At 33.4% G+C, this 115,343-nt stretch carries 104 protein-coding genes and 2 tRNA genes (2 of these 106 running past the window's edge); 76 read left to right on the top strand and 30 right to left on the bottom strand.

Annotated features, from left to right (window positions below):
- Window positions 1-773 carry the 5' portion of a GLPGLI family protein gene (locus tag V7719_RS03070; protein ID WP_335728384.1) on the bottom strand. 73 nt of this gene lie to the left of the window's left edge, so only the first 773 of its 846 coding nucleotides appear in the window; the start codon lies at window positions 771-773; the stop codon falls past the left edge of the window.
- Between the two features lie 208 nt (window positions 774-981).
- Between V7719_RS03070 and V7719_RS03065 the strand changes: the two genes are divergently transcribed.
- Window positions 982-2,814 carry a hypothetical protein gene (locus tag V7719_RS03065; RefSeq protein WP_335728383.1) on the top strand — a complete coding sequence of 611 codons (1,833 nt, stop codon included), beginning with the start codon at window positions 982-984 and terminating at the stop codon, window positions 2,812-2,814.
- 152 nt (window positions 2,815-2,966) lie between these two features.
- Here V7719_RS03065 and V7719_RS03060 read toward each other — a convergent pair whose 3' ends face one another.
- The 3 genes from V7719_RS03060 to V7719_RS03050 all read right to left on the bottom strand — a co-directional run bounded on the left by V7719_RS03060 (window position 2,967) and on the right by V7719_RS03050 (window position 7,708).
- Window positions 2,967-5,717, bottom strand: coding sequence for a carboxypeptidase-like regulatory domain-containing protein (locus V7719_RS03060; protein ID WP_335728382.1), 2,751 nt, complete (start codon window positions 5,715-5,717; stop codon window positions 2,967-2,969).
- Window positions 5,718-5,786: 69 nt separating this feature from the next.
- A complete protein-coding gene (locus V7719_RS03055) occupies window positions 5,787-6,689 on the bottom strand; it encodes a GLPGLI family protein (protein ID WP_335728381.1) in 903 nt (300 codons plus the stop codon).
- 170 nt (window positions 6,690-6,859) lie between these two features.
- Window positions 6,860-7,708 (bottom strand): GLPGLI family protein, encoded by an 849-nt coding sequence (locus V7719_RS03050; protein WP_335728380.1) that lies wholly within the window; start codon window positions 7,706-7,708, stop codon window positions 6,860-6,862.
- Window positions 7,709-7,830: 122 nt separating this feature from the next.
- Here V7719_RS03050 and V7719_RS03045 point away from each other — a divergent pair, with 122 nt between their 5' ends.
- From V7719_RS03045 to V7719_RS02955, 19 genes are all read left to right on the top strand, one after another.
- Window positions 7,831-9,396, top strand: coding sequence for a sensor histidine kinase (locus tag V7719_RS03045; RefSeq protein WP_335728379.1), 1,566 nt, complete (start codon window positions 7,831-7,833; stop codon window positions 9,394-9,396).
- The gene (locus V7719_RS03040) at window positions 9,389-10,066 is read left to right on the top strand and encodes a response regulator transcription factor (protein ID WP_335728378.1); all 678 of its coding nucleotides are present in this window, start codon (window positions 9,389-9,391) and stop codon (window positions 10,064-10,066) included. The genes V7719_RS03045 and V7719_RS03040 overlap by 8 nt, the downstream gene beginning before the upstream one ends.
- 88 nt (window positions 10,067-10,154) lie before the next feature.
- On the top strand, window positions 10,155-10,937 hold the full coding sequence (locus V7719_RS03035) for a hypothetical protein (protein WP_335728377.1): 783 nt from the start codon (window positions 10,155-10,157) through the stop codon (window positions 10,935-10,937).
- Between the two features lie 2 nt (window positions 10,938-10,939).
- A complete protein-coding gene (locus V7719_RS03030; protein WP_335728376.1) occupies window positions 10,940-11,554 on the top strand; it encodes a deoxynucleoside kinase in 615 nt (204 codons plus the stop codon).
- A 324-nt stretch (window positions 11,555-11,878) separates the two neighbouring features.
- On the top strand, window positions 11,879-12,571 hold the full coding sequence (locus V7719_RS03025; protein WP_335728375.1) for a Crp/Fnr family transcriptional regulator: 693 nt from the start codon (window positions 11,879-11,881) through the stop codon (window positions 12,569-12,571).
- Window positions 12,572-12,590: 19 nt separating this feature from the next.
- On the top strand, window positions 12,591-14,198 hold the full coding sequence (locus tag V7719_RS03020) for a glutamate synthase-related protein (RefSeq protein WP_335728374.1): 1,608 nt from the start codon (window positions 12,591-12,593) through the stop codon (window positions 14,196-14,198).
- A 12-nt stretch (window positions 14,199-14,210) separates the two neighbouring features.
- Window positions 14,211-14,957, top strand: a complete 747-nt coding sequence (locus V7719_RS03015) for a hypothetical protein (RefSeq protein WP_335728373.1) — start codon at window positions 14,211-14,213, stop codon at window positions 14,955-14,957.
- The gene (locus V7719_RS03010; protein ID WP_335728372.1) at window positions 14,957-15,343 is read left to right on the top strand and encodes a hypothetical protein; all 387 of its coding nucleotides are present in this window, start codon (window positions 14,957-14,959) and stop codon (window positions 15,341-15,343) included. The genes V7719_RS03015 and V7719_RS03010 overlap by 1 nt, the downstream gene beginning before the upstream one ends.
- A 6-nt stretch (window positions 15,344-15,349) precedes the next feature.
- Window positions 15,350-17,299, top strand: a complete 1,950-nt coding sequence (locus tag V7719_RS03005) for a thiamine pyrophosphate-dependent enzyme (RefSeq protein WP_335728371.1) — start codon at window positions 15,350-15,352, stop codon at window positions 17,297-17,299.
- Window positions 17,300-17,307: 8 nt separating this feature from the next.
- A complete protein-coding gene (locus V7719_RS03000; RefSeq protein WP_335728370.1) occupies window positions 17,308-17,763 on the top strand; it encodes an OsmC family protein in 456 nt (151 codons plus the stop codon).
- A gap of 67 nt (window positions 17,764-17,830) precedes the next feature.
- Window positions 17,831-18,472, top strand: coding sequence for an ion channel (locus V7719_RS02995; protein WP_335728369.1), 642 nt, complete (start codon window positions 17,831-17,833; stop codon window positions 18,470-18,472).
- Between the two features lie 2 nt (window positions 18,473-18,474).
- Window positions 18,475-19,716 carry a cation:proton antiporter gene (locus V7719_RS02990; RefSeq protein ID WP_335728368.1) on the top strand — a complete coding sequence of 414 codons (1,242 nt, stop codon included), beginning with the start codon at window positions 18,475-18,477 and terminating at the stop codon, window positions 19,714-19,716.
- A gap of 1 nt (window position 19,717) precedes the next feature.
- Window positions 19,718-20,605, top strand: a complete 888-nt coding sequence (locus V7719_RS02985) for a DUF6268 family outer membrane beta-barrel protein (protein ID WP_335728367.1) — start codon at window positions 19,718-19,720, stop codon at window positions 20,603-20,605.
- A 3-nt stretch (window positions 20,606-20,608) separates the two neighbouring features.
- The gene (ppk1, locus tag V7719_RS02980) at window positions 20,609-22,606 is read left to right on the top strand and encodes a polyphosphate kinase 1 (RefSeq protein ID WP_335728366.1); all 1,998 of its coding nucleotides are present in this window, start codon (window positions 20,609-20,611) and stop codon (window positions 22,604-22,606) included.
- Window positions 22,603-23,229 carry a Pycsar system effector family protein gene (locus tag V7719_RS02975; protein WP_335728365.1) on the top strand — a complete coding sequence of 209 codons (627 nt, stop codon included), beginning with the start codon at window positions 22,603-22,605 and terminating at the stop codon, window positions 23,227-23,229. Before ppk1 ends, V7719_RS02975 begins: the two co-directional genes overlap by 4 nt.
- A gap of 1 nt (window position 23,230) precedes the next feature.
- Window positions 23,231-23,443 carry a hypothetical protein gene (locus tag V7719_RS02970; RefSeq protein WP_335728364.1) on the top strand — a complete coding sequence of 71 codons (213 nt, stop codon included), beginning with the start codon at window positions 23,231-23,233 and terminating at the stop codon, window positions 23,441-23,443.
- 2 nt (window positions 23,444-23,445) lie between these two features.
- Window positions 23,446-23,856: a hypothetical protein gene (locus V7719_RS02965; RefSeq protein WP_335728363.1), complete on the top strand. Its 411-nt coding sequence runs from the start codon at window positions 23,446-23,448 to the stop codon at window positions 23,854-23,856.
- Entirely contained in the window at window positions 23,847-24,875 is a 1,029-nt protein-coding gene (locus tag V7719_RS02960; protein WP_335728362.1) for a Rieske 2Fe-2S domain-containing protein, read from the top strand. Before V7719_RS02965 ends, V7719_RS02960 begins: the two co-directional genes overlap by 10 nt.
- A gap of 96 nt (window positions 24,876-24,971) precedes the next feature.
- Entirely contained in the window at window positions 24,972-25,766 is a 795-nt protein-coding gene (locus V7719_RS02955) for a hypothetical protein (RefSeq protein ID WP_335728361.1), read from the top strand.
- 5 nt (window positions 25,767-25,771) lie between these two features.
- Here V7719_RS02955 and V7719_RS02950 read toward each other — a convergent pair whose 3' ends face one another.
- The 4 genes from V7719_RS02950 to V7719_RS02935 all read right to left on the bottom strand — a co-directional run bounded on the left by V7719_RS02950 (window position 25,772) and on the right by V7719_RS02935 (window position 30,520).
- Entirely contained in the window at window positions 25,772-26,767 is a 996-nt protein-coding gene (locus tag V7719_RS02950; protein ID WP_335728360.1) for an App1 family protein, read from the bottom strand.
- Window positions 26,768-26,818: 51 nt separating this feature from the next.
- A complete protein-coding gene (locus tag V7719_RS02945) occupies window positions 26,819-27,340 on the bottom strand; it encodes a hypothetical protein (protein WP_335728359.1) in 522 nt (173 codons plus the stop codon).
- 114 nt (window positions 27,341-27,454) lie between these two features.
- Window positions 27,455-29,878: a sodium-translocating pyrophosphatase gene (locus V7719_RS02940; protein WP_335728358.1), complete on the bottom strand. Its 2,424-nt coding sequence runs from the start codon at window positions 29,876-29,878 to the stop codon at window positions 27,455-27,457.
- 114 nt (window positions 29,879-29,992) lie between these two features.
- Window positions 29,993-30,520, bottom strand: coding sequence for an inorganic diphosphatase (locus V7719_RS02935; RefSeq protein WP_335728357.1), 528 nt, complete (start codon window positions 30,518-30,520; stop codon window positions 29,993-29,995).
- A gap of 315 nt (window positions 30,521-30,835) precedes the next feature.
- Between V7719_RS02935 and V7719_RS02930 the strand changes: the two genes are divergently transcribed.
- The 6 genes from V7719_RS02930 to V7719_RS02905 all read left to right on the top strand — a co-directional run bounded on the left by V7719_RS02930 (window position 30,836) and on the right by V7719_RS02905 (window position 35,489).
- On the top strand, window positions 30,836-31,288 hold the full coding sequence (locus V7719_RS02930; protein ID WP_335728356.1) for a TlpA family protein disulfide reductase: 453 nt from the start codon (window positions 30,836-30,838) through the stop codon (window positions 31,286-31,288).
- 180 nt (window positions 31,289-31,468) lie between these two features.
- A complete protein-coding gene (locus V7719_RS02925; RefSeq protein ID WP_335728355.1) occupies window positions 31,469-32,149 on the top strand; it encodes a hypothetical protein in 681 nt (226 codons plus the stop codon).
- A gap of 218 nt (window positions 32,150-32,367) precedes the next feature.
- Window positions 32,368-32,922: a hypothetical protein gene (locus tag V7719_RS02920; RefSeq protein WP_335728354.1), complete on the top strand. Its 555-nt coding sequence runs from the start codon at window positions 32,368-32,370 to the stop codon at window positions 32,920-32,922.
- 230 nt (window positions 32,923-33,152) lie between these two features.
- Entirely contained in the window at window positions 33,153-33,719 is a 567-nt protein-coding gene (locus tag V7719_RS02915; RefSeq protein WP_335728353.1) for a Crp/Fnr family transcriptional regulator, read from the top strand.
- Between the two features lie 92 nt (window positions 33,720-33,811).
- The gene (locus V7719_RS02910) at window positions 33,812-34,264 is read left to right on the top strand and encodes a carboxymuconolactone decarboxylase family protein (RefSeq protein ID WP_335728352.1); all 453 of its coding nucleotides are present in this window, start codon (window positions 33,812-33,814) and stop codon (window positions 34,262-34,264) included.
- Between the two features lie 262 nt (window positions 34,265-34,526).
- Window positions 34,527-35,489, top strand: coding sequence for a hypothetical protein (locus tag V7719_RS02905; RefSeq protein ID WP_335728351.1), 963 nt, complete (start codon window positions 34,527-34,529; stop codon window positions 35,487-35,489).
- Between the two features lie 265 nt (window positions 35,490-35,754).
- Here V7719_RS02905 and V7719_RS02900 read toward each other — a convergent pair whose 3' ends face one another.
- Together V7719_RS02900 and V7719_RS02895 are read right to left on the bottom strand one after the other, a co-directional pair.
- Complete coding sequence (locus V7719_RS02900; protein ID WP_335728350.1) at window positions 35,755-38,265, bottom strand: DUF5686 and carboxypeptidase-like regulatory domain-containing protein; 2,511 nt, start codon at window positions 38,263-38,265, stop codon at window positions 35,755-35,757.
- Between the two features lie 154 nt (window positions 38,266-38,419).
- A complete protein-coding gene (locus V7719_RS02895; protein ID WP_335728349.1) occupies window positions 38,420-39,397 on the bottom strand; it encodes a pyruvate dehydrogenase complex E1 component subunit beta in 978 nt (325 codons plus the stop codon).
- A 331-nt stretch (window positions 39,398-39,728) separates the two neighbouring features.
- Here V7719_RS02895 and V7719_RS02890 point away from each other — a divergent pair, with 331 nt between their 5' ends.
- From V7719_RS02890 to V7719_RS02855, 8 genes are all read left to right on the top strand, one after another.
- Window positions 39,729-40,475 (top strand): electron transfer flavoprotein subunit beta/FixA family protein, encoded by a 747-nt coding sequence (locus tag V7719_RS02890; RefSeq protein WP_335728348.1) that lies wholly within the window; start codon window positions 39,729-39,731, stop codon window positions 40,473-40,475.
- Window positions 40,476-40,576: 101 nt separating this feature from the next.
- Window positions 40,577-41,539, top strand: a complete 963-nt coding sequence (locus V7719_RS02885; RefSeq protein ID WP_335728347.1) for an electron transfer flavoprotein subunit alpha/FixB family protein — start codon at window positions 40,577-40,579, stop codon at window positions 41,537-41,539.
- A 117-nt stretch (window positions 41,540-41,656) separates the two neighbouring features.
- Complete coding sequence (locus V7719_RS02880; RefSeq protein WP_335728346.1) at window positions 41,657-42,265, top strand: bifunctional nuclease family protein; 609 nt, start codon at window positions 41,657-41,659, stop codon at window positions 42,263-42,265.
- A 10-nt stretch (window positions 42,266-42,275) separates the two neighbouring features.
- Window positions 42,276-44,042, top strand: coding sequence for a nucleoside transporter C-terminal domain-containing protein (locus tag V7719_RS02875; protein WP_335728516.1), 1,767 nt, complete (start codon window positions 42,276-42,278; stop codon window positions 44,040-44,042).
- 171 nt (window positions 44,043-44,213) lie between these two features.
- Window positions 44,214-45,038: a thymidylate synthase gene (locus tag V7719_RS02870; protein WP_335728515.1), complete on the top strand. Its 825-nt coding sequence runs from the start codon at window positions 44,214-44,216 to the stop codon at window positions 45,036-45,038.
- 9 nt (window positions 45,039-45,047) lie between these two features.
- The gene (locus V7719_RS02865; RefSeq protein ID WP_335728345.1) at window positions 45,048-45,200 is read left to right on the top strand and encodes a hypothetical protein; all 153 of its coding nucleotides are present in this window, start codon (window positions 45,048-45,050) and stop codon (window positions 45,198-45,200) included.
- A 6-nt stretch (window positions 45,201-45,206) separates the two neighbouring features.
- Entirely contained in the window at window positions 45,207-45,461 is a 255-nt protein-coding gene (locus V7719_RS02860; RefSeq protein WP_335728344.1) for a hypothetical protein, read from the top strand.
- Window positions 45,462-45,721: 260 nt separating this feature from the next.
- On the top strand, window positions 45,722-48,469 hold the full coding sequence (locus tag V7719_RS02855) for a T9SS type A sorting domain-containing protein (RefSeq protein ID WP_335728343.1): 2,748 nt from the start codon (window positions 45,722-45,724) through the stop codon (window positions 48,467-48,469).
- 63 nt (window positions 48,470-48,532) lie between these two features.
- Here V7719_RS02855 and V7719_RS02850 read toward each other — a convergent pair whose 3' ends face one another.
- Entirely contained in the window at window positions 48,533-48,832 is a 300-nt protein-coding gene (locus V7719_RS02850) for an isoamylase early set domain-containing protein (RefSeq protein WP_335728342.1), read from the bottom strand.
- 299 nt (window positions 48,833-49,131) lie between these two features.
- On the opposite strand from V7719_RS02850, the gene V7719_RS02845 reads away from it, so the two are divergent.
- On the top strand, window positions 49,132-50,061 hold the full coding sequence (locus V7719_RS02845; protein ID WP_335728341.1) for a dihydrofolate reductase: 930 nt from the start codon (window positions 49,132-49,134) through the stop codon (window positions 50,059-50,061).
- The gene (locus tag V7719_RS02840; protein ID WP_335728340.1) at window positions 50,048-50,548 is read left to right on the top strand and encodes a DUF5763 domain-containing protein; all 501 of its coding nucleotides are present in this window, start codon (window positions 50,048-50,050) and stop codon (window positions 50,546-50,548) included. The genes V7719_RS02845 and V7719_RS02840 overlap by 14 nt, the downstream gene beginning before the upstream one ends.
- Window positions 50,549-50,701: 153 nt before the next feature.
- Here V7719_RS02840 and V7719_RS02835 read toward each other — a convergent pair whose 3' ends face one another.
- From V7719_RS02835 to V7719_RS02815, 5 genes are all read right to left on the bottom strand, one after another.
- Window positions 50,702-51,676 carry a hypothetical protein gene (locus tag V7719_RS02835; protein WP_335728339.1) on the bottom strand — a complete coding sequence of 325 codons (975 nt, stop codon included), beginning with the start codon at window positions 51,674-51,676 and terminating at the stop codon, window positions 50,702-50,704.
- Between the two features lie 10 nt (window positions 51,677-51,686).
- Complete coding sequence (locus tag V7719_RS02830; RefSeq protein WP_335728338.1) at window positions 51,687-52,511, bottom strand: hypothetical protein; 825 nt, start codon at window positions 52,509-52,511, stop codon at window positions 51,687-51,689.
- Between the two features lie 20 nt (window positions 52,512-52,531).
- Entirely contained in the window at window positions 52,532-54,004 is a 1,473-nt protein-coding gene (locus V7719_RS02825) for a RagB/SusD family nutrient uptake outer membrane protein (protein ID WP_335728337.1), read from the bottom strand.
- 10 nt (window positions 54,005-54,014) lie between these two features.
- Window positions 54,015-57,110 carry a SusC/RagA family TonB-linked outer membrane protein gene (locus tag V7719_RS02820; RefSeq protein ID WP_335728336.1) on the bottom strand — a complete coding sequence of 1,032 codons (3,096 nt, stop codon included), beginning with the start codon at window positions 57,108-57,110 and terminating at the stop codon, window positions 54,015-54,017.
- Window positions 57,111-57,718: 608 nt separating this feature from the next.
- Entirely contained in the window at window positions 57,719-59,263 is a 1,545-nt protein-coding gene (locus V7719_RS02815) for a helix-turn-helix domain-containing protein (protein WP_335728335.1), read from the bottom strand.
- 307 nt (window positions 59,264-59,570) lie between these two features.
- Between V7719_RS02815 and V7719_RS02810 the strand changes: the two genes are divergently transcribed.
- The 3 genes from V7719_RS02810 to lspA all read left to right on the top strand — a co-directional run bounded on the left by V7719_RS02810 (window position 59,571) and on the right by lspA (window position 62,601).
- A complete protein-coding gene (locus tag V7719_RS02810) occupies window positions 59,571-61,130 on the top strand; it encodes an NAD(P)/FAD-dependent oxidoreductase (protein WP_335728334.1) in 1,560 nt (519 codons plus the stop codon).
- Window positions 61,131-61,206: 76 nt separating this feature from the next.
- The gene (fabD, locus tag V7719_RS02805) at window positions 61,207-62,100 is read left to right on the top strand and encodes an ACP S-malonyltransferase (RefSeq protein WP_335728333.1); all 894 of its coding nucleotides are present in this window, start codon (window positions 61,207-61,209) and stop codon (window positions 62,098-62,100) included.
- Window positions 62,101-62,103: 3 nt separating this feature from the next.
- Entirely contained in the window at window positions 62,104-62,601 is a 498-nt protein-coding gene (gene lspA / locus V7719_RS02800; protein WP_335728332.1) for a signal peptidase II, read from the top strand.
- A 57-nt stretch (window positions 62,602-62,658) separates the two neighbouring features.
- Here the strand turns inward: lspA and V7719_RS02795 are convergent, their stop codons facing one another.
- The 3 genes from V7719_RS02795 to V7719_RS02785 are packed head-to-tail and all read right to left on the bottom strand — an operon-like array spanning window position 62,659 to window position 66,125.
- Window positions 62,659-63,936 carry a metal-dependent hydrolase family protein gene (locus tag V7719_RS02795; protein WP_335728331.1) on the bottom strand — a complete coding sequence of 426 codons (1,278 nt, stop codon included), beginning with the start codon at window positions 63,934-63,936 and terminating at the stop codon, window positions 62,659-62,661.
- A 10-nt stretch (window positions 63,937-63,946) separates the two neighbouring features.
- A complete protein-coding gene (gene galE, locus V7719_RS02790; protein WP_335728330.1) occupies window positions 63,947-64,969 on the bottom strand; it encodes a UDP-glucose 4-epimerase GalE in 1,023 nt (340 codons plus the stop codon).
- Window position 64,970: 1 nt separating this feature from the next.
- Window positions 64,971-66,125, bottom strand: coding sequence for a DegT/DnrJ/EryC1/StrS family aminotransferase (locus V7719_RS02785; protein ID WP_335728329.1), 1,155 nt, complete (start codon window positions 66,123-66,125; stop codon window positions 64,971-64,973).
- 88 nt (window positions 66,126-66,213) lie between these two features.
- On the opposite strand from V7719_RS02785, the gene V7719_RS02780 reads away from it, so the two are divergent.
- From V7719_RS02780 to V7719_RS02770, 3 genes are all read left to right on the top strand, one after another.
- Window positions 66,214-67,440 carry a 3-deoxy-D-manno-octulosonic acid transferase gene (locus V7719_RS02780; protein ID WP_335728328.1) on the top strand — a complete coding sequence of 409 codons (1,227 nt, stop codon included), beginning with the start codon at window positions 66,214-66,216 and terminating at the stop codon, window positions 67,438-67,440.
- A 37-nt stretch (window positions 67,441-67,477) separates the two neighbouring features.
- On the top strand, window positions 67,478-67,861 hold the full coding sequence (locus V7719_RS02775; RefSeq protein WP_335728327.1) for a hypothetical protein: 384 nt from the start codon (window positions 67,478-67,480) through the stop codon (window positions 67,859-67,861).
- A 177-nt stretch (window positions 67,862-68,038) separates the two neighbouring features.
- Window positions 68,039-68,647 carry a hypothetical protein gene (locus V7719_RS02770; RefSeq protein ID WP_335728326.1) on the top strand — a complete coding sequence of 203 codons (609 nt, stop codon included), beginning with the start codon at window positions 68,039-68,041 and terminating at the stop codon, window positions 68,645-68,647.
- A gap of 43 nt (window positions 68,648-68,690) precedes the next feature.
- On the opposite strand, the gene V7719_RS02765 is transcribed toward V7719_RS02770, so the two are convergent.
- On the bottom strand, window positions 68,691-69,935 hold the full coding sequence (locus tag V7719_RS02765) for an NAD(P)/FAD-dependent oxidoreductase (RefSeq protein ID WP_335728325.1): 1,245 nt from the start codon (window positions 69,933-69,935) through the stop codon (window positions 68,691-68,693).
- Between the two features lie 101 nt (window positions 69,936-70,036).
- On the opposite strand from V7719_RS02765, the gene V7719_RS02760 reads away from it, so the two are divergent.
- The 24 genes from V7719_RS02760 (at window position 70,037) to V7719_RS02645 (ending at window position 94,693) form a co-directional block, all read left to right on the top strand.
- Window positions 70,037-71,572 (top strand): HAL/PAL/TAL family ammonia-lyase, encoded by a 1,536-nt coding sequence (locus V7719_RS02760; RefSeq protein ID WP_335728324.1) that lies wholly within the window; start codon window positions 70,037-70,039, stop codon window positions 71,570-71,572.
- On the top strand, window positions 71,572-72,708 hold the full coding sequence (locus V7719_RS02755) for a WG repeat-containing protein (RefSeq protein WP_335728323.1): 1,137 nt from the start codon (window positions 71,572-71,574) through the stop codon (window positions 72,706-72,708). The genes V7719_RS02760 and V7719_RS02755 overlap by 1 nt, the downstream gene beginning before the upstream one ends.
- 36 nt (window positions 72,709-72,744) lie before the next feature.
- The gene (gene fabG / locus V7719_RS02750; RefSeq protein WP_335728514.1) at window positions 72,745-73,476 is read left to right on the top strand and encodes a 3-oxoacyl-ACP reductase FabG; all 732 of its coding nucleotides are present in this window, start codon (window positions 72,745-72,747) and stop codon (window positions 73,474-73,476) included.
- A 14-nt stretch (window positions 73,477-73,490) separates the two neighbouring features.
- Window positions 73,491-74,708 carry a beta-ketoacyl-[acyl-carrier-protein] synthase family protein gene (locus tag V7719_RS02745; RefSeq protein ID WP_335728322.1) on the top strand — a complete coding sequence of 406 codons (1,218 nt, stop codon included), beginning with the start codon at window positions 73,491-73,493 and terminating at the stop codon, window positions 74,706-74,708.
- A 7-nt stretch (window positions 74,709-74,715) separates the two neighbouring features.
- Window positions 74,716-74,958 (top strand): phosphopantetheine-binding protein, encoded by a 243-nt coding sequence (locus tag V7719_RS02740; protein ID WP_335728321.1) that lies wholly within the window; start codon window positions 74,716-74,718, stop codon window positions 74,956-74,958.
- A 17-nt stretch (window positions 74,959-74,975) separates the two neighbouring features.
- The gene (locus V7719_RS02735) at window positions 74,976-75,860 is read left to right on the top strand and encodes an LpxL/LpxP family acyltransferase (protein WP_335728320.1); all 885 of its coding nucleotides are present in this window, start codon (window positions 74,976-74,978) and stop codon (window positions 75,858-75,860) included.
- 7 nt (window positions 75,861-75,867) lie between these two features.
- Window positions 75,868-76,305 (top strand): hypothetical protein, encoded by a 438-nt coding sequence (locus tag V7719_RS02730; protein ID WP_335728319.1) that lies wholly within the window; start codon window positions 75,868-75,870, stop codon window positions 76,303-76,305.
- Window positions 76,306-76,312: 7 nt separating this feature from the next.
- On the top strand, window positions 76,313-76,759 hold the full coding sequence (locus V7719_RS02725) for an acyl-CoA thioesterase (protein ID WP_335728318.1): 447 nt from the start codon (window positions 76,313-76,315) through the stop codon (window positions 76,757-76,759).
- 7 nt (window positions 76,760-76,766) lie between these two features.
- Window positions 76,767-77,903, top strand: coding sequence for a beta-ketoacyl-[acyl-carrier-protein] synthase family protein (locus tag V7719_RS02720; protein ID WP_335728317.1), 1,137 nt, complete (start codon window positions 76,767-76,769; stop codon window positions 77,901-77,903).
- Between the two features lie 53 nt (window positions 77,904-77,956).
- Window positions 77,957-79,051, top strand: a complete 1,095-nt coding sequence (locus V7719_RS02715) for a methyltransferase (RefSeq protein ID WP_335728316.1) — start codon at window positions 77,957-77,959, stop codon at window positions 79,049-79,051.
- 6 nt (window positions 79,052-79,057) lie between these two features.
- Window positions 79,058-79,678: a 3-oxoacyl-ACP synthase gene (locus tag V7719_RS02710; protein ID WP_335728315.1), complete on the top strand. Its 621-nt coding sequence runs from the start codon at window positions 79,058-79,060 to the stop codon at window positions 79,676-79,678.
- A complete protein-coding gene (locus tag V7719_RS02705) occupies window positions 79,678-79,935 on the top strand; it encodes a phosphopantetheine-binding protein (RefSeq protein WP_335728314.1) in 258 nt (85 codons plus the stop codon). Before V7719_RS02710 ends, V7719_RS02705 begins: the two co-directional genes overlap by 1 nt.
- Before the next feature lies 1 nt (window position 79,936).
- Window positions 79,937-81,139 (top strand): beta-ketoacyl-[acyl-carrier-protein] synthase family protein, encoded by a 1,203-nt coding sequence (locus V7719_RS02700; RefSeq protein WP_335728313.1) that lies wholly within the window; start codon window positions 79,937-79,939, stop codon window positions 81,137-81,139.
- Window positions 81,136-82,164 (top strand): beta-ketoacyl synthase chain length factor, encoded by a 1,029-nt coding sequence (locus V7719_RS02695; protein WP_335728312.1) that lies wholly within the window; start codon window positions 81,136-81,138, stop codon window positions 82,162-82,164. Before V7719_RS02700 ends, V7719_RS02695 begins: the two co-directional genes overlap by 4 nt.
- Window positions 82,158-82,934: a polysaccharide deacetylase family protein gene (locus V7719_RS02690; RefSeq protein ID WP_335728311.1), complete on the top strand. Its 777-nt coding sequence runs from the start codon at window positions 82,158-82,160 to the stop codon at window positions 82,932-82,934. The genes V7719_RS02695 and V7719_RS02690 overlap by 7 nt, the downstream gene beginning before the upstream one ends.
- The gene (locus tag V7719_RS02685) at window positions 82,927-83,553 is read left to right on the top strand and encodes an outer membrane lipoprotein carrier protein LolA (protein WP_335728310.1); all 627 of its coding nucleotides are present in this window, start codon (window positions 82,927-82,929) and stop codon (window positions 83,551-83,553) included. The genes V7719_RS02690 and V7719_RS02685 overlap by 8 nt, the downstream gene beginning before the upstream one ends.
- Window positions 83,534-84,157 carry a hypothetical protein gene (locus V7719_RS02680; protein ID WP_335728309.1) on the top strand — a complete coding sequence of 208 codons (624 nt, stop codon included), beginning with the start codon at window positions 83,534-83,536 and terminating at the stop codon, window positions 84,155-84,157. Before V7719_RS02685 ends, V7719_RS02680 begins: the two co-directional genes overlap by 20 nt.
- 75 nt (window positions 84,158-84,232) lie before the next feature.
- Window positions 84,233-84,835, top strand: a complete 603-nt coding sequence (locus V7719_RS02675; RefSeq protein WP_335728308.1) for a porin family protein — start codon at window positions 84,233-84,235, stop codon at window positions 84,833-84,835.
- Between the two features lie 8 nt (window positions 84,836-84,843).
- The gene (locus V7719_RS02670) at window positions 84,844-85,215 is read left to right on the top strand and encodes a 3-hydroxyacyl-ACP dehydratase (protein ID WP_335728307.1); all 372 of its coding nucleotides are present in this window, start codon (window positions 84,844-84,846) and stop codon (window positions 85,213-85,215) included.
- Window positions 85,216-85,258: 43 nt separating this feature from the next.
- A complete protein-coding gene (locus V7719_RS02665; protein WP_335728306.1) occupies window positions 85,259-86,455 on the top strand; it encodes a DUF2062 domain-containing protein in 1,197 nt (398 codons plus the stop codon).
- Window positions 86,448-90,137, top strand: a complete 3,690-nt coding sequence (locus tag V7719_RS02660; protein WP_335728305.1) for an MMPL family transporter — start codon at window positions 86,448-86,450, stop codon at window positions 90,135-90,137. The genes V7719_RS02665 and V7719_RS02660 overlap by 8 nt, the downstream gene beginning before the upstream one ends.
- On the top strand, window positions 90,134-91,678 hold the full coding sequence (locus V7719_RS02655) for a phytoene desaturase family protein (RefSeq protein WP_335728304.1): 1,545 nt from the start codon (window positions 90,134-90,136) through the stop codon (window positions 91,676-91,678). Before V7719_RS02660 ends, V7719_RS02655 begins: the two co-directional genes overlap by 4 nt.
- Before the next feature lie 55 nt (window positions 91,679-91,733).
- Window positions 91,734-93,407 (top strand): C45 family peptidase, encoded by a 1,674-nt coding sequence (locus V7719_RS02650; RefSeq protein WP_335728303.1) that lies wholly within the window; start codon window positions 91,734-91,736, stop codon window positions 93,405-93,407.
- Complete coding sequence (locus V7719_RS02645) at window positions 93,404-94,693, top strand: phenylacetate--CoA ligase family protein (protein WP_335728302.1); 1,290 nt, start codon at window positions 93,404-93,406, stop codon at window positions 94,691-94,693. Before V7719_RS02650 ends, V7719_RS02645 begins: the two co-directional genes overlap by 4 nt.
- 206 nt (window positions 94,694-94,899) lie before the next feature.
- Here the strand turns inward: V7719_RS02645 and V7719_RS02640 are convergent.
- The 3 genes from V7719_RS02640 to mutS all read right to left on the bottom strand — a co-directional run bounded on the left by V7719_RS02640 (window position 94,900) and on the right by mutS (window position 97,816).
- Window positions 94,900-94,983: transfer RNA gene (locus V7719_RS02640), tRNA-Leu, on the bottom strand.
- Window positions 94,984-95,029: 46 nt separating this feature from the next.
- Window positions 95,030-95,101: transfer RNA gene (locus tag V7719_RS02635), tRNA-Gly, on the bottom strand.
- Between the two features lie 102 nt (window positions 95,102-95,203).
- Window positions 95,204-97,816 (bottom strand): DNA mismatch repair protein MutS, encoded by a 2,613-nt coding sequence (gene mutS, locus V7719_RS02630; protein WP_335728301.1) that lies wholly within the window; start codon window positions 97,814-97,816, stop codon window positions 95,204-95,206.
- A gap of 110 nt (window positions 97,817-97,926) precedes the next feature.
- Between mutS and V7719_RS02625 the strand changes: the two genes are divergently transcribed.
- Window positions 97,927-98,454: an RNA methyltransferase gene (locus V7719_RS02625; protein WP_335728300.1), complete on the top strand. Its 528-nt coding sequence runs from the start codon at window positions 97,927-97,929 to the stop codon at window positions 98,452-98,454.
- A gap of 58 nt (window positions 98,455-98,512) precedes the next feature.
- Here V7719_RS02625 and folK read toward each other — a convergent pair whose 3' ends face one another.
- Window positions 98,513-99,652 carry a 2-amino-4-hydroxy-6-hydroxymethyldihydropteridine diphosphokinase gene (gene folK, locus V7719_RS02620; RefSeq protein ID WP_335728299.1) on the bottom strand — a complete coding sequence of 380 codons (1,140 nt, stop codon included), beginning with the start codon at window positions 99,650-99,652 and terminating at the stop codon, window positions 98,513-98,515.
- Between the two features lie 70 nt (window positions 99,653-99,722).
- Between folK and V7719_RS02615 the strand changes: the two genes are divergently transcribed.
- The 4 genes from V7719_RS02615 (at window position 99,723) to rpsU (ending at window position 104,424) form a co-directional block, all read left to right on the top strand.
- Window positions 99,723-100,427, top strand: a complete 705-nt coding sequence (locus tag V7719_RS02615; protein WP_335728513.1) for a queuosine precursor transporter — start codon at window positions 99,723-99,725, stop codon at window positions 100,425-100,427.
- Window positions 100,428-100,562: 135 nt separating this feature from the next.
- Complete coding sequence (locus V7719_RS02610) at window positions 100,563-103,196, top strand: AsmA-like C-terminal region-containing protein (RefSeq protein WP_335728298.1); 2,634 nt, start codon at window positions 100,563-100,565, stop codon at window positions 103,194-103,196.
- Between the two features lie 140 nt (window positions 103,197-103,336).
- A complete protein-coding gene (locus V7719_RS02605) occupies window positions 103,337-104,200 on the top strand; it encodes a sigma-70 family RNA polymerase sigma factor (RefSeq protein ID WP_335728297.1) in 864 nt (287 codons plus the stop codon).
- 29 nt (window positions 104,201-104,229) lie between these two features.
- Window positions 104,230-104,424, top strand: a complete 195-nt coding sequence (gene rpsU / locus V7719_RS02600; RefSeq protein ID WP_028873183.1) for a 30S ribosomal protein S21 — start codon at window positions 104,230-104,232, stop codon at window positions 104,422-104,424.
- Window positions 104,425-104,503: 79 nt separating this feature from the next.
- Here the strand turns inward: rpsU and V7719_RS02595 are convergent, their stop codons facing one another.
- The gene (locus tag V7719_RS02595) at window positions 104,504-105,814 is read right to left on the bottom strand and encodes an Omp28-related outer membrane protein (protein WP_335728296.1); all 1,311 of its coding nucleotides are present in this window, start codon (window positions 105,812-105,814) and stop codon (window positions 104,504-104,506) included.
- Between the two features lie 160 nt (window positions 105,815-105,974).
- On the opposite strand from V7719_RS02595, the gene V7719_RS02590 reads away from it, so the two are divergent.
- Both V7719_RS02590 and V7719_RS02585 read left to right on the top strand, forming a co-directional pair.
- Window positions 105,975-106,460 (top strand): TlpA family protein disulfide reductase, encoded by a 486-nt coding sequence (locus V7719_RS02590; protein WP_335728295.1) that lies wholly within the window; start codon window positions 105,975-105,977, stop codon window positions 106,458-106,460.
- A gap of 28 nt (window positions 106,461-106,488) precedes the next feature.
- Window positions 106,489-108,168 (top strand): DUF6029 family protein, encoded by a 1,680-nt coding sequence (locus tag V7719_RS02585; protein WP_335728294.1) that lies wholly within the window; start codon window positions 106,489-106,491, stop codon window positions 108,166-108,168.
- A gap of 49 nt (window positions 108,169-108,217) precedes the next feature.
- Here V7719_RS02585 and rsmG read toward each other — a convergent pair whose 3' ends face one another.
- Window positions 108,218-108,847: a 16S rRNA (guanine(527)-N(7))-methyltransferase RsmG gene (gene rsmG / locus V7719_RS02580; protein WP_335728293.1), complete on the bottom strand. Its 630-nt coding sequence runs from the start codon at window positions 108,845-108,847 to the stop codon at window positions 108,218-108,220.
- Between the two features lie 142 nt (window positions 108,848-108,989).
- On the opposite strand from rsmG, the gene V7719_RS02575 reads away from it, so the two are divergent.
- Window positions 108,990-110,087, top strand: coding sequence for a fatty acid desaturase family protein (locus V7719_RS02575; protein ID WP_335728292.1), 1,098 nt, complete (start codon window positions 108,990-108,992; stop codon window positions 110,085-110,087).
- A 13-nt stretch (window positions 110,088-110,100) separates the two neighbouring features.
- Entirely contained in the window at window positions 110,101-111,285 is a 1,185-nt protein-coding gene (locus tag V7719_RS02570) for a pyridoxal phosphate-dependent aminotransferase (protein ID WP_335728291.1), read from the top strand.
- Between the two features lie 77 nt (window positions 111,286-111,362).
- Here V7719_RS02570 and V7719_RS02565 read toward each other — a convergent pair whose 3' ends face one another.
- The 4 genes from V7719_RS02565 to trkA form a co-directional block, all read right to left on the bottom strand.
- Entirely contained in the window at window positions 111,363-111,638 is a 276-nt protein-coding gene (locus V7719_RS02565) for a hypothetical protein (RefSeq protein ID WP_335728290.1), read from the bottom strand.
- A 170-nt stretch (window positions 111,639-111,808) separates the two neighbouring features.
- Complete coding sequence (locus V7719_RS02560; RefSeq protein WP_335728289.1) at window positions 111,809-112,063, bottom strand: hypothetical protein; 255 nt, start codon at window positions 112,061-112,063, stop codon at window positions 111,809-111,811.
- A gap of 172 nt (window positions 112,064-112,235) precedes the next feature.
- Window positions 112,236-113,729, bottom strand: a complete 1,494-nt coding sequence (locus tag V7719_RS02555; protein WP_335728288.1) for a TrkH family potassium uptake protein — start codon at window positions 113,727-113,729, stop codon at window positions 112,236-112,238.
- 9 nt (window positions 113,730-113,738) lie between these two features.
- Complete coding sequence (gene trkA, locus V7719_RS02550) at window positions 113,739-115,088, bottom strand: Trk system potassium transporter TrkA (protein ID WP_335728287.1); 1,350 nt, start codon at window positions 115,086-115,088, stop codon at window positions 113,739-113,741.
- Window positions 115,089-115,210: 122 nt separating this feature from the next.
- On the opposite strand from trkA, the gene ubiE reads away from it, so the two are divergent.
- A protein-coding gene (gene ubiE, locus V7719_RS02545; protein ID WP_335728286.1) for a bifunctional demethylmenaquinone methyltransferase/2-methoxy-6-polyprenyl-1,4-benzoquinol methylase UbiE crosses the window boundary here: on the top strand, window positions 115,211-115,343 show its beginning. The gene runs 599 nt beyond the window's last position; only the first 133 of its 732 coding nucleotides appear in the window; it begins with the start codon at window positions 115,211-115,213; its stop codon lies beyond the right edge, outside the window.

The raw sequence follows: 115,343 nt of genomic DNA, 5'->3' as shown, positions 1-115,343 counted from the left end.
ATTTTCGTCGTTTCTTTTCCTTTGTCAGGCGCTTCAATGTCTACTTTCTCTGCTGGATTTATAACCAACTTAGAGCACAGCATTGTAGTATCTCCAGCGCTCACTTCTAGAATCAATCCAGGCAGCCCCCAATATTCTGATGGCCCATGACCTACTGGAATTTGAGGTGAGTACCATGCTTCAACTTCGGTCATTGGAATCTCTGACTTCACTGTTTCGCCTTCGGTTGTCTCTTCAGTTTCAGTCGTAGCGTTACTTCTACTTATTTTATTCCAAGAAAAAGAAAACCATGTCAATTCATCAGATGGTATCATAGCCGTTGCTTTAAAACAAGTGTAGTTACCAATTTGTTTGGTTTCGGTTTCCATAACCCATTCTATAGGCTGTAATTTATCTTTAACCAAAAAACGCTTTCCGTAGAATTCTTGATCTTGAATCTGTGTATTCGTTTTTACATTTTTATATTGATCGCCTGCAGCAAAATTTTTGCCCCAAGAATCTGTTGCTCCAGACATGGCATCTAGCTTATCGCCTTCTGTAAAGATAGATTCTTCTTTATTGAACGTTAAGATATAGGTTTTTTCTAGTCTATTTTTTAGACGTGCCATGACCTGCTTTTTTTGAGCTTCACTCATTCGTGCACCCCAAGTGCCTAAATCCATTGTCGATTTAGAAATGTAAGTGGCTTGTCCTTGAAAGTCTTGTGCACTTAGATTTAAAGTCATCAAAAGTGCGAAGGTCAAAAGACCTAATTTTGTGGTTAGCGGTTTCATTATGTTTGAATTAGTCAATGATGTGTTTAACAAATATAACAAAATGTTAAACAATTTATACATAATTATCAGAATATTAACAATTAAGACACACTAAATGATTAGAAATATTATATTTAAAAAAATATTCTATTAATATTCACACTCAAAACATGCTATTTTAATAGCTATATTTGTTTAACAATTGAATCCTAATTCTTTACAGGAAATGAGAATCAAATACATCCTTCTTTTTTTAGCCTTTACTTTTTGCTTACCATCTTGTACTGAAGATATACAAGATGTAAATGAAGAACAAGAGGTCGTCGAAGAAGAAGAAGAAGAAGAAGAAGAAGAAGAAGAGGAAGAACCGCAATCGAATTATGATCCTGTAACATTTGCAAATAACTTTGGTAACGATGTATCTAGATCTTTCATAGGTAGCATTGTAGACTCAAACAATGTCCCTCTTGAAGGTGTCGCTGTTAGCATTGGTAGCTCATCGTTTACTACAGACATTAATGGTATCTTTCTCGCTGAAAATGTAACGATAAAAGAACGTTTTACTTATATAAGAGCTTCGAAATCTGGTTATCTATTCGCCTCAAGATCTTTGGTGCCTAATGAAGGAACAAACAAAGTGCGTATTATGATGTTACCTGAAACCGTTGTAGGCTCAACTTCTAGTGGAATACAAGAAACTATTAGTTTACCAAATGAATCATCAGTGACCTTACAAGGTGATTATATCAAAGACAACGGAGGTAGTTATGATGGAAATGTTGATGTTATCATTCACTTTTTAGATCCTGTAAATGAAAATATACAAGACCAAATGCCAGGCATGTTATATGCTGCAGATACTGATAACCAAGAGCGTGTTCTTCAAACCTTTGGAATGCTTGTAGTAGAATTGAGAGGTGAAAATGGTGACCATTTAAATTTAGCCGAAAACTCTACTGCTGAAATAAAAGTCCCAATAGATACTAATCTTATAGCAGATGCACCTGATACCATTCCGCTATGGTATTTTAATGAAACACATGGCTATTGGGTACAAGAAGGAGAAGCTAACCTTGTAGGAAATTATTATGTTGGAACTGTTAGTCATTTTACAGTATGGAATTATGATATTGACGAAGAAGCTGTCGTACTTTGTTTTAATGTAGTTGATACTGATGGTAACCCAATAAATGGTTTGAATGTTGAAGTGAGCTCTGGTTTTGGAACGTTCTCTGGAACAACCGATGGCGCAAAATGTGGTTTTGTACCTGCAAATACTGCATTAGAATTGATTATACTGTTACCTTATGCCTGCTCAAATGAGGTAATTTACACCACATCTATTGGATCACTTTCTGAGGACACCACAATCCCTGATATTGAGGTAGATTCTCAAGCTCTAAATGTAGAAAACATAACTGGTTCATTGAGCACATGCACAGGCTCTCCTATAACAACAGGTTACGCTGTTGTGTCAAATGAAGGACAAAATATTTATGAATACGTTACTGATGGGACATTTAGTGTCGACATCGTAAAATGTAATAGTGATACATTTACAATAATTGCAAATGATCCTGATAATATCTTATCAACTGGTGAATTAACATTTGACTTTACTAGTCCAACTACAGATGTTGGTAATCTAAGTGCATGTAGTGATTTAGCTGAATTTATTAGTTATCAAATTAACGATGACCCCGTTTTTACACATACAATACCTGATCCAATCTGGGTAGAAAGATATATAAACGAGTCAACTAACGATGATTATTTGTGGTTTTTGATAGATTCTTGGCAATATGATGATTATAATTTCACATTCTCCCTTGCAATTAATAATTTCCCTGATAGCGTTGGTGTTTATGATTCTAACGATTATGATATATTTATATTTATAATCGATGAGATTAGAAATACCGCTAACGCAGACTATACAAATATTACAATTGAAATCACTAGTTATGGCAATGTTGGAGAACTTATTGAAGCCACTTTTAATGCTACAGGCGAAACATATAATATTACTGGTAGCCTAAAAACATATCGCGATAATTAATCTTTTTCAATTCATATAAAAAGAAGCCTTCTCTATTAGAGAAGGCTTTTTTATATGCGTTAAGGATGGAGGCTTTGTTGGAGCTCCTTGAAAAGAGCGACTGCCGAGAGCCTGCAGTTTTGATTTTTCTATCAAAACTGAACGCCCAAATCCTATAAAGTATAAATCACTCTAAAGGTTACAAATCTTGGCTGAATAAAGGTTTCTGAGTTAGATACTGAAATATTACCAGAACTATTATTTACGTTAGAATCGATATCTAATAAGTTAGACGCTTTCACTTCATATTCCCATTTTGCATCTTTATCTTTTCTATAAGCTAAACTCGCATCCCACGTTTGGAAAGATTGAGATGGTCTAATACCATCGTCTTGATTCGTATACGTATAATCTGTTCTAAAGGTTACCGATTTCCAGATGTATGCATCGAATTCAATTGAAGGTGAATTTGTAATAAATTTTGTTGATGTCGAGCCTTGGTCGTTATTTGAGATCGAATAAGAATATCTCAAACGTACATTTGGTGCTTGTCTAAAATTAGTTCGTAGTTCTGGTGTATAGGATTGAGTAAAATTTTCACTTACTGTTTGCCTGCCTTGTACAAATTGGTTTCGTTTAGAATACGAAAAACGAGCGCCTAGTCTTGCTCTAATCTTTTTAAAGGTACGCTCTACACGACCAAACACGCTAGCTGATTCATCAGCAAAGTTTGAGTTGAAAAAGGTATTTGTTCTGATCACATTATCAAAATCTGTTGAACTTCTAATTTGATCAATATTCTTACTGTAATTAGCAAAAGCAAATACATTGGTATAATTGAAAAGGTTAAAACTGAAGTATCTCAAACTCAAATTATGTGATAGTGAATTTTGCAGTTCAGGATTACCATAGCTGATGTTGCTAAAACTGTTTAAAACTAATCCTTCGGCTAAGCTCGTCACATCTGTAAATGAGTTACTCATATTATATCGAAACGTTAAGCTTTCACTCTTTTTAAATTGAATGAGTGCTTCAAATTCTGGCATTACTCTAAAGAAATTGTCTTTGTGCTCTACTCCAAACTGTGTATTCTTGTTTCCGTAAGAGTGTAATGACAACCCGGGAGTAATGGTGAATTTTCCTGTTTTAAGTCTGTATTTAAACCCTAAATACACATCACTAAAATTGTACTCTGTATCATTTTCATTTGTTAAAAGATTATCTTCGCTATCTGTTAATTCTGCTACTGGATCAAAGAACGAACCATTGTCTAAAAACTGAAAGATATTAGACTTGAACTTTTGGTTACTTAAAATAGTCCCTAAGGTCAAATTAATATTACTCTTATTATTCAAGATATAGTAGTAATCTACTTTAGCATCTAATTGATTAGACTTAATTCGTCTGTCTTGATTTAGGTTATACCCAAATTGGTCTCTATCAAATCCTAAAGCTGAAGCCGTATTATCAAAAGCATCTTGGTCTTGAGGATCATCATCATTATTAGTTGGATCATTAACTAACAACGCATTATAAAATGGATCTTCATCTTTTATTAAATGCTGCGCTTCAAGAGCAAAAATATTTTTTTCGTCTAGTGTATAATAATAGTTGAAATTTTGATTGATACTATACGGTTTTACTTCGTTTAGCTCGTTTGTAATTCCTACCACTGATGACACTTGACTTTGTCTTTCAGAGTCACTAGAAATACGACCAAGAAGATCGTAATCCATTTGATTATTAAAGTTAGGCTTGTAGGATGCACTTAACTTTGCTATTCCTTGGTTAGACGCCTCTCTTCCTGTTTGAACAGTTTCTTCATCTGGAATTCCTAAGTCAGAATCTATATATCTCACAAAACTTTCTTGACGCGTTCTTAAACGCGTACTGTTATAGATTAAAAATCCGCTAAGATCTAAAGCCTTATTTGGAGAGTAACTAAAATTACCTGCACCTAGTTTTGTTTCAATCTCTTGAGCATTTCCTAGATTGGTTAATCCACCAAGTCCGTTATCGCCTAAGTTAATGCTTGTTCCACTCCCTTGACTTGGACGTCTAAATCCGCCACCAAAATTTCTAATATCACGATTTGTCAAAGCAACTTCTCCAATGTTGTTCATATCGCCTATGACATTGACACTATATTTCGGACTATAATAAAACAGTTTAGGTTGCACTAAGTACAATTCTTTATCTGGAGCAGTCCCGACGCCAGCAGTAATATCACCGAACCAAAAGTTTTCTTTACCTTCTTTTAATTTGATATTAATGGCTACATTATCTTGATTGTTTTGAACGCCTCTTAGTTGACCAACTTCTGAATAGTTACGTAATACTTGAATTTTATCAACCGCATTAGAAGGAATATTTTTTGTTGCTAATTTAGAATCACCATCAAAAAAGTCTTTTCCGTTGACCATCAATTTAGTCACGACTTTACCCTCGACTTCTATTTGTCCGTCATCATTAATTTCGACTCCAGGCAATTTTTTGAGAACATCTTCAAGTTTCCGTTCGGAGCCATCCTTAAAAGAATCGGCATTGTAGATTAAAGTATCGCCTTTAATGGTCACTGGCATTTCGTAGGTCAACTCAATTGCATCAAGTGCATTATCATTTTGAAGAGTATAGTCTTTGGTGATATTGGTTTCTTTGGTACTAATTTCTTCAGAAAGCGTTTTCATCCCAATATAACTGACTTGGATTGTATAGGTTTTATTCTTTTCTAAATCGAGTTTAAAACGTCCTTTATCATTGGTTATAGCATAAGATGCCATTCCCTTAGTTTCTTTATTAATAGCAATAACATTTGCGAGTTCTAAAGGGCTACCAATACTGTCTTTAACAACACCTTGAACTGTAATTTGAGCACTAACAAGGCTCGTTACGAGCAGTAACGCTAGTATAAAAATATTTCTCATTTGATTGGATTTTGTTTCAATGACGCTTTTCGCTTAGAAAAACTGAAACTTTAATTGTTGATTATTTTTTTAATGTCGACCACCGCCTCTACCGCCTCGGCCGCCATACATTTCTCTCATCTCTTCAATTTTATCTTTCATGATTTTATTGTATTCATCACGAGTAACAACATCCCCTTTTTCTGGCTTCTCAATGGCTGCTTTTTCTTTAGGATTCATTACTATTTTAGTACATAACATAATCGTTTTATCGGCTTGAACTTCTAAAATCAATCCCGGAAGACCATGATAATCAGCAGGACCAGCACTAACTGGAATTTGTGGTGCATACCAAGCTGTAACTACAACAAATTTTGGAACTTCTAAATCATCGAAAATATCTTCAGATTTAGTTTTAGTAGTATCGGTAGTTTCTTCACCTTCTTTCTTCTCATCTTCTTTCTTATCATTTCCACCTCTACGACGCATACTCATAAAGTCCATCGCATTAACAGGCTTCGTAGTCGTTGCCATAAAGCAAGTATATTGACCGATCTGTTTTGTTTCGCTTCCAAGTTTCCATTCTAATTTTGGAAGGGAATCTTTAACCAAAAACGATTTCCCGAAGAATTCCTGCTCTTGTAATATGACATTTTCCTTTATATTCTTGTATTGCGGACCACCTGTAAAGCTGCTCATCATACCTCCCCAACGACTGCCTCCAGAACCTGGAGCTGCAAGTTTCTCTTCCTCCTTGTATGTTGACTCACTACGATTGAAGTTGAGTATGTAAGTTTTTTCTAACATACTTTTCATTCGTTCTGCCATTTGCTTTTTTTGTTGATCGCTCATTTGTCCTCCTCCCCAACTACTCATATCTAAAGAAGTTTTGGTTTGGTAAATAGCTTGCCCTTGAAAGTCTTGAGCACTTAAATTAAAGGATAGAAATACGGTTATAACTATCGCGCTGAGTCTAGAAATTAATGTTTTCATGATAACTTATGGTTGTTATGTTTAACAAATTTAAAAAAGTATTAAACGGAAATTATAGTTTTATAATAATATTAACGTTCAAAAATACTTTAATTATGCACATAAGACTCAAAAAACACTGAATAGTAAAATATGAAAAGGTTAAAATTTTCTTAAATTACCATTCGTGATTAACCTCCAATTCTAATCTCAATATTTTCACCATCACCTCGTCGATTATTAGATCTCATACGCTCGTCCATTTCCTTCATCTTTTTTTCCATGATCTTATCGTATGCGTCTTGAGTTAGTTCTTTTCCTTTTTCAGGCTCAACTATTTTAGATGCCTTTTTAGGGTTAATCACAATTTTGCTACATATAACTGTTTCGGAACCATCATTAACCTCAAGAATTAATCCTGGTAATCCATGATAATTCCCAGGCCCTACACTTACTGGAATTTGAGGTGTATACCAAGCCGTAATTGTAATTTCCTGCATTATTGGTTCCTTATCTGTCGTACTTAAATCTTTATCACCATTAAAGCTAATTCCGCTTTCACGGACTTCAACCTCTCGCGTTGTCGTCGCTTTAAAACAGGTGTAATCCCCTATATTTCTGGTTTCAGATTCTAATTTCCATTCAATATCTTCTAAATCATCTTTAATTAAAAAGAGTTTACTAAACGATTCGTTTTGATTGGTATAACGCTTTCCTTTAATGTTCTTATAAAGCACATCAGAACCACCTGACATAACCATTACCATATTCATTCCTTGTGGATTTGGAGCTGATAACGCTTCTTCTTCTTTATAAATGGATTCTTCTTTATTAAAGTCTAAAATATAGGTTTTCTCAAACTGTTTTTTCAACATTTCCATCATCTGATCTGCCATCCCAGTTGCCATTTGTGTGCTATCAAGTTTGATATCGATTTTACGTTTTGACTTGTAAGTCGCTTCGCCTTGAAATTCTTGGGCACTAACATTGGCACACACCAATGCAAATGACACCATAACTACTCTAATAATTGTATTCATAATTTAGATTTTTGATTTATTACATTGCAAATATTAAAATTTGAATACATTATCAAGGTTAATGAGTGTTAACGAGTGTTAAGCGATTAGTTTTTAAGTGTTTTAACATTTACTTTTGACCTATGAATGATTCAAAATACAGATATATACTCTATGTTATTATCATTGTAATTCTTTCAACTATTGGGATTCAAGCCTATTGGAACTACAAGAACTATCTTTCAAGTAAGCAACAAGTCATTAACGATGTTCAAGCTAGTTTGGATAAAGCGGTTGATGATTACTATGCAAATCTAGCCGAAAATAGTACGATTGGTTTTTCTTTTAAGGGAACGAGCCAAAATGGCTTTTTAGGTACAGGTAAGTTTGACAGTATCTTTAAGTCCATTACAAAATCTGATACTGATGGCTTTATAAGTATTGATTCTACCAGTCCTCATTTAATGGAAGGCATTTCAATCGTCAAAGGTGCTAAAGCAGATTCAATAATTGATCAAATGCATTTGAATAGTAAGTTTATTTTTTCTAATGACTCGTTAACTACAATTCAAAATATCGAAATAGATTCTTTTTCTCGGTACTCAAAACAAAGTGAGAACATCGTATTCTCTGAAAAGGATCTAAAATCCCTAACATTAAAGGTGATTACTTCTATAACTACAGATACGCTATCACTAAGAGGAATTGACACCCTTTTACAATCTGAGCTGCGTCGAAAAGACATTAATATTGATTATACGATTAAGTATCTAGATCCTTCACATGCTATTGATTATTACAATAGAATTGAAAAAAATGTAGAGACTATAGATTCAGTTCAACTAAAATCATTTTTAAGTACAACATCTAAATCTACATTTTTACCCAAAAAGAGTGAATTAAGTCTTTTGTTCAACAATGTATCAAGTGATATTTTTAAGCGCATTATTTGGGGTATTCTTATTTCTTCACTTTTAGTATTAGCTGTCATTAGTTGCTTATTTTATTTGCTGAAAGTGATAAAACATCAAAAACAACTAGCCGAAGTTAAGAACGACCTGATCAGTAATATCACTCACGAATTTAAAACACCAATAGCAACCATTGGCGTGGCATTAGAAAGTATTCAAAGTTTTAATACTCTTGATGACAAAGAAAAAACGAAAACCTATTTAGATATGTCAAGCTCACAGTTATCTAAATTAAATACTATGGTCGAAAAGCTCTTGGAAACTGCAACACTAGACAGTGAACATTTGGAGCTTAATTTTGATAGTTATAATATTTCCGAAGTGATTACAAGCATTGCCGAAAAACATAAACTTCAGTATACAGATAAATCTATAAGTTTTACGATAGAAGATGATGTATTTGCTAATGTAGATATATTTCATTTTGAAAATGCAATCAACAATATTATTGATAATGCTTATAAGTATGGAGGAAACCAAATTTCTATTGAATTAAAAAACAATAACTCACAGATAGATATCTCAATTTCTGACAATGGAAATTCGCTAACAAAAGCTAATAAAGACAAAATCTTCGAAAAGTTTTATCGCATTCCAAAAGGAAATACACACGATATAAAAGGCTTCGGAATTGGTTTGTACTACACCAAAAAAATCATTGAAAAACACAACGGAAACATTTATCTAGAACTCAAAAACAATCTCACAACATTTAAAATCAAATTATATAATGCCTAAAACCACTATTTTACTTGCTGAAGACGAGCCAGCTTTAGGATTAATCATAAAAGAAAGTTTAGAAACTCGAGACTTTACCGTCTTGCTTTGTGATAATGGCGAAAGTGCATTAGAGAGGTACCAAAATGAAAACCCGGAGCTATTGGTATTAGATGTCATGATGCCTAAAAAAGATGGATTTACTGTAGCGAAAGACATTAGAGCTATAGACCAAACGATTCCGATTATATTTTTAACTGCCAAATCCCAAACCCAAGATGTGGTAGAAGGATTTACCATTGGAGGAAACGATTATCTCAAAAAACCATTTAGTATGGAAGAGCTCATCGTAAGAATCAACAATTTATTGAACCGAACTAAGGTTCAACAAACTTCCGAAATCATTTCAATTGGTGCTTACACTTTTGATTTTCCGAAGCAGCAGTTATTTTTCAAAGAAAGCTCAGAACGATTGACACATAGAGAATCTCATTTATTATTTCATTTAATAAAAAACAAAAACCAAGTACTAGATCGATCCCTCATACTCAAAAAACTTTGGGGAAATGACGATTTTTTCTCTGCTCGAAGTATGGATGTCTTTATTACTAAGCTACGTAAGAAACTTCAAAAAGATGAGACCATTCAAATCATTAACGTAAGAGGCTTTGGTTATAAACTAGTGGATTAGAAAATAGTCATCACATTTCATCGTTTAATAGTTAGAGCTAAATAATTACTGGTTCAAATTTTGTATTTTTCAGTTCTATAAATAATCCATGGGTTTTATACGTTTTCTATTTTTACTATTCTCAACAGTTTTAGTTGCTCAAACTTCAATTGAAGTCACTGCAATAGATACAACTCCTATAAAAGCAGACCAAATTATCGCCATAGATAACTTTGATACGTTTTACTATACGGTCAATAACATACTGTACAAAAAGCCAAAAGACAAAACGCCAATCAACTATAGCAATGTACAATTGGGTACACCAACAAGTATAAATGCTTTTAATCCTTTAAAGATTAACTTATTTTATCAGGATTTTAATACCATAATTATTTTGGATAATCGTCTTGCCGAAATCTTCAAAATCGATTTCAATACCAGGCAACCTTATAAAAACGTGTCGCACATTTCTACCGGTTACGACAATACGCTTTGGATTTTTAATCAAGATCTTCAGCAGTTACAAGTGTATGATTATAAAACGGATAAAATTAGAGCAACGACTGTACCTGTTCAATCTCGTGTATTAGATTTAAAAAGCGATTACAACTATTGCTGGATGCTTACCGAAAACTATTTGTATCAGTATACGTACTTCGGAAGCTTAATTTCGAAATTTGAAAACAAAGGCTATACCTCATTAGCCATTCATAATGAAAACATTATTCTTAAAACCAATACATTACTCTTTTTTAAGTCGAAAAAAAGCGAAACTATCATTCAGTTAAAAACACCAAAATTGTTAATAAATCAGTTTTTACTAACCAATGAAACCTTGTATATTTACGATTCGGAAAAGCTTCATAAATACCAACTAAAAATCAAATAGATATGCACGTTGCAGTCGCAGGAAATATTGGTGCTGGGAAAACCACACTCACAAAGTTACTAGCAAAACATTACAGATGGGAGCCACAATTGGAAGACGTTGTGGATAATCCTTATCTCGACGATTTTTACAATCAAATGGAACGTTGGAGTTTTAATCTACAGGTGTATTTCTTAAATAGCAGATTTCGTCAGGTAGGTCAGATTCAAAAGAGTGGTAAAGACATTATTCAAGATCGCACCATTTATGAAGACGCACATATATTTGCGCCTAACCTTCATGCTATGGGTTTAATGACCAATCGTGATTTTGAAAACTACCGTTCGTTATTTGATTTAATGGAAAGTTTTGTTGAAGGTCCCGATTTATTAATCTACTTACGTAGCTCTATTCCTAATCTGGTATCCCAAATCCACAAAAGAGGTCGTGATTATGAAAACTCAATTAGTATTGATTATCTAAGCCGATTAAACGAACGTTACGAAGCTTGGATTACGAAATATGACAAAGGCAACTTATTAATTATTGATGTCGATAATTTAGATTTTGTTGCAAACCCTGAAGACCTTGGAGATATCATTAACAAAATTGATGCTCAAATTAACGGATTGTTCTAGAACTCCTTCTTTATTTATTTTTAAAATTAAAATCCCACTCGAGGGTTTTAAAACCATACAACTGCCATACGCTTGTTGTGTCGTTTTAGTTAATACCGTTATTCAAGTCTAAAGATTGTAACTTACAACATATAAACAATCAACCAAAGGACAATTGATAATGGAATTTTCTATACAATTCTGATAATTCTATTCTAAGCTTTATTAATTTCTAATAATTACATTAAAAAAGAGTCTTACTTGTCGTATGAAGTAACTCTTAAAAAATTAATGCAATTCTAAGGATACTTAATTCGCTACTTTTGATTTAATAACTATTCTATTTTGAAAGCAATCACTAAATACTGGTTTTTAGAAGGCTTCAACCTTTTTAAAAAACTCGGAATGCTCAATATGATGAAAATCTGTGAGATTCTGGAAATGGATAATATTGAAAAAGGGCAACCTATTGAGCTCACAAATGAGCATAAGGATAGTGTATTTTTTCTAAAAAAGGGTAGTGTCAAAATTGTTAACACTTCAAACAATACCGTAAAATATATAGTAAAACGAGGTCATATTTTTGGAGAACTTTCACTTTACGACAAAGAAGCAGCTACCCAAGAATTGGCTTATGCTTTAGAAGACTGCGTTATCTGTTATATAGAGTCTGAAAGAATGGAAGGACTTATGGAAAAACACAAATCATTAAAAAATGGTATTCTTAAAATTTATGGCTTACGTATCAAGAAATTAGAACGTAGGCTTCACGACTTACTATATAAAGATAGCCCAACTAGAATAAAAGAGTTTATAATAGATTATTTGGATGAGTTTGGTGAAACCAATACAAATGGTAAGCGAGTAGCAAAAAACCTTTTGTCCCATAAAGAAATTGCAAACCTCACCAATACTTCCAGGCAAACTGTTAGCAATGTGTTAAGTACAATGCGTAAAAAAGGAATAATTAATTATGATATTAAATCAATATCTATTAACGAGGACCATGAAATTCAAGAAAGAATAAAACTAACATAAAACAACAGTAACCACAAATATGAAAAAACCAGTAGTAATTGCTCAAATAAGTGAACTCATAAATAAACAACCTGTTCACGCACTTGTAAACGGATTAGATTTAGTCATTGTAAAATTTGACGAAGATATATCTGTCCTGTATGGAAGATGTCTTCACAGAGGTGCTTTGATGTCTGATGGACATATAGATGGTCATAACCTTATTTGTGGTGTTCACGGATGGGATTACAGAGTAGATTCTGGTGTTTCAGAATACAACAACAAAGAAGTATTACATAAATTTTCTACCAAGATTGATGGTGATGATTTAATGGTCGACGCCTTTGAAATCGATGCTTATTTAGTAAATAGCCCGCAACCTTTTAATCGCGACGAATACTTAGGGGCTTATGCAGATACACATCCAGAAGATACAGAGCCTTATACTGGTTATATAAAAGAATTAGCTCAAAACGGATTGAAAAATCTTGGACATCATGGTTTTTCGGCTTCAATGGGAGTCGATAGAAATACCTTACCTAAATGGAATGATATTCAATTTTTACCAGCGCAATTGGCATCAAGACCGTTATTAGATCATGAAGAGGTAGCAAGTAAAGTTGTGATTGGCCCAAATGCAAAAAAGCCATTAGAATTAGATATGCCTCTTTTTGTAAGTGATATGAGTTTTGGAGCTTTATCTCGTGAAGCTAAAATAGCATTATCGAAAGGTGCACAATTAGCAGGTACTGGAATTTGTTCTGGCGAAGGCGGAATGTTACCCGAAGAACAAGCTAATAATTCAAGATATTTTTATGAATTAGCTTCTGCACAATTTGGATTCTCTTGGGATAAATTAGATAATGTACAAGCATTCCATTTTAAAGGAGGTCAAGGTGCAAAAACAGGAACTGGAGGTCATCTTCCAGGTAACAAAGTAAGTGCGGAAATTGCGGCGGTTCGTGGATTAAAGCAAGGCGAAACAGCAATTTCACCCGCAGCAAATCCTAACTTTCATAGTGTACAGGATTTTAAGGACTTTGCTGAAAAAGTTCGTGAACGTACAGGAGGAATTCCTATTGGATTCAAAATTGCGGCAAGTCATATAGAAAAAGATATTCAGTTTGCTTTAGACGTAGGTGTCGATTACATTATTCTTGATGGTCGTGGTGGTGGAACGGGCTCTGCTCCTACTATTTTAAGAGATCATATTAATGTACCAACCATTCCTGCATTAGCAAGAGCAAGAAAATATATGGATAAAGTTGGCGCTATAGATGTTACATTGGTTATTACTGGAGGTTTACGTGTTGCGGAAGATTTTGCAAAAGCAATGATGCTAGGTGCTGATGCAATTGCAGTATCAAATTCCGCTTTACAAGCTATTGGTTGTTTAGGAATGCGAGCTTGCGGAAGTAATAACTGTCCTGTAGGAATCGCTACCCAAAAAGAATCATTGCGAAGTCGATTAATTATAGACTCTTCAGCAAAACAATTGCATAACTTTTTTGATGCCACTAATGATTTAATAAAGGTCGTTGCAAGATCTTGTGGCTATGATGATGTCACCAAATTTAATCACGATGATTTGTCCACATTCGATAGAGACCTACATTTTTTAACAGGAATAAATTACGCTGGAATATAAATAATTCGGATTATGAAAAAGCAGATGCATTTGGCCGCACAATATTTAGCCGCCGCCGGAATAAGTTTTCTAAATAAAGAAAGTGACGATAGTCATACGAATCTCGGTTTTAACACTGATAGTGGCACATTAAGCACGCATATGCTTTCTGAAAATGAGGACAGGTTATCCTTGAACTATCAAAAATTCACGCTCGATTGGAATTCATTAAGTGGTAATACATCATTTCGTTTAGACGGAGCAACTCACAAACAAGTTGTTCAATGGATATCAGATGTTTCTCAAACATATCTTAATAAGAAATACAAGTATCAACTTCACTATGACTTACCCTATTCGATAACTGATGATTATATCTTTAAATTACACAATGTAAGTGATTTGCAAAGTTTAATGCATTTAAGAATACTAGCACAATTCTCATTAGAGAGAATTTCAAAGGACAACTTGCTCGAATCACCTATTAGAGTTTGGCCACATCATTTTGATACAGGTATTTATGAAAAGATGCCTGATTCAGATGTTTCTATTGGATTAGGACTAGCAATTCCAGATACTAATTGTGATGAACACTATATGTACATATCCGGATATAAAAAGAACGAAACTATCGATACTTCGAGCTTTGGAAAACTAGAAAATGGCGAATGGCGAACTAATGAATTTAAAGGAGCAATCCTTCCTGCTACACGTTTAATAGAGTCCGAAACTGTTACATTTTTTCAAGAGGCAATCAATACTTATAAAAATCAATACTAATGGAAAACTGGTATTTACCTATAACAATAGTTCCAGGCATAGGGTTACTAATTCTATCGACCTCTAACTTAATGGTTACATTAACTAATGAATTAAGCGGATTAATAAAGGAGCAGTCTAAAGATGATTCTATTATTCATCGAAAATTAGCACAGTTAAAGACATTAAATCGAGCCATGGTATTTTTCTATATCGCTGTGGCATGCTTAGCAATTTCAGGATTGATAGGCGGCTTACAGTTCAAAGTAATAGAAAATAGCGCTACGTATATAAGTGTTTTAGGCATTGTTATTATGCTCTTAGGCTTGTTATCCTTAATCAAATATTCATATAGAGCAGTAAGTATTCGACAAGACCAATTCAATTCAAAATTCGATAAAAACTAAAAACACATGGCAATAACTAAAAAATGGTACAGTGTACTAAAAGATAAAAAGACATTACCAGAAGGACGCGTTCAAACGGTGACCGCTGGACATCAAGGCATTTGTTTAACACATTACAATGGTAAATTTTCTGCACTCGATAATAAATGTCCTCATCAAGGTGGCCCTTTAGGTGAAGGCTCTATTGAAAACGGCATGTTACGTTGCCCTTGGCATGGTTGGGATTTTGATCCGTGTACTGGAACACCTCCTGGAGGATTTGATGATGGTGTTAAAACTTTTGATGTAAAACAAGAAGGCAATGAAATTTTTGTCGCAATTGAGGAAGAGGAAACACACCAAGACACCATTTCTGATGTGATGATAGAAACCATGGTAAACTGGGGAGTCAACACTGGTTTTGGTATGGTAGGACATTCCAACTTAGGTGTTGCTAACGCCATGATGCGTCAAGAAGAACAAGGCAAATTTCAGTTTTTCGGTATTCGCCATGAAGGTGCAGCTGCATTCGCTGCCTCAGCTTATGGTAAACTAACAGGAAGACCTGCTGTTTGTTTTGGTATTGCAGGACCTGGCTCTACAAATATGTTTACAGGAATGTGGGATGCTAAGGTAGACCGCTCACCCATGTTGGCTCTTTCTGGTCAAGTAAACACTCAGGTAATGGGAACTGGTGCGTTTCAAGAAGTCGATTTAGTAGGTGCCTTTCAAACAGTTGCAAACTTTAATCATAGTGTGCAGCAAAATTCTAAACATAGCGAACTAATGAGCTTAGCTATAAAAAGTGCCTTATTGAATAGAGATGTATCACATATAACATTTCCTGATGAAGTCGCTTTTATGCCTAAACCAGCGGGAGAAAAAGCACAAACACCAGAAGGCAGAATTACACCTATGAATATTTCGCCGCCAAGGCAAATGGTGGCAAAGGCTGTTGATATGCTGAAAGATTCAAAAATGCCTGCAATAATTGTTGGTCATGGCGCACGTTTTCATATGAAAGCGATTACTGATTTCGCTGAAAAATTAAACTGTCCAGTAATTACGACGTTTAAGGCAAAAGGACAAATTTCTGATCATCATGACTTAGGTTGCGGTGTATTAGGAAGAAGCGGAACACCCATCGCCTCTTGGTTTATGAACGAAAGCGATTCGCTGATTGTATTTGGAGCTTCGTTTTCAAATCATACAGGAATCACACCTAAAAAACCAATCATACAAGTCGATTACGACCCAACTGCATTGAGTAAATTTCATAAAGTTGATGCCGCACTTTGGGGAGAAATCTCTGAAACTCTTGCTATTATTGAAGAACAAACTGAAGGAGAACTTACGACTGTAGATAGACGTCCAGAAATTGCAAAACGTTGGGCCATATGGAATGAAGAAAAAGCGAGCCGTTTAAAAGATGAAAGTGACATTGGTTTAAGTTCTATTGCTGTTTTTGAAGCGATGAACAAAGTGGTTCCAGATAATGCTGTGATTGCTGTGGATGTTGGAAATAACACCTACTCTTTTGGACGCTATTTCGAACCTAAAAATCAATCTATTTTAATGTCAGGTTATTTAGGATCTATAGGCTTTTCATTACCTGCAGCAATGGGAGCTTGGGCAGCACAAGGCAAAGACAGACCTATTTGGTCGGTTTCTGGTGATGGTGGGTTTGGTCAATACTTGGGAGAGATGATGACCTTGGTAAAATACAATATGAATATCAAACACGTCTTGTTGAACAATTCAGAATTAGGAAAAATATCTAAAGAGCAAAAAGCAGCTGAATTGGATGTATGGAAAACGTCCTTACACAACGTGAATTTTTCAAAGTATGCCGAAAACTGTGGCGCTTTAGGAATTAGAGTCACAAAAATAGAAGAATTACTACCCGCTTTAGAAAAACTAAAAGCACATAATGGTCCAGCATTATTAGAAATAATTACAGATCCAACATTAATATAAAACTAAAAATGGAAAATTCATATTTAGAAACCTTCAAAGCTGAAGCACAAGGAAGAGGTTGGCCTACTAAAGTAACCATTACAAATACAGAATGGACGCTTAATACAGATGAACCTATTGAAGATGGTGGGTCAAATACCGGACCTAACCCCATGCAGCTTTTTATTGCATCTTTAGCTGGCTGTCAAAATGAACAAGCCCAAGTTGTTGCTGATGAACTCTCCCTGAACATCATACAAATTGATATAAAGGTTGAGATAGATCTCGATCTTTCAGGTTACATGGGTACGTCAGATAATTCAAATGGCAGTTACAAGAATGTGCGATTAGAAGCTATCGTATTAGGAGAAGTAACCGATAAACAAGTTAAGGCCCTGGGTCAAAAAGTAGATGATCGTTGTCCTGTTTTAGGCTTGTTACGCACCAGTGGTTGTGAAATTAATAGTAGTTGGAGTAAAAACTAAAGAAATAGAAAATCCAATTAATATTATGACGTCACAAAATTTAACCAATTATAATTAAAAAAATATTATGAAGTATTTGGAAAAGTATAAATACCTCATTGCTTTATTAAGTGTTTTTAATTTTCTATTAACACCTATTCATATAGCAGTAACTAGTTTTAGTCCTGCTTATATTATTGTTATAAATTATACCATAGTTATTTTAAGTAGTTCTCTAATTGCCTCTAGGAGGTTGGCGAAATTTTTCACATACCTTCTAGGCTTTTTAACACTAATAGCTATTTGGTTAGAATTTTCTGATAGCAATTCTAAAGCACTTTTAATTTGTAGGCTAGTGTTTTCTTTTTTGTTATTTGCTTGCTTTTGTTTTATATTAATTAGGCAGCTATTAAAGATAAAAGACATTAACCTTCAGTTTATTTTAGGTCCTATTTTGGGGTTTCTCTATTTAGGCATTATTGGTGGTGTGCTTTTTGAATTTGTTCATTTTTTAGATGCTAATTCATTTCAATTAACCAAAGGCTTTTCAGGCTATAGTTTTTATTATTTCAGTTTTATAAGCATTACATCTGTAGGTTATGGTGACATTACTCCAATAACAGCTCCTGCACAATCATTAACACTAGTTATGAATATTATTGGCCAGTTTTATTTAGCAATTGTTATCGGTGTTTTTGTGGGAAAATATATTAATACAAAATCAAAATAATTATGTTCGAATCTTTCAGTATTATATTTACAATTGCTGCTCTTTTTAATTACATTAATTATAAGTGGCTGAAACTACCAACGACTATTGGTTTAATGATTTTAAGTTTAATCTTAATCATTCCCATTACATTAAGTGAAACAGTATTTCCAGAGTTTTACACATTCTTTTGTGACATTATTGTTAATGCAGATTTTAAAACACTGTTACTCAATGGTATTTTAAGTTTTTTATTGTTTGCAGGCGCATTGCATGTTAATCTTGGAGCGCTTGCTCAAGAAAAAAAATCAATTTTTCTCTTTGCAACTTTAGGTGTCCTCATCTCTACATTTATAGTTGGTGGTTTAGTCTTTTTTGGCGCACAACTAATTGGCTTAGAATTACCTTTTCTACACGCACTTCTATTTGGTGCTTTAATATCACCAACAGATCCAATTGCTGTTATGGCCATTTTAAAAGAAGCAAATATTGCTAAAAGCTTAGGTATAAAAATCGAAGGAGAATCCTTGTTTAATGATGGTATTGGTGTTGTTGTTTTTTCTGGAATTTTGTTAATTGCTACAGCTACAGGCGAGCACAGCACAGCAGAGATAGGAGCAGAAATAGGAACACTGTTTCTTGAAGAAGCCGTAGGCGGATTACTATTTGGATTATTAATTGGTTTTATCGGATTAAAGTTTATTAAGTCGTTAAATAAAAACCCTCAATTAGCAGTTATGATAAGTCTTGCTGTAGTAATGGGTGGAACGGCTGGAGCCTTTATTTTACATATTTCTGCTCCACTAGCAATGGTTGTAGCAGGATTATTAATTGGACATAAATTACACGTAAGTGAAGATAAAAACCCTGTACAAAAAGCCATCAACAGCTTTTGGGAGATTTTAGATGATGTATTTAATGGAATTTTATTTGTACTTATTGGGCTTGCCATTCACTTATTAGAGTATAATACAAGTTATATTTTGTTAGGTATTCTTGCCATAGTAATTGTACTTCTTGCAAGATTCATCTCTGTATTTATACCATATTCTTTATTAAAACACGAAGAAGAAAAACCAATTAAAACCATAGCTGTTTTAACTTGGGGAGGATTACGAGGTGGTATTTCCATCGCGCTAGCATTAAGTTTAAGTAAAGAACTTTCAGGAGAATTAATACTTCATATAACATATGTCATCGTGTTATTTTCTATTATTGTACAAGGTCTAAGTATTGGTCGTTTTGTTAAAAAATTATATAAATAACATGAAACACACATTTGTTTTTGTATTACTATTTTTTAGTGCTTTTTATAGTTATGCCCAATTAAGTGATTTGGCTAGAATTGATTTTACAATCATTCCAAAAAATAGTTCGGGTATTGAGTATACTAGAAATAGAGCATTATTTAATTACCCAATAAAGTTAAAAAAGGAAAAAGAGTTTTTATTATTAGGACTAGATTATAGTAATATTCATTTGAACATTGAGGAGACCAATCTTCCATTTAATAAAGAAGCACTTGATGATTTTCAGATTTTAGATTTAAATATTTCATATACAAAACCTTTAAAAAACGATTGGCGTCTTGGATTAAGGTTAACACCAGGGTTTAGCACAAATCTAACAGCGAGAAGTTTATCATTTGAAGATCTTACATTATCTGGTTTAGTCGCATTTATAAAGGATAAAAAAAATGACAAAAATGAAAGTCGCCCTTGGAAACTCACTATTGGTGTGTATTATTCAGATAATGGAGGTTTTTCTTTTCCATTACCATTTATAAGTTATTATAGGAAATTTCGAGAAAAATGGTCCTTTAATTTAGGAGTTCCCAAATCTAATTTGCAATATCATTTAAATGAAAATCATAGAATTAAATTCATAACAGAACTTGAAGGGTATAATTCTAATATTCAAGGTCGGTTAAATGTTTCTAACACTAATGATAACGCAACAACAATAAAAATGTCATTATTATTAAGTGGCTTGCAATATGAATTTCACTTTAAAAAGCATTTTCAATTTTATACTAAAGCTTCATACATACTCTCTAACAGTGTGAAATTAAGAAACAATAATGGCACTAACATTTTCACTATTGATAACGACCCTCGCCTTTATATAAGAGCAGGAATACGATTAAAAATATAGTTTATGTCACTAATCAGTAAGAATTATTACAATAGAGATTTATCCTGGTTGCGATTTAATCACCGTGTGCTTCAAGAGGCTGCGGATATTAGAAACCCATTATATGAGCGATTAAAATTTTTAGCCATTTTCTCTTCTAATTTAGATGAGTTTTTTAAAGTCCGTGTCTCTGCCATTAGGCAAATTAAAGAGTTGGACAAACCTTTACGTAAACGACTTATCACAAAACCAAATAAGCTTTTACGAAGTATAAAAAAGGAAGTTGACCTCCAACAAAAGGAGCTTGGTCGAATATTTTATACAGAAATTGTTCCTGAGCTTGAAAAAAATCATATTCACTTACTTTCGCATAAAGAGTGTGACAATACACATCAAGAATTCCTTAAAACCTATTTTAACAACCATTTACAGAACAACAATATATTGAAGGTGTTAGATGAGCCTTTTGTTGAAACCGACGCCTTATACCTTGTTGCATTAAATACGACAGGAGATTTGTTTTGGTTTAAAATTCCAGAGCAAGTCCCTAGATTTATCTCCTTACCAAAATCCAAGAATAAAAATTGTATTCTGTTTATTGATGATGTGTTAAAATCTAATCTTGAAGAAATCTATCAAACTACATTTTACGCCATTAAAATTTCAAGAGACGCCGCATTGTACATTGAGAACGAATACTCAGGAAATCTTTTAGAAAAAATAAAAGCGGCATTACCCAATAGAAGTGCTGGACAAGTTACAAGAGTTTTAATAGATGGTTTTATGCCTTCTGCATTGATTAATAAATTAAAACTGGCTTTAGACTGCAATGATACAGATATTGTAAAAGGAAGCGTTTATCATAATTTTAAAGATTTTTTTCAGTTTCCAAATCCTACTAAAAAATCATTCTCCTTTAAAAAATTACCACCTATTAGTAATAGAGAATTACAAAAATACACGAGTGTTTTAGAGGCTATAGATGACAAAGACCGTTTATTATGTTTTCCGTATGAATCTTTTAATGATGTGATTCGATTAGTTAAAGAAGCAGCAACCAACCTATCAGTAACCAAAATAAAGATTACACTTTACCGCATATCTAAAGATTCTATAATTGCAGAAACTTTGGCCAGAGCGGCTAAAAGCGGTAAAGATGTTTTTGTTTTTATTGAGACCAAAGCCCGTTTTGATGAAGAAAACAACATTAAATGGGGAAAGGCTTTAGAGGAAAGCGGCGCAAAAGTAACCTATAGTTATCCTGGTATAAAAATACATTCCAAAATTCTATATATAGAAAAGAAAGAAAACGATGTCATTAAAAGCTATACTTATATTGGTACGGGAAACTTTAATGAAAAAACCGCGAAAATTTATACCGATTTTGGTTTAATGACGAGTCATAAAAAAATCACTTCAGAAATAGTGCAAGTATTTCAGATATTAGAAGGTGCTCTTATTCTTCCTAAAACAAAAAAACTATTAGTCTCTCCATTTTCAGCAAGAAAAAAATTCATAAAATTGATTCATACCGAAATAGCTAATGCAGAAGACGGAAATATAGCTTATATTATATTAAAAATGAATAGTCTTGAAGACAAAGAGATGATTGATTTACTCTACAAAGCAAATAATGCAGGTGTAAAAATACGACTCTTAATTAGGGGGGTTTGTTGTTTAGTGTCTGGCGTAAAAGGTCAAAGTGAGCATATTACTGTTACGAGTATTGTGGATAGGTTTCTAGAACACGGAAGGGTTTATGTTTTCGGAAATAATGGTTCTGAAAAAATGTATCTTGGTTCAGCAGATTGGATGACAAGAAACTTAGACCATAGAATAGAAGTTATAACGCCTGTACTTGATTTTGATGTTTATTCTAAAATCAAAACCATTTTACAGTTGCAATTAGACGACAACGTAAAATCAAGAATTGTAGACTCAAAACAAGAAAACAAATATGTTGATACTTCATTTAATAATCACGAAAGCTCTCAACATTTAATTTACAAACAGCTATTATGAGCGATAAATTAAAAGAAAAAGCAGAAGATAAATATTTAATGGAAGAATTAAATATTGATAAAGACGCACTAAAACAATTAAAAAAGAAACTTGCAAAAGTCGCACCAAGATCTGAAAGAGGTGTTGAAACGTTGTTTAGATTATTGTCTAAAAACCAATATACATTAAATACAATGATAGATACAAAATCAAATATTTTGATATCTATAAATGCTTTAATCTTATCATTAATACTAGGTACTGTAATGAGCCAATTGAGCTCAGATCCACACCTTATTTATCCTGTTATAATGATATTAATCACCAACCTAGCATCGATAGCCTATGCGATTTTTGCAACTCGCCCAGAACTAGTTCATGGAAAAAGCGAAACAAGGAACCTCATGTTTTATGGCAATTTTCAAGATATGGAAGAAAGTGAATATGTTAGTAATATTACAAATTTAATGAATGAAGGCGATGAGCTATATAAAACCATAGCCAAAGACACTTACTATTTAGGAAAAACGATAGACCGAAAATTTAAGTTACTTCGTAAATCGTTTAATATTTTTTTAATAGGAATTATTTTATCAGTGATAGCTTTTGTTGGTTGTCACGCGTTATTTGGAAATTTAATTTAATATGGAAACAGTCATCAACGTTTTTTTAGCCGTTCTAGGAATTTACTTTGCAATAGGATTACTTTTTGGATTCTACTTCCTCTTTATAGGTGCGACTAAAATAGATCCTCTAATGCAAGACACAAAAAAGAAAGTTCGTCTTTTATTATTGCCAGGTGTAATCGCTACTTGGCCATTTTTAATAGGACGATTATTCAAATCTAAAACTGTTTAATTATGACTTCAGGATTACGTAAAGCACATAAATACATTTGGTTATTACTCATCATCGTTGTTCCTGTGATTATGGTTTTTTCAATTAAAGATTTAGACATCTTTTCTTCAGAAAACAACACAGCATCTCAACTTATGGGTTCAAAAAAAGTGAGTCTCAATTCATTTGAAAATGATATCGTAAAAACTTCTGTTTTTGAAAGTCATATAGAAATCATTTTAAAATCTACCTTAAAAAATTCATCGTCTATAGTATACGACATGGATGAAAAAGGAAACAAATCTAATGTCATCGGACAATTAACCACAGCAGGAATATACAACTTCAACATTAATAGTCTACCAAAAGGAATCATAATTTATGATGATTTAAAACACGTAGAAATAACTAAATTTTCATTTAAATGGGATTAGATTATCAACTCGTACTTTGGAATAAGCACAAGAAAACTTATGATAAAATAATAGGAGCAAGCATGTTGCTTTATATCATTTTGTTTGCCGCTATAACTTTGATTTTTAATTCGGAAACGAGCATAGAAACATTGATTATTAGAGCCTTTGGATCCTTAGCCATTACTATGCTTCATATTATTTTAGTTATTGGTCCTTTAGCTAGATTAAACACAAGTTTTCTGCCTATACTCTGCAACCGAAGACATCTAGGCGTCAGCATGTTTATTGCGGCTTTGATTCATGGTGGTTTTTCCATGTTTCAGTTTCATGCCTTAGGCGATGTAAATCCTGTGTACTCTATTTTTACATCTAATATGGATTATGGCTCGTTGACTAACTTTCCGTTTCAGGTTTTAGGTTTTTTAGCATTGCTGATCTTATTTATTATGGCTTCTACGAGTCATGATTTTTTCCTCGGAAATCTATCTGCAACCATTTGGAAACGATTACATATGATGGTCTATTTTGCCTATGCTTTAATAATTGCTCATGTCTTTTTAGGCGCTTTTCAGCAAGAAACCTCTCTATTTACAATCGGAATTATGATTATAGGGTTTTTCGTAGTTGCAAGTCTTCATTTGATTACTGCTTTTAAAGAACGTAAAATTGATAGGGCTAAAACTATAGAAAAGGAAGGTTGGCTAAACGTTTGTGACATTTCAGAAATTGAAGACGATCGCGCAAAAATATTTACCGTCGACAATGAGCGCGTTGCCATTTTTAAATACGACGGCAAATTATCTGCCATTCATAATGTGTGCAAACACCAAGGTGGCCCATTAGGTGAAGGAAAAATTATTGACGGCTGTATTACTTGTCCTTGGCATGGCTATCAATACTTACCCAGTAATGGGCAATCTCCTCCTCCATTTACTGAAAAAGTGACGACATACGAATTGAAGCTTGAAGGAGAAACAGTATATATTAATCCGAAAGCATTTGACGAAGGCACTGAAGTTAAACCCTGTAATTATTGATCTATGAAATGAGAATAACTAAAAATTTTAATATAAATATGGATTCTTACAATGCGAATTACATTTAACAATTAAAAAAACAATAAATATATCCAGATGAAAAAGAATGATGAGTTTTATGTGTCCTACCTCGAAGGAAGTTTAGGTGTGAAAACTAAAAAGGTTTTAAAACGGTTTGCGATTAGCGCTATTCTACTCCTATCTGTATCTGCATTGTTATTTAGCTTTTCTCAGAAACCTTTTAAAAACGCCTCTTTTGAATTATTGAGCGAAACCAAAATAACAGGAACCTTTCATGAAAGTCCATATCCTATGTTGCGTGTAGAAGTTGCTGAAAATACGTTTAAGAATATTCTTTTGGTGGGGTTTGGGAAATCGAGTGTAAATCCATATCTAAAAAGTATTATTGAAGAGACTAAAGACATCAAGGGTAAAACTTTAACAATTGAAGGTAATTTAATTTACTATAATGGGAAAACATTGATGCAAATTACAAATGATGAAAAGGTAACATTATCTAAAGCCAATGCTTCAAATAAAATACCTTTACAAAATGTAATAAGTAAAATGACCTTACAAGGAGAAATCATAGACCCGAAATGTTATTTTGGAGTTATGAAACCTGGTAAAGGAAAAATCCATAGAAGTTGTGCTGTACGCTGTATTTCTGGTGGCATTCCGCCAGTACTAGCAACTACGGATGATAATAATATTTCGCAATATTACTTACTAACCGATTTAACGGGAAACCCTATAAATCAAGAGGTGCTTCCTTTTATTGGAAAACCCTCAGAAATTAAAGGAACTGTTCAAAAAATGGAAGATTGGTATTTATTAAAGATTAATCCAAAGGATATAAAAGTAACCAGTGAGCTATCCAATATCTATTAAATTCATCACTTAATAAACCCATTTTGTCTCGCATGATCAATAGCTTGTGCACTACTTTCAACTAATAATACTGGTGTCTGTTTGTAATCTTTAAAAAGCGATGTTACACGACCCATTTTCTTTTTATGTTTTACACTTCTTAAATAGATAGCAGCAACTTGGGATGGGAATTCTTTCGCAACATCCATATAAATATCAGCATCACTCTCTCCGCTGTCTCCTATTAGAATAAACTTTAGCTTCGGGTAGGTTTTTAAAATATTGACGGTTTCGATATGCTTTTGAGGTCGATCGCCAGATTTCTTTTTAAATATATCCTTAAAACTTCGTAATAAGATTGGCCCTTTAGGGAAGGCATTTTGCTTTAAAAAGAATTCGAGGTAACGGTATAAATTCCACGGACTATGACTCACATAAAAAATGGGGTTGGCGTTTTCACCAGATGAACCACGATGTAATTTATGATAGAGGTCTGCTGCGCCTTCTAATGGAATTCGACTGGTAGCACTTTTAAAAATACTATTGAGCAATACTTTCCATTTGAGTGTCGACACGACTCCAGTATGAATAATGGTATCATCAATATCGCTAATCACTCCAAATTCGGCTTGAGTATTAGCTATTAATAATTCACCAGGAAATCTGTTGGAATTTTGAATACTTCGTTTGATATTAACATCATCATATGAGATCTCAAAGTTGAGCCAGCCTTTGTCATTTGCTAAAGCACTTAATCCATCTAGCTGCTCATCAATCTTAAAATAGCCATGATCGTCAGTAACAGTATTTAAAACAGTGCCATTAGGCAAAGTGATTTTGAGTTCTGTGTGTTTAATTTCATCCGTTTCAAAACGCTTCCAAGAATTAATAAACAATCCAAATAGGCCCTTTTGTTCTAAGTTAATCGTTTCATCCTCAAGAGCACGTCCACGCATATAAAAATGGGTGTTTGTACCATAACTTTGAAACGTAATAATTTGTAAAGGGTCTTTTTTGAACACTAACCGACGAAATTAGACCTTGAAGATACTAAAATCATAAAAAATAAGGACTTATAAGTTGTTGTAATTAATATTAATTTTGATAAGTCGCTCAATATCAGCTTTTATTTTTGACAGCTGATCCATAAGTGTTGTATGTTCTGTTTTCAAAAGGCGCATTGATGCCATAAGATTATCTTTTCCGCAGTCATCATTAGTCAGCTTACAAATAGCCAAATCATGTTCAAGGTTGCCAACTTTATGATCTAAAGCATAAATTTTAGTAACCACTGATTTAAATTTATTTTTGCTCTCTGAAATTTGTTTTATGGATTGCGGAAGTGCTGTTATTAAATTGTCTAGAACACGTTCAAAATTGATATTAACACCGGAATGCGCACAACCCAAACGCTTGTTTCTCTGTTTGATCTCACAAAGTTTTACGCGATTAAAAACAATAGTGTCATCTTGTAAATTATGAATAGGGTTTTCATCAACATCTGTTACTACTTTCTCATGGTGCATTTGACACTGCACAATTTGAAAAGATTGAATAGTCTCAAGTATTTGCAATATATTGTTTGTATTCTGCATTCCGTAGATAAATATAAAAGAATACAAACAGTTACCAATAGGTAGAAACACCTGTTTATTAAGCAATAAAAAAGCCACGATTAACGTGGCTTTTTTTATATATGTGAAATCGTGTTATTCTTTAATAACTTCCATTTTTTTAATCACTTTCTTAGCATCGCCTTCAACAGTAGAAACTGTCTTTTCAAAAGCCATTACTTTAGCATCAACCTCAGCTTCAGTTCCTGAGAATATTTCCTCTTTAGTCACTTCTTCTCCGTTTTCAACAGTCGTATATGTAATTGTTGCTTCAGCTAAATCTTTAGAAGAATCAATAACTCTTTCAACCTCTATTTCATTGCCAGCTACTCCTGTTTCCGAATCATGTCCACCTAAAATTGGCGCGATTACTAAACCGATCAAACACGTTAATTTGATTAAGATGTTCATTGATGGTCCAGATGTATCTTTAAAAGGATCTCCAACTGTATCTCCAGTAATTGCAGCTTCATGAGCAGCAGAACCTTTATGTGTCATCTCTCCATTAATCATCACTCCAGCTTCAAAAGACTTCTTAGCGTTGTCCCAAGCACCTCCAGCATTGTTTTGGAAGATTGCCCATAACACACCAGAAACTGTAACACCAGCCATATAACCACCTAACATTTCAGCAATAGCTAAATTGTCCATACCAAATAACATTGGTACAAAAGCAATCACTAATGGAAATCCTATAGTTAACAAACCGGGTAACATCATTTCTTTTAAAGACGCCTTAGTTGAAATCGCTACACATTTATCATATTCTGGTTTCCCAGTACCTTCCATAATTCCAGGAATCTCTCTAAACTGACGACGTACTTCTTCTACCATTTCCATAGCTGCTTTACCCACAGCATTCATTGCTAAAGCAGAGAATACTACTGGTACCATTCCACCAACAAATAACATTGCTAATACTGGTGCCTTAAAGATGTTAATTCCGTCAATTCCTGTAAACGTTACATAAGCGGCAAATAATGCTAATGACGTTAATGCTGCAGAAGCAATAGCAAATCCTTTTCCGGTAGCTGCTGTTGTGTTACCAACTGCATCTAAAATATCTGTTCTTTCTCTTACGATTGGTTCTTGTTCGCTCATTTCAGCAATACCACCTGCATTATCAGATATTGGCCCAAAAGCATCAATTGCTAATTGCATTGCAGTTGTTGCCATCATTGCAGAAGCGGCTAAAGCAACTCCATAAAATCCTGCAAAAGCATAAGAAGACCAAATTGCACCAGCAAATAATAATACTGATGGAAATGTAGAAATCATACCTGTTGCTAAACCTGCAATAATATTTGTTCCTGCTCCTGTTGAGGATTGTTGTACTATTTTTAAGATTGGAGATTTTCCTAATCCTGTATAATATTCTGTTACAGATGAAATCCCTGCTCCAACGACTAAACCAACTAAAGTTGCATAGAATACACGCATTGAAGAAATTTCTTGTAAACCTTCACCAAAGAAGTTCATTTGCATAGTTTCTGGTAACATCCAAGTTACTAATCCAAAACATGATATAGCAACTAAACCTATAGACACCCAGTTTCCTACGTTTAAAGCACCCATGACTTGAGATTCTTTAGCGTCGTTACTTTTTATTTTCACTAGCATCGTCCCAATTAAAGAAATAATAATTCCAACTCCAGCAATAGACATTGGTAATAAGATTGGACCAATACCACCAAAGGCATCAGCAATATTTCCACCCATATCTTTAATCACATAGTTTCCTAAAACCATTGCAGCCAAAACTGTAGCTACATAAGAACCAAATAAATCGGCTCCCATACCTGCAACATCTCCTACATTATCTCCAACGTTATCTGCAATAGTTGCAGGATTACGAGGATCATCTTCCGGAATACCAGCTTCTACTTTACCAACTAAATCAGCACCTACATCGGCAGCTTTGGTATAAATACCACCACCAACACGCGCAAATAATGCAATTGACTCAGCTCCTAATGAGAACCCTGCTAATGTTTCTAACACAATAGTCATTTTATCTACAGAAAAAACGCCTTCTGCTCCACCCATAAAGTAATGGTAGAAAAAGATAAAGAAACCTGTTAAACCTAATACAGCCAAACCTGCAACACCAAGACCCATTACAGTTCCACCTCCAAAAGAGACTTTAAGTGCATTTGGCAAACTCGTACGAGCAGCTTGTGTTGTTCTTACGTTGGTCTTAGTAGCAATTTTCATCCCCATGTTTCCTGCGTAAGCAGAAAATATAGCACCAAAAATAAAAGCGATTACAATAAGCCAGTGTGTTGTATCAACAAGAAGAGATACTACAAAAAGTAAAACACTTACGATAACTACAAATATTGCTAGTAATCTATATTCCGCATTTAAGAATGCTAATGCACCTTCGTAGATATGATCTGAAATTTCTTTCATTTTACCATCTCCAGCGTCTTGTTTCATAACCCATGACTTTTTAATAAGCATGTAAATTAATCCTATAAGCGCCAAAGCTATTGGCAGGTAAATCATCAATGATTCCATATTTTAATTGTATTTGATTTGTTATTTAGCTGGGCAAAAGTAGTGAAAACCATTAAAACTAAAAAACCCTACGTCTTTAATAACATAGGGTTTAATTTTAGAATTTCTATTTCTTTAAATAGTAAAGTTACCATTCGCTTTATGTTCACTGTTTTCGTATCTATCAATACACTTATTAAGGATATCGTATGCCTCTTCAGCATTTCCCCAACCACCAACGTCTACCTTCTTCTTTTCTAGGTCTTTATAAACCTGAAAGAAGTGTGTGATTTCTTTTATTCTGTGCGGATTCAAATCATTAATATCATTGTAGCTATTCCAGATTGGATCTGTTACAGGTACACAAATTAATTTTTCATCGGGTCCTTTTTCATCTGCCATATGGAATACACCAATAGGTTTCACTTCCATCACACACATTGGAAATGTTGGCTCTGTCCCCATCACCAATACATCTAATGGATCACCATCTAGGGCTAAAGTTTCAGGAATAAACCCATAATCACCAGGATACATCATAGATGAGAATAACATACGATCAAAGCGTATTTTATTGAGTTCGAAATCGTACTCATATTTGTTTCGGCTCCCTTTTGGGATTTCTATCAATACATCAAAGGTTAATTTTCCTGCTGGTGTCATAATATATATGGTTTTAGTCCTACGGAAATAGGCTTTTTATTGTCTTTGTTATTTTTTTTTTAAATTCACAATGGCTTTAACGACAGTGAATTTCGGGCTGCAAAGATAGTGCATTGTTTGAGATTGGCAATTAAAAAATAGTCGAGATTTTAAATTTAGTGAAGAAGGATAAATGTTCTTTTCTCTGGAGAATATTATGGGATATATGGTATATTCATCTCAATAAAACCTGTTACCTATAAGTAAAAAAAAGCATGTAAATCAGGCTACTTTTGGGGTGTCGTTCTTGGAATACTATTTATAACATTTAATGTTATGGCATTGCCGATCATTAGTAAATACTCTGAAAGTCAAATTCATAAAATTGATTTTTCTAGTCTAGTGCTAAAGAAGTTAAATGGTGAAACCATATCACTTAAAAAACTATCAAATTCAAAAAAGGTAGTTATTAATTTCTGGGCAACTTGGTGTAGACCGTGCCGGACTGAAATGCCAATAATGGAACAGGCTTATAAAAGCGTTAAGGATGATTACGTGTTTGTAATGATTAATGATGAAAATGTTGAGACTACGCAGAGATATATAAATGAAAATAATTATTCTTTTGAATTTGTTCAAATGAATAGAGAGGCATTCATAAAGAATGGAATTATGGAACGTCCAACTACATTACTGTTAGATTCTAATTTCAATATCAAAGAGATTCTAATTGGTGAAATTCCTCAAAAAAAAGGAGAAGAATTCGTTGATTTTATAAATGGTCTTTAGCCTATTACCTCTGCAAACACCGTGTATAGGTAATTGTTTAATAGTGTATAAAGATTATCACGGAAATTCTGCCGAACTTCCTTTACGCTGTTTCTTTTTACTATCTTAGTGCTCATGGCAACTAACCAAGCACAAAACCGTTGTGCTTCATTATGACCAACCAATAAACAATGATAAAATATGAAACGTATTATTTCAGCATTTGTTTTTACAGGAATATTGATTTCTTGTAATTCATCAGACAAAACAAAACCGACAATACAGGAATCCTCTACTACGGAAACTGTAACAGAAAGCACATCAAATGATATCAATAAACTATTAAAGACTATTGATACTGATGAAGCTTTAATTGCAACAGCATTAATGGCTGCTCCTAAAGAAAGCAGATCGGAATGTAAAGTTATTGGATATAATATGGCAGGTGAATTTGTAACGTTGCGAGAAGGAGATAATGAATTTATTGTTCTTGCAGACAATCCTAATCAGGATGGATTTAATGCCGCATGTTATCACAAAGACCTTGAGCCCTTTATGGCAAGAGGAAGAGCCTTAAGAGCAGAAGGAAAGACAGGACAAGAAATCTTTGCTATCCGTGAAGCAGAAATGAAATCAGGTCAACTTAAAATAACTCCTGGATCGACTTTGCACATCTACTTCGGGGCAAAAACAATGTTTGACTTTGAAACCTCAAAAGTTGAAGGTGCTCAACTCCGCTATGTGGTATATATGCCTTGGTCCACATCAGAATCTACTGGTTTGCCAGAAGCTCCAATGGCTCCAAATCATCCTTGGATTATGAATCCCGGAACACATAGAGCTCACATTATGATTTCACCTTTACCAGAAGATGGAGAGTAGCCTTAATGAGGAATTAAAAGAAATGATATTACTGATATAAGCAGAACTAAAAAAGCGGAAATAGCGAAAGCACGACGCTGTATATAATTAATTGGTCGTTCTGCCGACATTCAGAATCCCAAGCATTGGGATTCCTCTGGTTCGTTTTCTATTTAATAACTTAGTTCTTACCAACGTAATTAACCATACACGAACACATAAGCAAACATAAAAAGCAAATGAAAAATTCATCACCTGAGATTGTATCTATAGTGGTTTTTAATAGTATCAAAGAAAACTTTCAATTGGAATACGAAAACTGGCAAAGTCGAATTGGTGAAAAAATAAAAGAATTTAATGGTTTTATTGGAATATCTAACAAGAAGCTGGAAGGTATAACTAACGAATATTTCACTATTTTTCAATTCGATACTTCATATAATTTGAGTAAATGGCAAAATTCAGATATTCTAAAAGAATATTTAAATGAATTGAAGCAATATTCAATTTCTGAATCAAAAGTTAGTCAGCATGATGGGCTAGAAATTTTCTTTGGTAAAACTGAGACAGCAACACAATCTACTCCTTTCTACAAAAAGGTGGTTCTTGGCGTAATTGCAGTATATCCGTTAATAATAGTAGTTGGAAAGTTATATGATTGGCTTAATCCTTGGGCAGAAAAAATCCCATTTGAAATAGGATTGTTTTTTCAGGTTATTGTAATTTCTGCTTTAATGACATATCCAGTGATGCCCACATTAGCAAAAATTCTTCATAAGTGGCTGACTAATTAGAAACGATATCTAATTGAATCTATTCAAAAATGATTATGAATTTAAAGGTTAAACACAATAATACGAATTAAGACAAACAGTTGCTAACAACGTATAAAAGCAATAGCGGTTTAAAGTTAAACCTTACCTCTATTTTATTTTAATTAAGTATTTTGCAAACTAAGAGCTAGTACTATTTAACCGCAATTGCTCATATACAAACCGTTGGCAAGAATAAAATTTCAACCGAAATGAAGGAGCAAATCAAAAAACATTTTAGTCGATATGTTGAGTTTAGCGACGTAGAAATAGATGAAATCTATTCAAAATTAACTCAAAAAACTTTCGACAAAAAAGACTATTTGCTTAAAGAAGGCCAAATATGCAAGAGCAATTATTTTCTACTAAGTGGTTTAATTCGCTCATTTTATATTGACAATAAAGGAAATGAAAAAATAACTCAATTTGCACTTGAAAATTGGTGGGTAACTAATATGGAAAGCTATATAAAAAATGTTCCTTCCTATTCATCTATTCAAGCAATTGAAAAAACTACAGCTCTAATAATTGACAAAGTAGAATTAGAAAAGTTATTTAACTCCATTCCAAAACTTGAAAGATTTTTCAGAATAATTACCGAAAATATGTTAATTGCAATTCAACGTAGAAACGACATATATCTACAAATGAAAAGTAAAGATAGATATGATGATTTAATACAACACTTTCCTGTTTTCGCCCAAAGAGTTCCTCAATATATGATAGCATCATATTTAGAAATTACACCTCAATATTTAAGTGAATTAAGAAAAAAGTAATCTTTTTTCATTTCTTAAGATGCCTTAATCTCTAGGGAATTGATAGGTGATAAATTTGTGCCATAAATTAATCGTTAAAACAATTAAATATTATGGAACGGATATCGTATCAAGAAGTACCTGTAGAAATCTTTGAAAAATTAGGAGCAATTGAGGTTTATTTTGAGAACACCTCTATTGATAAACAATTTTTAGAATTGTTGAGATTAAGAATATCTCAAATGAATGGCTGTGCCTATTGTGTGGACATGCACAGCAAAGAATTGAAACACTTAGGTGAAACGGAATTAAGATTAAATTCACTATGTGTGTGGCAAGAAACACCGTATTTCTCTAAGAGAGAGAGAGCGGCATTGCACTTCGCTGAATTATTGACAAGAATTACAGATGAACCCTTAGCAGACCATTGCTATGATTCATTACTTGCTTTTTTTTCAAAAGAGGAAATATGTAATCTTACACTAGCAATCTCTCAAATTAATACTTGGAACAGGTTGATGAAAGTTTTCCGATTTACGCCTGGAAACTATAAAGTAAGTGAATAGAAAATGTTGCCAACAAGTTGTAAATAATAAGGATTCCAGTGCTCAGTCCAAAATTTACTGCATTTTATGCAGTCCACAAAATTGAAAAATAGTCAAGAATTAATAGTATAAAAAGATTTTAATAAAGTTATTGATCAAATAAAAATGTGCTGCAATAAAAGCTATATTTAATATAGTTTTTATTACTTTTCTCAAAATGAAGTGCCTTGAACAATGTTTGCCAAATTATCAGTTTCACATGTCTATTAAATAACGAAAAATTATGAGATTATTCATTTTATTACTTATTTCAATTCCAATTTTTACATACGGTCAAAATCCAATTTCTAAAGCATTTCTGAAAGACAGTCTAATTATTGTAAAAAGTAAGCCTTCCGAAGGATTTAATAATTCATATATCCTTTTTATACCGAAGGGAACTCTAAAGAATAAATTAACTTATCTATTAGTTGAGCCAAATAATACAGGCAAACTTTCTGATTCCATTGAGGTTCATAAAAGGAGCGCCATAAATTTAGCTTCTAAAAGCTCGGTTGGTAATAATGTTTCTACATATCTAAAAATCCCTCTTTTAGTCCCAATTTTCTCTCGGCCGGATTCCATACCACTTGTTTATACCCATGCATTGGATAGAGATGTTATTTTTGAAAAAGACAATAAATTAGAAAGATTAGACTTACAATTATTAGCAATGATTGAAAACGCTCAGGAGGTATTAAAAGACAATGGGATTTTAACATATGACAAAATTTTCATGAACGGATTTTCTGCTTCAGCCACATTTACAAATCGGTTTTTATTTATTCATCCCGAAAAAGTCAAAGCCGCAGCAATGGGTGGATATAATGGAGAATTAATGCTTCCATTGAAAAAATATAAAAACAAAGCATTTAATTACCCATTAGGAATCAATGATTTTGAAAAAATATTTAACAAAAAATTCAATAAAAATAGCTATCAATATATTCCACAATATATTTATATGGGTGCTTTAGATGAAAACGATGCCGTTCAGTTTGATGATGCATATGACAATATAGAACGGAATACCATAAACTCTACTCTTGGCAACAATGTTCAAGAAAGGGCGATAAATTGTCAAAATATTTATAAAAAAGAAAATATTTCAGCCCAATTTAAGACTTATGAAGAAGTAGGTCATTGGACCACATCATCAGTAAATTTAGATGTAATTAAATTCTTTTTGAAGCAATTACAAAAATAAAATCGCACACAACAACCTGTATAATAATTTGCTTTGTCCTCTCCTACTCAGAAAATCTTACTTATTAAGATGTTGCCGTTAATATTGGCACTTTAGTTTTGGTCAGTTCTATCATAGTTGGTGAGCAAGGTAAAGTTATTGGGATTGAAGCACAACCTATAACAATTACAACTTATAGATATAAATTATAGATCTATCAAATGCGAAAATCTAGTTCCTGTAATAGATGTGACTAGTTTAGAAACCGAATACCACTTCGGAGTTATTAAAAGTTAAATCCAAAACTTCCAGTAACACCAAAACGTCTGGCATCTGGATTGGTTAAGTAATTCCCTCTAAAGTTAAAATCGATACGGAGTATTTTAAAGATATTACCAATACCAAAACTGTACTCGTAATAGATATCCTCATTTGGAGCAACTAATGGTGTCTCCACTGGGTTCCCAGTCGTGTTCAATGCAATATTTCCACTAGATAAATCTCCCCAAACACCTCTTACACCAACAATAGCCCTTAAGTTGTATTTTTTAAGAAACGGAATGCGCGAGAATACGCGTCCATTAAAATTATGCTCCAGATGCAATGAGGTATAGGTATCGGTTACGAATTCATAAAAATCTAACTGCGGAAATGTGTTGTATATTGAAAAATAAGACTGGTTTCCGGGAACAACACTCAATAACGCTAATGGGACTTCACCAAAGGTTTTACCTGCTTCAACAGTCGTAGTTAAACGCCCAAAACCTCCTAATTGCCATGGCTGTCTGTAAGAAAACTGAACTTTAGTATAATTAAAATCACTATTAAATAAACTTTTATCACCTCTTGTGACTTGTGTAAACAGACTTGCAAAACCATCATTTGCTGTGCGTCGTTCTACTCCAAAACCTGTCATTTTTCGCTTTGGAAAATATGACAACGACAATGCCGTTTCAAACTGTTTCACTTCGGAAGACACACCTGTTATTGAATTTGGATCATTATAATCTAAACTAAAGGTTGGCGAAGCCGATTCCAAAGTTTTATATGTTCCACTAGTTCTTATGACAAAATTCCGTGATGGTTCAATTTCAAGAGACATGGTTGATAAATTAATGGTTGTTAATTTATCATTAGTTGCCGTACCAACTACTGCGGAAGAAGCTAAACTTCGACCCAATACGTCGGTCGATGAGGTGAGGTTTGCTCCTATTTGTTCCACGTCACGCCTATTTCCACCGGAAATGATAATCCGTCGTTTTTTATCCAACAACCATTTACCAGAAATACCGTATTTGAACTTATCATCTTTAAATCCGTAAGCTAAAAACCCTTCAACTCGCCAAAGGTCATTTGGACCAAAGTAAGTTCTTCCTCCAGTTCTTATTCTAACGCCCTCAACTTCATTGGTTCCAAACGTAGAAAATATAGGACCATAATCGAAGTTAATACTCGGAAATTCAATATAACCAGAAGCTAAAATACTACCAATGTTATACAAGCGCTTAAACTTTTTAACCGTTTTAAGCGTGTCCAACATTTTATAAACACCTCTTTCGTCTTTATTGAGTGATTCCATTCTGTTATCTTCCCAAAAGGTATCATCACGGTTGTAAGCATCTTCATTGTAGTTGTAAACTTCTTCATCATAGAATTTTTCATCCTTCGGAATATCAAATTCATAATTATCATATAGGGTTGTACGTTTTCCGTAGACACCACGCGATTTTTCCTTTTTATTAAGCGCGAAATCAGAGAGCATATAATCACGTTTAATCAAGAATAATGAATCGTTTAATACTTCAAATTCTTGCTCGATATAAATCTCTTTTACCCAGTTGATATTCGCACTTTTAGACGCTTGTAAATTAATATCTTTAATCGCATAAGTCGAATCGTTCACCCAAAAATCACCCTTAAACGTGAGTTCGTTTTTTCGTCTCGGATAATAGATAATATTGTAACACCATTTGTTATCGATGAAAGCACTATCAGACAATACATAATTATACGTTTGGACTCCTGTACGCGATAACGGACTCACAAAACTCTTGTCAAAAAACTTCAGATAGTTATCGTAGATATCAAAATCGGCATAGAGGTCATCTATAAAGTCAATGATAATTTGGTTATTGCTATACCCTGAGTTCTTATTTCCTTTGAGATCTACTTTCTCTTCTTTTAGCAAATTATCACCATACACTTTACTTACAGATTCATTAAGAAAAATAGGTAAATAGGTTTTCCCTGTAACACTAGAGGTATCAACTTCTTCAAAAACAAATTCCATCCCACGAAATAGCTTACTCTTAATAAGTGCGCTATCAATGGTATTTAAATCAAATTCTACTTTCTCGTATTTATCGTATTGGTATTGTTTAAACTGTCGTAAACCATTTTGACGTTTTCGTTCCCATATTTTTTTTAGGATTCCAATCGCAGGATTTTCGGAAGCCTTCTTAGATTGTTTTCCTGTAATAATTACCACTTCATCAAGTGCGCCAGCTTCTTCTTTTAGAATGAAATTTAAATCGTAATTGACTTTCTTTTCGAGTTTGATTTCTTTGCGTTCATAACCCAGAAATGAAATGATTAAGGTTTCCCAAGTGTTATCAGATTCTAGATAAAATCGTCCATCTTCATTAGTGATGGTGCCCTCGGTAGAGCCTTTAAACAATACATTAGCAAATGCGACAGGTTCGTTAGCTTCGTCGTAAACATGACCACTAACTTTGGTTTGGGCGAAAGACATTGCTATTCCGAAGAACAATAATAAAATAAGGAGCTTTCTTTTCATCTATATAACTATTTGCAATTTATTAGTAGTTAGGATTAATTCCGATTAGTCGAAATATAAATTGCAACCTAAATACCCAACAGGGGTTATTAATTAAAAAACTTCATCAACAATCGCTAATGAAGTTTTGATAACGCAAAAAATTGCGAGTTATTTATTTATACATCACTTTTTTTACTGCTTTAATTACCTCATCTTTATTTGGTAACCATTGCTCTAATAAAACAGGTGAATATGGTGCAGGTGTATCTGCAGTATTAATTTTTATAATTGGAGCATCTAAATAGTCAAATGCCTCAGATTGTACAAGATAAGTAATTTCTGTTGAAACGTTTCCAAAGGGCCAAGCTTCCTCAAGAACGACCAATCGATTCGTCTTCTTAACAGATTTTATAATAGCTTTTCTATCCATTGGACGAACAGTACGTAAATCGATAATCTCACAAGAGATACCTTCTTTTTCTAATTCGTCTGCCGCTTTGTATGCTTCTTTGATGATTTTTCCGAAGGATACAATCGTGACATCTGTACCTTCTCTTTTAATTTCGGCAACACCCAACGGAATCGTATACTCTCCTTCTGGCACTTCACCTTTATCACCATACATTTGCTCGCTTTCCATAAAAATCACGGGGTCGTCATCACGTATAGCCGATTTTAATAAACCTTTGGCATCATATACATTAGAAGGAATAACCACTTTTAAACCAGGTGTATTAGCGAACCAACTTTCAAAAGCTTGTGAATGCGTTGCTCCTAACTGACCTGCAGAACCGGTTGGCCCACGAAACACAATCGGACATTTCAATTGTCCGCCAGACATTTGTCTGATTTTAGCTGCATTATTTATAATTTGATCAATCCCAACTAAAGAGAAATTAAAGGTCATGTATTCAACGATTGGTCGATTACCGGTCATTGTCGATCCAATAGCAATACCCGCAAAACCTAGCTCTGCTATTGGTGTATCAATCACGCGCTTTGCACCAAACTCATCTAACATACCTTTTGAAGCCTTATAAGCTCCATTGTATTCTGCAACTTCTTCACCCATTAAGTAAATGCTTTCATCTCTGCGCATTTCTTCACTCATGGCTTCGCAAATCGCTTCTCTAAATTGAATTGTCTTCATGTATCAGTTTTTTAAACGAGTAGCAAAAATAATAATTATTGCGCATAAAATGACATAAAATTAAGGTTGAAAAATAGAATCAATTCTTAGATGCCATAATTTAACTATTATATTCATTTTTTTGACTCAAAATGATACTTAAAAACACCTTTTAAAAACTAAAGAATTGGATGATTAGTGATATGGATGATAATTCCTGAGATTTTCACAACTAAAGCTTACAAATTATAAATTTTCACAAATTTTACTATGCGTGCATAGTAAAATTCAAATTATTATAATTATCTTCGTGCACTAGAAAAAAACAACACTCAAAATAAATAATTTCGATATGAAAATATTAGTATGTATTAGTCACGTACCTGATACGACTTCAAAGATTAATTTCACTGATGACAATACAAAATTTGACACTAATGGTGTACAGTTTGTGATCAATCCTAATGACGAATTTGGTTTAACTCGTGCCATGTGGTTTAAAGAAAAACAAGGTGCAAACGTTACTGTTGCTAATGTTGGCGGACCAGAAACTGAACCAACGCTTCGTAAAGCCTTAGCTATTGGTGCAGATGCAGCCATTAGAGTTAATACAGAAGCAAAAGATGGATTTCAAGTTGCTAAGGAATTAGCAAACGTTGTAAATAATGGTGGTTACGACCTAGTCATTGCAGGTCGTGAATCTATTGATTACAATGGTGCCATGGTTCCAGGAATGATAGCCGCCTTAACCAATGCCAACTTTGTAACGAATTGTATCAATCTTGAAGTTGATGGCACAAATGCTACTGCTATACGTGAGATTGATGGTGGAAAAGAAACTGTAACTACAAGCTTACCATTAGTGATTGGCGGACAAAAAGGATTGGTAGAAGAGAGTGATCTTCGTATTCCAAACATGAGAGGTATTATGATGGCACGTAAAAAACCATTAACGATTGTAGATCCAACAAATGCAGCTGCTGAGACCAATTCGGTTAAATTTGAAAAGCCTGCTCCTAGAGGTGCAGTGACTTTAGTTGATGCAGATAATATTGATGAATTAGTGAATTTACTTCACAACGAGGCAAAAGTGATTTAATGCAACTCATACATTCCGGACTTATTTCGGAAATTTTGCCATATTTAAGAAAAGATTAATGAGATCCTGAATCAAGCTCAGGATAACAAAAAAGAAAAAACATGTCAGTTTTAGTATATACAGAATCAGATCAAGGAAAATTCAAAAAAGCAGCTTTAGAAGTTGCTTCATACGCCAAAGCAGTTGCAGACCAAATGGGAACAAGCGTTACTGCTGTAACAATTAATGCTGGAGACACTTCAGAATTAGGAAACTACGGTGTAGATAAAGTATTAAACGTTAGCAATGGTGATTTAGATACATTCAATGCGAATGCTTACGCCAGTGTTATTGAACAGGCTGCAAAGCAAGAAAACGCTAGCGTAGTTGTCCTTAGTTCAACTGCTGATAGTAAGTACTTAGCACCTTTAGTCGCTATAAAATTAGATGCCGGTTATGCCTCTAATGTTGTTGAAGCACCATCTAGCATATCGCCATTTACAGTAAAACGTACAGCATTTACAAATAAAGCATTCAACATCACATCTATTGATACAGCCAATAAAGTTGTAGGTGTTTCTAATAATTCATTTGGTTTGGTTGAATCTAACGGAAGTGCATCTTCGGAAGACTTCTCGCCTTCAGTTCCTGCATTAGGAGTAACCGTACAATCGGTTGACAAAGCGACAGACAAAGTTACTATTGCAGATGCTGAAATCGTAGTCTCTGGTGGTCGTGGATTAAAAGGCCCTGAAAACTGGGGAATGATTGAAGAATTAGCAGAAGTTTTAGGTGCAGCTACAGCGTGTTCTAAGCCTGTTTCAGATTTAGGATGGCGTCCTCACAGCGAACATGTTGGTCAAACAGGAAAGCCTGTTGCCTCAAACTTATATATCGCTATTGGTATTTCAGGAGCAATTCAACATTTAGCTGGTATTAATGCCAGTAAAGTAAAAGTCGTTATCAATTCAGACCCAGAAGCACCTTTCTTTAAGGCTGCAGATTATGGCGTTGTTGGTGATGCCTTTGAAGTTGTACCTAAACTCATTGAAAAATTAAAAGCATTTAAAGCTCAAAACGCCTAATTTTTTTTTAAATTGTAGCTTGAAAAGAGCTGTTTTGATTTGGTTCTTTATATATAATTCTGCATTTTGCAGTTTGGTAAAGTCCGCATTAAAACGGTTCTTTACGTTTTATAAATTATGAGCCTAGTTAGATTAAATATAAAAGGAATTTCATACAGCCAAACTCAAAATGGCGCGTATGCATTGATTCTGAATGAAGTAGATGGTGATCGTAAATTACCAATCGTTATTGGAGCATTTGAAGCTCAATCTATAGCGATTGCTCTAGAAAAAGAAATTAGACCTCCTAGACCCTTAACTCACGATTTATTTAAAAATTTTGCTGACCGTTTTGATATTGTTGTCAAGCAGGTTATCATTCACAAACTAGTGGATGGTGTCTTCTACTCTAGTTTAATTTGCGAGCGTGATAAAATAGAAGAAATCATAGATGCCAGAACCAGTGACGCCATTGCCCTAGCATTGCGTTTTAAAGCACCTATCTTTACCTATAAGAATATATTGGATAAAGCTGGTATTTATCTCAAAGTCAATCCGAAAAAAGAAAACGAAGATCAAGATTCCATTCTTGTTGATGATATGGTAGTTGAAGAAATTGAAGCTAGTATACAAGAAAGTTATATGGACAAATCTCTTGAAGAATTACATACACTCTTAGATGAAGCTGTAAATAATGAAGATTATGAAAAAGCAGCTAAAATTAGAGACGAAATTTCCAAACGCTAATCCCTATCACATGAGACATTTTTTACTAGCTATTGCAGCTATTTTTTTTGGAATTACAACGACAGTAGCTCAAGACCTAGAAAAAGAATGGCAATTTGAAAGTATTGAAAATGACAATGGCTCTTTGTTATTCGACATATCTGAAACTGATGGTTTAGATTTAAGTGCTGGTGAATTTAATTATTCCTTGAATGCAAAGGATGGCTTAGAAGCTTCAGGTGATTACATTTATCAAAACAATCTACTGGTGTTTTATTATTCAAAACCAAATGACACCATTAGAAGGTACAAGATTTCAGAACTTACGGATTCTACTTTAGTCTTTTCAGAAAAAGATATAGTTTATAAATTCAAAACCCAAAAACTCCAAGAATCAACAACAATAGCAGTAGGTGTTGAATCATCTAATACAACTGACATAATCATTCCAAACCAAGGATTCTCTTTCACCAGTTTATGGCGAGGTGTTTTAGGAATGATCTCACTTATATTTATTGCCTTTTTATTCAGTAGCAATCGTAAAGCTATTAATTGGAGAACAGTTGGTATTGGTCTAGCATTTCAACTCGTAATCGCTATAGGTGTTTTAAAAGTAGGATTTGTGAAAACTGCTTTTGAATGGGTTGGTAAAGGATTTATTTCTATACTTGGTTTCACTCAAGCTGGTAGTGAATTTTTATTTGGTGGTATGCTTGATGTAGATTCCTTTGGTTTTATTTTTGCTTTTCAAGTTCTACCGACCATTATTTTCTTTTCAGCACTGACGTCTGTATTATTTTACTTAGGATTAATTCAAAAAGTAGTAAAAGGTATGGGTTGGTTATTGTCGAAAATTTTAGGCATCTCCGGTGCAGAAAGTTTAAGTGTTGCTGGTAATATCTTTTTAGGTCAAACTGAGGCGCCTTTATTAATAAAGGCTTACTTAGAAAAAATGAATAAGTCTGAAATCTTATTGGTAATGATTGGAGGTATGGCAACTGTTGCAGGTGCTGTACTCGCAGCTTACATAGGGTTTTTAGGAGGTGACGACGAAGCTTTACAATTGTTCTATGCCAAACATTTACTGGCAGCTTCAGTCATGGCAGCGCCAGGTGCTATTGTAATTTCTAAAATGTTATTTCCGCAAACTGAGAAGGTTAATACTGACGTACGCGTTTCTCAAGACAAAATTGGTTCAAATATATTAGAAGCTATTGCGAATGGCACAACAGAAGGATTACGTCTAGCTGTAAACGTTGGCGCTATGCTTTTAGTATTTGTAGCTTTTATTGCGATGTTCAATGGAATACTAGGCGGCATTGCTAGCTTTGATGGATTCACAATTGAATATTTTAATATTGATTGGCACTTTACATCATTAAATGAAGTTATCGCCCAGAACACACCTTATGATTCTTTATCATTAGAATTTGTTTTAGGCTATGTTTTTGCTCCATTGATGTGGCTCATTGGTGTCGCTAAAGAAGACATGGCACTTATGGGACAGCTTCTTGGCATCAAATTGGCAGCCAGTGAATTTATTGGTTACATCCAATTAGCAGACTTAAAAGATGTCACAAGTGGTGCGCATTTAAAATATAAAAAATCGATTATCATGGCAACCTATATGCTTTGTGGTTTTGCCAACTTTGCCTCTATCGGAATTCAAATTGGAGGTATTGGCTCTTTAGCTCCAGGGCAAAGAAAACAACTCTCCAAATTCGGTATGAAAGCTCTTATTGGTGGTACTTTGGCATCATTAATATCAGCTACAATTGCTGGAATGATAATCGGCTAGTAGCAGATCGACACAGATATGTTATAATCTACGTTTCCTAAAAAGAATAGTTAATAACTTTTAATATTATAGAGGGTTGAAATCATTAAGATTCAACCCTTATTTTTATTTTTATTTTCTGAAAACTGAAGTACAATTTAAATGAGATTCCCACTTTCATGGGACATATCTATGAAACAATACCACGACTTAGTAAAGCACGTTTTAGAGCACGGAAACGAAAAAAGTGATCGCACAGGAACAGGAACCAAAAGTGTCTTTGGATACCAAATGCGTTTTGATTTAAATGAAGGTTTCCCCATGGTCACCACAAAAAAATTACACTTAAAGTCTATTATTTATGAATTGCTTTGGTTTTTAAAAGGGGATACCAATATTAATTATCTTACTGAAAACGGTGTTAAAATCTGGAACTCTTGGGCAGATAAAAATGGGGATTTAGGCCCTGTTTACGGTCACCAATGGCGCAATTGGAATAGTGATGACATTGACCAGATTAAGGACGTCATTCATACCTTAAAAAACAATCCAGACAGTCGTCGTATGATGGTTTCTGCATGGAATCCCTCGGTGATGCCTGATACTTCAAAATCCTTTGATGAAAATGTTGCCAATGGCAAAGCTGCTTTACCTCCTTGTCATGCGTTTTTTCAGTTTTATGTCGCTAATGGTAAGTTGTCTTGCCAATTATACCAACGTAGTGCAGACATCTTTTTAGGTGTTCCTTTTAATATTGGATCTTATGCCTTATTCACTATGATGATGGCACAAGTTTGTGGCTATGAAGCTGGCGAATTTATCCACACGTTTGGCGATGCCCATATTTACAGTAATCATTATGAGCAATTAGAATTACAATTGTCTAGAGACATTAGACCATTGCCTAAAATGACATTGAATCCTGAGATTAAAGATATATTCGACTTTAAATTTGAAGATTTCACCTTAGAAGATTACAATCCGCATCCACATATTAAAGGTATTGTTGCTGTTTAAATCTCCTTAATGAAAGGATTTTTAATCCTTCTATTTGTCCTCCTTGGACAAACTCTTTTTTCTCAAGACATCAAAGTTACAGATGATGATTCAACATATCCTGTCTATAGAGGTTGTGCAAAAAAATCTACAAATGGGGAACTCGAAGCCTGTTCTAAGTGAAAAATAATGGATTTTATCAAACTTAGTTATGATATCGAAATGGCAAATCGGGTGTTTCCTTTAAAGCAATCTGCTCAATTTCTTTTAGAATTTGTAATTAATAAAAAAGGCAAAACAGAACAGGTTAATGCAAAAGCCAATCATAGAGCTATCGCTATTGAAGTTGCCAAGCGTCTTCCAAAATTTAAAGCGCCAGGAACTGTAAATGGCAAACCGGTTAATACCCCTTTTAGTCTATTAATGACTATTTATTTTGAGTAATTATAATTTCTAACGCAACAAAAAAGAGCTTTCAAATATGAAAGCTCTTTTTTGTTGAAATATGAATACCTAGGACTTTGTGATAAGTAAAACCAAAGCTTCGGACAAATAAATAGCACTTTCACCCTAAATTTCTTTTGTATTACACTGATTATCAGTATATTTAAAAATAGCAAGTAGTACTCTTCCCTAAAGAGGTTATTAAAATTCGTTGTACAACTAATAATTTAACAATCAATTCAACTTTTAAAACCAACACCATGAAGAAAAGATTACTATTTAGTGCTTTGATTTTAATCACACTGATTATTATCAATCCGTTTGCAACCCAACAGGAACCTTCAAATAAAATTGAACGCAAAGTATTTGCACCAACCCAAAAAGGGGAAAAGAAAACTATGGATGAACGTGCCGAATTTAGTGACGCCAGAATGATGCACGAATACTATAGACAAGTAAACCCAATAACAGGTGAAATTTCAAAAAGTGATAAAAATCTAGAGTTTGAACAAGCTAGAAATGCAACATTAATTGGTGGAGATTTTGCAGCGAGAAACTTAGAATCTAACTATATCAATAGAGGACCAACTAATTTTGGCGGAAGAACTCGTGATTTAGTTATTGACAGAAGTGACGCAACAGGTAATACGATGATTGCAGCAGCAGTAACAGGTGGTGTCTTTAGAACAATAAACGCTGGTGCCAGTTGGACAAAAGTCTCATCATTTGATGAAATACATAATGCAACTTGTCTAGAACAAGACCCTAGAACTGGCTTTGAAAACACCTGGTATTATGGAACTGGTGAGTTTTGGTTTCCTAATGTTTCATCAGGAGGATTTGCTGGCTCTCCATATTTTGGCCAAGGTATTTGGAAATCCATAGATGGCGGAGTAACATGGGCACAAATGCCATCAACTGCATCGAATCAAGATGAGTTTGATTCTCCATTTGATTATGTAACCCGATTAGTTGTGCACCCAATATCTGGAGATCTTTATGCGGCAGCCAATGGTGAAATTTCAAGATTTGATGGTTCTGTTTGGAATACAGAAATTTCAAATCCAACAGATCTGACTAATTTTAATGGTGTCACAGATGTTGTCATTACTACTGGAGGAAGAGTATATGCTGCCCTTTCTGGCGATAGCGATGCTAGTGTAAAAGGTGTTTGGACATCAAATGATGGCATTGGTAATTGGACGCGTATAAATAATACTTTTTTTACACCAGCTAGAAGAGTGGTATTAGCATTAGCCCCTTCTAACCAAAATAAATTGTATACTTTATTTGTTAATGGTAATACAGGTGGCTGTGATGGCGTGGATTTTGTACAAGAAGCAGATTTATGGCTTTGGGATGAATCTAGTCAAATCTATACCAATTATTCCAATATATTGCCCTTTGAAGAAGACTGCTCAGATCCAGAGCCCTTTAATGTTCAATCTGGTTGGGATTTGTGTGTGAGTGTGAAACCAAACGATGAGAACTTTGTGGTGATTGGTGGCACAAGTACTTATAAAAAAGAAGACATTACAGATACAAGTAGTCGCTTCAGAAGAATAGGTGGATACTTATCATCAAGTAGTTCTAATTCAAATTATAGTGCTATTACAATTGATGAACATCATCCAGACATTCAATATCTAGTGTTTAGTCCACTAAATAACGATGTCCTTTTTTCTTCAACTGATGGCGGAATCCACAAAACCGATGATGTGAACGCAACAACAGTAGGTTGGCAAAGTTTAAATAACAACTACCAGACCTATCAGTTTTGGCATGTAGCCATAGATCCACTAGGGGGCTCAAATATAGTGCTAGGAGGAACACAAGATAATGGCACTACTGTTGGAGGCACAGATTTTGGTTTACCTGATTTAACTACACAGCAAGAAGTATTAGGAGGCGATGGAGTCGCTGTAGAAATATCAAGAGATGAAGGAAATTGCTTTGGGTTTATGGGGTTTCAAATAGGTCCAATTTTACGACTTGGCTGTGTAGCTGGCATAGACGATATAACACCTCAAGGATCTAATAGTCAATTCGTAACCTATTTTTATCTAGATCCTGACAACAATAATGCTTTGTATTACGCCGGAGAAAACACCTTGTACAAAACTACAGATGCTAATAATGTAACAACTTTAACTTGGGAAAACATGGGTGATACTTCAACGGCATTTGGTGACACTGATTATTTTCAAACGTTCTCTACCTCAAAAGGCACTTACAATCCATTTTCTAGCTACTTGTTAATGGGTGGAGATGAAGGACATATTTACAGATTAGATGACCCTTGGAACACCCCAAATATTAATGAATCTATTGATATTACACCATCTGGTGCTACACTTGCATTTCCTTCTATTGTCACAGGTTTAGCAGTACACCCTACAAATAATAATATTGTTTTAGCCACTTATGCAAACTATGGAACGAATAGTATATTCATTACGACTGATGCCATGAGTAGTAATCCTACTTGGACCTTAGTTGAACGCAATTTATCAGCACATTCTATTCGCTCAGCTGCAATCACCGAATTAAATGGTGAAGTGCTTTATTTTGTTGGAACTGCTAGAGGACTTTATAGCACAAGTGATCCAACGGCTGAAGATTGGGTACGAGAAGCTCCTGCACAAATTGGCTTTGCTCTTGTAAGTTCTTTGGCTTATAGACATTCAGACAATCATTTAGTAATTGGTACATTTGGTAACGGTATGTATGAAGCTGTACTTTCACCTTCTTTAGGTATTAATGATTTTGATGATATAAGTGATGCTATTACGCTGTATCCGAATCCTGCGAAATCTGTTCTAAATATCAAAGTATCTGGATCGCATTCTAACGTATCTTATAAAATTGTTAACTTATTAGGACAAAATGTAATGAATGGAGATCTGAATAGAGGTTCAATTGACGTTTCAAAATTAACAGCAGGTATGTATATTATTGAATTCACTGGTGATGCAAAAAAAGGAACCAAACGTTTTATAAAAAAATAAAATCCCACAAAAAAAGCGTCCCGATTATTCGGGACGCTTTTTTAATGTTTTAAAAACAGATAACTATACGTTTAGAACACCATTATCGGCTGAAGCAAAATCGCTCCATGCATAAGCATCAGCTTGGTCATCGTTTTTCCATTGACCATCTACTACATATCTAAACTCGTAAGAGTTGTCTTTTTCTAAATCTAACGTTCCTTTAAAAGTTCCGTTTTTTAATTTCTTAAGTTGAACAGCTTTTTTCTCGTTCCATTCGTTGAATGTTCCAACAACTGCTACTTTCTTAGCTTCTTCAGCAGGCACAGAAAATGTAACCTTACACACTGGCTTGCTTTTTAAGTATTGTTTTGTAATTGCCATAATAATTATGAATTAATTTCTGGGTCAAATGTATAAAAGAATTTTCCACAGTCAAATGAATAATTCCATAGAAATGAAAGAATTATCATTTTGATAAATATGTCGTTACATAAATTTAAAAAATCAAAAAAAATGTGACTTAATTTAAGGGATTCGCAATAGACAACACACATCTTAGTAGCTGATTTTCATTACATTAAATACTACATCGTTTGCGTGTTTTAGGTTTTTCCGAAGAAAAAAATAATTACAACGTTTGCGTTAAAAAGTTTAACTTTACATATAGAAATTTTTGATTTATGTTCGGAAAAAAGAAACCCACACCTCAAATTGATGCAGCACAATTAGCACAAATTAAATATGCCGAAAAACGTATCAAACAAAAGAAACGCGTCTATATTCATTTTGTCGTATTTTTAATAGGCTCCGTTTTTTTAATTCTTGCCAACACGGTTTTAGGCATTGGAAAAGATTTTACTATTGCTGGATTGGATTGGTTTGTTATTGCTATTGTATTATGGTTAGCTCTTTTTATCTATCATTTTGTTAGTGTATTTATTACACATCGTTTTATGGGTAAAGATTGGGAAGACGAACAAAGAGAGACCTTAGTTGCAAAACAACAGCAACGTATTGAAAAATTGAAACAACAGTTTTTAAAAGAAGAAACTGAGATTGCAAAATCGCAAGCCTACAATGAGACTTTAGAAAGTTCAACTTCAATTCAAAAAAAAAAATCTGAGTTAACGATTATCGTAGCTGCTGGAGAAAACAATGCTATTGGTAAGGATAATGATTTAATATGGCATTTGAGTGATGATTTAAAACGCTTTAAATCTTTGACCAACGCTCATCATATTATCATGGGTAGAAAGACTTTTGAAAGTTTCCCTAAGCCGTTACCTAATCGCACACATATTGTAATTACTAGACAAGACAATTATAATGCTCCAGACGGTGTCATCGTTGTTAATACTATGGAAGATGCTTTAGACGCGGCTCGCAGCGACAAGCAACCGTTTATTATTGGTGGAGGAGAAATTTACAAACAATCAATGTCGTTGGCTAATAAAATTGAAATCACTCGCGTACATCAAAGTTTTGAAAATGCGGATACCTTTTTTCCAGAGATAGATACTTCAATTTGGAAAGAAACCCATAGTAAGTTTCATAAAAACGATGATAAGCATGAGTTTTCCTTTACGTTTCTGACTTATGAAAGGAAATAATCTTATGAAGATTGTTTTTAAATCAGTCTTAATTTTTACTTTCCTTTTTTTTAATATTAAAGGATCTGCGCAGTCTATTTACAAAACACCTTCTGGAAAAAAATATCATCTAGCAAGTTGCAGAATGGTCGAAAACGTTTCAGAAAAAATTGATAAAGAAGACATTTCAAAGTATGGACTTTCGGCATGTAAAATTTGCAAGCCTAAAATAAAAAACGTCATTTCAAATACCATCAGTAGTTCAAATAAAGCTGTAGGCACATCTGAGTCTATTCGTTGTAAAGGAAAAACAAAAAAAGGCACAAGGTGTAAACATAAAACTAGGTTGGCTAATGGGTATTGTTATCAGCACACAAAGCAAAATAGTGCTTCAAACTCATATTCACCTTCAGCTAAAACGAAATCCTCAACATGTGGAGCTTTAACGAAATCGGGAGGATTCTGTAAAAGAAAAGTGAAAAACGGAGGCAGATGCTATCAACATTAATTAAACTATATCTTCACTACATTTATAACTTAAACGATAATCCTAAATTACACTTCAAGAATAACAATTACTAAGCTCCTTATTATTACAAAAAAAGCGAGACATCATTAAAATGATATCTCGCTTTCCACAAAACCAAATAATACCTCGATTTTACAATTTAGTTAAGACAACTACTAAAGGTATATCGGCAACTCCACAGCCACCTGATCCACCTTGAAAATCGAGCATATTAAGCGTAATACCTTCTGAATCATCACAAGGTTGTGATAGAATATTATCAGCATCTCCACCTAAAAGCAGAAGAGTTGCACATCCTATATTAGTTGATAAACCATCATCGACTATAATTTGTCCGTTTGAAAACGAAAATGTCACAGTCATTAAGTTTGCTGGCCCTCCAGGCTCATAAACAACATCAAATTGTCTGCTAAAAGCTCCATTAGCTCCTTCATCCAATGTAACCGTTTGATCTGCAAAAACAGGACCTCCAAAAAGGCTATCTCCTGATGTTACAGTTAAACTATAATCTCCAACAAAATTACCTGTTGAAGCATTTAAAGATGGACATATTTGAATTCTATAAGCTGTTGGTCTAGGTGATCCTTCAACACCTACTGTTACTCCATCTCTATCTGTAGAAGTCATAACAATATCAAAAATCATAGTTTCACTGATATTAGCCGCTAGAGCTATATCAAATTGTATTCTAGGAAATTCACTAAATGTCAATGGGTCTTTCGTACCTCCATTTGCTATATCTAAAGCACCTGCTTCCAAATCTGAAAAGAAAAAATGGGTAGAACTATTAGCTGGGTTAATTAACACACCGCTATTAGAAAAGATAGTATTTGGATCAGCTCCAGAAACCGTTACTAAATCATAACTGATAGCCAACTCGGAAGTTGAAACTGGGATATTAATAAAAACAGGTACTTCTAACAAGTTACTCGTATCATAATTATCAATTATAATATTTGTTGACTCTCCAGCTGTAACGAATTGAACCCATCCTGTTGCGGGATCATCATTAAATTTACCTTCATTATCTCCTTCACTATTATCACAACTATAAACAGTCAATAATAATGTCAAAGAAAGAAATATTGATTTATAAAGATTTTTCATATTACTTATATTATAGTTTAGTTAATGTAAAATTCTGTGTTGCCGTTGGTCCACATGATGTAAAAGGGTCTTCGGTATAATTTACTGTATGTACCGTATCGCTTGCTAAAGAATAAGTACTATTAGCACTACCTGCATTTGAAATTATGTAAAAAGGCGCGGCTCCTGCAGTACAAGACACGGAAATATCAACATCACCAATACTAAACACATTACAAGCTAAAGAAATCCTTACATCAAGCACCGTATCTACACCAGTTCCTGGTAAAAAAGTAGTTTCAAAAACTCTTTCTGTTGCGGATCCTCCTATTCTAACATTAACAACTCCATCTAACAAATTACCATTACCATTATCTACTAACATGTAGTCACCTACTAAATAAGCTTCTGGCACTGGACATACTTCAAACACATTAATTACTGTTCTATTTGCGTCGATATCAACCGTATCAGGTAAATCTGATAAAGAAAAAATAATTTGTTTAACCGCAGCATCTACTAAACCATTATCAACACCACTAACAGTTAATGTTCCCTGATAAGAATTAGCAGGAATCAAAACTGTACTTGGCAGTACATATGTCATTGGATCTGCATTACTTTCGGCGTCCAAACTGATATTAAAAACGCGATCAGTAGAACTTACTGTACTCGAATTTAAAATAAGATCAACACTACCTGTATCATCTATTGTTATAGGCAAATTGACTGTAGCATTTGTAAAAGATAAAAATGTTCTACTATCGTCAACAAAGACAGGATCAATAGTTTCATCACAAGACGTTATGCTCATCAATAAGCAGAACATAACTGCAATTTTATATATATGTTTCATATTTTTATTTTTCATTTAAATTAGTATCCAGTGTTTTGAGTAATCGTATTATTACCATCAAGTTCAGCTTGAGGAATACCTAATGTAAACCTAAAGTCATTTACTGGTAAATCACAAGGCGCATTAAAAGAAGAACAATCTACAGGGTTTCTACTTACACCCACACCGATATCTGCTCCTATACGTTTAAGATCTAAAAAGCGTTTTCCTTCAAAACAAAATTCCTTACGTCTTTCATCTAGTATATCTGTTAATGCAACATTTAATGAAGCATAAGCAGTTGCTGGCGATACTGCCCCAGTTCTGGCATTACGTAAATCCTGTACGGTTTGTGCAGCATCGGTTAACATACCATTTCTAGCTTGTATTTCTGCCTTAAGCAATTGAATTTCTGAAGATCTTATGAGTTTAATATCATTAACCAATAAACCGCCTGCTCCTCCAGGGTATTTGTTTATCAACAATTCATTTGCAGGATCATCGACCCCTACTACAGTACTAGTAGGCGCTAAATTAACAGTAGCTCTTATATCTCCGGGAAGTTCAGATAATTCGTTAAATAGTTGATTAGACATTTCTAAAAAACCATCAGATGGCATCACTTGATTGAAATAAAATAATAGACCTACACTACTATCACCATTCACTCTAGCCAATTTAAATATCGCTTCCGTATTATCTGCATCTAAGAACATTGTTAAATATTGAATCTGATTAGCCAATGGATAATCGTTCATTAATTCATTTGTTAACGCTAAAATATCAGTTCCAAAATCACCTGCATCTATAGCCAATTTAACTTTCATTGCCTTAACAAAATCTCTATTGATAAAAATAGGATTTGCAACAGTAGCATTACTAGGATCTAATAAACTATTAGCCTCATCTAAATCACCATTTATAAAAGCTACAGTTTGAGCAACAGTGTTTCTTTCAAAAGCATCAGAAGTAAGTGGTACAAAATCAACATTAATTATAGATAACGCATCAGCATCTTGATAATCTATTGTATAGTATTCGAACAAATCGAAATGAGCTAAAGCACGTAATGCTAATAATTGTCCTTTAATATGATTCACTTCTGTGATATCACTTTGTACAGTAAAAGTTAAATTACCCATAGCTCTTAACACACGATTAACGCGATTAATAGTGGCATAACGATTTGCCCATATATCATTTGAAGGACTACTGCCTGCAATATCTACAAAATAAGAGTAATCTTGAGCACCTTGCCCATTACTAGCTGCACCAGCTTTAATGTTATCTGATAAAATAGCATTAGTATAAATTGCATCTCCAGTCCCATTACCTCCAAAGTCTGGTCCGTATGCAGCATAAGCTCCATTTAATCCACTTTGTAAGTCTGCAACGGTTTGGAAAGCAGTTTCTTCATTAAGTTCACTTTCTTGCACTATTTCGGTTGCATCTTCACAAGAGACCATCATCAGTACAGCGGCAACACCTAGTGTTTTTAAAATATATTTTTTCATGTTCTTTTTTTTAAAAATTTATAGTTGCTCCAAAAGTATAAATCTTAGGAGTTGGAAATTGTCCTCTATTAGTTGGTCTAAAATTAGATTCTGGATCCCATCCTCTAAATTTAGTAAATGTTAGAAGATTTTCTCCTTGTAGATATATTCTTATTGCTGAAACAAACGTGTTTTCAAGAACCTTGCTCGGTAAAGAATACGCAAAGGTTAAATTTCTCATTCTCAAGAAAGAAGCGTCTTCCAAATAGCGATCTGTTGAGTTAATGTAACCTACACTAGAAATGGTAGAACCTACTCTTGGAATATCAGTAACATCACCTGGAGTTGTCCAAGCATTATTTACTGTAACCGATCTATTTCTACCGTTATTAACAGATCCTACTGATACTTCTTGTAAATCTGCAAAATCTAAATTGTTTAGGTACACGTCTGCCACAAAAGACCATTGTGTTGAAAATTCGAATCCTTTATATCTAATATCTGTACTAAAACCTCCTTGCCATTTTGGATAAAAAGATTTATCACTAAAAACTCTATCGTTTGCAGCATCTAAAGTTTCAGTAAGTGTTACACCATCAGCTTTGTAAAATAATGGATTACCAGTAGCTGGGTTCACACCTGCATATCTAACTAAATAAAAAGATCCTAATGCTTGTCCTTCTCCTAAGGCTGTAGATCCTCCTGCATTTACCAATCCATTAGTTGAAGGCGGCAATTGTTCAATAGTATTTTCATTATACGATCCATTAGCAGATATTTTGACTTTCCAATCATCATTATCTACAAGTCTGTAGTTTAAACCTAGCTCAATTCCTTTATTAACTAATGAACCAATATTAGACTGTAATGTAGAAGTTGCATTAATTAATGATATCTGATTATTTTGAAATAAATCATCAGTGGTTTTTTCATAGACATCTAAACTACCACTAAGCTTATTGTTTAACACTGCAAAATCAATACCTATATTCGTTTGTGTTGTTTCTTCCCATTTTAAGGTTTTATTCTCCAACTGATTCACTACAGTAGAAACAGTACCATTATAACCGGTACCAGCAACATATAGACTTCTTGTTTCATTTATACCTGCGTAATAGCCACCTTGTATTCTATCATTACCAGATAGTCCATGAGATGCTCTTAATTTTAATAAATTAATACCAGAGCCATCCATAAAGTCTTCATCACTAATATTCCAACGACCAGCAACAGACCAAAAAGTACCCCAAGCATTATCTTCAATAAATCTAAATGAATTATCACGTCTTATCCCTGCAGATATTCCATATTTACCATCATACTCATAATCTAATGTTCCAAATATTGATAAGTTACCTACTTCAGTAGTAAATGAATTTACAGTAGGAATATATGGATTAACACCTTGTTCAACAGTTGTACCAGGAATGAATGCTGCACCACTACCAACAAGTCTAGGATCTAAACCAGTTTGATCAAAATCAAGACCATCTAAAAATCCTTTAGTATATTCAAAATAAGCTGTTGCCGTGACCTCATGTTTATCTTCAAATACATTAGAATAGCTAATAGAAGGTGAGACATTAAATCTAAAGTCTCTCGTATACGTTTCCTCTTGAATTCCTCCAAACTGAGCTTGGTTACCAATTACGTTAGCTTGAAACGGTCCTAAAATACTATTAGGATGTAAAATTTCTAAACGTTTTTCGGTACTTAAATCCATACCCATTTGAACTCGAGCACTGAAGTTTTTAGCAAAATTCCAATCTGCATTGAACGACGCTAATATTTTAATTTCTTCTTCTCTATCTGTATTTAAAGCAATACTATTCAATAATACATATGGAAAATTAGTTGCTCCATTAGATAAGATAGCTCCAGCATCACCTGGTGTAATTCCGCCATCAATAGTTTGAGAACCATCTGCATCATATGTACTTAGATATGGAAGCCCTTGTAAAGCTGCACTAAATGGATTAAAGAATGTACTACCACTCCCTGAATTATCTAATTCATTCGTTTCTGAAAATGCAAGAGACAAATTAAGTCCGTAGTTAAATTTATCATCATCTGTTTTTCCATTAAAATTATTCCTTAATGAAAAACGTTGAAAATTAGATCCTATAAAAATACCATCTTGTTGAAAATACTGAAGTGATGTAAAATTACTTGAATTTTCACCACCTGATGTCATTGTAATGTCATGAGACTGTGTTTTCCCTGTTCTAAAGAACACATCTGCCCAACTTGTATTTGCTTGACGTGCAATCGCTGAAATTTCAGCATCGGACAAACCAGCACCAATTCCCGCTCCATTAGTCCTTTGAAATCCTAAAATCTCCCTAGTGTTCATCAACTCAAAAGGTTGATCTTGTAATTCAGAATTTCCGTAGGCTGCTGTATATCTAAATTTTAAGCCTTCATTAAATCGTCCTTTTTTAGTTGTAATTACGATCGCACCATTGGCAGCTCTATTTCCATAAATATTGGCAGCACCAGCATCTTTTAAAATAGTAAACGTGGCAATGTCATTTGGATTAATACTTCTGAAGTTATCTTCATCTACTGGAATTCCATCGACTATAAATAAAGGCTCAATGTTTCCATTAATAGAACCTGCACCTCTTAGTATAATTGTACTATCACTTCCTGGTTGTCCTGAACCCGTCGCAATATTTAAACCAGCAACTTGTCCCTGTAGGTTCTGCAATGCAGATGCATTAGCTCTATCCTCTAAAATTTCTGCTTTTACAGTAGTAATTGCAGCGGGATTCTTTTTTAATGATGAAACATTACCATAAGCAATAACAACAACTTCATCTAATGTGTTATCTGTTAACATAGCAACATCAATAACACTAACTGAACCTATCAGTCTCTCTATTGTCTTGTTACCTAAATAAGAAAACACTAAAGTTTCACCCTCATTTACTTTAATAGAATACATTCCATCAAAATCTGTCTGCAGACCTCTTGCAGTACCTTTTATTATTACGTTAACACCTACTAACGGTAAACCGTCATCTGCAGATGTAACTTTTCCTGTGATAGTCCTCTCTTGTGCAAAACTTGAAGTAACACTTAAAAACAAGAGCACTAGCACTAAACCATAATTTTTTACTTTCATAAACTTAAATTTTTATTATTACGAGATAGTTATAGTACAATTGAAAAAGGTAGGCAGCGTCGTTATTTTTAAAGACTAATTCAAAATAATTACTAGTATGAAATTAATGTTAACACAGATAATTCATAAGTTTAGTAAGACAACCACCGCCTTACCTTTACAATTGTTACCACAAAAAAAGAGAAGAATAACAGGAACTACGGCAATTCCGATAATAGTTTACTAGTTGCCGACTAACACTTACCACATAATCTTTCTAATTGAAGGACACATATACAAAGCCATATAAATTAAATTGATAATCAAATTGGTATGACACCTATATAGTGTACAACCAACTCCCGTATTTAGAAAAAAAGGTGACAAACTAACACGCTATAACAGTAATGAATAGAAATAAAGTCCAATAAACTGGTGCTAGAATTAAAAGGGAAAATGAGATATTGACTAGCCTTTGTTGATAGACTAGTTACCATGCTAAAAACAAAGCATCTGAAATTAGCGCTTCATTATTGGGAATTAATCGAAACCGTTAAATACTCTAAGAAAAAGGATATAGATAGATAAGAAGAAAGGAAGAACTATATAGTAGTAGTTAACTTTAATAATCAAATAGCTTGAGCTATTCGTATTCTATATTGTGTAGGTGTGACATCTGTTCTTTTCTTAAAAGCATTATTAAAAGTCACTTTATTATTAAAACCAACTTCAAATAAAATTTCAGAAATTGTCATTTTAAAATCTTCTTTTGAGGTTAATAATTCTTTAGCTTCATCAATTCTGAAGTCATTTAAAAAATCAAAAAAGTTCTCATTGAACTGTTCATTAATTATTTGTGATGTATTGTGCTTTGTTGTACCAAGCATTCCAGACAGTTCATCTAAATTCAAATTATTATTTCTATAAACTTTGTCATCAACCATCAATTCTATTAACTTTTGCTTTAACTCTTCAGCTAAGCTAGGAATCAATCCTGATTTTTCATACTTAATAGCATTAAACGCCGATCCATCAACATCAAAGCCCCAAAAAATTTGAGGTTGAATTAACCCAAATACGCCTAATAAAATTATAGAGGATGAAATAAAAAGACAAGTAATATAATCCCAACCGTCCCGAGAGAAAAAATCAAATCCACCTAATGAAGAGTATATAATCATTGAGACTACAAAACCAGCATAGGCATATACCATATAGTGTAACCATTTCACAACATTAACACCAATATTATTTTTCCCCTTCTTTAATACATTATATATAAGAAGTAGATAAATAAACATCTGAGCATTCCTTAACCATGAAAAATAAATAACATCCATTGATGCATGGAAAACAGTACTTTTTGGATTAATAAAATGAAAAGCTAAATAATAAGAAAAAGCTACAAAAAACAGAGATAAGTGTAACAGTTTGAATTTTATAGAATACTTAATTTTAAAAAGATCTTTAACATAAAACAACAGCAATGGACCTAATAGCAAAATTATTGGTACCCATAATTTGCGGAAATATACAAGTGGGAATTCATAAAGAAAACGACTTTTATACAACACATAAAATATTAATATAATCGAAAAACTTAACACAAATAGTCCTAAATTCTTATTCGCTTTAGTATTTCCTTTTTTTCTGAAAAACAATAAAAAGAAGAGTAGAATACCCTGAAGCGAGATAAACAAAAACACGCCTGTCCATACACTTAAGGTTGGCCTATATGAATCCAACAGTTTCACAAAAGCCACATCATTATTTAAACTACTAAATGCCTCAATTTCAAATTTTTGTGGCCTTGCCTTTCGCCTCAAAGATTTTTCAATATAACCTAATGAAGCTTCCTCATTTTCTAATTTCAATTCGGCTTTCGCTAAATGAAAATATAAATCTGCTTTATTGTAATATCTATTAACTTTAGATTTTATGAGACTATTTCTAGATGCTAAAAAATCGCCCGCTTGATCTTCGCACATAGCCTTTAAATACCAAAATTCGGCAGAGTTTACATGTAGTGCTACAATATCATCTGATATAGGAAGGATAGATTTTGAAGTGCCATTTTCATAATTACTTTCTAAAATGTATAGAATACCTTCATTTTGTGCATTTAGATTTGCACAAAACAAGAATACACTTATTATAGTAATTATACTTTTCATAGTCTTTAGATTAACAAATTAACAAACATAATTTTAAATCAGTTAATGATTCACAAAAAAAAGGTAATTCCCGATGTTAATTTACCTATTAACATAATTTAACACAATTTCTAAAAACACCCCTAATTAATTAAAGCCCTGCTACTTATAGTCATAAAAACAATTAATTCGCTTTTTTTTAACACCGACATGAATAGATGTTAATTTTTGTTAAATAACCAATTTTATCTAGTAAATATTCATGTATTAATACCACTAATTTGGACAAAAAACGTCTAACCTTACTAAATATAACTAATTTCGCATTATGATAAAAGAGTTACAATTGCGCATCACACTTCAAGAAGAACGACAACCGAATATGTTGGTCACCAAAGCATCGCAGTCCTTAAATGTGAAAGCAGAAGATATTTCTGCAGTAAAAGTGCTTCGGAAATCAATAGACGCACGAAAAAAACTCATCATTCTAAACTATAAAGTCGACGTTTATATTAATGAACAACCTTCTGAAGATTCTGCTTACTCTTTTGATTATAGAGATGTATCCAATGCAAAACCTATTCATATTATTGGTTTTGGTCCTGCAGGAATGTATGCCGCTTTGCGATGCATAGAACTTGGCTTTAAACCAATTGTTCTTGAACGTGGAAAAAACGTCCAAGATAGGCGTCGTGATATAAAAGCCATCAATCAAGATCATATTGTAAACGAAGATTCTAACTATTGCTTTGGAGAAGGTGGAGCAGGAACTTATAGTGACGGAAAATTATATACCAGAAGTTTGAAACGTGGTGATGTAAGAAAGATATTTGAAAACCTCGTATACCATGGAGCGACAGACCAAATTCTTGTCGATGCTCATCCACATATAGGAACCAATAAACTTCCAGAAGTGGTTAAGAATATTCGTGAAACTATTTTAAAATTTGGTGGCGAAGTCCATTTTGAAACACGCGTTACCGATTTCAATATTAAAGACAATTCGATTACCTCTATTATACTCCAAAATGGAGACGAATTAGATACCGACAAAGTGATTTTAGCCACAGGACATTCTGCTCGAGATATTTACTATTTACTCAATGAGAAAAACATCAAACTACAAGCAAAATCATTTGCTATGGGAGTTCGTGTGGAGCATCCACAGGAAATCATTGATGGTATTCAGTATCACTGTAGAGGCGAAAAACGTGACGAGTTATTACCAGCAGCTGCCTATAGTTTAGTGCAACAAGTCAATGAAAGAGGCGTCTACTCGTTTTGTATGTGTCCTGGCGGATTTATAGTTCCGGCAGCCACTGCGCATGGTGAAGTTGTTGTCAACGGCATGTCGCCATCCAAACGAAATAATGAGTATGCCAATTCTGGTATTGTGGTTGAAATCAATGCAGATAGAGATCTCTATAAATACGAACATCATGGCGCACTCAAAGGACTAGAATATCAAAAGGATTTAGAACGATTAGCATTTACAGCTGGAGGAAGAACACAAACAGCTCCTGCCCAACGACTAACAGATTTTGTTGATGGTCACTTATCTAAAGACTTAAACCCTACTTCCTACCAACCCGGATTAAAATCGGCACCACTACATTCTCTTTTACCTAAACTTATTGGAGGCTCTCTTCGGAAAGGCTTTAAAGCCTTTGGGGAAAAAATGAAAGGGTACTATACGGCTGAAGCTAATGTGATAGGTGTAGAATCTAGAACCTCATCTCCTGTAAATATTCCTAGAAACGACAATTTAGCACATCCAGAAATTTCAAATTTATTTCCTTGTGGTGAAGGTGGCGGTTATGCTGGCGGAATCGTTTCTGCTGCGATGGATGGTGAACGTTGTGCAGAGGCTGCAACTGGACATTTATAGATTTACTTAGACTTCTATAACAACACTTTATCATTAAGATATTATTCCTATTTTTGCAGCACAAAATTTGATTAAAATGAACGCATATATTTTCCCAGGTCAAGGAGCCCAATTTACGGGAATGGGTCTTGACTTATACGAAAACTCACCTTTAGCTCAAGAATTGTTTGAGAAAGCAAATGATATTTTAGGCTTTTCTATTACAGACATTATGTTTGAAGGTTCTCCTGAAGACTTAAAAGAAACGAAAGTCACGCAGCCAGCCATCTTTTTACATTCTGTAATATTAGCTAAAACCTTAGGAGATAGCTTTAAGCCAGATATGGTTGCAGGTCACTCTCTTGGAGAATTCTCTGCTTTAGTTACTGCTGGTGTATTAACATTTGAAGATGGTCTAAGATTAGTATCGCAAAGAGCTCAAGCCATGCAAAAGGCTTGCGAAATGCAACCAAGTACTATGGCAGCCGTTTTAGGATTAGATGATGACATTGTAGAAAAAGTATGTGCTACTACAGAAGGTATTGTAGTCGCCGCGAATTATAACTGTCCTGGACAGTTAGTCATATCTGGAGAAATTGATGCTATAAATAATGCTTGTGAAACTCTAAAAGAAGAAGGTGCGCGTCGTGCTTTAGTACTTCCTGTTGGTGGGGCTTTTCATTCTCCATTAATGGAACCTGCTCGCGAAGAACTTGCTGCTGCTATTGAAAACACATTATTCAGTAAACCAAATTGTCCGATTTACCAAAATGTAACAGCATCTGCTGTACTGGATGAAAACGAAATCAAAGCCAATCTCATTTCACAACTCACAGCTCCTGTGCGTTGGACACAATCTGTTCAACAAATGATTACAGATGGCGCTTTGCATTTTACTGAAGTTGGACCGGGTAAAGTATTGCAAGGACTAGTTAAAAAAATCAATAGAGAGGCCGAAACAGCTTCAGCGTCATTAGAATCTAACGTATAATCAATGAAGTTATCTAGAACTGCAGGTATTACCTTGCTTATAGCTTTCAATATAGCTATTGACCAAATTTCAAAAATAATAGTCAGAACAAACATAGATCCTAGAGAGCGTATCAACGTCATTGGTGATACCTTCTTAATGATGAATGTTGAAAACGCTGGTGCCTTTTTAGGCATGGGAAGTGATATGAATCCGACCTTAAAACTCATTTTTTTACTCATATTACCAGTAGGCGTTTTAGGATACCTTATCTACTATATCCTGAAAAACAAAACATTAGACAAACTCAGTTTAATTGCACTTTGCTGTATTGCTGGTGGAGGAATTGCAAATGTCTTTGACCGTATTGCTTTTGGATCAGTCACAGATTTTTTCCATTTAGATTTTGGAGGTGTATTTAGAACAGGAATTTTTAACGTCGCTGATATGTCTGTTACCTTCGGCATGCTCATACTATTATATACTGTAGTATTCTCCAAAAAGAAAACACAAACAGCATAACATAAAAAAGCCTTTTCGAAACGAAAAGGCTATTTTATTATATTAGATATCTATAGTTTATTGCTTGTAAATTTTTCCGCCCTTCATTACAAAAACGACATGTTCCATAGTAGAAATCTTTTTTATAGGATTGTCATTAACTGCAATAATATCAGCAAAAAAGCCTTCTTGTATTTGTCCTAACTCATTTTCCATACTTAATAACATAGCATTGGTAATTGTAGCACTTTGAATAGCTTCCATCTCAGGCATTCCAGCTTCAACCATATACCCAAACTCTTTTCCGCTAAAACCGTGTTTAAAAACTCCAGCATCTGTTCCAAAGGCAATATTTACACCTCTTTTGTATGCTTTTGCAAACGTGCCTTGTATTTGCGGACCAACAGCTAATGCTTTAGGCACCACAATATCTGGATAAAAGCCTTTTATTTTTGCTTTCTCTTCTACTTCTTTACCTGCCGTAATGGTAGGCACTAAATACGCGTCATACTTCTTCATCAAATCCATAGTTTCATCACTCATGTAAGTTCCATGCTCTATGGTTTTAACACCTCCAATAATGGCACGTTGCATCCCTTCATCTCCATGTGCATGAGCAGCAACATGCATACCATAATCTTTAGCAGCATCACAAATAGCTTTAACTTCTTCAAGTGTAAACTGCGGATTATCACCACTTTTCGCAACACTTAATACACCACCTGTTGCTGTGATTTTTATCCAATCTGCCCCATTTTTATAACGCTGTCTCACGGCTTTTTTTGCATCATCAACACTGTTCACTACACCATCTTCTGGACCTGGATCATCCAAAAGTCCTTTTTTCGCTCCATTTGTAGAATCTCCGTGTCCACCGGTTGAACTTATAGTTTTACCCGCAGTGAAAATTCTAGGACCTTCAATTTTATCAGCATTTATAGCATTTCTAATTGAAATATTGACTCCTGATCCTCCAAGATCTCTAACGGTTGTAAACCCAGACAACAAGGTTGCTTTAGCATACATTACCGAGTTAAAGGCAATCTCAGATTCATTTAAAATATAGCGTTCTAAACGTGTTCTTGGTCCAAACTCTTTCTCGATATGAACATGCATATCAATAAGTCCGGGCATGACCGTTTTATCCTTTAGATCTACGACTACATCATCTGAAGACTTTGGCGCTACATAACCATTCTCTATGGCTATAATTTTATCTCCTGAAACAATAATCGTTTTTTCAGATAAAGTTGATCCACTTTTCGTATCAATAACTTTTCCGCAGTGCAAATAAATATTTTGTCCAGTTACTGAAATTGTTAGTAAAAGGATGATGAGCTGTAATATGTTTTTCATTATAATGAATTTATAAATTCCTGATCTTCTTTTCCCATTTCCAAGCAGACAATATAGCATCATCAAGAGTAGATTTCGCTGTCCAACCAAGACTATTATTTGCTTTTTCGGTATTAGCATATGCAGATATCACATCGCCTTCTCGCCTTGGTGCAAATTTGTAGGTAAGTGACTCTCCAGATACTTTCTCAAAAGATTGTATGACTTCTAACACAGAACTCCCAACTCCTGTACCAACATTAAAAGTCTCAAAGTTTGAGCTATTCTTATTCTCAAGTAAACGTTCTAAAGCTATCACATGAGCTTTTGCAAGATCGACAACATGAATATAATCACGAACGCAAGTGCCATCAGGTGTTGGATAGTCGTTACCAAAAACAGACAAACTATCTCTTAATCCAGCAGCCGTTTGAGTAATAAAAGGAACCAAATTCTGCGGAACACCAATAGGTAACTCTCCAATTTTCGCACTAGAATGTGCGCCAATAGGATTAAAATAACGTAAGGCTATCGCATTAAAGTCTGATTTTATTTTACACGTATCTTGAATGATTTCCTCACCAATTTGTTTCGTGTTTCCGTAAGGAGATTCGGCTGGTTGCACTGGAGCATTTTCTGTAATAGGCATTTTTTCTGCCTGACCATAAACTGTACAAGATGAACTAAAGATAAAATTAGAGTCCTCTAACCCTATCATTTCTTTCAAAACATAAACAAGCGCGTTGATATTGTTTTCATAGTAATGCAATGGTTTTTCTACACTCTCACCTACGGCTTTACTAGCAGCAAAATGAATTACACCTGAAATAGTGCTATGTTTTTTAAAAAACTGTTCTACATCTGATTTTTCTCTTAAATCCAGTTTTTCGAAAATTGGCTTTTTTCCAGTAATAGCTTCTATTCCGTCTAAAACATCGATAGAAGAGTTAGATAAGTCATCAATAATCACAACCTCAAAACCTTCATTTTGTAATTCGACAACTGTATGTGAACCAATAAAACCCAGTCCACCAGTAACAAGAACTTTCTTCATTTTAAGAATTTACGAAATTTATAATTGTAGACGTAATAAAGTCAATTTGTTCATCATCTAATTCGGTATGCATAGGTAATGAAATGACTTCATGAATCAATTGATTAGTCACTTCAAAATCGGCTTCATTATATCTAGAATCCTGATATGCTTTTTGTCGATGTAACGGAATTGGATAATAAACGCCACAAGGAATTCCGCTTTCATTTAAATGTTTAGCCAATGCATCGCGATCACTATTTAAAATACGCAATGTATATTGATGAAACACATGACAATCACAAGCATCACAGATACCAGAACAGGAATCTTTTCCTGAAGGAACAATAATATTTTCTTGACCTTCAAAAGCTTTACTGTAAGCTCGCGCTGCATTTTGTCTAGCCTTATTATAACTATCCAATCGTTTTAATTTAATATCTAAAACTGCAGCTTGAACAGAATCTAATCGCGAATTTACGCCAACCACATCGTGGTGATAACGTTCATACATGCCATGATTTACGATACCTCTAATGGTATGAGCCAAATCATCATCATTAGTAAAAATCGCACCTCCATCACCATAACAACCTAAATTTTTAGAAGGAAAAAATGATGTGGACGCTACATGTCCAATCGTTCCTGCTTTTACTTTCCTTCCATCACTGTATGTATATGAAGAACCTATAGCTTGAGCATTATCTTCAATAACGTAAAGTTCATGGTCTTCAGCAATTTGCATGATTGCTTCCATATTAGCACACATTCCGAAGAGATGTACAGGAACAATTGCCTTGGTTTTAGGCGTAATGGCATTTTTAATAGCCTCGACATCAATATTAAAAGTCACAGGATCTACATCAACCAAAACCGGAGTGAGCTGTAAAAGTGCTATCACCTCAACTGTTGCTGCAAATGTGAAATCTGCAGTAATCACTTCATCACCAGGCTTGAGACCCAATCCCATCATTGCGATTTGCAAAGCATCGGTTCCATTGGCACATGGAATGACATGTTTGATATCTAAATAATTTTCTAAATTTTTCTGAAACTCATGAACCTTTGGTCCATTTATATAAGCCGTAGAATCTAAGACCTCCAAAACAGAGTTATCTACCTCAGCTTTTATTTTGCTATATTGACCTTTAAGGTCAACCATTTGGATTTTTTTCATATGTTACGAAATTACGAAATTCATCAGCATTAAGCAATGAAATTATAGCAAAGAACCCTATTTTAGCACGAACTAAACTATTTAACTATTGTACGATTTAGGAATATATCTACTTTCATTTGTTCTGAAGACTTTAGCCTTATTTAACACGAAGATAAATCTAGGTGTTAAAGGTCGTCATCAAACCTTCAGCATATTAGAAAATACCATCAATAAAGGTGACAAAACCTTTTGGTTTCATTGTGCTTCTCTTGGTGAATATGAACAAGGTCTGCCCGTTTTTGAAACTTTAAGAGAACGCTATCCAGACTACAAAATTGTACTCACTTTTTTCTCACCTTCAGGTTATGAAATTAGAAAAAATACAAAAATTGCTGATGTCGTTGTATATCTTCCGTTAGACACCAAAGCAAATGCCAAACGGTTTCTAAAATTGGTGCAACCAGAATTCACTGTATTTGTGAAATATGATATCTGGCCAAACCTATTGCACGCATTAAAAGGTCACAATGGACGTGCTATCTTAATTTCAGCTGCATTTAGAAAAAGCCAATCCTATTTTAAATCTTATGGTGGTAAACGCAAAACAGCTTTGCTTGCTTTTGAGCATATTTTCGTTCAGAATGAAAGTTCAAAATCACTATTAAATTCAATTAACTATAATTCAGTAACCGTCTCTGGAGACACAAGGTTTGACAGAGTGACTAATCAGTTATCACAAAATAATACACTTGATTTTATTTCAGAATTTAAGGATACAAGTACTTGTATGGTTATAGGAAGTTCGTGGGCCGAAGATGAAGAGATTCTCCTGCCATATATAAATGAACATGCTTCTGAAAGTCTAAAATTTATAATTGCGCCGCACGAAATCAAAGGCAGTCATATAAAGGATATCGTTTCTAAACTGAAGACAGATTCCGTTTTATTTTCTGAAAAAGAAGGCAAAAATTTAAAACCCTTTAATGTCTTTATTATTGACACTATTGGCTTACTCACAAAAATTTATAGTTATGCCGATATTTCATATGTTGGAGGAGCCATGGGAAAAACAGGCCTACATAACATATTAGAACCTGCAGTTTTTGGTTCACCAATACTTATAGGTAAGGATTATAAAAAATTCCCTGAAGCCTCTGCTATGATCGAAAAAGCGGGTGTCATTTCGGTAGTTGATAAAAACGATTTAAGAACACTACTAGATTCACTTACCGCATCTTATGAACTTCGCAACTCATTAGGCGAAAAAAATGCAGCTTTCATAAAAGAAAACAAAGGTGCTGTCGTCCAAATTATAGATTACATCCGTATATAAGGCATTAATTTAATGTATTAACACTAAAACTTTTACAATGAAAAAATTGATTTTAAACATCGCATTGGTATTGGCACTTGTTGTGACTGTGACATCATGCAGAGAAACTAAAGAAAGTACTGAAGAAGCTGGTGATGCAATAGAAAACGCAGCAAAAGAAGCTGGAAATGCTGTTAAAGATGCTGCTGAAGCAACAGGAGACGCTATCAAAGACGCTGGTGATTCTCTAAAAGAAGAAGCTGGTAATGCTCTTGATGCTGCGGGAGATGCTATCAAAGATGGTGCTGACAAAGTTAAAGAAGACGCTAAAGACATGGCTAATGATGCTAAAGACGCTGCAAACGACGCAGTAGACAAAGTTAAAGAAGAAGGCTCTAAGGCTTTAGATGATGCAGCTAGCAAGGTGAAAGTAAACAACTAATTAAAAGTTGCTTAAACAAAAAAGGACTGATAAAAATCAGTCCTTTTTTATAGAAATACTTGATTGAAGTGCAGGACTCTAGCATTTCAAAAAAAAAATATTTAAAGCAGTTTTTAAAATAATTATATTCATTATATTCGTGGTCATTTTATTACAATTTAAACTCTTAATTTTATTATGAAAAAACACATAACTATTATTCTAATTTTCTTTTTTACATCCTTAGTCTATTCTCAAAAAATGAAAGTAGTGAATGGAGATTTTGATTTCATTAAAGATCAAAAAGAAATTAATGTCGAGTTCGTATATGATAACATGAAACTCCTTAAAAAAAACCTTAGCAATGATGAATACGTAAAAGAACGATCTGGCGATTTAGAAGCAAAAGGTAAAGGAAAAGGGAAAACTTGGAAAAAAAGCTGGGTAGCTAGTCGTGAACTTATTTATGCTCCAAAATTTTTAGAGCTAATGAATAGAGATTTACTTGATAAACAGGGAATGTCGTTTGAAGAAGACCTTACAGAAGCAAAATATACGCTTATTGTGGAGACCATATGGGTATATCCAGGATGGAATGCGGCTGTCATGAGAAAACCTGCAAAACTAACCACCTTATTAAAATTTGTTGAAACAGCTAACAGAGACAATGTGATGTTAGAAATTACAAGTAAAAATGCACCAGGAAATCGATTTGGTGGAACCTTTAGTAACGAAGACCGTATTGGTGAAGGCTTTGCAAAAACGGCTAAGACCTTGTCTAAATTAATTATGAAAAAAGCATTCTAAACTAATTAGATAACTATATTAAAAAGCGAATAATTAAAAATAATTATTCGCTTTTTTGTTTTTCCATATCAATAATATGCGCAACTGCCTTTACAAGTCTATGATGATTTTTCACAAATGGGTTTGTTTCATCCCAAACATATCCTGCTAAAACAGCACATATTTGTTTTTTTATCACTGGGTTTTCTGGCTTATGAAAGAATAGTTTCTGTAGATTTCCTGTATACCATTCCTTTACATAAGTTGCAAAAACATTAACTCCTTTTTTAATATAATCAGAATATTCTACTTCCCAGTTAACAGTTTCACTTTGCAACTCTTTGGTTATTAATTTTGCTGCAAGTAAAGCCGATTCTGTTGCAAAAGTAACACCAGAAGAAAACACAGGGTCTAAAAATTCGGCACTATTACCTGTTAGGACATAACCTTTGCCATAAAGTTGTTTTACAGATTTTGAATAGTTTTTTATTTCAACAGGATTAAACAAAAAATCGACACCATTAAATCTATCGCTATAATAATCTGAAAGCTTCAGCATTTTAGCTAATTTTTCAGTCGTAGTTCCTTTAAAGGATTCTATAAATTCTGTTGAACCAACATAACCTATACTTGTTACACCATTAGAAAATGGGATTACCCATAACCAAGTTCTAGTATCAATAACATCAAATGTTATACGAGTACCCTCCCAACCTTTTGGCCGTTTTATATCTTTTACATGCGCAAATATTGAAGATTGGTTTAGAAGTTCTGATGGTTTTTCTAAATCTAAGAGTCTTGGTAAAACTCTACCATATCCACTCGAATCAATAATATATTTTGCGCCAATGGTATTACTTTGTCCATCTCCATTTCTAATAGTGGTTACAGAAGTTCCATCATTGTTAAAATTCACATCAACAACCTCATGCTCAAAAGCGATATCCACACCTTGCTTTACAAGCTCATTGGCTAGTACATTATCAAAATCAGCTCGTGGTACTTGCCATGTCCAATTCCAACCTTCAGTATGTTTCTTACTAAAATCGAAATTACAAACCTCTTTACCTCTTAAAAATCGTGCGCCTTCTTTAACCTCGAAGTTTTGAGCTTTTAAACAGTCTAACAAACCTACTTCTTCAAAATGATCCATACATCTAGGCAGTAAACTTTCGCCAATAACAAATCTTGGGAATTTACTTTTTTCAACTACTTTAACCACACAACCATTGTTTTGTAAATAAGATGCTGCAACACAACCCGATGGTCCTGCACCAATAATTAACACATCAACATTTTCATCACTCATAATCTTAGTATAAAATCATTAATTATTATAAATTTGCAATCCAAAATAACTTCATTTTTAGTTATTAAACTATTATTTTTATTAAATATTACCAATTATAGATGTTAAAACTGAATGGAACCTTAGGTATTGAAGATTTTTACAAAATAATTTTTGAAAATAATCCTATTGAAATTGATATTAGCGTTTTTCGAACTATTGAAAATAGTTTTAATTTTTTGAAAGATTTTTCAGAAAACAAAACCATCTATGGCGTTAATACTGGCTTTGGACCTATGGCGCAATACAAAATAGCAGATGCCGATCGTATTAAATTACAATATAATTTAATTAGAAGTCATGCTTCTGGAACAGGAAACGTTATTCCTCCTCAGTACGTAAAAGCTGCTATGTTAGCTCGATTGAACACCTTGTCTTTAGGTAATTCAGGAGTACACAAATCGGTAATAGAATTAATGAGTACATTAATTAACAGAGATATTATTCCATTAATTTATGAGCATGGTGGTGTTGGTGCTAGTGGCGATTTAGTACAATTAGCACACATGGCACTTGTTTTAATTGGTGAAGGCGAAGTTTATTATAAGAATGAATTAAAACCTACAAAAGAAGTTTTTGAAATTGAAAACTTAAAACCGATTACTGTTGTTTTACGTGAAGGGCTGGCCTTAATGAATGGAACTTCAGTAATGACAGGTATAGGCATTGTAAATACCATAAATACAAGACGATTATTAAATTGGGTAATTTTATGCTCATCAGCAATTAACGAAATAGTCCAGGCATACGATGATCATTTGTCATTTGAGTTAAATCAAACAAAAAAACACAAAGGACAGCGCGAAATCGCAAAACAAATGAGAACGCATTTATCTGATAGCAAACTAACCAGAAAACGCGAAGAATTCCTATATAATAAAAACCCTGAAGTAACTGTCTTTGAAGAAAAAATACAAGAATATTATTCACTACGATGTGTTCCTCAAATATTAGGGCCTGTTTTAGATACGTTGGATAATGTAGAACGCATTTTAATTGAAGAAGTGAATTCTGCAAACGATAACCCTATCGTTAATGTTGAAGAACAACACGTATACCATGGCGGAAATTTTCATGGAGATTATGTGTCGTTAGAAATGGACAAGTTAAAATTGGTAGTCACCAAAATGAGTATGCTCGCAGAGCGACAACTCAATTATTTACTAAATCCAAACCTTAACAATATTCTTCCGGCATTTGTTAATCTTGGAACCTTAGGATTAAACTTTGGTATGCAAGGTGTACAGTTTACAGCAACCTCAACAACGGCAGAAAACCAAATGTTGTCAAACCCAATGTATGTGCATAGCATTCCTAATAATAATGACAATCAAGATATTGTTAGCATGGGAACGAATGCCGCTCTTATTACAAAAAAAGTTATTGAAAATGCTTACGAAGTAGTCGCTATAGAAATGATTACCATTGTGCAAGCTATTGAATACCTCAAAGTACAGGACAAAGTATCTACAAAAACTAAAAAAATGTATGATGCTATAAGACAATTAGTCCCTATATTTACAGAAGACATTGTTATGTATCCTTATGTTAATGAGGTGAAAGCTTTTATTCTGAATCACAAAAATAACATAGTATAATGAAAACTAAATACGCATTATTACTTCTTCTTTTTCAAAATGTTTATACTATTAATGCCCAAGAGTTGGCCTTAGTTAAAGAAAATAATTTATTCGGATATATTAATACTTCAGGGGAGTATGCTATTCAGCCACAATTCAAAAAAGCTTCAAGTTTTTCAGGTAAATATGCTGCTGCAATTGAAGGCAAAAAATGGGGATTTATTAATACATCTGGAGAATGGGTGCTTAAACCTGAATATGATAGAGTAAAAGACTTTAACTCTGGCTATGTTCTTGTTCTTAAAAATGACCAGTGGAATTATATAAATGCTTCTGGGGAAATTTTAAACACCCCTGTAAAAGAGAAATATTATGATTTTAATGATGGTGTTGCTTTTTATAGAAGTCATAAAAAAATGGGACTTTTAGGAACAGATGGCAAACTAATTCTAGAACCTACTTACGATGTTATTAAACCCTTTATTAATGGATATGCAAGAGTAAGAAATGGCGATAATTGGGGTATGATTAACAAAAACGGCAAGGTTTTCATTCCATTAGAATATGCTGAGATAGGAAATTATTCTAATAAAGGTGTTTGGGCTAGAAAAGGAGAAACTTTTGGAGTTATATATAATGAGCAATTTAATATGATTACTAGTGCTGATAAAATTTGGGACTTTAATGACCATTCAAAATTAACCCATGCACGTAGCAACAAAAAAGTAGGATTTATTAATAATAAAGGAGAATGGGTTATTAAACCTATTTATGAAAAAGTAAGAGCCTTTAATAATGGATTAGCTCCTGTTTTTAATAAAAGCCTTTGGGGTTATATCAATGAAAAAGGAGAAACTATATTGGATTTTAGTTTTAGAGATGCTGAAATATTTTCGAGTAATGGATTAGCTCCAATAAAAGAGAAAAAATTATGGGGATTTATTGATAAAAAAGGGAAAGCAATAATTCCTGCTGAATATCAAATTACTGCTTCTGGATTATCTTTATTTAATAAGAATTCTATTAAAGGTTTTCATAATGGATTAGCTCGTGTAAAGAAAAATAAAAAGTGGGGATTTTTAGATAAAGAAGGCAAAGTTTTAGGTGGCAAATGGTATCAAAACGTTGAATTATTTGTAGACACAAAACAATAAGTAAGCATGTATTAAATGAACGAGAAGAAAGAAATGATTAAGTGCGCTTTAATAACAGGTGGCTCAAGAGGTATTGGGAAAGCAATTTGCATACAACTTGCTAAAGACTCTAATTACCATATTTTAATAAATTACCAAAGCAATAAACAGGCGGCTTTAAACACTTTAGAAGCAGTTAAAGAAGCTGGAGGAACTGGAGAATTATTACAATTTGATGTTGTAAATAATAAAGAGGTTAAATCTAGTATTGATAACTGGCAAGAAAACAATAAAGAGGCCATTATTGAAGTCATAGTAAACAATGCAGGAATAACAAAAGACGGTTTATTTATGTGGATGAAACCCGAAGACTGGAATAATGTAATAAACACTAGTCTTAACGGTTTTTTTAATGTCACAAACCATTTAATTCAAAAATTACTAGTCCAAAAATATGGTCGCATTATTAATATTGTTTCACTATCAGGTCTTAAAGGAACACCCGGTCAAACCAATTATTCAGCAGCTAAAGGTGCTGTAATTGCTGCGACTAAAGCTTTAGCTCAAGAAATAGCTAAACGCAACATTACTGTAAATGCCGTTGCTCCTGGGTTTATTAAAACTGATATGACAAATGACTTAAATGAAAAAGAATTAAAAAAATTGGTGCCAGCAAACCGTTTTGGTGATCCAGAAGAAGTTGCCCATCTGGTATCTTTTTTAGCTTCTAAAAAAGCATCGTACATCACAGGAGAGGTCATAAATATAAATGGAGGTATTTACTCTTAAATAAAACTACAAAAATGGGAAGAGTTGTTATAACTGGCATGGGAATATATTCCTGCATTGGCGAAAATTTAGAAGAAGTAAAAACATCGCTATATAACGGAACCTCAGGAATCATTTTTGATGAAAAAAGAAAACCTTTCGGTTATCGCTCCTGTTTAACAGGTATGGTACAAGAACCTAACCTCAAAAAACTTCTAACCAGAAGACAACGTATTAGTTTGGGTGAAGAAGCAACTTATGCCTATATGGCAACTATAGAAGCTTTGGAGAATGCCAAAATAACACAAGAGTTTTTAGATAAAACTGAAGTAGGAATTATTTACGGCAATGATAGCACAGCGAAGTCTGTTATAGAATCTGTTGATAAAATCAGAGAAAAAAAAGACACCACATTAGTAGGTTCAGGGTCTATTTTTAAAGGCATGAATTCTACGATAACCATGAACCTCTCTACTATTTTTAAATTAACTGGTATCAATTTCACTATAAGTGCTGCCTGTGCTAGTGGTTCTCATGCTATTGGTATGGCATATCAACTTATAAAAAGTGGTCTTCAAGATTGTATAATTTGTGGAGGTGCTCAGGAAATTAACGAACTTGCCATGGGAAGCTTTGATGGCTTAGGAGTTTTCTCAGCAAATACAGAACAACCCGAAAAAGCATCACGCCCTTTTGATAAAAATCGTGATGGCCTCATTCCGAGTGGTGGTGGTGCTACTTTAGTGGTTGAAAGTTATGAATCTGCGATAAAAAGAGGCGCTCCTATTTTAGGAGAAATCATAGGGTATGGCTTCTCATCAAATGGTGAACATATATCAACGCCGAATGTAGATGGACCTTCTCGCGCCATGAATAAAGCCATTAAACAAGCAAATATTCCTATTAGTAGTATTGATTATGTTAATGCTCATGCGACTTCAACACCAGTTGGTGATTCAAACGAAGCCAAAGCAATATTCGATGTTTTTGGAGAAAATGGCCCTTATGTGAGTTCTACAAAATCTATGACAGGTCACGAGTGTTGGATGGCCGGTGCTAGTGAAGTTATATATTCGATGCTTATGATGCAACATTCCTTTATTGCGCCCAATATAAATTTAGAAAATCCTGATGAAGATGCTGCTAAATTAAATTTAGTAAGCAAAACGATAGATGAAAAAATTGATGTATTTTTGTCCAATTCTTTTGGATTTGGAGGAACAAATTCAGCATTAATAATAAAAAAATTATAATACCGATATGAATAAAGAAGTTATTATTGAAAAAATAAACAACTTTCTTATAGATGAATTTGAAGTTGAAGCAGACGATATTTTGCCCGAAGCTAATTTAAAAGAAACACTAGAACTCGATAGTTTAGATTTTGTAGATTTAGTTGTCGCTATAGAAGCTAATTTTAGTGTAAAATTGGCAGGAGAGGATTTTGTAAATGTTGAAACGCTTCAAAATTTTTACGACCTTATTGAGAAAAAATTAAGCTAACTCTTTACTGAAATTAGATGACGACTGAATGGGAAGGAAAGTCAAGAGGTTCAGTTTTAGGATATAAAATATTTGTCTTTTGTATTAAAAAACTTGGATTACGCTCAGCCTATTTTGTGCTGTTCTTTGTGGCTACTTATTTTTGTTTTTTTGCCATTAGCAGCTCTAAATCTATATATTATTATTCTCGTAAAAGACGAAACTACTCAAAGTTAAAAAGCATTTTAAATATCTACAAAAGCTATTATGTCTTTGGGCAAACCATTATAGATAAAATTGCAATATCTTCTGGTTTAAGGGACAAATTCACTTACCACTTTGATGGTGTAGATCAATTGAGAAACATCCTTAAAGCAAAAAAAGGAGGTATTCTCATTAGTGCGCATGTTGGTAATTTTGAAATTGCTGAACATTTTTTTAATGAACTTGAAGAAAATGTAGCCATCAGTTTACTCACAACCGATGCCGAACATAGTAATATAAAAGCCTATATAGAAAGTGTTACCAATAAATCTAGCGTAAATTTAATCATCATTAAAGACGATCTTTCTCATGTCTTTGAAATTAATGCAGCATTGTCAAGAAATGAAATTATATGTATTACAGGTGACCGCTATATTAAAGACACAAAATCGTTAACACATGAGTTATTGGGGAAGGACGCAAAATTCCCTGCCGGCCCATTTCTATTAGGATCACGATTAAAAGTTCCTGTGCTTTTTGTTTATGTTATGAAAGAAACAAGTAAACATTACCACCTTTACGCTAGAACTACTGAGGTAAGATATAGAGACCATGAAGCCTTGCTTAAATCATATGCAGAAAGCTTAGAATGGATACTCAACAAATATCCTTTGCAGTGGTTTAATTATTTTGATTTTTGGAAGGATTTAAAAAACTAGTTAAAACATGAACTTACTAAAAGAAGCCATCACAGACCAAAATATCATCCTAAAGCTCATTCCACAACGAGCTCCAATAGTAATGGTAGATAGTTTGCTATACTTTGATGAAACTAAAGTGATTTCAGGACTAACAATTTCTGAAGACAATATGTTTTTACAAGATGATTACCTTACCGAACCTGGACTCATTGAACACATGGCACAAACTGTAGCGCTTTATACAGGTTACCATTTTTATATTAAAAAATTACTCGCACCAGAAGGTTATATTGGCGCTATAAAAGGCGTACATATCAAAAAGCTTCCTAAAGTTCATATGAAACTAGAAACCGAAGTGGAGATTTTACAAGAAGTTATGGGAATCACCTTGGTAAAAGGAATAACACGATTGGATGGTGAGATTATTATGTCTGCACAAATGAAGACTGTTTTAAAAAAGTAAAGGTTAAATGAAATCAAAAAAATTAGAACATACTGAAGAAAGCACATTAAAAGAATTTCACGATATTAGAATTCGCTTTAACGAAACGGATGCTTTAGGTATTGTATGGCATGGATACTACCTTCACTATTTTGAAGATGGTAGAGAAGCCTTTGGCAGAGAACATGGAATCTCATACCTAGACGCTAAAGCTCAAGGTTATGTAACACCTATTATTAAATCGAGTTGCGAACATAAATTACCATTGCGCTACGGAGAAATTGCAACTGTAGAAACTACGTTTATAAATACACCAGCAGCTAAAATAATTTTCAAATATAAAATTATGAATGCAAAAGGAGACACCGTTTGTACGGGTGAAACAATTCAAGTCTTTGTAGATGACAACAATGATTTATCACTTACACTTCCGCCATTCTTTAAAACTTGGAAAAACAAAAACGGATTAATATAAAAACACAATGAAGGACGTTTTTATCACTGCAAACAACATCATCTCCCCTCTTGGGTTTACTTGTGAAGCAAATATTTCACAAATTACTAAAGGAGAATCTGGGATTGCTTTGCATGATACTATAGGTTCTTCCCCTTGCTATGCGTCATTAATTAACGACGACAAATTAAACCATGAGTTTAACAAAATAGGAGACGTTGATATCTATACTAAACTAGAGAAAATGATGATTTTGTCCTTACAGGACACCATCTCTCAATCTGCTTTTCCAATTTCAGATAAGACTGCTTTAGTCATTGCAACCACAAAAGGGAATATTGATGCTTTACATAATAATTTCGCTCCAGAACGTGCTTACTTACCCGTATTGGGCGAAAAAATCAAAAAATTCTTTGGGTTTAAAAATGAGCCCATAGTAATATCCAATGCATGTGTCTCTGGGATTTTATCGGTGGCTGTTGCAAAGCGACTGATACAAAATGATTATTACGATAATGCTTTTATTGTTGGAGGTGACATTGTTTCAGAATTCACATTATCAGGTTTTCAATCGTTTCAAGCCATAAGTGAAAAACCTTGTAAACCCTTTTCAAAACATAGAAATGGGATTACTATTGGTGAAGCTGCTGCTTCAATTGCCATTACTAATCAAAGATCAAAAAAAGGAAATATTCAAGTTATTGGAGATGGATCGTGCAATGATGCCAATCATATTTCAGGACCCTCAAGAGATGGTGAAGGATTATACAAAAGTGTAGTTTCAGCTTTACAAGAAGCTAAAATTACTTCAGAAACTATCGATTATATTTCAGCACATGGTACCGCAACACAATTCAATGACGAAATGGAAGCCATCGCTTTTAATCGATTAAAACTAGAACAGACACCCTTAAATAGTTTAAAAGGCTATTACGGACATACTTTAGGCGCATCAGGATTACTAGAGGCTATTGTTGGAATACACACCATGAAAAACAATATGCTTTATACTTCTTTAGGCATGGATGAATTAGGTGTTTCAGTACCATTAAATATAATTAAACAGAATAAGAAAGCAGAAATTAATACCGTCTTAAAAACCGCATCAGGTTTTGGTGGATGTAATACAGCAATTATTTTCAAAAAATTAACTTATGAGAAATAGAATAGACGAGTATTTAGTGACGTACAAAAATTTTCACCTATCAAATATATAATATGCAGAACAGATTAATCAAACCCAAAACAGGAGGACAAAAAAAATCATTAAAAGCCATCGACGCTTTACAAGAAGCACAAAAAATTGCGTTCGCTCCTTTTGTGTTTCAAACTACAGTTTCTCTTAAAAAGTTAGGTATTTTAAATTTCATCTTTGATAATAGAAAAAAAGGCGGAGTAACAATTCATGAAATTTCAAAAGATCTGTCAATTAGCGAGTATGGCATTGGAGTATTATTAGAAATAGCAGAAAGTTCAGATATCGTAAGTAAAAATAACGACAACAAATATGAATTAACCAAAATTGGTTATTTTCTTAATTATGACAAGACCGTTAATGCGAATGTAAATTTCACACACGATGTTTGTTATAAAGGTTTATTCCATTTAAACGAATCTATAAAAAACGAAAAACCAGAAGGACTAAAAGAACTAGGTAACTGGAAAACCATATATGAAGGATTATCTGAGCTAAAACCAGAAGTGCAAAAATCCTGGTTCGAATTTGATCATCTTTATTCTGACGATGCATTTAATGAGGCTTTAAAAATAGTTTTTGCTAAAACCCCAAAAGTACTTTTTGATATTGGTGGAAATACTGGAAAATTCGCGATTAGTTCATGCTATTTCAATGATGATGTTTCTGTAAAAATAATCGACTTACCAGGACAACTAGACATGGCACTATTAAATGCTAAAAAAAATAATTTCGAGGATAGAATCTCTGTTTATGAAATTGATTGGCTAACAAAACAGCCTCAAATCCCCAATGGTGCAGATACAATATGGATGAGTCAATTTTTAGATTGTTTTAGTAAAGCAGAAATTTTAAAAATATTGAAGACTTGTGTCAAGTCTATGGATGATCAAACAGAATTACTTATCATGGAAACATTTACTGATAGACAAAGGTTTGATAATGCCAAATTTGTTTTAGAGGCTACATCGCTATATTTCACAGCATTAGCCAATGGGAATAGTAAAATGTACAGCTCGAGTGAATTAATTGAATTAATTGGTGAAGCTGGATTACAAATCAATGACGATATCAGCATTGGAGAATACCACACTATATTAGTTTGCAAAAAAAAGTAAAAACTATTGAGTAAAAAATTACACATACAGAACTATTGTAAAATTATAGACGGTAAAATAACTTTAAATGGAAAGGTTATTTATGAAGACGACTCAAATGATTCAAAATCTTTTTTAAAAAACACTTATAAAAATTTAAAAATAGAATATCCTAAATTTTTTAAAATGGATAATCTATGTAAGTTAGCTTTTCTGGCATCAGAAGTACTATTGGAGCATTCAAGTATTGATTCGAAAGCGAAAGAAGATATAGCTATTGTACTTTCAAACAAAAGTTCCAGTTTAGATACAGATAGAAAGCATCAGGAAACCATAAATGATAAAGGAAATTATTATCCAAGTCCAGCTAATTTTGTTTATACACTGCCAAACATAGCCATTGGAGAAATTAGTATTAGACATCAAATAAAAGGGGAAAATGCTTTTTTTGTTTCAAATACTTTCAATGAAAAACTTTTAGAGCAGTATGCTATAAGCCTAATTCAGAATGAAAAAAGCAATCAAATTCTTTGCGGCTGGGTAGATTTTGATGATGAGAAATATCATGCATTTATGTATCTTGTGGCGGAAGAAGGAGAATACAAATATTCACAAGAATTTATTAATAAAATATATAACGAAAATTAATGGAAGCATTAAAACAAGAACTTAAAGAGAACATTATTGAGCAATTAAATTTAGAAGATTTTAACGTTGAAGACATTGCTGATGGCGATACATTATTTGGAGATGGATTAGGTCTAGATTCTATTGATGCTTTAGAGCTTATAGTGATGTTAGACAAAGATTATGGCATAAAACTTACCGATCCTAAAGAAGGAAAAACAGTTTTTTCATCTATTGAAGTTCTAGCAACTTACATTACGGAACACCGAAAAAAGTAATATGTTCCAAAACCGTGTTGCTATAACAGGAATGGGAATTATGTCTTCTATTGGTAATACTTTAGAAGAAAATCTATTTGCGCTTTTAAATTACAAAAATGGTATTGCACCTATAGTAAATATTGAAACACGACACCGAGGAGATATTAAGGTTGGCGAAATATTACAAACCAATAAGCAACTAGCAGACAGCCTCGATTTACCAAAAGATCATAACTATTCCAGAACAGCTTTATTAGGATGCATTGCCGCAAAACAAGCTTTGGATCAAGCGAATATTGAAGCTATAAATATGTTTAGAACTGGTTTAATATCATCAACAAGTGTTGGCGGTATGGATATGACCGAAAAACATTTTCAGAACTACAATACTAATTCTGAAAGTAGAAAATTTATTAGTAGTCATCACGCTGGTGATAGTACTGATAAGATTGCAGAGCATTTAGGGATTACCGATTACACAACGACTATAAGTACAGCGTGCTCTTCAGCAGCAAATGCTATTATGCTAGGTGCGCGATTAATTAAGTCCGGACAACTCGATCGTGTTATTGTTGGAGGCACTGATGGTTTAGCAAAATTTACCATCAATGGTTTTAAAACCCTAATGATATTATCTGACACAGACTGCGCTCCTTTTGATGCCAACAGAAAAGGTCTTAATTTAGGAGAGGCCGCTGCATATTTGGTATTAGAATCTGATACACTGGTAAAACAACAAAACAAAGAAATTTTGGCGTATGTAGCTGGTTACGGTAATGCTAATGATGCATTTCATCAAACAGCATCTTCAGCAAATGGAGATGGTGCTTATTTAGCCATGCAAAAAGCTTTGACTGTTGCAAATATCCAACCTCAAGACATCAATTACATTAATGCACATGGTACGGCAACTCCTAATAACGATTTATCTGAAGGCAGGGCTATAAAGCGGGTTTTTGGAAATACAATTCCAGATTTTAGTTCAACTAAAGCGTTTACAGGCCACACACTAGCTGCTGCTGGAGCTATAGAAGCCGTATATTCTATATTAGCACTTCAAAAAAACCTAATGTTTCCTAATTTAAATTTTAATACTGCCATTCCAGAATTACAAATGGTTCCAATCACAAAAGTGACAGAGAAACCATTAGACTATGTATTATCAAATTCCTTCGGGTTTGGAGGTAATTGTTCAACAATTATTTTTTCTAAAGGCCAATGAAACCCTGTTATATAAATAGTGCAGCTTCAATCTCGGCTCAAGATACTTATGATTCAAATAGTTTCTTACAAACAGTCATTTCTCACGATACAAAAACTGTTAATGCTATTCACCCTAAATACAAAACATTTATAAGTCCAATTGCTAGCAGGCGTATGGCAACTGGGGTGAAAATGGGTATTGCTACATCAAAAATTGCTTTACAAGAAGCGCAACTTGAAATTCCTGATGCTATTATAACAGGAACAGGTATGGGCTGTATTGAGGATTCAGAAAAATTCTTAAATGCTATTATTGATAATAACGAAGAATACTTGACTCCAACATCATTTATTCAATCGACTCATAATACAGTTGGTGCCCAAATTGCATTAACGCTTAAGTGCAAAGGTTATAATGTAACATATGTCCATGGTGCTGCTTCATTTGAATCTGCGCTTGTCGATGCACAACTTATGCTACATGAAAATACAGCAAACAACATTTTAGTTGGTGGTGTTGATGAATTAGGGAAGCAATTTATTCATGATATAGTGATGGCAGAAGAAATGGCTTCACAACCAATTACTACAGCATTTGGTGAAGGTGCTCATTTTTTCACAGTATCATCTTCAAAACAAAAAAGCACCTATTGTAAATTAAACGGCGTTGAAATTATTAATAAAGCAACTCCCGAATCCATCCAGGAAAAGCTACAAGGATTTTTAAAACATCATGAGTTATTAGCATCCGATATTGATGCAGTTATACTAGGCAGTAATGGTGATGATTTTGACAAATATTACCATCAGCTACAGGACTCCATTTTTAGCTCAACACCTCAAATACATTATAAACATCTTTGTGGCGAATTTTTTACAGCTTCTGCATTTGGTTTTTGGGCAGCAACCAATATTATTAAACATCAACGTATTCCGAAAGCTTTAATGCTCAACGGCACACCAAAAGCAAGCTATAAAAAAGTATTACTCTATAATCAATTTAAAGGGCAACAACATAGTTTTTTATTACTGACTGCATGTTAACATTTAAAAACATAAATGCTCTAACCACCACACTATTTATTAGTTTATTAATCGGTGAATTATATGTAAACATTCCTGTTTTAGCGTATGTTATTCTTGTTTTATCTTGGCTACTAATTACCATTATTGGTAGCTTTAACATCCTATGGAATTATCATCTTATGGCTTTTAATTCAAATAAAAATCATAAAGAAAAGCACGTTGCTATTACATTTGACGATGGTCCAAATATCAAGTATACACCACAAATTTTAGAGCTACTAAAATCTCATCAAGCAAAAGCAACTTTTTTTTGCATTGGTAAACATGTAGAAAAACATCCAAATATTATAAAAAACATTGTAAACGATGGACATACCATTGGCAATCACTCCTATTTTCATTCGAATTACTTTGATTTTTACAGAAAACAAAAAATAGTAAACGAAATTGAAAAAACCAATAACTTAGTTGAAACTATTATAGGTAAAAAAATGACGCTGTTTCGACCGCCTTTTGGTATTACAAATCCTTCAATAGCTAGAGCACTAAAACAAACGAAACACAAGGTTATTGGGTGGGATATTAGATCGTTGGATACTGTAAAAAACGACGAACAAAAAATCCTAAATAGAATTATAAAAAAAATTTCTCCTGGATCGGTTATCTTATTACATGATTCAAAAGAAATAACCGTTAGTGTTTTGGAACAATTGTTGCTATTTTTGCAAGAGAACGGTTATCAGTCTATAACTATTGATACCTTATTTAATATTGAAGCTTATGCGTAATATTTTCATTATACTATTTCTTTTTTTTGGTAATCAGATTACATTTTCTCAAGAACCACTTAATGCAAACGAAATAAAAACGTTCAAAGAAAAGGTCTTAACACTTGACAACAACACACAGACTATTGTTAGCGATTTTACACAATATAAACATTTAAGTTTTTTAAATAATGACATTGAAACTATTGGGAAACTAGTGTTTAAAATTCCTAATGTCATAAAATGGGAATACACATCACCTTATAAATACAGCGTGATTTTTAAAGACGAAAAGATTTTAATAAATGATGAAGGCGATAAAAGTAACATCGGCATTGGATCTAACAAAATGTTTAAAAGCTTAAACAATATAATTACAAATAGTCTAAAAGGCAATATGTTTAATGATGAAGAATTTGTAATATCCTATTTTAAAGTTAATGGTAATTACTTGGTAAAGTTTATTCCAAAAGAGAAAAACTTACTTAAACTTATTGCCAGACTTGAATTGCTATTTAATATTAAGACAAGTGATGTAACCGAAGTAAAAATGATTGAGCCTTCTGATGATTATACCAAAATTGTTTTCAAAAACAAAATACGTAACACAACTGTGGATAATGCGATTTTCAATAATTAGTTTAGTAGTTGTTTTACTTTTTTCCTGTGCCATTCCAACTGTTAAAGGACTTCCTGAGTTTAACTCAACAATTAATCAATTCTCAAACCCTTATTTTACTGATGTAAACACAGATTATGTTTATAAGGCTAAAATAAGTGCATACGATAATGTTTTTGGTGGCATTCTCATCATTAAAAAAATAAAAGAGAATAATCATCGTATAGTATTTACCACAAATTTTGGCAATAAAATTTTTGATTTCGAGCTTATTAACAATGAGGTTAAGATGCATTTTATCATGGAAGAACTAAATCGGAAAATCATAACCAAAACACTTACACGTGATTTTAAAACCTTAACCCAGGAGCATAACAACATTCAAAAAAAATTTAAAAAGAGTCTACAAGAAACTATTTATCAATCAAAAACAAAAAACAGATACAACCACTATATTGTAGTGTCAAATACGAATGAGCTTAAGAAAATTATTCATACTAGCCATTCAAAAGAAAAAATTAGTATTACATTTAATAAGGTTCAAAACAACATTGCTAAAACTATTAATATTCATCATAAAAACGCTCCAATTAAAATTGATTTAGATTATTTGGGTAATAACTAATTTAACTATTTATTATTTTTTAATTATAAGACTTTTACTTACTTGCACTACCCAAAATTCCCCAAATAAATAACTATGAAAAAGATTTCTTTATTTTTTTTAATTTCACTACTATTTGTATCCCATTTAAATGCTCAAGTAGAAATAAAACCAGGAATAAAAGGAGGTCTTAACATTGCCGATTTAACAAACACAGATAATTTTGGCGGTAGTAGTAAGAGTATTACATCCTTTCATATTGGAGGAACATTATCATTCAAATTTGCCGAGTTTTATACGTTACAGCCCGAAATTTTATATTCTAAACAAGGAAGTGATATTTCTTTAGGAGGATCAAATGGTAATATTAAAATTGAACTTGACTATTTATCAATTCCAATAAACAATAAATTTCACGTTGGCAATAAGGGCCTTAATTTTCAAATAGCTCCAGTTATCGATATTTTAATAAACGATAAAAATGTAGAGGATCCTCAAGAAGTAGATATTGCTGTTGCTGTAGCCATTGGTTACGATTTAACCAACGGTGTAGTTATTTCTGTTGGGTACAAGCAAGGACTTACCGATTTATTTGGTAGAAACGTGGATACAGGAAATGGCTTTGAAACAACAGAAGTTAGTGATTTAATGCTAAACAAGGTCATTCAATTAAGTGTTGGATATCAATTTGATTTTTAATAAAAGAGATGTTAATAAAAGATTTTTATACTATACAATCGATTACCACCTTTGATGAAAACACAATTCATGCACATATACAATTGAACAAAAATCATAAGGTTTTTGATGGTCATTTCATAGGAAACCCTGTAACTCCAGGAGTGTGCATGATACAAACCATAAAAGAAATAACTCAAGATTACGTTAAAGCATCTTTGTTTTTACAACACATTTCTAATGTGAAATTTACGGCTTTAATAAATCCATTTAAAAACTCAAATCTTGTTTTAGAACTCTCAATAATTCAAGAAAATAATACAATTAAAGTAAAGAATATTACTAAATTTACAGATGGCACTATTGCTTTAAAATGTAATGGTACTTTTGTGAAAAAATAAAAGTTGGTTTATAATTTTTCTTAAATCAAATTCTTAGTAATCTATGAAGGAAGTTACAACAGAGCACAAACTTAATAGCCTGCAATGTTGTGTTATTATACCAACCTTCAATAATCATAAAACACTACAAAAAGTTATTGATAGAGCCCTAGTCTATACCAAAAATATAATTGTTATTAACGACGGTTCAACTGACTCAACACCTCAAATTCTTAAAGAATACCCTCAAATACAACAAGTCCATTTTCAAAATAACAAAGGCAAAGGACAAGCATTACGTGCTGGATTTAAACATGCCGAAAGTTTAGGCTATCATTATGCCATTACGATAGATTCGGACGGGCAACATTTCCCAGAGGATATTCCTGTTTTTGTAAATGAACTCGAAAAAACTAAAAATAAAAACCTACTCCTTATTGGCGCACGAAATATGAGTCAGGAGAGTGTTCCTAAAAAAAGTAGTTTTGGGAATAAATTCTCAAACTTTTGGTTTTGGGTAGAAACGGGCAATAGACTTCAGGATACTCAATCTGGTTATCGACTCTACCCTATTCATCAACTTAAAGACCTGAAATTTTACACATCAAAATTCGAGTTTGAAATTGAGGTCATTGTTAAAGCTGCATGGCATGGCGTGACAGTAAAAAATATACCAATAAATATTTTATATGACCAAGTGGATCGCGTATCGCACTTTAGACCATTTAAAGATTTCACGCGTATTAGTATTTTAAATACGTGGTTGGTTATACTAACTTTTTTCTACATAAAACCACGTGACTTATACCGAAAATTAAAAAAAAAAGGTATTAAACGCTTTATAGTTGAAGACTTTTTAGGAAGTCAAGATTCACCAAGAAAAAAAGCGTTTTCAATCGCTCTAGGTGTTTTTATTGGTTTATCACCTCTATGGGGTTTACAATCGGTGATTGTTATTTTTTTAGCCATCGTATTAAATCTTAATAAGACTATCGCTTTTGCCTTTTCCAATATAAGTATCCCTCCTTTTATTCCATTTATTTTTCTGGCTAGTCTTTACACTGGAAATTTTGTATTGGACATAAACCACACCTATGCTCTCAACGATATTAGTATGGATTTCGAAGCATTAAAACATCTTAAAACTTATATTATAGGAAGCCTTAGTCTAGCAGTAGTATCTTCAATAACATTAGGAATACTAAGTTATTTTCTTTTTTTATTTTTTCAGAAGAAAAAAGCAACAGTAGCAAATGCATAATTTTTTTTATAACACATATCAATATTTCAATTCGAGAAAGCTATTCGGTTTTAGCGTTTTAGTGCTTTTGTTTTTATTATTGCTATTTATAGCTTCTAGAATTCAATTTGAAGAAGACATAACTAAACTAATTCCAAGTAATGATAAAAACTCAGAAGCACAAAAAGTCTTAAAAAATGTAAATTTTACAGATAAAATAATTGTAAATATCTCTAGAGACCCAAATGGTTCAATTGATGATCTAACAGATTATGCGTCTCAATTTATTGATAGTATTTCAAAAACCTCCAACAACTATATAAAGCAAATTCAGGGTAAAATAGATACTAATGAAATTCAAAGTACCCTAAATTTTATCTATCAGAATCTACCTCTTTTTTTAGATGAGAGTGACTATAAAACGATTGCAAATAAAATTCAAAAAGACAGCGTAGATGCAATACTCTTAAAGGATTATAAAACCTTAATTTCTCCATCTGGAATTATCGCCAAAGACATCATATTAAAAGACCCTTTAGGACTTTCATTTATCGCTTTAAAAAAACTACAAGAATTAAGTTTTGGAGAGGATTTTACATTACAAAATGGGTTTCTTGTCAGCAAGGACAAGAAACATATCTTACTATTTATTACCCCTGTTTTGGACGCAGCCGAAACAGCAGAAAACGCATTATTTGTTGAAAATTTATACGCTACAAGCGATAAGCTTAATAGTACTTTTGACGGCAAAGTGAGTAGTGAATATTTTGGTGGTATTTTAATTGCTGTTGCTAATGCAAAACAAATAAAAAATGATATTAAAACAACCATTAGTATTGCATTAACCGCACTACTACTCATTTTTATAGGCTTCTATAAAAAATTAACTGTTCCAATTATTTTATTTGGACCAACACTATTTGGAGGATTATTAGCAATAGCCTTACTGTTTCTATTAAGAGAAAAAATATCAGCAATATCTTTAGGTATTGGATCAGTACTTCTTGGTGTAACGTTGGATTACTCTCTACATATATTGACACAAATTAGGAGTAATAACAATATAAAGAGCTTATATAGAGAAATCACCAAGCCTATATTAATGAGTAGTCTAACAACAGCTTTGGCTTTTTTATGTTTGTTGTTTTTAAACTCTCAAGCGCTTCAAGATCTAGGTATTTTTGCTGCAGTTAGTGTTTTAGGAGCTTCCTGCTTTGCGCTATTTTTTATTCCTCAAGTTTATAAAGATCGTTCAGAAAGGATTAAAAAAAACACCTTAATTGACAAGATTGCATCCTATAATCTACATAGAAATAAGTGGGCAATTATTGCTTTTTTCATCCTATTAATAGGAAGTTTATTCACATACAACACGGTAATTTTTAATAAAGACTTAACGCAGCTTCATTATCAACCTAAGAATTTGAAAGCGGCAGAATCACGCTTAGACAAACTCATAAACAACGCGTCAAAATCAATTTATTTAGCAGCTTATGGTGATTCTGAACAAAAAACATTGCAGGTAAATGATGACATTTTATCAAAAATTAAAAAATTAAAAGCCGAAAATAAGATTATCAATTACAGTTCGATTGGAACTTTTGTTCATTCTGAAAAGCAACAACAGCAACAAATTTCGAAATGGAATTCCTTTTGGGATGAAAACACCATTGAAAACGCCAAAAATAATATCATTGAAAGCGGAAATGCCTTAGGTTTTAAACCAAATACTTTTAATACATTCTATTCGCTTTTAAATACCCCTTTTAGCCCCTTAGAAAGTAACGATTATAAAGCCATAAAAACATTTTCTGTTGATGATTATATCACTACAAAAGATGACTTCACAACCATAACAACCTTGGTTAAAACTAAAAATGAAGCCCATGTTATTAATGCTTTTAAAAATCAATCTCAAGTTTTGGTTATTGACAGGCAACAAATGAATGAAACCTTTTTAGGCAACTTAAAAAATGACTTTAATCGCTTAATTGGGTATTCGCTAATCGTTGTACTTATCATATTGTTTTTATTTTACAAAAGCTTTTCTTTGACTTTAGTAACAAGTATCCCAATTTGCCTAACATGGCTATTGACTATTGGTGTCATGGGATTCTTTGGTTTGGAATTCAACATCTTTAACATCATAATTTCAACCTTTATTTTCGGTTTAGGTATAGACTATAGTATTTTTATAACCAATGGATTACTACATGAACTCAGAACTGGTGAAAAAGCATTAGCAACCCATAAAACGTCTATCTTATTATCTGTTATAACAACCATTTTGGGTGTTGGTGTTTTAATCTTTGCCAAACACCCAGCTTTACATTCTATATCGCTTGTATGTATAATAGGTATTTTATCTGCAGTTCTTATCGCATTTACGATACAACCCGTATTATTCAAATTATTTATTGGCAGCTCCACAAAAAGACCTATAACATTAAGGCTACTTATTCATACATTATCATCATTCACTTATTTTGGATTAGGTGGTTTTTTACTTTCTGTATTTAGTGTTACGGTAATGAAAATTATCCCAATTCCTAAAAAAACTAAGATGAAATGGTTTCATAAAACCATTTCAAATTTTATGAAATCCGTGCTCTACACCAACCCTTTTTTAATTAAAAGAATCATAAATGAAAACAATGAGGATTTCAAAAAGCAATCTATCATCATCGCAAATCACACCTCGTTTTTAGACATTCTAGCTATTGGAATGTTACACCCAAAGATTATCTTTCTGGTAAATGATTGGGTTTATAATTCTCCAATTTTCGGAAAGGCAGTACAATTAGCTGGATTTTATCCTGTGTCAAGTGGTATTGAAAATGGGCTAGAGCATTTAAAGAAAAAAATAGACCAAGGCTATACCTTAATGGCTTTTCCAGAAGGCACACGATCTAAAACCCATAAAATAAAACGCTTTCATAAAGGTGCCTTTTATCTTGCCGATCAATTTAATTTAGATGTTGTTCCTGTACTTATTCATGGAAATTCTGAAGTCATTCCAAAAGGAGAATCTATGATTAGAGATGGAAACATCACTTTAAAAATATTAAATAGAATTACACCTAATGACTCACGATTTAGTGAAAACTACTCGCAAAGAGCCAAACAAATAGGCGCTTTCTTTAGAACTGAATTTAATAATCTCAGAAAAGAGAAAGAAAGTGCTACGTACTTTCATAAAATTCTATTAGATGATTACAGATATAAAGGTGATGCATTATACAAACGCGTTAGTATTGATATTAACAACAATCAAGACACTTACCAATCCATAGTAAATGTTATTGGAAAAAAAGACACAGTTGTACACGTATCTAATGATGCAGGACAACTAGATTTTTTATTGGCTTTAAACGCAAATGATAGAACCATCATTTCTTATATTGAAAATCAGAATAACAGAACAATAGTTAAAAACAGTTTTATAACAAAAAATTATAAAGTAACTTGTGTCGACTCTATTGAGGATGCAATGAATTATAAAGCAAATGCTTTAATAATCAACACAAATAACACAACACTGGAAGAGCAAATAAAACCATTTGTGAGCAATGACTTAAATCTTATTATTTTATTAAAAGAAAGTAGAAATTCATCAATCTCAGATGTTCTTGATTTAGGATTTGAATCTAGCAATCAAAATAAAAACATTACGATTTTAACAAAACAGGTAATTAAAGAATGAAAGCACATTACGATGTTGTAATTATAGGAAGTGGTTTAGGTGGTTTAGTTTCTGCCAATATATTAGCAAAAGAAGGTTATAGTGTATGTGTTTTAGAAAAAAATAATCAATATGGAGGCAACTTACAAACCTTTGTTCGAGACAGAACCATTTTTGATACAGGTGTGCATTATATAGGTGGATTAAACAAAGGGCAAAACTTATATCAGTATTTTAAATATCTCGATATTATTGACGATTTGAATTTAAAAAAACTAGATGAAGATGGGTTTGATATTGTAACATTTGATGGTGATGATACTGAATATAAACATGCACAAGGTTATAAAAATTTTATTCAAAATTTACATGCTCAATTCCCTGAAGAAGAAAAAGCCATTATAACCTATTGCGATAAAATTGAAGATATTTGCGATAAATTCCCGTTATACAGATTAAAACATGGTAAACCTTACTATGAAAACTCAGATATTTTTAGCCTCAAAGCCAAAGATTATATCGATTCTATTACTAACAATAAAAAATTGAGAGCCGTACTTGCTGGTACTAACTTTTTATATGCTGGCGACGCAAATCGCACACCGTTTTATGTGCATGCACTAACCGTAAATTCTTATATAGAAAGCGCCCATAGATGTCTCAATGGCGGTAGTCAAATTTCTAAAATTTTAATTCGTCGCTTAAAAGAAAATGGAGGCGATGCCTTTAAGCATCATGAGGTTGTTAAGTTTGGATACGAAGACAAAAAAATTAGCTCTGTATTTACAAAAAACAATAAAGAAATTAAAGGTGATTTATTTATTTCAAATATTGAGCCTAAACTAACCGTAAAACTTGTTGGTGAAGATAGATTTAGAAAAGCTTACACTAATAGAATTAAAAATATAGAAAGCATAATTGCAGGCTTTAGTTTATACATTGTTTTAAAACCTAATTCTTTTAAATATCAAAATAAAAATTTCTACCATATAAAAGACCATAATAAAGTTTGGGACGGACAAGACTACACCCATGAAAGTTGGCCTGAAGGCTATATGGTATCCATGGGAATAAATAAAAAAACAGATACTTGGGGAGATAGCTTAACCGTTATGACCTATATGCGTTATGAGGAAGTTGAGCCTTGGGAAAACACGTTTAATACTGTAGCGAACAAAAATGATAGAGGACAAACCTATGCCGAATTTAAAGCAGAAAAAGCTGAAAAACTAATTGTAGAATTAGAAAAAAAATTCCCTAATATTCGTGATTGTATTCAAGAAATATATACCTCAACACCCTTATCTTATAGAGATTATATAGGGGCTAATAGAGGTTCTATTTATGGTTATGTTAAAGATGCCGACAACCCTTTGCGTTCTTTTATATCACCAAGAACTAAAATTAAAAATTTATTACTAACTGGACAAAGTTTAAATATGCACGGTATATTAGGCGTTACCATTGGAGCTGTACTCACTTGCTCTGAAGTTGTTGGTATGGAAACCTTATTAAACAAAATATTGGACGCTAATAAAACTGAAGAAAGCGGTTTAAATTAATTGGATGCGAGATATTAAAAAAAAGCCAACAAAGTTTTAAGCAAACTGAATTAATATGAGGTTGAAAGTAAACATACTTAAGAGAGGACTCATTTTTACCCTTTTGGTTTTTATACTAACCTCGTGTGGTATATCGAAATCGCTAAACGACATTCCAGATGTAAGCGCCTATAATACTGCTATTCCCGAAAGAATAAAGACTTCAGATTCTACATTTGTATTAGGAAATAACACATTAAAAAAGAACAAACAAGGCTTATGGGAGCTTTATGTTGAAGGTAATCCTTATGAAAGAGGGTTGATTACAGGAAGTCTCAGTAAAGAATTGTTCAACAACCAAGAGGAGGTTTTCTTATCTAAAGTTAACGACTTGGTTCCTTCAAAAGTAAAACAAACACTATTGCGCAAGTTTTTGGCATGGTTTAATCGGAAAATGTATTTGCATATCCCCTTAGAATATAAAACCGAAATTTATGGGCTTTCAAAATACGCATCTACCAAGTATAACCACATTGCAGATCCATATTTAAGAGTTCTATATTTACATGGCGCACATGATATTGGTCATGCATTACAAGATTTGGCTTTAGTAGGTTGCTCTTCGTTTGCTGCATGGGGAGAAAAAACAGAAGATGGTAGCCTAATTATAGGTCGGAATTTCGATTTTTATGCGGGTGATGATTTTGCAAAGGAAAAAATAATTGCATTTGTAAACCCTACAGAAGGGCACAAATTTATGTCTGTTACGTGGGGAGGAATGATTGGTGTTGTTTCAGGAATGAATGAACATGGCCTTACCGTTACAATCAATGCCGGAAAATCTAAAATTCCATTAATCGCTAAAACACCTATTTCTATTTTAAACAGAGAAATATTACAATATGCATCAACCATTAATGAGGCTATAGCTATTGCTAAAAAGCGAAAAGTCTTTGTATCAGAGTCTATATTAATTGGGAGTGCTAAAGATAAAAAGGCTGTTATTATTGAAGTGTCGCCAAAGAATTTTGGCGTGTACGAAGTGCCTAATTCTAATCAATTAATATGTTCTAATCATTTTCAAAGCGACGCTTATGCTGATGACGAGAAAAACATAAAACATAAAGCAGAAAGCCATTCCCAATATCGTTATCAACGTATGGAAGAACTGTTAAATCAACATCCCAAAATAACACCCCAAATTGCAGTTGATATCTTACGAAATAAAGAAGGCTTACATGATAAAACGATTGGTTATGGCAACGAAAAAGCACTCAACCAATTATTAGCACACCATGCTATTGTTTTCAAACCAGAACAGGGTTTAGTTTGGGTGTCTTCAAACCCTTATCAATTAGGAGAATTTGTAGCTTACAATTTAAATGATATTTTTAAAAACCCAAAAAAAGAATCGCTCTCTAATGATTTCTTAACTATTGAAAAGGATAGTTTTCAATTCACTAAGGCTTATAAAGATTACGAGGCATATAGAAAGCTAAGTGCTCAAGTTCTGTCTTCAATCGAAAAGGATAAGACTATTGATTCCTCTATAATTTCTGACTTACAAATCACAAATCCTGAGTATTGGGAAGCTTATTATTTAGTAGGCACATATTACTATAACAAAGGATATTATACAGCTGCTTTAATTGCCTTCGAAAAAGCAAAGACAAGAGAAATCACAACAGTTCCAGACCAAAAGAAAGTTGATAGATATATTAAAAAATTAAAAAGAAAGTTAAGTCTATGATTCCAGATATTGAAAAAGCATCAACTTCCGATATAAAAGCGTTTCAAAATGAACAATTAAAACTTCTTCTAAACTATTTAAATACGCATTCTGCTTTTTATAAACGTTTATTTAAGACTCATAACATTGATATTAACACCATTAATTCTCTCGAAGATTTAGCTGTAATTCCAACAACATCCAAGGAAGATTTACAAAATTACAACGATGATTTTATTTGTGTTCCTAGAAAAGAGATTATTGATTATGTAACAACATCTGGAACCATAGGAGAGCCCGTAACTTTTGCATTAACAGATAGCGACTTGAAACGCCTGGCATACAACGAGGCAATCTCTTTTGCTTGTGCAGGCATAAATCAAGACGATGTTATTCAGTTAATGACGACCATTGACAGACGATTTATGGCTGGATTAGCATATTTTTTGGGTGCCCGAGAACTTGGTGCTGGCATAATTCGCGTTGGTAATGGGATTCCTGAACTGCAATGGGATTCCATAATTAAATTTAAACCAACCTACATTATTGCAGTACCATCATTTTTATTGAAACTTATTGAATATGCTCATAAGCATGATATAGATTTAAATACATCAGGAATAAAAGGTGCTATTTGTATTGGCGAACCGCTTCGGGAACAAGACTTTTCGTTAAATACATTATCACAAAAAATAAAGGAAAAGTGGGACATTGAGTTATTCTCAACCTATGCATCTACCGAAATGAATACTGCCTTTACAGAGTGTGAGCAACAACAAGGTGGTCATCATCATCCTGAATTAATTATTATTGAAATTTTAGACGACGACAATCAACCAGTAGCGCAAGGTGAAGCTGGAGAATTAACAATTTCAACTTTAGGTGTAGAAGGCATGCCTTTACTGCGATTTAAAACTGGAGATATTGTAAAAGCACATAACTCAAAATGTGACTGCGGAAGAAACACATTGCGTTTAGGACCCGTTATAGGCAGAAAAAAGCAGATGATAAAATATAAAGGCACGACATTATATCCTCCAGCAATGCATAATATTCTGAATGATTTTACCAAGGTTGAATCATATATTATTGAAATTTCACATAACAATATTAATACAGACGAGATACTTATTAAAATAGGGACTTCAGATCCTTCAGACGATTTATTACAAGAAATTAAAGACCACTTTAGAGCTAAATTAAGAGTACTTCCAAAGATTGAATTTAACGATAAAAAAGAAATCCGAAAATTACAATTTCCAAAAATGAGCAGAAAACCTATGTTGGTTATTGATAAAAGAAAATGACCCCTTTTTTAACCAGATCAAAATTAAAATGTTCTTCTTGAACAAAAAAGACGAGACTAGGCTGTGTCGAGTCCCATTTCAACTTCTTGAGAAAAGCCAATCCAACGTTTTGGGTTGCTTTTTCGTTTTTAAAATGCCCTTAAAACAAACTTTCTGTGTGTTTTAAAAACAAAAAAGCCGAAACTTTCGTTTCGGCTTTTCATTTGTACTGAAGACGGGACTTGAACCCGTACGTCCTAATGGACATTGGATTTTAAGTCCAACGTGTCTACCAATTCCACCACTTCAGCATTTAGATGTACATAATGTACAAATTGGTATATTTTCTCGGTTTAGAGCGAAAGACGGGATTTGAACCCGCGACCCCCACCTTGGCAAGGTGATGCTCTACCCCTGAGCTACTTTCGCATTATAGCAATTATTTAAATGAACGTTTGTTGTAATTGCGAGGGCAAATTTAAGACTTTTATCAGAAAAGCAAAGCCTTTTTATTAAAAATTCAAACTTTTTTTATGCATGCTTCTTTTTCAATAACATACGCCTAATTTCATTGAGTTTCATAAGCGCCTCAACAGGCGTCAAAGTATCGATATCTATATTGACAATCTCCTCCTTAATCTGCTCTAACAAAGGATCATCCAAATTAAAAAAGCTTAATTGCATCTCATTATTTAAGGTCTTTACCTTATCAGTCAATTCTTCACTAGAATGTGACTTTTCTAATTGCTTCAGTATTTTATTAGCACGATGTATCACTTGCTGAGGCATTCCAGCCATTTTTGCGACGTGAATTCCGAAGCTATGCTCACTTCCACCTTCAACCAATTTTCTCAGGAATAAGACATTGTTTTTTAATTCTTTTACCGAAACATTGAAATTCTTGATGCGTTCAAAAGTTTCAGACATTTCATTGAGCTCATGATAATGTGTGGCAAATAAGGTTTTTGCCTTAGATGGATGTTCGTGTAAATACTCACTAATAGCCCAAGCAATAGAAATCCCATCATAAGTACTTGTACCTCTACCAATTTCATCAAGCAACACCAAACTTCTATCTGAAATATTATTCAAAATAGAAGCCGTTTCATTCATCTCAACCATAAATGTCGATTCTCCCATCGAAATATTATCACTCGCGCCTACTCTCGTAAAAATCTTATCGGTTAATCCAATAGTAGCCGTTTCAGCAGGCACAAAACTTCCCATTTGTGCTAATAACACAATTAAGGCCGTTTGACGTAAAATAGCCGATTTACCTGACATATTCGGACCAGTAATCATAATAATTTGCTGCTGTTCTCGATCCAAATACAAATCATTAGCAATAAAAGGTTCGCCATGAGGTAATTGCTTTTCAATCACTGGATGCCTACCATTTTTAATATCTAATTCATAACCTTCAGTAAGTGTTGGTCTGGTATATTTATTTTCGGTAGCCAATTGCGCAAATCCAGTTAAACAATCCAGCTGAGCTATTAATGCTGAGTTCTTTTGAACAGGTTGTATAAACTGAGTAATCCAATTGACCAATTCGGCAAACAATTGTTGCTCTATGGCTAATATGCGCTCTTCAGCACCTAAAATTTTGGTTTCGTATTCTTTAAGTTCTTCTGTGATGTATCGCTCTGCACTAACGAGTGTTTGCTTTCTAATCCATTCTTCAGGAACTTTATCTTTATGTGTGTGACGGACTTCAATATAATACCCAAACACATTATTGGATGCTATTTTAAGTGATGTAATTCCTGTGCGTTCGCTTTCACGTTCTAGCATTTTATCCAGATACTCTTTTCCAGAAGCCGAAAGACCTCGTAGTTCTTTTAATTCCGAAGAAAAATCAGAAGAAATCGTATTTCCTTTTAAAATATTGACAGGCGCTTCTTCATTTAATGTCGTTTTGATACGATTACGAAGTTCGTCACAGGCATCCATTTGCTCTCCTAAATATTGTAAGGCGCCATTTTCAGTTTGAAGTGCTAAAGCTTTTATTGGTATAATTGCTTCCAAAGCATTTTTTAGCTGAACGACTTCACGAGGTGAGATTTTTACCGTAGCAACTTTTGAAATGAGACGCTCAATATCACCAATTTGTTTTAATTGATCTTGAAACTTATGAAGCAATTCCGAATCATTTTTGACATATTCTACAACCTCATGACGTTTATTGATACTCTCTATGTTTACTAAAGGCAATGCCAACCAACGTTTGAGTAATCGTCCACCCATTGGAGAAATGGTTTTATCAATAACATCAACAAGGGTGACTGCATTTTGATTGGTCGATTGATACAACTCCAAGTTTTTAATGGTAAAACGATCCATCCAAACATGCTCACCTTTTGTTAAGCGCTGAATCGATGTAATATGTTGTAATTTATGATGCTGTGTTTCTCCTAAATAATGTAAAATTGCTCCAGAAGCGACAATACCTTCGTATAAATCTTCAATCCCAAAACCTTTAAGTGATTTAGTATTAAAATGTTTCAATAAAGTTTCATTCGCATAGTCATCTTGAAATACCCAATCTTCTATATAAAATGCATGGAAATCATTTCCAAAAGTATCATTATATTTTTTTCGATTGGGCTTAGAAACTAGAACTTCGCTAGGTCTAAAATTTTGGAGAAGCTTATCTACATATTCGCTATTGCCTTGAGACATAAAAAACTCGCCTGTAGAGACATCTAAAAACGATACGCCAATATGATGGATTCCGAAGAACACCGCAGCCAAAAAGTTATTCGTTTTAGAATGCAGAATATCATCATTTAAGGCAACACCTGGTGTTACTAACTCGGTCACACCACGTTTAACAATAGTTTTTGTTAGTTTAGGATCTTCAAGCTGATCACAAATAGCAACACGCTGCCCAGCTTTAACCAATTTTGGTAAATACGTATTCAACGAATGATGCGGAAAACCAGCCAACTCGGTTTCGGTTGCGCTACCTGCACCTCGTTTGGTTAAAATAATATCTAAAATTTTAGACGCCTTTACAGCATCCTGACCAAACGTTTCATAGAAATCACCAACTCTAAACAATAACAATGCATCAGGATATTTCACCTTGATGGTATTATACTGCTTCATTAACGGCGTTTCTTTTTTTACTTTTTTAGCCAATGGTTTTGCGTATTTTTGTTAAAATTGTAAGACTGCTAATGTACTTATAATTTGAAGTTTTATTAAACTCAAAAGCCATAAGTTATCTACAAAAAACGTAAGATTTTAACATGCGGAAACTAAAAAACAACGAACTCGACAGATTAGATGTTGACGAATTTAAGTCGGCAGAAAAAACACCACTTATCATTATCCTTGATAATATTAGAAGTCTAAATAATATTGGTTCGGTATTTAGAACAAGTGATGCCTTTTTAGTTGAAAAGATTTATCTCTGCGGAATTACGGCAACACCACCACATAATGATATTAGAAAAACAGCTTTAGGAAGTACTGAAACTGTGGATTGGGAATATGCTGAACACACCATAGATATCGTCAACAAGCTAAAATCTAAAAACGTTAAAGTGATTTCAATTGAGCAAGCTGAACGTGCAACCATGCTTAACGAATTTCAACCAGAACCTGACCAGAAATATGCTCTCGTATTTGGCAACGAAGTTAAAGGCGTCTCTCAAGATGTGGTTAATGCTAGTGACATCGTGATTGAAATACCTCAGTTTGGAACCAAACATTCACTAAATATTTCGGTGAGTTGTGGAGTTGTGGTTTGGGATGTGTTTAGTAAGATGAAATAAAAAATAAAACTGTCATTCTGAACTCCTTCTGAATGACATAACTTGAATCTTCAGTCTTCTAACTTTTAACTTCTCCACAAATCTCACCTAACAACCATAAATAGTCAGATCGACTATTCACAAAATCCTTATCTGAAATATCAATGATTTTCACATTGAGTTCTGATTGGTTTTTTAAGAAGTCTAAATACCCAGAATTGATTTTATCTAAATACTCATCATCAATATTTTGCTCGTAATCACGACCACGTTTTTTGATGTTTTCTTGCAATCGCGCAGTGTTTTGGTATAAGTAGACATATAAATCTGGCTTAGCAATGTCTTTATACATTAAATAAAACAATTTTCGATAGAGCTTAAATTCATCTTCTGGCAAAGTGATTTTAGAGAAAATTAAAGACTTATAAATATCATAATCGCTTACTATAAAATCCTTAAACAAATCCAATTGTGACAAGTCATCACTAATTTGCTGATAACGATCGGCAAGAAAAGACATTTCTAAGGTAAACGCATAACGCTGTGGTTCTTCGTAAAACTTAGGCAAAAACGGATTATCAGCAAAGCGCTCTAAAATAATTTTCGCATTATAATCACAAGAAATTTGATGCGCCAAACTGGTTTTCCCAGCTCCTATATTTCCTTCGATAGCAATGTAATTGTAATTTGAAAAATCAAACTGCTTAGACGGATTTTTCAACCAAATCTTAATCGCTTCAATCTCGCTTTCATCTTCACATTCAACAAGCAACTCTTCAACTGTTTTTTTAAATTTTGGATGTTCAAATTTTGGCGCAACATCCTTTAATGGCTGTAAAACGAATTGTCTATTCTGAAGTTCAGGATGAGGAACGCTCAATAGTTCTGTCTTTAGCATTTCAGCATTAAAAAAAAGAATATCTAAATCGATTGTTCTGGCTTGATACGTTTCAGAAAATGTTCGTTCTCGGCCTAACTTAAGTTCTATTGCTTGCAACTTTTGCAATACATCTTCCGCAGAAAAACGAGTTTCTATATAAATACACGTGTTTAAAAAATCGTCGCTTTCAAATCCAAAAGCAGGTGAATTATAAACCTTCGAAATACTGTTAACTTTGCCAATTTCAGCAAAAATTAAATCGACCGCCTCTTGCAGATATTTAATTCTGTCTCCCTTATTGCTCCCAAGAGCGATGTAAACGTGGTTAGTCAAATTCATATTGAACGCCAAAATAATGAAAAGAAATCCGTTTTATCTTATATTTACAGTAACTTTTTATTCACAATTTATGACCATAAAAGACAAACTTGCTGCTCAGAAAATCTATTTATTTCTTGCAGCCTTGTTTATCACGTCTTTGGTGGTTTCAAATCTTATTTTTAAAAAGTTTTTTTATTGGCATCCATTTGAAGTTGAAATTTTTGGAACTAAGCTTTTTGAAATCTCAGTTGGCATCTTACCATATCCTATCACCTTTTTAATTACCGATTTGATTAGTGAAATTTACGGAAAGAAGCGTGCTAATCAAGTTGTGATTGCTGGTATTTTTGCCTCTCTGTTTTCATTGTTAATTGTTTTTGTGTCTAATGCAGTTCCTGCAACTTCTTGGTCACCTGTAAAAGATGACATGTTCTCTACTGTTTTTGGAAACACATCAATTGCTGTTTTTGCAAGTATGATAGCTTATTTATTAGCACAATTTGTTGACATTCAAATTTATCATTTTTGGAAACGTTTGACTAAAGGAAAACATCTTTGGCTAAGAAATAACTTTTCTACATGGTTATCTCAATTTGTTGACACCTTGACTATTCTATTGCTATTGTGTTCCTTTGATATTATTGCTTGGGAACGATTTCGTGGATTGTTAGTTGCAGGATTTTTATTCAAAGTATTAGTTGCAGCCTTAGATACACCGTTTTTATATCTAGGTGTGTATCTGTTTAGGAAACGTTTCAACTTAAAAGTTAACGAAGAAATCGAACTCATCTAGATCATTACAAATCTCACCAATTGGGTTAAAATTATATTAAACTTTAATAGCCCATCAACTTTTACACAGAACTTTGCGTATATATAATTACCTACAAATATTTTATACTAAAGAGGAAAATAAAATTATTTTTTAATGAAGAAAGCACTTAAGATTACTGGAGTTACATTACTCATTATAACGACATTACTTGTTGCCATTCCGTTTGCGTTTCAAAATCAAATCAAGGATATGGTGAAGAATTTCATCAATGAAAACCTCAATGCTAAAGTAGAATTCAGTGATGTGAGTTTAAGCTTTATTCGAAGTTTTCCGCAAGCTTATGTTACAGTAGACGACTTGGTAATTACCAATTATAAGCCTTTTGAGAACGAAACCTTTGCTACTGCAAAGAAAATAGCGTTCACAATGTCTGTAAAGGAACTATTTAAAAGTGCAGACGTAGACCCAATTGTTGTCAACTCTATTACTGTAGACGAGGCTCTTTTATCACTGAAAACTAATGCTTTAGGAAACAATAATTACGACATCACTAAAGAAAATGAAAATGCTTCAGTTACAGATTCAACTAGTGGATTTGCTTTTGATATCGAAGATTATAAGATTCATAATAGCGCACTGACTTACATTGATGGAAAGTCAAACACAGAAATTTATATTTCAGAATTAAACCATTCTGGTAATGGGACATTTTCCGAAGAACAATCGCAACTCGACACCAAAACCACAGCCAATGTGAGTATGAGTATCGATAGTACGACATATCTAAACCATAATACTATAAAACTGGACGCTTTAATTGGGATTAATCTCAAGGAACAGAAATATACCTTTATGAAAAACAAAGGTTTCATCAACCAGTTACCCTTGGTTTTTGATGGTTATGTGCAACAATTGGAAGATGGTCAAATCATCGATATTACTTTTGAAAACCCTGAATCGTCTTTCAAAGATTTTCTAGCCGTTATTCCTGAAACATATTCCAAAAACATTGAAGATGTCGAAACTTCAGGTGATTTTAAAGTCAATGGGAAAATAAAAGGAAAAGTTACCGAAACTACAATCCCAACATTAGACATTAATATTTCATCTAACAACGCCTCGTTTAAATATCCAGATTTACCAAAGCGCGTCAATAATATTACCATTAATACGGCTATCAAAAACACGACAGGAAATATAGACGACACGTTTGTAGATATTAAAACACTCGACTTTAAAATCGATAATGATGTGTTTAAATCTAATGCCATTATAAAAAATATTACCGGGAATATGTTGGTAAATGCCAATATTGATGGAACGCTTAATCTAGCAAATATCACTAAAGCGTATCCCATTGATTTTGACAAACAATTGAGCGGAATTTTAAAAGGTAAAATCAATACGTCATTCGACATGAATGCGATTGAAACCAATGCTTATGAACGAATTAAAAACAATGGAAGTCTGAGTATTAGTGATTTTATATTTTCTTCGGAAGACATCGTAAACCCAATCCAAATCAAAACAGCAAGCATGACATTTAATCCTAGAAATGTATCACTCAACAACTTTGATGCTAAAACAGGATCTAGTGATTTTAAGGCTACGGGAACCATAAAAAATTTACTTGGCTTTTTGTTGAGTGATAAAAATTTACATGGAAATTTTATTGTGAACTCTAACCATTTTGTGGTGAGCGATTTTATGGTTGAAGATGAAACAGCTAATGAAAATTCTAACAAAACATCTTCTGATACTGAGTCATTGAAAATTCCTGATTTTTTAGATTGCACGATTAAGGTGAATGCAAAAACTGTAGTTTATGATAACTTACATCTTAAAGATGTTAATGGGACGTTGTTGATTAAAGATCAGGAAGCCGACTTAAAGAATTTGACGTCCAACTTATTTAATGGTGTTTTAGCCATAACAGGGAAAGTATCTACCAAAACTGACATTCCAGTTTTTGATCTTAATCTTGGCGCAGAAGATTTTGATATCTCCCAGTCTTTCCAGGCATTAGAATTACTTCAAAATTTAGCACCTATCGCCAAAATTTTAGAAGGCAAACTCAATACCGTTATTAAACTACAAGGGACACTTGACGAAGATTTCACACCAAATCTTAGTACGATTTCTGGTGATGCTTTTGCAGAATTATTAACCACAAGTCTTAAAGATAACAAAGCATCCATCTTAAATAAATTGAATGGCGCGTTGAATTTCATAGATTTTAACAAACTAGATTTAAAAGACATCAAAACACGATTAGATTTTTCGGATGGCAAAGTGAATGTAAAACCGTTGAGTTTAAAATATAATGATATTGACATCGTTGTCTCTGGATCCCACGGATTTGACAAAACACTCAACTATAATGCAGTGTTTCAAGTACCCGCTAAATACTTAGGAAGTGAAGTCAATCGTTTATTAGGAAAAATTAGCGACCCAGAAGTGAATAAAATTACTATTCCTGTTACTGCTAACATCACGGGGAGTTATACGAGTCCGAAAGTACAAACAGATTTAACTAGTGGTGTGTCCAACTTAACAAAGCAGCTTATCGACATCGAGAAGCAAATACTCATTAACAAGGGAACAGATAAGGTCAATAATTTACTTGATGATATTCTAGGCGGATCTAAAAATGAAACCACAAAAGATTCTACTGTGGTCAAAACGGATACTACAAAAGTGGATACGGTTAAGGAAAGCGTTAAAGACCTTCTTGGAGATCTGTTCAAAGACAGAAAGAAGACACAAGATTCGACTAAAAAACAATGATATTGACTTAAAGACGTTAATAAAACCTTAAAAAAACGCTATTTTTGTTTTTTTTCGCAAAGAATCACATTTTTATTTGGATTTCTCATTTTAAAAGTTACATTGAGCTCTTGCAAACTTTATAAATAATACTAGAATATATGAGGCAATTAAAGATTACCAAACAAGTTACCAACCGTGAATCTAAATCCTTAGACAAATACCTACAAGATATCAGTAAGTTACCAATGATTACTGCTGAAGAAGAAGTTGAACTCGCTCAACGAATACGTGAAGGCGATCAAGCGGCTTTAGATAAGCTCACGACTGCTAATTTACGTTTTGTGGTTTCTGTTGCTAAACAGTACCAAAATCAAGGGTTAACACTTCCAGATTTAATTAACGAAGGTAATGCTGGACTTGTAAAAGCTGCTAAACGTTTTGACGAGACTAGAGGATTTAAATTTATCTCCTATGCTGTATGGTGGATTAGACAAGCAATTTTACAAGCTTTAGCAGAACAATCTCGAATAGTTAGATTACCTTTGAACAAAATTGGTTCTATTAATAAAATCAATAAAGCGTTTTCGTTTTTAGAGCAAACACATCAACGTCCTCCTAGTGCTCAAGAAATAGCACAAGAATTAGATATGACCGTCTCAGAAGTGAAGCAGTCGTTGAAAAACTCTGGAAGACATTTATCAATGGATGCTCCTTTAAAAGAAGGTGAGACATCTAGTTTATATGATGTTGTGAAATCTGGTGAGTCACCAAATCCAGATGGAAACTTGATGAAGGAATCGCTTAATGTTGAAATTAATAGAGCTCTAGATACACTATCACAAAAAGAAAGTGATGTGATACGTTTAAATTTTGGATTGAGTGATGAGCCACCAATGACTTTAGATGAAATTGGAGCAACATTTGATTTAACTAGAGAACGTGTAAGACAAATTAGAGAAAAAGGAATTAAGCGTTTACGTCAAGATTCTAAAAGTAAAATATTAAAAACATATTTAGGATAGTCCTAAAACTGATAACCACAAGAATTACAATGATAAAGATTTTAGTTAAAGAAGGAGAAAGCATTGAACGTGCTTTAAAACGTTACAAAAGAAAACATCGTAACGTTAAAACGATGCAAAACATTCGTGAGAACCAGTTTTTCACTAAGCCATCGGTTAAAAGAAGACGTGAAATACAAAAAGCTGGTTATATCCAAAACATGAGAGATCAAGAGGATATTTAGTAGTTTTTTTACTTTAATATATATAAAAAGCCCTGACGTTATCGTCAGGGCTTTTTAAGCTTATAAGCATTCCTAAGAATTAATCAAATACTACTTCAGTATTTACTTCCGCTTTATTGATATTAATAATTGTGTTATTAGAGTTAACTAACATCGCTACAATTTCTAAGTTATTAGGATTACCAACTGAACCTGGAGGAATATTATAGTTAATCTTAGTTCTATATGTATTATTCGCAACCGCTTCTCCAGCAGGAATAACATCACCTAAAACATTTGTGAATGAATGACGCAACACATGGTTATGTACAAAATTCGGAATAGGATCTTGACCTCCATAATACTCTGGATAGTAATTTCTTTGACTTAGCACCAAGCCATTTTCTAATAAGAAAATAACAAGTTTTGCTCCATTAATAGTTTCACCAAATCCAACATTAACCATAAAAGAAAGACTACTCCCGCTTGAAGCTGAAGTAATTGAAACACCACTGGTCATATTACCTTCAGTTAAATTAGTGACTTGAGCTATATTATTAGTTTCTGGGAAAGCCCAATCTGCTTGTCTATTTACAATTGCAGTAGGCAATCCTGTTACACCAGCATTATTAGCCATTTGCACTCCATATTGATTCTGATAAGGATCACCATTAAACACGTGAGTAGCAACAATAACAACATCATCACTAGCGTCCTCAACCATCTCAATTGCCACAGCAACTCTAGTACAATAGCCACACCAATCACCGGTATAATCTTCAACCAGAGATCTTCTGTTATATGTTGCTGGCGTTGCAGCATTATCTTCAACTGTAACCATAATAGTTTCAGTCGTAAAGTTATCGAAAGTAGCATAAGCACTAATCGTTCCTACAGACTCAGGAATATATGAGCTTCCAGTTATAGATTGCTCTTCATCAATATAAATATTTGAGCCTTCTGTGACATCAATATCGTTACCTTGACTATCTGTTGCGAAAACTGTATATTTAATTCTAGATCCTAAATTAAGAGTCGTTTCATTAGCTATCATAGTTGCTGAAACAATTACAGGCAATACTTGAATTGTAATTCCAGGGCTAGTTAAATTATCATATGTAGCAGTAATTGTATAAGAACCGGCAGTTGCTGCGGTATAAACATTTCCGGAAATAGGCGCTCCATTTACTAAGACTGTTGATTCTGAAGTAACATTTACTCCATCACTAGTATTCACGTTGATAGTTACAGAATCACCAAAGTCTACAAAAAACGAACTGACATTAACCGCAATTGAATTTGGACCATTGTTACCATCACCACCATCTTCTCCGCTATCTGACGAGCTACAAGAAACTAAAGCTGCTACTGCAACGAAAAGAAAAATCTTAGTAAAATTTTTAATCTTCATAAGAATTATGTTATTTAAATGTTAAAATTAAGAGCACGAATATAAAAATATAATTCATCTTATTTTGTCATATTAGCACATTGTTTGTAAAAAAATTAAGAAACCTTTAATGTTTTTCAAAAAAAATTAACTTTGCCAACATAATATTTAAAATCTAATAATGAAAATACTAATCGCTCTTGTTCTTACCCTAACTTTTTCTTCTATTACTTATGCTCAGGATGAGCTTCCCAAGATGCAAATTAAAACGCTAAATGGAGATTATATTAATCTAGAAGACATTTCAAAAGACGATCAACTTGTTATAGTATCACTATGGGCAACATGGTGTGTTCCATGTAAAAAGGAACTTGATGCCATAAATGACGTTTATGAAGATTGGGTAGATGAAACAAAAGTGAAACTCTATGCAATTTCTGTAGACGACTCTAGAACGGTAAAAAGAGTAAAGCCCTTAGTAAGTGGGAAAGGCTGGGAGTTTGATATTCTATTAGATACCAATAGCGACCTTAAGCGACAACTAAATGCACCTACAATTCCTTTAACTTTACTGGTTAAAAATAACAAAATTGTTTACAGACACTCTGGCTATACACCTGGAAGTGAAGATGAACTTTATGAAAAAATAAAGGAACTCTCTAAATAAATCAACTAACCCCTCAACCCATAACTAAATGAATCGCTACAAATTAATAGCTATATTACTATGTGCTCCATTTTTTGTTTTTTCACAAGAAGATGAAGAAAAAAAAGACTACGGAAAACTTAGTGGAGGAATAGAATCAAACTCCCAATATTATGTTGATGATGCCAAGACTGGTGATTTTGAACAAGAAGACCCTTTTAGATCCAACAATTATTTGAGACTCAATTACAATTATAAAAACTGGTTCGCACATGTGCAATTGGAATCTTATGAACCGAATGCCATTCTTAATTTTTATCCCAAATATAAGGGCACAGACATTGGCACTTTTGCCGTTGGTTATAAAAACTCAAAAATTGAAGCGACTTTAGGACATTTCTATGAGCAATTTGGAAGTGGACTCATTTTACGTTCATGGGAAGACCGACAATTAGGAATAAATAATTCGATTCGTGGTGCAAATATAAAGTATCGACCTACGAATGATTTAGAATTCTCTGCATTATACGGAAGACAACGTGATGGTTTCGAAGTTTCAGATGGTAGTATTTATGGTTTTAATGCTGAAATTGGTCTGTCTTCTTTATTCAAATTTGAATCAACTGGCTTAGACCTAGGTTTGAGTTATGTTGGTCGAGATGAAGATTTGGATATCGATAATCCAGATTTTGAATCCTTAACCAATTCGTTTTCTGCACGATTAGATTTTACAGAGGGAAATATCTATTCTTCTATAGAATATGTTATGAAAGGAGAAGATGTCTATTCCGAATTAGGAAATATCATTGACGATAGATATTTTGACGGTAGTGCTATTCTTTTCAATATAGGATATGCCAAATCAGGATTAGGTATTGATGCTACATTTAGACGCATGGAAAACATGGCATTTTTCTCTGAAAGAGATGAATCGGCTAATGTCTTTAATCAAAACTATATCAACTTTATTCCTGCATTAACAAAACAGCATGATTATGGTCTAACCAATATTTTTGTATATCAATCACAACCGCGTCTAACGTTTAATCCGTTATTTAAATCTGGTGAAATTGGCGGACAAGTAGATATCTTTTACAACGTTAAAAAAGGAACCAAACTTGGTGGTAAATACGGAACGAAACTCGCTTTCAACTTCTCTACTTGGTCTGGTTTAAAAGGCGACTTTAATACTAACGACAGAACTTATGAAGACACCGATTTATTTGGGTTTGGCGATAAATACTTTGAAGAATTCAGTCTTGACATAAAAAAGAAGTGGTCACCTAAATGGTCTTCAATTGTTTCAGTTGTTAACACCTATTACAATGCGCGCTTTGTTGAAGACAGAACTGGTGAAGTCAATGCAACGGCATTAGTAGGTGAAGTTACTCGCAAATTTAACGGTGGAAAATCTATAAGAGCAGAATTATCACACCTATTTTCTGATGATAAAACAACAGAAAGAGCCAAAAATTGGGCTGGTGGAACTCTAGAATACAACTTTAGTAGTAGACTTAGTGTTTTTGCTACTGATATTTGGAATTATGGCAATCCAGATGAAGATCGCCAAGTCCATTACTATGCTTTTGGTGGTAGTTTCACAAAAGGTGCTACACGAGTTATGGCAAGTTATGGCAGGCAACGTGGAGGTCTAGTTTGTGTTGGAGGCATTTGTCGATTTGTTCCAGAGAATACTGGGTTTACATTAAATGTATCAACCTCTTTCTAGATTTTTTAACAACATAATATTTGAAAGCTCTGTGTATACGGAGCTTTTTTTATCTACGATATTTGAGTGGCAAATGCACCACTTTTTTTGTATCGAAAAAATCCTCTTTAAAATAATCACTTAAATTATAAACTGTCGCAGTTTTATAGGTTTTTAACTCTTCGGATAAATCACCACCTTTAAGATATAAGATTCCGTTTTTAAGTTCGTGGTTTTGTTTTTTTGCGATTTTCCCCCTTACCCAATTCACAAATGATGGCATCGCAGTCACTGCTCGGCTTACAATAAAATCAAATTGCTCGTCAATAGCCTCTACTCTACTATGTGTGGTTTTAACGTTTGTAAGACCTATAATTTCAGTAACTTCATCGACAACTTTTAGTTTTTTAGCAATACTATCTACTAGATGAAATTCGCATTCTGGATGCAAAATAGCTAAAGGGATTCCAGGAAAACCTCCACCTGTTCCAACGTCCAAAATACGAGCATTCGGTTGAAACCTCATCACTTTAGCAATGCCTAAAGAATGTAGTACATGACGTAAATACAGCTCTTCAATATCCTTACGTGACACGACATTAATTTTCATATTCCATTCCAGATACACCCCTTCAAGTTTTTCAAATTGAAGTGTTTGCTCTTCGGTTAAATCAGGAAAATACTGTTGTATAAGCTTCATGTATTTAAATTTCTACAAAAGTATACATTTTAATGTGGATATTTTTAGCATTTAATTAGGTAAATGGGAGCTTTTATTATTTATCTTTGTCCCCGAAACATAAAAATGTATTTTTTACGTTAGTATTGAAAATTTAATAGCAATGACAAAACAAACGTTATCTTTCTCAAGATCGGATTCTGCAAAATTCTTTAGAACGTTAAACAAACGTGTTAACGACTACTTCAAAGAAAACAATATTAAAAAAACAGGAAACTGGAAGCTGTACATAAAAGCTATAATAATGTTCGCATTATTACTTGGACCATTAGTATTATTATTGACCGTTGATTTACCAACCTGGCTACAGATTATATGTATGATGGTTATTGGTATTGGTATGGCGGGAGTAGGAATGAATGTGATGCACGACGCCAACCATGGCTCTTTTTCTAGCAAAAAATGGGTTAATAAATTAATGGGAAGCAGCATACACATATTAGCTGGTAACGATTACAACTGGAAAGTACAGCACAATGTGTTACACCATACATATACGAACATTCAAGGACACGATGAAGACATTGATGCTGGAAGAATAATTCGTTTTTCTAAACATTCTACATGGTTAAAAATCCATAAATATCAAAAATATTATGCCTTTTTATTATATGGTTTATTAACTGTTAATTGGGCTATAACAACAGATTTCAAACAAACCTACCAATACCTTAAAAGAAAATTGTCTTATGGCGATTTCCCTAATCCTGTTACACAATGGACGAAGTTAATTATTGGTAAAATATTATATTATTCTATTTGGGTAGTCTTACCTATAGCTTTAGGTTACGTTTGGTGGCAAGTTTTAATCGGATTTATAATTATGCATTATACTGCTGGAATTATTCTAAGTGTAGTTTTTCAATTAGCACATGTAATGCCAAATACTGAAATGCCTTTACCAGACGAAAACGGCACTATGAAAAATACTTGGGCAATTCACCAATTATTTACTACTTCTAATTTTTCTCCTAAAAGTTGGATCGTAGAGTTTTACACAGGAGGTTTAAACCGACAAGTAGAACATCATTTATTTTCTAATATAAGTCATGTACATTATAGAAAGATTGCTAAAATAGTTAAAGAAACAGCACGTGAATTTAGCTTGCCATATAATGAGTATAATACGATTTGGAAAGCAATTGCAGAGCACTATAATCAATTAAAAGTATTAGGGAAAAATCCTGCAGCACAAGCCTAACACTATTTTTTAAATGACACAACTTTCAGATAGAGTTCTTAATATGGCAACATCTGCCACATTAGCTATGGCTGCAAAAGCTAGAGAACTAAAAGCAGAAGGCAAAGATATTATTGGCTTAAGTCTGGGAGAACCAGACTTTAACACGCCAGATTTTATAAAAGATGCAGCTATTCAAGCTGTAAATGACAACTATAATTCTTACACACCTGTTGATGGTTATGTAGAATTAAAAGATGCCATTATCACTAAATTCAAAAGAGATAATAACCTTAGCTACAAACACTCACAAATCGTAGTATCCACTGGAGCAAAGCAATCCTTGGCAAATATCGCTGCAGTACTTCTAAACAAAGGTGATGAAGTTATTTTACCTTGCCCTTATTGGGTAAGTTATAGTGACATCGTCAAATTAAATGAAGGAGTCCCTGTTGAAGTTAATACATCTATAGAAAACGATTTTAAACTCACACCTCAACAGCTAGAAGCAGCTATTACACCAAAGACGAAAATGATTTGGTACAGCTCACCTTGTAATCCAAGCGGATCTGTTTACAGTAAAGAAGAACTCAGAGCTTTGGCAGATGTCCTTCAAAAGTATCCAAATATTATTGTTGTTTCAGATGAAATTTATGAGCATATCAATTTTATTGGGGGCCATGCAAGCATGGCTCAATTTGACGATATGTTTGACAGAACAGTAACAGTAAATGGTGTATCAAAAGCATTTGCAATGACGGGTTGGAGAATTGGATATATTGGCGCTCCTGAGAAGATTGCAAGAGCGTGTAACAAAATGCAAGGTCAAATCACCAGTGGAGCAAATTGCATTGCACAACGTGCTGTGATTACTGCATTAAACGCATCGCCCTCTCGTGTACAATTTATGGTTGACGAATTTAAGGTGAGACGCGAATTAATCTTAGGCTTATTAAGTGATATTGAAGGCTTTAAAACCAATGTTCCTGAAGGCGCATTTTATGTATTTCCTGATGTATCGCATTTCTTCGGAAAAACGTTTAAAGGACAGAAAATTGATAACGCTACAGACTTTTCATTATACCTGTTAGAACACGCCAATGTTGCTACTGTGACTGGCATTGCTTTTGGAAACCCTGATTGTATAAGAATTTCTTACGCAGCTTCACAAGAACAAATTATTGAAGCGATAAAAAGAATTAAGGAAGCGCTTAGTTAACAAAAATTAGATTTAAAACACAAAACCCTATTTAGTAAAAACAACTAAATAGGGTTTTGTGTTTTATATGATGCCATTCATCCATACTGAATTATATAAAACCAGTAGAAAACCACTACAAACACTACAGTTCCAATAATTATTTGTTTTTTAAGTAAGCGCCTGTTTTGTCTTCTTGTCTTAATTCTGACACGTCGCAACACGTGTGGTGATACTTTAGGTAATACATACGGTTTATAACCTTGTTTTTTTCCTGAGCCACCATTCATTTTAGTAAATGGTTTACGCCTTCCGTTTTTTAATAATTTTCTATTATTATTTAGGGTAGCATTCATTGATCCTATTGAGCTCATAATATCTTTATTTATTCTGAAATAGCTTCAGAAGTCCAACCGTTAAAATTGAAGTATATCATACCCTTCGATATAATTATTTACACCAAAATTGTATTGATTAAAAAGGTAAAAGATAGTTTTGAGTGAGAACTCAATCGTACCAGTTAAAAAGGTCTATTTGTGATAGCTTATATGATAAAGGCTAATACTGTTACAAAAACAGACAGTTTTAAAAGTGTATCGATATTTGAAGTAAATTGATAGCGTCTGCTTTTTACACGTTGCTTAATACCAAAGATTGAAGTTGAATCTGTGTTGCTTAAATTACATCTTGCAACAGACTTATAATTTGAATTTAATAAACCTTCTGGTCTAACAAATTCTGTTTCTAATCTACGTTTGTGCGAAGGCTCTAATTTTTGTGATGTTAATACTAATTCCATGATTGGTTAATTTTATTGATTATACTAATAAGACGTACATTCAGACAAAATGTTACAACGCGTTGAAGTTATAAACCCTTAAAAACCAATACAAAACTCCCGAAATACCTATAAATATTAACATTTCCGAAGAAAACTATATTTTAAAAAATCTTAAAAAAAATCAAAAAATTTATCTGTTTCGCCAGAAAAAAGGTGTCAATAAAATCAAAACTGTGAAGAGCTCTAAACGTCCAATAAGCATCAAAAATGCAGACCACCATTTTCCTAAAGCTGGTAATTCGCCATAGTTATTTACAGGTCCGAAATTACCCAATGCAGGTCCAACATTCCCTAAGCTTGAAGCCGATAAACCAATAGCAGATTCGAAATCAATTTGAAACATAGAAAACACTAAAGCCCCAACAATAAAGGATAACATATACAGTATAAAAAAGCCAAGAATATTAAACACAATACCTCCTGAAACCGCCTTTTTATTATATCTCACAGGCAGAATAGCGTTTGGATGTAATGCCCGTTTAAATTCTAAAAATGCGTTTTTAATCATTATCATATGACGCACAACTTTCACACCACCAGATGTACTACCAGCAGAACCACCTAAAAACATGAGACCAAAAAAGAGTACCACCAAAAACGGTGTCCATAAGGTATAATCTGCTGTAACAAATCCTGTTGTCGTTATAATAGCTATAACTTGAAAAAGGCCGTGTCTAAATGACGCTTCGGCTTTACCAAAAACCATTGGATGGTCTATTGAAGATATCGAAAAATCAGCTTTAAAATAAATAATCAGTGCTGCAATAATTGTAAATAAAGCAATAAACTTGAAATAGAGTTTAAACTCTTCATCACGTATGGCCTTTTGCACTTTACCTTTAAAAGCGAAGTAGCTTAAAACAAAATTTGTTCCCGCTAAGAACATAAATACGATAATAATATATTGAATCACTGGTTGCCCATTCCAATAAGCAATACTAGCGTTTTTTGTTGAGAATCCGCCGGTCGATAAGGTACACAGTGAATGGTTAATCGCATCAAAAAATGTCATACCTGCCACTTGAAGCAAAATAGTTTCAGCAGCTGTATATCCAAAATAAATGAGCCATAAACGTTTTGCAGTATCTGTAATTCTAGGATGCAACTTATCTGCATTTGGGCCTGGAGCTTCCGCCGCAAATAACTGCATACCTCCTATGCCAAGTAATGGCAAAATAGCTATCGCGAGAACAATAATTCCCATACCACCAATCCAATGTGTCATACTACGCCAAAATAAAATCCCTTTTGGAAGCGATTCTATATCGTTTAAAATACTAGCTCCGGTTGTGGTATAGCCAGACATCGTTTCAAAAAAAGCATTGGTAAAACTCGGTATGGTTCCTGTTATCAAATAAGGTAATGTTCCTGTTAATGCCATGACAATCCAACCAAAAGCAACTACAATATAACCCTCCCTTTTGTTAAGTTCTTTTCTGTGATTTTTGGTTAGTATCATAGAGACACCTCCAAGCATAAGCACTATGAGTCCGGCACTGAAAATCTCAAAAGTCACTCCATCATCATAGGCAAGACTTATTAATGTAGACAACAACATAAAGGCGCCATTGAAAAGACATAATAATCCAAAGAAATGAAAAATGATTTTGTAGTTGAGTTTCATAAGTTGAAATTATAAAAAGAATCGTTCAACCTTAGTTATGGATCTAGGCAAACAACAAACTACAACCTTATCTCCAACTTCTATTTTAAAGTCACCTAATGGAATCAGTCCAACATCATTTCTAATCACGCCTCCAATAATAGCTGAACGCGGAAAATCTAGATCCTTAATTACATTTTTAGTGATTTTTGATTTTGACGTGATTTCAAATTCAAGTAACTCGGCATTCATATTGCTCAATTTTGTCATTGCCAATACTTCACCTCGTCTAATATATCTAAATATATTGTTGGCTGCCAATAATTTTTTGTTGATTAATGTATCAATACCAATAGATTGTGATAATTGGTAATAATCCATATTCTCTACAAGTGCGATGGTTTTTTTTACACCCTTTGATTTTGCAACTAGACAGGACATGATATTGGTCTCCGAATTTCCTGTTACCGAAATAAAGGCATCCATCTCTGAGATATTTTCCTCTTCAAGTAACTCTACATTTCTTCCGTCACCATTAATAACTAATGCATTTGGTAAATCATCGGCACACTCAAAAGCGATATTCTTATCACTTTCAATGAGCTTGACCTTATATTTACTCTCACAAAGATCTCTTGCTGTTTTGTAGCCTATTTTACTTCCGCCGAGAATCATAATATTTTTGAGTTCAGCTTTGACTTTTCCAGACAATTCAAACAACTCTTCGTCACCTCCTTTGGAAGTCATAAACACAACTTTATCACCTTCTTTAAACTCTGTATCCCCTCTTGGAATAATAGTATATTGGGTACCGAAACGCTGGATAGCAATGGGTACAAAATGCAATTCAGGGAATACCTGAGCCGCCTCTCTTACCGTTTTTCCTACGAAACTTGCTGTTCTAGATAGACGCAAACTTAACATCGTTAACTTTCCTTCTTCAAACTCGTAAGTATCATTAAAACCATACTGATTTAAAAGGAGTTCTATTTCTGCTGCTGCTAATATTTCGGGAGAAATTAATTCGTCAATACCAAATTTGGCAAACCCTACATCGTCCTTTTCATCTAAAAATTCTGAATTCGATATTCTTGCAATGGTTTTTTTTGCTCCTAATTGTTTAGCCAGAACGCAAGCCGTAATATTTGTAGTTTCTGAAGAGGTCACAGCTATAAATAATCCCGAAGTATTAATTCTGGCCTCCTTTAGTATAGAAATTGAGGTAACATCACCTTTAATGACTCTAATATCTAGATGATCATTTGCATAAGCTAAGCTGTTTTTATCAGTATCTATCAAAGTAATCTCCTGAGATTCATACGACAGTAACTTCGCCAAATGAAATCCTACTTCTCCTGCACCTGCTATAATTATTTTCATTGATGTATGTATTCAAAAAAGCATACAAATATACTACATTATTATATCATAAGGCCACTTGCAAATAAGACAAACTTATTATTTAAAGCTATTAGTTTTCAGTATATTTGCAAAAAAAAGAAATGTCCTCAAAAGTTACTCCATATAAGGATAGTGATTTAAATAAAAAGCAACAAGTCACACAAATGTTTGATAATATCTCAAAAGAATACGATGGTTTAAATCGTGTTATTTCTTTTGGTATTGATATTAAAT

It is taken from the genome of Psychroserpens sp., from assembly GCF_036960315.1.
In the GTDB taxonomy this organism is placed as follows: domain Bacteria; phylum Bacteroidota; class Bacteroidia; order Flavobacteriales; family Flavobacteriaceae; genus Psychroserpens.
The sequence above is the reverse complement of the archived record's forward strand: the minus strand, read 5'-3'. Positions and strand labels throughout refer to the sequence as shown.

What these genes read in the sequence shown, in the direction of transcription:
- V7719_RS03065 (WP_335728383.1), top strand. Translation starts at nt 982, where the DNA reads ATGAGAATCAAATACATCCTTCTTTTTTTAGCCTTTACTTTTTGCTTA.
- V7719_RS03060 (WP_335728382.1), bottom strand. Translation starts at nt 5,717, where the DNA reads ATGAGAAATATTTTTATACTAGCGTTACTGCTCGTAACGAGCCTTGTT.
- V7719_RS03055 (WP_335728381.1), bottom strand. Translation starts at nt 6,689, where the DNA reads ATGAAAACATTAATTTCTAGACTCAGCGCGATAGTTATAACCGTATTT.
- V7719_RS03050 (WP_335728380.1), bottom strand. Translation starts at nt 7,708, where the DNA reads ATGAATACAATTATTAGAGTAGTTATGGTGTCATTTGCATTGGTGTGT.
- V7719_RS03045 (WP_335728379.1), top strand. Translation starts at nt 7,831, where the DNA reads ATGAATGATTCAAAATACAGATATATACTCTATGTTATTATCATTGTA.
- V7719_RS03040 (WP_335728378.1), top strand. Translation starts at nt 9,389, where the DNA reads ATGCCTAAAACCACTATTTTACTTGCTGAAGACGAGCCAGCTTTAGGA.
- V7719_RS03035 (WP_335728377.1), top strand. Translation starts at nt 10,155, where the DNA reads ATGGGTTTTATACGTTTTCTATTTTTACTATTCTCAACAGTTTTAGTT.
- V7719_RS03030 (WP_335728376.1), top strand. Translation starts at nt 10,940, where the DNA reads ATGCACGTTGCAGTCGCAGGAAATATTGGTGCTGGGAAAACCACACTC.
- V7719_RS03020 (WP_335728374.1), top strand. Translation starts at nt 12,591, where the DNA reads ATGAAAAAACCAGTAGTAATTGCTCAAATAAGTGAACTCATAAATAAA.
- V7719_RS03015 (WP_335728373.1), top strand. Translation starts at nt 14,211, where the DNA reads ATGAAAAAGCAGATGCATTTGGCCGCACAATATTTAGCCGCCGCCGGA.
- V7719_RS03010 (WP_335728372.1), top strand. Translation starts at nt 14,957, where the DNA reads ATGGAAAACTGGTATTTACCTATAACAATAGTTCCAGGCATAGGGTTA.
- V7719_RS03005 (WP_335728371.1), top strand. Translation starts at nt 15,350, where the DNA reads ATGGCAATAACTAAAAAATGGTACAGTGTACTAAAAGATAAAAAGACA.
- V7719_RS03000 (WP_335728370.1), top strand. Translation starts at nt 17,308, where the DNA reads ATGGAAAATTCATATTTAGAAACCTTCAAAGCTGAAGCACAAGGAAGA.
- V7719_RS02995 (WP_335728369.1), top strand. Translation starts at nt 17,831, where the DNA reads ATGAAGTATTTGGAAAAGTATAAATACCTCATTGCTTTATTAAGTGTT.
- V7719_RS02990 (WP_335728368.1), top strand. Translation starts at nt 18,475, where the DNA reads ATGTTCGAATCTTTCAGTATTATATTTACAATTGCTGCTCTTTTTAAT.
- V7719_RS02985 (WP_335728367.1), top strand. Translation starts at nt 19,718, where the DNA reads ATGAAACACACATTTGTTTTTGTATTACTATTTTTTAGTGCTTTTTAT.
- ppk1 (WP_335728366.1), top strand. Translation starts at nt 20,609, where the DNA reads ATGTCACTAATCAGTAAGAATTATTACAATAGAGATTTATCCTGGTTG.
- V7719_RS02975 (WP_335728365.1), top strand. Translation starts at nt 22,603, where the DNA reads ATGAGCGATAAATTAAAAGAAAAAGCAGAAGATAAATATTTAATGGAA.
- V7719_RS02970 (WP_335728364.1), top strand. Translation starts at nt 23,231, where the DNA reads ATGGAAACAGTCATCAACGTTTTTTTAGCCGTTCTAGGAATTTACTTT.
- V7719_RS02965 (WP_335728363.1), top strand. Translation starts at nt 23,446, where the DNA reads ATGACTTCAGGATTACGTAAAGCACATAAATACATTTGGTTATTACTC.
- V7719_RS02960 (WP_335728362.1), top strand. Translation starts at nt 23,847, where the DNA reads ATGGGATTAGATTATCAACTCGTACTTTGGAATAAGCACAAGAAAACT.
- V7719_RS02955 (WP_335728361.1), top strand. Translation starts at nt 24,972, where the DNA reads ATGAAAAAGAATGATGAGTTTTATGTGTCCTACCTCGAAGGAAGTTTA.
- V7719_RS02945 (WP_335728359.1), bottom strand. Translation starts at nt 27,340, where the DNA reads ATGCAGAATACAAACAATATATTGCAAATACTTGAGACTATTCAATCT.
- V7719_RS02940 (WP_335728358.1), bottom strand. Translation starts at nt 29,878, where the DNA reads ATGGAATCATTGATGATTTACCTGCCAATAGCTTTGGCGCTTATAGGA.
- V7719_RS02935 (WP_335728357.1), bottom strand. Translation starts at nt 30,520, where the DNA reads ATGACACCAGCAGGAAAATTAACCTTTGATGTATTGATAGAAATCCCA.
- V7719_RS02930 (WP_335728356.1), top strand. Translation starts at nt 30,836, where the DNA reads ATGGCATTGCCGATCATTAGTAAATACTCTGAAAGTCAAATTCATAAA.
- V7719_RS02925 (WP_335728355.1), top strand. Translation starts at nt 31,469, where the DNA reads ATGAAACGTATTATTTCAGCATTTGTTTTTACAGGAATATTGATTTCT.
- V7719_RS02920 (WP_335728354.1), top strand. Translation starts at nt 32,368, where the DNA reads ATGAAAAATTCATCACCTGAGATTGTATCTATAGTGGTTTTTAATAGT.
- V7719_RS02915 (WP_335728353.1), top strand. Translation starts at nt 33,153, where the DNA reads ATGAAGGAGCAAATCAAAAAACATTTTAGTCGATATGTTGAGTTTAGC.
- V7719_RS02910 (WP_335728352.1), top strand. Translation starts at nt 33,812, where the DNA reads ATGGAACGGATATCGTATCAAGAAGTACCTGTAGAAATCTTTGAAAAA.
- V7719_RS02905 (WP_335728351.1), top strand. Translation starts at nt 34,527, where the DNA reads ATGAGATTATTCATTTTATTACTTATTTCAATTCCAATTTTTACATAC.
- V7719_RS02900 (WP_335728350.1), bottom strand. Translation starts at nt 38,265, where the DNA reads ATGAAAAGAAAGCTCCTTATTTTATTATTGTTCTTCGGAATAGCAATG.
- V7719_RS02895 (WP_335728349.1), bottom strand. Translation starts at nt 39,397, where the DNA reads ATGAAGACAATTCAATTTAGAGAAGCGATTTGCGAAGCCATGAGTGAA.
- V7719_RS02890 (WP_335728348.1), top strand. Translation starts at nt 39,729, where the DNA reads ATGAAAATATTAGTATGTATTAGTCACGTACCTGATACGACTTCAAAG.
- V7719_RS02885 (WP_335728347.1), top strand. Translation starts at nt 40,577, where the DNA reads ATGTCAGTTTTAGTATATACAGAATCAGATCAAGGAAAATTCAAAAAA.
- V7719_RS02880 (WP_335728346.1), top strand. Translation starts at nt 41,657, where the DNA reads ATGAGCCTAGTTAGATTAAATATAAAAGGAATTTCATACAGCCAAACT.
- V7719_RS02875 (WP_335728516.1), top strand. Translation starts at nt 42,276, where the DNA reads ATGAGACATTTTTTACTAGCTATTGCAGCTATTTTTTTTGGAATTACA.
- V7719_RS02870 (WP_335728515.1), top strand. Translation starts at nt 44,214, where the DNA reads ATGAAACAATACCACGACTTAGTAAAGCACGTTTTAGAGCACGGAAAC.
- V7719_RS02865 (WP_335728345.1), top strand. Translation starts at nt 45,048, where the DNA reads ATGAAAGGATTTTTAATCCTTCTATTTGTCCTCCTTGGACAAACTCTT.
- V7719_RS02860 (WP_335728344.1), top strand. Translation starts at nt 45,207, where the DNA reads ATGGATTTTATCAAACTTAGTTATGATATCGAAATGGCAAATCGGGTG.
- V7719_RS02855 (WP_335728343.1), top strand. Translation starts at nt 45,722, where the DNA reads ATGAAGAAAAGATTACTATTTAGTGCTTTGATTTTAATCACACTGATT.
- V7719_RS02850 (WP_335728342.1), bottom strand. Translation starts at nt 48,832, where the DNA reads ATGGCAATTACAAAACAATACTTAAAAAGCAAGCCAGTGTGTAAGGTT.
- V7719_RS02845 (WP_335728341.1), top strand. Translation starts at nt 49,132, where the DNA reads ATGTTCGGAAAAAAGAAACCCACACCTCAAATTGATGCAGCACAATTA.
- V7719_RS02840 (WP_335728340.1), top strand. Translation starts at nt 50,048, where the DNA reads ATGAAAGGAAATAATCTTATGAAGATTGTTTTTAAATCAGTCTTAATT.
- V7719_RS02835 (WP_335728339.1), bottom strand. Translation starts at nt 51,676, where the DNA reads ATGAAAAATCTTTATAAATCAATATTTCTTTCTTTGACATTATTATTG.
- V7719_RS02830 (WP_335728338.1), bottom strand. Translation starts at nt 52,511, where the DNA reads ATGAAACATATATATAAAATTGCAGTTATGTTCTGCTTATTGATGAGC.
- V7719_RS02825 (WP_335728337.1), bottom strand. Translation starts at nt 54,004, where the DNA reads ATGAAAAAATATATTTTAAAAACACTAGGTGTTGCCGCTGTACTGATG.
- V7719_RS02820 (WP_335728336.1), bottom strand. Translation starts at nt 57,110, where the DNA reads ATGAAAGTAAAAAATTATGGTTTAGTGCTAGTGCTCTTGTTTTTAAGT.
- V7719_RS02815 (WP_335728335.1), bottom strand. Translation starts at nt 59,263, where the DNA reads ATGAAAAGTATAATTACTATAATAAGTGTATTCTTGTTTTGTGCAAAT.
- V7719_RS02810 (WP_335728334.1), top strand. Translation starts at nt 59,571, where the DNA reads ATGATAAAAGAGTTACAATTGCGCATCACACTTCAAGAAGAACGACAA.
- fabD (WP_335728333.1), top strand. Translation starts at nt 61,207, where the DNA reads ATGAACGCATATATTTTCCCAGGTCAAGGAGCCCAATTTACGGGAATG.
- lspA (WP_335728332.1), top strand. Translation starts at nt 62,104, where the DNA reads ATGAAGTTATCTAGAACTGCAGGTATTACCTTGCTTATAGCTTTCAAT.
- V7719_RS02795 (WP_335728331.1), bottom strand. Translation starts at nt 63,936, where the DNA reads ATGAAAAACATATTACAGCTCATCATCCTTTTACTAACAATTTCAGTA.
- galE (WP_335728330.1), bottom strand. Translation starts at nt 64,969, where the DNA reads ATGAAGAAAGTTCTTGTTACTGGTGGACTGGGTTTTATTGGTTCACAT.
- V7719_RS02785 (WP_335728329.1), bottom strand. Translation starts at nt 66,125, where the DNA reads ATGAAAAAAATCCAAATGGTTGACCTTAAAGGTCAATATAGCAAAATA.
- V7719_RS02775 (WP_335728327.1), top strand. Translation starts at nt 67,478, where the DNA reads ATGAAAAAATTGATTTTAAACATCGCATTGGTATTGGCACTTGTTGTG.
- V7719_RS02770 (WP_335728326.1), top strand. Translation starts at nt 68,039, where the DNA reads ATGAAAAAACACATAACTATTATTCTAATTTTCTTTTTTACATCCTTA.
- V7719_RS02765 (WP_335728325.1), bottom strand. Translation starts at nt 69,935, where the DNA reads ATGAGTGATGAAAATGTTGATGTGTTAATTATTGGTGCAGGACCATCG.
- V7719_RS02760 (WP_335728324.1), top strand. Translation starts at nt 70,037, where the DNA reads ATGTTAAAACTGAATGGAACCTTAGGTATTGAAGATTTTTACAAAATA.
- V7719_RS02755 (WP_335728323.1), top strand. Translation starts at nt 71,572, where the DNA reads ATGAAAACTAAATACGCATTATTACTTCTTCTTTTTCAAAATGTTTAT.
- V7719_RS02745 (WP_335728322.1), top strand. Translation starts at nt 73,491, where the DNA reads ATGGGAAGAGTTGTTATAACTGGCATGGGAATATATTCCTGCATTGGC.
- V7719_RS02740 (WP_335728321.1), top strand. Translation starts at nt 74,716, where the DNA reads ATGAATAAAGAAGTTATTATTGAAAAAATAAACAACTTTCTTATAGAT.
- V7719_RS02735 (WP_335728320.1), top strand. Translation starts at nt 74,976, where the DNA reads ATGACGACTGAATGGGAAGGAAAGTCAAGAGGTTCAGTTTTAGGATAT.
- V7719_RS02730 (WP_335728319.1), top strand. Translation starts at nt 75,868, where the DNA reads ATGAACTTACTAAAAGAAGCCATCACAGACCAAAATATCATCCTAAAG.
- V7719_RS02725 (WP_335728318.1), top strand. Translation starts at nt 76,313, where the DNA reads ATGAAATCAAAAAAATTAGAACATACTGAAGAAAGCACATTAAAAGAA.
- V7719_RS02720 (WP_335728317.1), top strand. Translation starts at nt 76,767, where the DNA reads ATGAAGGACGTTTTTATCACTGCAAACAACATCATCTCCCCTCTTGGG.
- V7719_RS02715 (WP_335728316.1), top strand. Translation starts at nt 77,957, where the DNA reads ATGCAGAACAGATTAATCAAACCCAAAACAGGAGGACAAAAAAAATCA.
- V7719_RS02705 (WP_335728314.1), top strand. Translation starts at nt 79,678, where the DNA reads ATGGAAGCATTAAAACAAGAACTTAAAGAGAACATTATTGAGCAATTA.
- V7719_RS02700 (WP_335728313.1), top strand. Translation starts at nt 79,937, where the DNA reads ATGTTCCAAAACCGTGTTGCTATAACAGGAATGGGAATTATGTCTTCT.
- V7719_RS02695 (WP_335728312.1), top strand. Translation starts at nt 81,136, where the DNA reads ATGAAACCCTGTTATATAAATAGTGCAGCTTCAATCTCGGCTCAAGAT.
- V7719_RS02690 (WP_335728311.1), top strand. Translation starts at nt 82,158, where the DNA reads ATGTTAACATTTAAAAACATAAATGCTCTAACCACCACACTATTTATT.
- V7719_RS02685 (WP_335728310.1), top strand. Translation starts at nt 82,927, where the DNA reads ATGCGTAATATTTTCATTATACTATTTCTTTTTTTTGGTAATCAGATT.
- V7719_RS02680 (WP_335728309.1), top strand. Translation starts at nt 83,534, where the DNA reads ATGCGATTTTCAATAATTAGTTTAGTAGTTGTTTTACTTTTTTCCTGT.
- V7719_RS02675 (WP_335728308.1), top strand. Translation starts at nt 84,233, where the DNA reads ATGAAAAAGATTTCTTTATTTTTTTTAATTTCACTACTATTTGTATCC.
- V7719_RS02670 (WP_335728307.1), top strand. Translation starts at nt 84,844, where the DNA reads ATGTTAATAAAAGATTTTTATACTATACAATCGATTACCACCTTTGAT.
- V7719_RS02665 (WP_335728306.1), top strand. Translation starts at nt 85,259, where the DNA reads ATGAAGGAAGTTACAACAGAGCACAAACTTAATAGCCTGCAATGTTGT.
- V7719_RS02660 (WP_335728305.1), top strand. Translation starts at nt 86,448, where the DNA reads ATGCATAATTTTTTTTATAACACATATCAATATTTCAATTCGAGAAAG.
- V7719_RS02655 (WP_335728304.1), top strand. Translation starts at nt 90,134, where the DNA reads ATGAAAGCACATTACGATGTTGTAATTATAGGAAGTGGTTTAGGTGGT.
- V7719_RS02650 (WP_335728303.1), top strand. Translation starts at nt 91,734, where the DNA reads ATGAGGTTGAAAGTAAACATACTTAAGAGAGGACTCATTTTTACCCTT.
- V7719_RS02645 (WP_335728302.1), top strand. Translation starts at nt 93,404, where the DNA reads ATGATTCCAGATATTGAAAAAGCATCAACTTCCGATATAAAAGCGTTT.
- V7719_RS02625 (WP_335728300.1), top strand. Translation starts at nt 97,927, where the DNA reads ATGCGGAAACTAAAAAACAACGAACTCGACAGATTAGATGTTGACGAA.
- folK (WP_335728299.1), bottom strand. Translation starts at nt 99,652, where the DNA reads ATGAATTTGACTAACCACGTTTACATCGCTCTTGGGAGCAATAAGGGA.
- V7719_RS02615 (WP_335728513.1), top strand. Translation starts at nt 99,723, where the DNA reads ATGACCATAAAAGACAAACTTGCTGCTCAGAAAATCTATTTATTTCTT.
- V7719_RS02610 (WP_335728298.1), top strand. Translation starts at nt 100,563, where the DNA reads ATGAAGAAAGCACTTAAGATTACTGGAGTTACATTACTCATTATAACG.
- V7719_RS02605 (WP_335728297.1), top strand. Translation starts at nt 103,337, where the DNA reads ATGAGGCAATTAAAGATTACCAAACAAGTTACCAACCGTGAATCTAAA.
- rpsU (WP_028873183.1), top strand. Translation starts at nt 104,230, where the DNA reads ATGATAAAGATTTTAGTTAAAGAAGGAGAAAGCATTGAACGTGCTTTA.
- V7719_RS02595 (WP_335728296.1), bottom strand. Translation starts at nt 105,814, where the DNA reads ATGAAGATTAAAAATTTTACTAAGATTTTTCTTTTCGTTGCAGTAGCA.
- V7719_RS02590 (WP_335728295.1), top strand. Translation starts at nt 105,975, where the DNA reads ATGAAAATACTAATCGCTCTTGTTCTTACCCTAACTTTTTCTTCTATT.
- V7719_RS02585 (WP_335728294.1), top strand. Translation starts at nt 106,489, where the DNA reads ATGAATCGCTACAAATTAATAGCTATATTACTATGTGCTCCATTTTTT.
- rsmG (WP_335728293.1), bottom strand. Translation starts at nt 108,847, where the DNA reads ATGAAGCTTATACAACAGTATTTTCCTGATTTAACCGAAGAGCAAACA.
- V7719_RS02575 (WP_335728292.1), top strand. Translation starts at nt 108,990, where the DNA reads ATGACAAAACAAACGTTATCTTTCTCAAGATCGGATTCTGCAAAATTC.
- V7719_RS02570 (WP_335728291.1), top strand. Translation starts at nt 110,101, where the DNA reads ATGACACAACTTTCAGATAGAGTTCTTAATATGGCAACATCTGCCACA.
- V7719_RS02565 (WP_335728290.1), bottom strand. Translation starts at nt 111,638, where the DNA reads ATGAGCTCAATAGGATCAATGAATGCTACCCTAAATAATAATAGAAAA.
- V7719_RS02560 (WP_335728289.1), bottom strand. Translation starts at nt 112,063, where the DNA reads ATGGAATTAGTATTAACATCACAAAAATTAGAGCCTTCGCACAAACGT.
- V7719_RS02555 (WP_335728288.1), bottom strand. Translation starts at nt 113,729, where the DNA reads ATGAAACTCAACTACAAAATCATTTTTCATTTCTTTGGATTATTATGT.
- trkA (WP_335728287.1), bottom strand. Translation starts at nt 115,088, where the DNA reads ATGAAAATAATTATAGCAGGTGCAGGAGAAGTAGGATTTCATTTGGCG.